This window comes from Bacteroides sp. 51 (assembly GCF_010500965.1).
Taxonomy (GTDB): domain Bacteria; phylum Bacteroidota; class Bacteroidia; order Bacteroidales; family Bacteroidaceae; genus Bacteroides.
This window is the reverse complement of sequence record NZ_QVMI01000007.1, coordinates 1-115,343: the sequence shown is the minus strand read 5'-3', so window position 1 is coordinate 115,343 and position 115,343 is coordinate 1. Positions and strand designations below refer to the sequence as shown.

The window sequence follows — 115,343 nt, the reverse complement described above, 5'->3', positions numbered from 1 at the left end:
AGGTATATCAATATGAGTTCTGCTTCCTAAAGCGCGTGTACCGGAACTGGCAGTTACAAACGTTGCATTGATTTCGTCGGCTATATCATAATATCTTGTTACACTTCTATTTTGGGGATCTGTTTGCTTAATAAAGATTCCCATTATCTCTTTATTTACAGTAATCCTGGTAGAGAAGGTTACATCTTTTTTGGCAACTCCTTTGGCTATTGGACTTAACGGTTTGTTGTTTACCGGATCTTCGTCGAATACTTCAACCGAGTAGAAATATGCACCGTTAAATTGATCGTCAACAGTAACATTTAAGTTTATTGAAGTAGTTAATGACCAGTCAAATCCAGTAGGTACCACGATTTCTTTTAGTGGATTGTTGCTCTTAAATTCGGGGTCATAGTAATCTTTCTCTGAACATGATACTAAAAGAATGGTAAATACGTAAAGTAATAAAAGTCTTGTTTTGTTGTTTCGTTGTTGCATAATATTGATTTTTAAAAAGGTTGAATTAAAATTGAGGTATTCTTTCCTTTTCTTTAAGGTTGATACAAAAATAATATTATTTGTTTGAAAATGAAGACTTTGTGCGACTTATTTGTTGTTTAATTTTTGTTGTTTTTTCTTTGGTTAAATCTGTGTAACGTGTGTTTACTGTCTTTGTTGTCCTCTTTTTATTCTGTTGTGGTTGCGTGTGAAATGAATCTGTATCTATTGATTTATTTGAACTTAACTGCTTCTGCTTTTTACACAGATGTTTTTCAGGTTTGTCTATCATGATGTTATTGTTCGCTCGTATGCGTTAAATACGCATGGTGCTGATACCAGAGTAGTATGATAAAATATTGAGATTATATAATTGAAGAATGGACCATGAAGAGTTTGGGATATAAGTAGCAAGGATATTCGTATTGCTGTTACTGTTTTTCTTTTGAGGGTAAATAAAAAAAAGAATGCCCAAACGGACATTCTTTTTATAAATAATCAACTTTACTTTTTAGTAAATGTATTCCTCTTTGGCAGGTGTTAACCACCAGTCAATATTTTGGCTACCTCCTGATGTTACCCAACCAGCAAATCCGGCATACGCTTCTTTAATGCTCTTGTATTCTACCGGCCATCTGAAGTCATAAGGAACAACAATTGCCCAAGATAGATTATCTCTACTTACATAATATTTGCTACTTGTAGAGCGGTCATCGTTGTTTCCAAACAGAGAAGTATTCGCTCTGTTTGAAGGACTGTATCCAAGCATGTGAACCTCTTTTCTATTTGTGCTTGTGATCATGCCCGGACCAGATGATGGTATGATAAACATATTGAATGTTGTTGCATCGAAGTTGTCACTAATGGGTGATCCAAAGTTTATGGTTACAGTTACTGTCGGTACATCTGTTACATTGGTTGAACTTCCTTTAACTGTATTGACAAACTGTCCGGGGTTCCTTTCAAGGAAACCATGTGCATTGGCAAATAATGGAATAACTGCTTTGGTCTGACCTGATTCTACTCCTGTAGGAGATACTTCAAATCCGTCAGGGGTCTTTGAACTATATGTTACACCCGATACGCTTGAGGCGTTAATTGCATCAAGCATAAGTGCCGCACCTAAACTACTACCTGCTCCTACAGCTCTCAGACTATAGTCAAAGCTCAATGCAGTGATGTCGTTTTGATCATTTTTGATTTTTGTAATCTTAGTAACCTTTATTACTGCATCATTCATATCATAATCACCATAGAATGGCCATAAGTCTTCAAACAAATAAGTGTATGGGTATGGATCTGGGTCTGGGTCCGGATCTGGGTCTGGGTCTGGGTCTCCCCCCGGGCTTGTATTGAAACCAGGGTTACACTCCCCGTTTTCAGGTATTGATATTGAATTATTATTTGAATTCGACCATGTAACACTTTCTTCTATTGTCCAAATTGTATCGTATCCGCTTACTTTTTCCGGGTGGATATCACAAATAATACCAAGGTTGCCGGCATAGTTAACCATGTTAGGAGCACTATTTCCATGTATAACTGATCCCATTTTCAGAAGTGCTATTCCTTCTGTTGGTCCATAGAAACCTTCATTATCATTTAGTCTGTTTTCTAATAATTCAGCTACTCCCTCTACATGGAAGAATGCACCGGTTCCCAGGCTTACCTGGGTGTTTTTCATATACATTTCAGCAGCATAGACGTAAGCACCCGCATCGTTGATCAACCTTACTTGTTGGAAATCAAGCTTTTCATTTCCTATGAGTTTACATCTGTTATAATAAGTAGCATGATATGAAGCGGTAGTCATGGTGTTGGTGATCCATGTTCCATTATTTATCCATGTATCACGCGATCTGACATCTGTTAAACCGTTTACTGTGATGTTAGCATTATTTTCTGTTTTTGAGGATGCTGTAAATGAGGCATTATCACATGTAATAGTGTTGTCATTGACAATCGTGGATTGATTGATAAGAGTCTTCACATTCAATACACCTTCATTATAGACCACTGAAGAACCTTTAGTATTGAGTTCTGTTGCAACGGATATTGTACCTCTATTGTATACCTGAGTAGTTAAAGCTAGTCCCATGCTTGCTGTAACGACCAATTTGGCGCCTTCTCCGATAGTAATCATATCTTCTGCACTTTCGAGATTGAAGATACCGTTTATGGTTAATGTTTTACCCGGAAGTACATAAAAATGTCTGCGTTGTGCTCCACTTGAATGACCGATGGTTACATCCTCGGTTACATAGATGGATACATATTGTCCGAGACTTAATGCACTCATGCTAGTGTTAAGAATGAAATTCTTATATGCATCGGCTGACCCACCGTTTGTCCAACTTGAAGTTAAAACTACTGCATCGTCAGGGGCGGCAGTTGGAAAGAAGCTATCAGAAGGTTTTTCTACGATGGCTCTGGTAGCTGCCGCACTTCTTGTTGCCCGGCTTTTATTACCGCCAGTCGTACTGAAATCACAGTTAATGCTTCCGTTTGTAATTTCTACATAGCGCACACTAACCAATCCGTTTGGTGCAGTTTGTTGAACGAATACGCTTTCTACATTAAATGGAAGGGCAATCTGGGTGGTAAATGGTTGGTCTTTCTTACTCACGCCACTCGCTAAAACTGTAGCATTTTCTTTTTCGGTAATAGGATTTTGATCAAAGATCTTAATTCTATAATTATATTCACCACCAAATTGATCGTTAACCTCGACCTTTACACTTGTCGAACGCGTTGTTTGCCATCCAAAGTCACTTGGTGCTGTCACCTCCAATGGATTTTCATTCTCTCTCTCCGGATCGTAATAGTCCTTGTCATCCGAACAAGAAAACAAGAATGTTGTTGCAATTAATAATAAAAATAGATTAATCTTGTTGAATTGTTGTCTCATAATTGTCAAAAAATCTTTGTGGAATATTCGTGTTATTTGTCCCTCTAAATAAGTTTTACGGTACAAAAATATGGTTTATTTATCTGATTTACAAAAAAATAGAGTCCTAATTATGTAAACCTTATAAATTGATTTTGTAACTTAACACTTTTATTGGAACTAATTCTTCTTTGATCTTGTTTATATTGTATAACTCTAAAATTATTTATCATGAAGTTTTTTATTGATACAGCTAATCTGGAACAAATCCGCGAAGCGCACGATATGGGTGTGCTTGATGGGGTGACTACTAATCCGTCGTTAATGGCGAAAGAAGGCATTAAAGGAGTAGAAAACCAGCGTAAACATTACATTGATATTTGTAATATAGTACAAGGTGATGTAAGTGCCGAGGTTATTTCAACAGATTATGCAGGCATGATCCGTGAAGGTGAGGAACTAGCAGCCCTTAATCCTCATATTGTAGTAAAGGTTCCTTGTATTGCGGATGGCATCAAAGCTATAAAATACTTCTCCGGTAAAGGTATCCGTACGAATTGTACGCTGGTTTTTTCTACAGGTCAGGCTCTGTTGGCTGCTAAAGCCGGCGCTACATATGTATCTCCGTTTGTTGGGCGTCTTGATGATATCAGTGAAGACGGTATAGCGTTGGTCGGACAAATCGTAGAGATGTACAGGTATTATGGATATACTACGCAGGTACTTGCTGCCTCTATCCGTAGTACCCGCCATATTATTCAATGTGTGGAAGTTGGAGCAGATGTTGCTACCTGTCCGTTGAGCGCTATCAAAGGTTTATTGAAACACCCACTTACGGATTCCGGATTGCAGAAGTTTCTGGAAGACTATAAATCCATTAACGGATAGAGATAAACGTATTTTTTAGATAAAGACAAAAAGTTTTTGTTTTTTTAGCGTAAAGGCGGTTTTATTCATTCGTAATTCCGCCTTACTTTTTATAATTTTGCGGGAAATTAATCATGAAGCCTTTAGTATCCACCATTAATAATATGCTTAAATAACATTATGATAACAACTGTACTCATTCTTCTTCTTTCCGTCGTATTCTTTGTGTCCGGTAAAGTCCGTTCAGACCTTGTTGCTTTATGCGCCTTGGTCTTATTGCTTTTATTTAATATTCTTACCCCTTCGGAAGCTCTTTCCGGTTTTTCAAGCTCGGTCGTTATCATGATGGTAGGTCTTTTCGTTGTAGGAGGTGCTATCTTTAAAACAGGGTTGGCAAAGATGATCAGTAGCCGCATCCTGAATCTTGCCGGTACGAATGAATTGAAACTGTTTATCCTGATTATGCTGGTGACAGCGGCTATCGGAGCTTTTGTCAGTAATACCGGAACTGTGGCATTGATGCTTCCCATCGTAGTAAGTATGGCTGCCAGTGGTAATATCAATACCAGCCGTTTGCTTATGCCTCTGGCGTTTGCCAGTAGTATGGGAGGGATGATGACTTTGATCGGTACTCCGCCTAACCTGGTTATCCATGAAGAATTGGTGAGGGCCGGTTATAAAGGTTTGTCATTCTTTACTTTCACACCTGTTGGTGTTATCTGCCTGACGGTTGGTATTATCGTATTGATCCCTTTAAGCAAGATGTTCCTAACTAAGAGGGCGGATAAGAAAGACAAAAAGAAAGCAACCAAATCGTTAAAAGAACTGGCAGGTGAGTATCAGTTGTCTCAGAATCTTTACCGTGTAGAGGCAAAAGGTAATTCGACTATATCCGGTAAGACTGTTCAGGAATTGGGTATTGCTCAGAATTATCATGTTACGGTGTTGGAAATCCGCCGTAAATCTTCTACTTCGAAGAAGTTCTTTAAAACAATGAGTCAGGAAGTTGCAGGCGCTAATTCTGTTATTCAAGAAGAAGATATCCTATATATCCGTGGTAAGTTCGAAAATGTAGAACGTTTTGCTAAAGAAACCCGTTCGGAATTATTGGATACGCATAAAAGTGAAGGTGATCCGCGCAATGGAAGTGAACTTGAATTCAACGAGATCGGTATTGCCGAGATTGTACTGATGCCCAATTCGCATCTGATTAATAAACCGGTTAAAGATTCCGGGTTTCGTGAGAATTTTGGAGTAAACGTATTGGGTATTCAACGCAAAAAGGAATATCTACTGAAGAACCTGAAAGATGAAAAGATGCATTCGGGTGATGTGGTGCTGGTGCAAGGTAACTGGGCAAACATTGCTCGTCTTGGTGAAGATCAATCCGAGTGGGTGGTTCTAGGACAGCCGTTGGCTGAGGCCGCAAAGGTAACCTTAAACCACAAGGCGCCTATTGCTGCTTTGATCATGATTGGTATGGTGGTTACTATGATGTTCGATTTTATTCCTGTGGAGCCTGTTACGGCAGTTATTGTTGCTGCCCTGTTGATGGTGTTGACTGGTTGTTTCCGGAATGTGGAAGAGGCCTACAAAACGATTAATTGGGAAAGTATTGTGTTGATTGCTGCTATGCTTCCAATGTCATTGGCGTTGGAAAAAACCGGTGCTTCGGAATGGGTATCTAATACTTTAGTAAACGGTTTGGGAGGCTATGGACCTTATGTCCTTATGGCGGGTATTTACTTTACTACTTCATTAATGACCATGTTTATCAGTAATACTGCTACAGCGGTTCTTCTGGCCCCTATTGCCTTGAGTGCTGCCGTACAAATGGAGATTAGTCCGTATCCATTCATGTTTGCTGTGGCTGTAGCTGCCAGTATGTGTTTTGCTTCTCCTTTCTCTACACCACCCAATGCGTTGGTTATGGGGCCAGGACGATATACCTTTATGGACTATGTAAAGGTTGGTTTGCCACTACAAATTATTATGGGGGTAGTCATGATCTTTGTTTTGCCGTTGTTATTCCCGTTTTGAAGTAAAATATAACTAATGCAAAATACCTGGAAAACCTTTTTCGGGCGGTTCGCGAACCGCCCCTACAGTATACTAGACATAATACCCTTGAATCCTCATTTCGCTTTGTTGTAGCTGGCGGTATTTATCATTATCGAATACGTAATCCCAACAGCCCAGATGATGAAAGATTTCACCGCCGAATCCAGTTTTGAACTGGTATAACCCAAACATGGGGTGGGAAGATTGAGCACTTGGTGAAATGCCAAACATATCATATTCTGTGCATCCCATTTGCTTAGATAGTTTTATGGCTTCCCATTGCATGGCATATGTAGGCATGTAATTACGCATATCAGAAGATGAGGCGCCATACAGATAAGTTCCCCGGTGATCGGCTACAATAAGGAACATGGCAGCAAGAGGCATATTGGCAACTTCGGCAATCAGAAGTTCCACATGAGCAGGGGAGGCTGTATCATCTGCCCGTGCGGAGATCACAGAGGTAAAGTAGTCAATGCTGTTTATGTAAAGACCGTTACGGATTGCAGTCTCTTTGTATAACTTATACCATACATCGATTTCGTCCATCCCAGCTCTTTTTACTGTTACCCCTTTGCGTTCTGCCAGTCCGATGTTATATCGTGTCTTGGGCTTCATTTGTTTCAAAATACTTTCGGGCGATAAGGACAAATCAAGGAAGATGGTGGTAGTTGGTAGTACTCCCGAGTTACTTTTACGCAAACTCCAGTTTATCGTATCATAGTTCAGATTAAACTCTTGGAACTGTTTTTCGGGTGCTTCTTCGTTTGCCCAGTGTGAGTGCCAGTTCAGGTCATAGCGGATAGCTATACAACTACGGGGAATATACGAACGTATCATTTCCGAAAGCTCTTCAAGAAATTTGCCTTGGTTCTCTTCCGATGGTTCAATTTCCGGTCCGTATGGCACATATGCAATACAAGTGTCCCGGTTGAGTGGGCGTTCAAGCAGCAATAAATCTGCATTGGTACACGAATGGCCGCCCACTCCTGTATAAATATCCCGATTCTTAACTTTAAATTCCAGCGCCCGTGTTGTCAGCCCTTGGTTCTTCTTTACTTCCGACCAAAATGCCGTTTGCTGTACTATTGGGGTTGTGTATATGTCTCTATGACTCTTTTGCTCTACTTTAATGTCCATGATGAATGCTCAAAAAACGGCAAAGGTAGGCAATATTAAGTCAATAGTCAAGCTATTTGTTATACTCCTCGTTTATTCGCTTGACAACTTCAAGTTTATCACCTCTCATTAGTCCGCGTGCGTTGAAGAAATTGATCCCATTGGCTCCGGCTTCGATAGAGATTTTAGCCGCTTGGTAAAGTTCTTCTTTAGAAATGTCGGGTACAAATAAACCGGATACATATGTGTTTCTTCCTCTGGTTTCACGTATGCCATTTTCCACACAGAACCCGATCCATTCAATACTTTCCGAATAAAAAGATTGGTAGTTCATGGGGCAAACGATATCAATGTTCCAGGAAGACCAGTCCTGGTAGACCGTCATACGCGCATTAGTTGGGTAGGGGAATACGGCGGCGGATACCTTTTTTCCTTTCGTGTGGGTTTCTTCTACAATTTCGTTAACCAGAGTAGTGATTTCGTTTAAACGGAATTGCAACCATTCGGAACTCATCCAAGGGGCTTGCAGTTCAAGAGGTGAATAACCGAACCGCTTCTTAAATTTTTCCAAGGCAAGTGGGTGGTAGCCGTAGTCATATTCTGCGCGATATGTATCTTGCAAGAACTTGTACTTATTCTGTTGAAGGTTTCGGCCTAGGATCACATCACAATAACGGATGTAGTCGAGGTGTACAGATTCCAGACCTTCCAAAGCAACGAATGATGCAGCCTTGTTTTTCATATACTGGCGGGCTTCGGGTACGGAAGGGCTAAGCCATTTGTAGTGTGGAACATACGCATTATATTCGAGACTGTTGTATCCGAGGCGGTTTACTTCGAACCACTCGGGATGTTCAAATGTATCCGGGTATTTGGTGGCATTGACGGTGAACATCCAGGCGTGTATCTTCGCTCCGGGATAGTTCTTTGCAGCTTGAATGTAGCGCGCAACCTCTTCCGGGTTTCCGCACATGTAATAGTTCCTGATTCCTGCTTCGTCAAGAGGTTTCATCCAACGGATAATGGAATCGACATCAGCGCCCTGGTGTACGTCTTCCCAAATGCCAAGTTGGATACGTTGTTCTTGTGACTGAATTTTCTTTTTGTTTTTTGCTTGGGTCGGCATGAATATGCAGCCTAGCGCGAAAACAAGCGCAACATAAAAAATGGGGGTTCTCATGTGTAAGTCAGATAAAATGAATATTTAAGTTAGAGTAAGTTTAGCCAGGTAATCGTAATGCTTTCCTCGTTTTACGATTTCTACTTTGAATCCGTTCTCAGAGGCATACAGTTCGAGCGTTTGGGGGTCGATATATAACCAGTCGAATGAATCTCCTTTGATGTCTTTGTACTGCATCCGGAAGTCTACCTGACCATAATAATCGCCGGCAATATCAATCAAAAAGCTACCGTCTTCTTCCTCGAAAAGGTAGCGGAGGTCACTGGAGTCCATCAGGATGCATCCACCGGGAGAAAGGAGTTGTTTCATTCTGAGGAAGAAAGCAGGTATGTTTTCTATACGGCCGATAATGCCGGAACCGTTCATCAGCATCAGGATGGTATCGAATGTTTCACGGAAATGTTCATCGAATAGGTTAAGAAGGCGTACGTCTTTTACTCCTTGCTCTTTCATGACTTCGACAGAGAGGGGAGAGATATCAATAGCGCATACTTCTTTTTTCATTTCCTGAAGGGCCAGTGCATGGCAACCGCTTCCCGCTCCGACATCCAGAATCTTCCCTTGGGCAAGTTTAAGAGCCGTTTGTTCCAATATAGGCATTTGCTTTAATGTGCGGAATAGCTGTTTAACCGGAATTTCATCTTCGTCGAATTGTGAAGAAAAAACACGTAGCCGACCGGCTTTGCGGTTTTGGTGGTAATCAAAGATGGCAGCGCCCATAGGGTCTTTATCGGGGGTAAGAAGGTTATTATCCATTGTGTATTTCAGTTACAGGAAGACAAAGATAAATAAAAAAGCGAGTGCTTTATGGGAAAAGCCGTATCTTTGTACCGAATTCTTTAAAATGTGAATGAAATGAGCAGTGAGATTGAAAAAGCAATGACGACCGGAATTGTCTTCAAAGGAAAGGCAAACGATGGACCGAAAAAAGAAGAAAAGGTGAAAACGAAGGCAAAGAAAGCCACATATATTAAAGGACAACACGGATCGGCTTCTTCAAAAATGAAAGCCGAAATCCGCCGTAAAAGAGCAAATAGGCATAAATGAATGCTGAGATTGGGGATGACCAAAAAGCCAATCTTGTAGGGGTGGTTCGTGAACCGCCCAATGTCCAGGAAGTACAGAACACCATTTTCGGGCGGTTCGCGAACCGCCCCTACAGCAAATCATTGACTTTTTTGAGCTCCCTTTTCCTAATGCGCAGCGCGGCTTGCCGCCACTGGCAGCGGCACCTTGCCGCTATTTAACCCAAACGTTGATGATTTCGCCGATGTACATTTTGTGTAGTTGTTTACCGGCCCATTCATCTTTTACTTTTTCGTTGGAGATAGCTTCGGGAGTGATGGATTGAGATACCAGTTTACGGCATTCAATGATCAGCCATGCTTCCGAGAAGGCTTGGCTACCGTCGGGAGTAGTGATTGGAGATAATCCCGAGCCTTTAACCTTATCTGTGTTCTTTCCGCTATTGGTTCCGCAATATTGAAGTGCATCGCGATATGCTTCCGTATAGAAAGTTAAGGTATATGTATCGTTCTTTTCCATCAGCTGGTAAGTGTAGCGGGTGGGGTTGATATAACAAGTAAATGTTGGTTTACCGTATAAAACTCCGAGTCCACCCCAGCTGGCGGTCATCATGTTGAATTTATCTTTGTTACCGGCTGTGATCAGCATCCAATCTTCGCTTAACATCTTGATGATATTGCCTGGTATTTTATCAGGAGCGATTTGTTTGTAGCCTGTCAGTGGGGCAGATACGATTGTTGATACAGTTGTGTTGGTTACTACTGGTGCAGCAGTTACTACGGGAGTAGCAGCAACTACAGGAGTAGATGTCACTACAGGAGTAGACGTCACAACGGGAGCAGTGGTAACAGCAGGAGCAACAACTACAGGAGCAGCAGCTTGCGCGGCAGCTTGTGTTCCGGCAAGTGGGGGAGCTACAGCAGATACCACAGGAACCTGAACTACAGATTCTACTTTGGCGATGCCCAATGCGGCTTGTGCGCTGTCAAACATATCTTCGGCAAAATCGACTGTTTTGGTGCGGAACTTAGCCAAGCCACGAACCAATTTGGTTTTTGCTTTGTTCAATGCAACTTCATCGGTAATCCATTCTTCTGCATCATATTTCTCTTTTTCCTGGTAGGTATAGCGAATCTTTTCCATTTCCACTAAACATTTTCCCGGTTGGCAGGTAATGGTGATCTGATAGTTAATAACAGAACGGTCTAGTGATAGGGCGCTGGATTTGAACACGAGGTATTCCTGTCCCATGGCAGCAATTGAGCCTTTGTCTTTGTCCGAATATACTACACGGCTCACATTTTCGTTTTGAGCCATACGGTTGGTGACCCAGGTGAGCATACGTTCGTAAATTGCGTCTTGCCCGGCTCCGCTTAAATCAAATTCTCTTTTAAAAACGACTTTGCCATCTACTTCGGGAACAGCCCCAACGAGATATTTGCTATCGTCCTGTGCCATCAATATGCTTGGTATGCAAGCCAGAAGGATGACAAAAATGAGCGTTAGTTTTTTCATGATGCTTTATAATTAATTTATTAAATGTCGAATGTCTCTTTGCGATCGCTGATGGTGATCCCCCCATCATAATGCTCACTGAAGTGCATAGGTACAAATATACTTGTTTTTATTTGTTCTGTGAACAGTTTTGGACCTTTCATATAATCTTTTCCTAGCCTGGAATCGACTGGAAACATCACAAAGTGCATTTGGGGGACTACTTGTTTTATATTTTTAACTTCTGCCAGGAAGTCGCCTTCTGCTTTTCGAATCTCCTGTTCGGTCGATTCTTCACTCCAATGCCAGTTATTGAGGTCGCCCGCATGGAAACCTGGCTGCGGCACCTTGCCGCACCTTGCCGCCACCTTGCCGCTTAGGGGGCGATTCGGGTTTTGGACCAGTTGCCATCTGGTTGCAGTGTGTAAAGAATGCGGTCGTGCAGGCGGTTTGGGCGTCCTTGCCAGAACTCTATCCGGGTGGGGGTTACGGCATAGCCACCCCAGTGTTCGGGACGTTCTACTTCTTTGCCTACCCAATGGGCTGCTTCTTTGATAAAGGCGCGAATCAGTTGCATCCGGCTGGCTATCGGCTGACTCTGTGGAGAAATACGTGCACCGACGCGGCTTTTATAAGGACGCGTTTTGAAGTAAGCATCCGATTCCTCCGGGGATACTTTTACGGCTGTACCTTCAATATGTACCTGCCTTTCCAATTCATGCCAAACGAAAGAAAGAGAAACATTCGGATTCTCTTCCAAATGCTTCCCTTTTCTGCTATGGTAATTGGTATAGAAAATGAAATGACCATCATGCAAATCTTTCAATAAGACCGTACGTGTGGCTGGCTTACCCTCGGGCGATACGGTGCCGGCAAGTACGGCGGTCGGCTCGTTGACTTTACCTTCAATAGCCTCGTATAGCCACTGTTGAAAGAGTTGTAACGGGTCGTCGGGAGTATTACTCTCCTTCAACCCGTTTTTATTATAATCCTTTCGGATGCGCGATAAATCTATTTCCATTCTCTATGTTATGTTCTTAATTTCAGCTTCCGGTCTATACGACCATAGGCACCTCAATCAGTAGAATGTGTGAGTCTTCTACTGTTTCCAACGTGAGGCTGTCCGCGTCATAGACTCCCATGCCGTCGCGACGTAAAAGGATGTCGCCATTTACTTCTATTTTTCCTTCGATCAGGAAGATGTACACCCCGTTGCCGGGTTGGTGCATCTTATATTCGATGCTCTTTCCTTTTTCTACCTCACCGATAGAGAACCAAGTGTCTTGCAATAACGTGGCCGGAGCACTATCATCGGGTGCAACGATCGGCGTTAGTTCATTCTTTTTAAGCAACGGGCGGATATCATAGTCCTTATAAGCGGGAGCGGTGTTGTTCTTACGTGGAAGTACCCAGATTTGCAAGAACTCAACGGGTTCCGTATTACTGAAATTCATTTCACTATGATATATTCCCGTACCGGCACTCATGGTCTGTATATCGCCCGGACGTACTACTTTACTGTTGTTATGACTATCGCCATGCTGCAAAGCGCCCTTCAAAGGTATGGAAATTATTTCCATATTCTTATGTGGATGCGTGCCAAATCCTTCGCCGGGAGCAACGCGGTCGTCATTTAATACGCGAAGTGCACCGAAATGTACCCGCTGCGGATCATAATACTGGTCAAAACTAAATGTATGGTGGCTATCCAACCAATCGTACAAAGAATGCCCTCTTGTGCTGGCTTTGTGATAAATCTTTTTCATTTTACTTCGTTTGTTAAGGGTTTGTTATTAATAAAATCTTTTATATTATTCAGGGTTGTATCTGCAATGTTCTCCAAGGCTTCTTTGGTGAAGAATGCCTGGTGTGAGGTTACGATCACATTGTTAAAAGACAGGAGGCGGGCTAGTATATCATCGTCGATGATGCGGTCCGACTTATCTTCGTAAAAGTATTCGCTCTCTTCTTCATATACATCCAATCCGGCGTAGCCGATTTTTTTGCTTTTGAGTCCTTCGATCAATGCAGTGGTGTGAATTAACTGTCCACGACCGGTATTGATAAGCATCACTCCATCTTTCATTTTGCTGATGCTGTAATCATTGATAAGATACTTAGTGTCCTCGGTAAGCGGGCAATGCAGGGATATGATATCCGAAGCCTTGTATAACTCGTCCAATGTGGTGTATACCACCTGGTGTTGGCGGGCAAAGTTATGGTCCGGATAAATATCGTAAGCGAGTATATTCATGCCGAATCCACGCAGAATCTGAATGAGTATCTTCGCTATCTTACCGGTACCGATGATTCCGGCTGTTTTGCCATGCATATCGAAACCCAGCAAGCCGTTTAATGAGAAATTCCCATCGCGGGTGCGCCATACGGCACGGGGTATTTTTCGGTTCAATGAAAGCATCAATGCCACGGTGTGCTCGGCCACTGCATAAGGTGAATAAGCCGGAACACGAACTACGGGAATGTTATACTTAGCCGCGGCAGCTAAATCGACATTGTTGAAACCGGCACAGCGTAATGCGAGTAGTTTCACTTTGTTCCCGGCCATAATGCGGATTACCTCAGCGTCGGCCGTATCATTAACAAAGATGCATACTGCATCCACTCCCTGGGTCAGAATTACGTTGTTCTTGTTCAGGTGTCCTTTGAAGAATTTGAATTCAAATCCAAACGGTTTGTTTCTTTCATTGAAAGATGTTTCATCGTACGGTTGAGTACCGAAAAATGCAATTGTAAATGCCATATTACCTTTATTATATATGTAAATATAGAACATTTAAGAATACATTTTGTTTGAATGGAGTAGCTAAAACTAGCTATGGCGTGATAGATGGTTTCTATTGAAACCGTTTTCTTTTGCTGGTTTTATGTTGTGATATATAAAAATGTTGCACATCATTGCGTGGTTTGTGCAATTAAATACTATCTTTGCGCCCAAATTAATCTAAATAAAGATAAGAATGAAGAAATTTTGGATAACCAGCATGTTGATGCTGATGGTTTCAATTCCAACTTTTGCGGGAGGTCTCCTGACGAATACAAATCAACATATTTTGTTTCTGAGAAATCCGGCGCGTGGCGCTTCAACGCAAATAGATGCGTTATATTCTAATCCGGCAGGGATTGCTTTTATGGACAAAGGACTTCATGTGTCGTTCAATAATCAAAGTGCATTTCAGACGAGAACAATACATTCTACGTTTGCCCCTCTTGCAGGATTTGGGGGAAATGAAACTAAAAAGTATAAAGGTGAAGCATCCGTTCCCATTATTCCAAGTTTATTTGCTGTATATAAATATGATAAGTGGGCTTTCGGAGGACATTTTGCAGTAAGTGGAGGAGGTGGTAAGGCTACCTTTAACGAAGGTCTGGGTTCTTTTGAATCTCAGGTTTCTATGATTCCTGCAATGCTTTCTCAGAATGGGTTCCCGGGGACTAATAAATACTCGGTAGATAGCTATATGGAAGGGAAACAATTGATTTATGGTCTCCAATTAGGGGCTGCGTACAAAATAAATGATTACCTTTCTGCTTATGCCGGAGTTCGTATGAATTATGTTAGCAATGGATATGTAGGATATATTCGTAATATTCAGGCTAATGTTGGCGGAGGAGAAATGGTGAATCTGAATAGCACCTTTAATACAATGTCAGCCGCTGCTGCTGCCGCTGCCGAGCAGTTTCTGGCCGCCGGAGATATGGAGAATTACGAAAAGTATATGGCAACAGCCACAGCAACGAAAGCGGTAGCCGACCAAACAAAAGATAAGGAACTGGATTGTGACCAAACCGGTTGGGGGGTAACTCCTATTATCGGTATGGATTTCAAGATGGGAAAATGGAATATTGGTGCGAAATACGAATTCAATACCCGCTTGAATGTAGAAAATAAGACTAAGATTGATGACACCGGAATGTTTAAGGATGGTGTAAATACCCCTCATGATATTCCAAGCCTGCTTTCTGTTGGTGTTTCATACGAAATCCTTCCTGTGTTAAGAGCATCTATAGGATACCATCATTTCTTTGATACTCATGCAAAGATGGCTAATAATAAGCAAGATTATATTAATCCGGGAACAAATGAATACCAAGCCGGACTGGAATGGGATATCACTAAAGCATGGCAAGTGAGTGCGGGCCTTCAACGTACCAAATATGGAGTAGAAGATGGCTATCAGAGTGATATGAGTTTCTCTATCAGTTCCTATTCTTATGGTTTTGGAGCAGGCTTTAATGTGACTCCTAAGTTGAAGGTAAATATAGCTTATTTCTGGACAGATTATGAGGAGTATAATAAAGAATGGACTGCTTATAATGGAATAGTTAACCCTGCTACAGAAGTGGGCATTCCGGGAAAAGATGTATTTAATCGTACGAACAAAGTGTTTGGTATTGGCATTGATTACAAATTCTAATTGAAGAAAAGATAAATCCTGCTTTCAGATTACTACAAAGCTAGTTTAATACAACGTAAAAGACCCGGGTGTTTCGATGAAGAAGACCCGGGTCTTTCTATGCAATACACCCGGGTGTTCCTAACTGGAAGACCCGGGTGTATTGAGACTTATGCCATTTTTATTTCTCGTCAAACGTGTTAGATTTGTAGGAGCGTGACAGTATCTAAAAGCAATTGACACACTTCTTTCCCCCATGAATAGGCCATTGTAGGAGAGGTGTGTTAGATGCGTTAATCTTTTGAGTTTTTTTTCTATGAGGCGGGCTGAATATTAACAGCATTCATACCTTTTGCACCACGTTCCGTTTCAAAGGAAACAACATGTCCCTCTGCAATATTCTGTGGAGCACTAGAGATGTGGAAGAAGTATTTCTCTGTACTCGAAAGGTCTTTAATAAATCCAAAGCCTTTATCCGAATTAAAAAACTCAACCCTTCCTTTTAATATAGCCGGTTCTTCGGCCTCTTTCTTAGGAGTTGATACAGCAATATCTTCCAGTTTGATATTTTCCTTAGGACGCTCTTCCGGAGGAGTAGAGGTGATGTTACCATTTTCGTCCACATACGCAATCATGTCATCCATAGAGGATGTTCCACTCATTTTACGTTCTTCTTTACGCTTTTGCTTTTCCTGCCGTTTGGCGGCCTTCTTTTTTTCGTTCTCTCTTTTGTTAAATGATACAGGTTTTGCCATTTATATTTTTTTGAATTAATAGATTATTAACAGTGGATTTCCTACCCGAGCACATTCGAATAGTCAATTTGTAAACAAAAGAAGCTTATACAGTTCAATCTTAACAATGGAAAAACCAAGTAGAAGAGCTTGGAAAGATACAAAGAAGATAAAGAGCAGAATGAACTCATTATGTTTTCTGACACAAAGATAGCCAAAATAATGAATTATCGCCTGTTTTTGCATAAAAACAAAGTTAATATGTGACTTCCTTTGGAATATTCTCTATCTTTGCACCCCGAAAAGTGAATAATCACCGTGTGCTTGAGAAGAAACAAGGTAGATGTGGTGTTGACTTCTAATACCCTCCCAAAAAGTTTTTTTTGCTTTGTGCATGATATGGAACGGGTGGGTTTCGGTTGATGATAGGGGGCTTCAAAAAAAATGGGTGCCTGGGTTGGCATGATTTTTACACAACAAAAAGCCCCACCAAACTAATGGCAGGGCTGATACCTGTATGGCTCAATACAGGGTTTGTGTCAATAAGGAATGTCTAACTAAATCACAGACACTGAGCCTATACGTTTTGATATATCTTGTAAGGCGGCGTTTAACGTCTCCTTCTCCTTTTCATTTAAGTTATAAACCTTTCCTCTTACCGAATAGCCGTAAAGTCTCTGATAAAGCCAAGAACGGGTTTTACCAAAGTAATGTTTAGCAATATAGGATAAAGAAACAATTTCTGATACCTCTTTTAATTGCTCCTTTAACGATATCATTTCGTCCATCTGTGCACCGAGCTGCTTCATATCTTCAATGGTATTGTCCATCTCTGATAATATAGTGTCTGAGAGCTTCTTTTTATCTTCACTGCCTGTATACGTCTCCTTAAGATATTGCAGCCTGTTTTCAAACTCATTACCTGATAAGGTAAACAATTCCTTTATTTCTTCATTAATTGTTTTCATAATCAAATATATTGGAAAGTCCCTCTTTCGAGGGGTAATGGTTATTCTTTTAATTTATCCCGTTGCTTAAGGAGTTCTGACATTCGGTCTAACATTTCGTTTCGCCTTTGTTCTGCTTCCTCCTTTGGTATCTCTAATACTTTGACTGTCCTGTCGAACTGTAGCATTCTCGCTTTCAGTCTTTCAATTTCAAACTCAATCGTTTTAATATCTTCCATCTTGTGGTTTTAAAGGGTTAGGCATTTATTTCTTATTGACACTACAAATATACATATCCTTTTGGATATGTGCAAGTGTTTAAGAGATTATTTTATTGGCTCTCGATATAGAAATGATGATCCTGAAGAAAAGTTTGAAGCAATATAAAACGGTTATACTTAGATTAAAGAGGTTTAGAGAGTATTTGGAATCGAAGAAAAAATAATCTAGTTGTTGGTCGTGTGAGGTAAACTATGTATCTTTGCCGGAAAGAAATGCATCTATAAAAAACGTTTTATCGTTTTTATGTTACCAGTTTGTTACCCGTTACATGGTAAATATATGTTTTCTTATTGATAATCAGATGGCTATATGCCACCGTGTGCTTGAACACCACGTAAAAAACAAGATGTATGAAAGAAAAAGTGTCTGTTCCCTTCATGTTGTTGGGGATTTTGTTTAATGTATGCCTAATTACGGCTAATCTTCTCGAAACGAAAGTCATCCAGATATTTGGTATAACTGTGACTGCCGGACTTCTCGTTTTCCCTATTTCCTATATTATTAATGACTGCATTGCCGAAGTTTGGGGATTTAAGAAAGCACGCCTGATCATTTGGAGCGGTTTTGCCATGAACTTCTTCGTCGTTGCCATTGCGCAGATTGCCGTCGCTCTGCCTGCCGCCCCCTTTTGGGAAGGCGAAGAAGGCTTTAACTTCGTATTCGGTATGGCTCCCCGCATTGTTGCTGCCAGCCTGAGTGCTTTCCTGGTTGGCTCCTTCCTGAATGCCTATGTAATGAGCAAGATGAAAATAGCAAGTCAGGGGAAGAACTTCTCGGCCCGTGCCATTTGGTCGACTGTAGTTGGAGAAACTGCCGATTCTCTGATATTCTTTCCGTTAGCATTCGGAGGAGTTATTCCCGTGCGCGAACTGTTAATTATGATGGGAATTCAAATCGTTCTGAAATCACTTTATGAGGTACTTATTCTGCCCGTAACCATCTGTGTGGTGAAAGCAATCAAGAAAGTCGAAGGGGCCGATGTGTACGACAATGATATTTCCTATAACATTCTAAAAGTAAAAGACCTGTAATTATGAATATGGAGTCTGCTGTGGTCTTGTTCAGTGGTGGACAAGACTCCACTACCTGTTTGTTCTGGGCAAAGAAGCAGTTTCGCAAGGTATATGCCCTTAGCTTTCTGTATGGGCAAAAGCACGCCCATGAGGTACAGCAAGCAAAGAAAATAGCCGAAGAGGCTGGGGTGGAGTTTCATGTGATGGATGTGTCTTTTATCGGTCAGCTGGGACGTAACTCTTTAACAGACCTTACCCTTGAAATGGATAAAGAACAGCCTGCCGGTTCAGTTCCCAATACCTTCGTTCCGGGGCGTAATCTGTTCTTCCTGAGTATTGCTGCGGTTTTTGCCCGTGAAAAAGAGGTATATCATTTGGTGACCGGCGTTTCTCAGACCGATTATAGTGGATATCCGGACTGCCGCGATTCATTCATCAAGTCGCTGAATGTAACCCTGAACCTGGCAATGGACGAACAGTTTGTACTTCATACCCCATTGATGTGGCTGGATAAAGCACAAACATGGGCATTGGCTGATGAATTAGGTGTCTTCGACCTGGTTAGAAACGATACACTGACCTGTTATAATGGCATCATCGGTGATGGCTGTGGCGATTGCCCTGCCTGTAAATTGAGAAAACAAGGACTGGAAACATATGTTTATTTACGATTAGACAATTTACGATTAGATGATTGAAACTACTCAGAATTAATCGTCTAATCATAAAATCATAAATAAACATCCTTCAATCGTAAATAGTAAATCGTCTAATCGTAAATATATATGTCAGATTTAAAAGAACAACTATCCCTTTTAGGAGCGAAAACCGAATATAAGCAAGATTATGCCCCCGAAGTACTGGAAGCTTTTGATAATAAACATCCCGAGAATGATTATTGGGTACAGTTTAACTGTCCGGAATTTACCAGCCTATGCCCAATAACCGGACAGCCGGACTTTGCCGAGATTCGTATCAGTTACCTGCCTGATATAAAAATGGTAGAAAGCAAGAGCCTGAAATTGTATCTCTTTAGCTTTCGCAACCACGGAGCTTTTCACGAAGATTGCGTAAATATAATCATGAAAGACCTGATTAAACTGATGAACCCTAAATACATTGAAGTAACAGGAATCTTTACTCCCCGCGGCGGTATCTCTATTTACCCTTATGCCAACTATGGCCGTCCGGGAACAAAGTATGAGGCTTTGGCGGAACAAAGACTCTCAACTCACTCATGATGATACGGTCCGCCTTGTAATATCGTCATTGCACGGTATAGTTGTTCCACGAAAATAAGTCGTATCATTTGGTGCGAGAAAGTCATTTTAGATAGTGATATCTTTTCGTGGGCAGCTTGATACACCTTTTGCGAGAAACCATACGGTCCGCCAATAACAAATACCAGGCGTTTGTTTACGGTACTCATTTTCTTTTCCATCCAGTTAGCAAATTCAATAGAACGGAATTCTTTTCCGTGTTCATCCAACAGGACAATAACATCTCCGGGTTGGAATGCTTTGCAGATCAATTCTCCTTCTTTTTCCTTCTGCTGATCCATCGTCAGGCTTTTGGTATTCTTTAATTCGGGAATAACCTCCATATCAAAAGAAAGCGAATGTTTGGTCCGTTGAATGTAATCGTCAATAGCCGTTATATAGTGTTTCTCTACAGTTCGCCCAATGACGAGCAGGGTTGTTTTCATATCAATGAACAGTTGGGTTTCAGTATGAGACTATCTTATTTTAAGTAACCGCTTGCAAAGATATAAAGTTTGATTTATATAAATCATTCGTGGTGATATATTTTCCCAGATCGTTATATAGCCTTTGATGCACAAAATACAGTGTTATTTAAACGCTTCCATTGCTACAGTCGGTTTGCCACTGTTGTCGAATGCTCCGAGTGTATATCCGTTCCAGTTTCCATACGATTGTGGCTCCCAGTAGAATACGCCCAGGCATTTGTCATTGGCTACGGCTTTGGCTCTTGCAATCAGGTCGGTAAGGAAAGCTTTACCGGCTTCAGGGTCGTCCCACGGCATTCCTACCTCGCATATCATAACGTCTTTTCCATAGCGACTGATCATATCATTTACATTGGCTATGCATAGTTTATTCTGTTCTTTCCAATTGGAGGCAGATGGATATAGGGACATACCAATAATGTCCCACTTAGCATTGTTTTCTTTCAGCCTGTCGAATGCCCAACGGAACAATGGATTATCTTGTCCGCTATGTATATGAATTATCATTTTGGCATTGGGGAACACGCTCTTTGCTGCGTCATATCCAGCATTATTGAGGGCGGCATACTTCGCGGCATCTTTGCCATCTTCCCATAACATACCGTTGGAGGTTTCATTGCCTATCTGAATCCATTCCGGAGTGATATTGATAGATTTCAATGCGTTAAGCACATCACTGGTATGACCGGCCACTGCTTTCTTCAGTTCCTCGAAGGAAAGAGATTCCCAGGCGGTAGGCTTTTTCTGTTGTCCTGGGTCGGCCCAGGTTTCGCTGTAATGGAAATCAATCATAAGACGCATGCCCAGGTCGTGTGCACGGGATGCTTTTACCAAAAGATCATTTTTATCGCACCAGCCATTGACCGGGCTGACCCACACACGCAAACGGATAGAGTTCATTCCCAGTTCGCGCATTAACTCCATACATTCCATCTCGCGACCGGAATAGTTGTAGAACTTCTTGCCCGCCTTTTCCATTTCGGTCACCCAGCTGATGTCGGCTCCTTTAGCGAAGCCACTCATATTACACACAGGTGGTTTGGGGGATATTGAACGACCTCTGTTGTTACAGGCTACGTGGGTAAAAATGAGGAGGACAAAGAGTACTATTATATTCTTTAGTTTCATAATATTTACTTTGGTACTTCAATTCTTTTAAGTCGGTATGATATTAACCCTTTTATTACATCCTAATTTACTCAAAAAGTGAGCTTTGATTCAAAGAACAATTCTTCCGCATTCTTTCCCAGAAATACCTGATAATCTCCTCTTCCGTCTTCCCAACCATTCTGACCATAATATTTCAGTCGTTCAAATGGAATTGTTAACTCCATCCGTCGGCTTTCTCCTTTTTTGAGGAATACGTTCTCGAACGCTTTCAGTTCTTTTACCGGGCGGGTAGACTCTCCCCATAACTTACGGGTATAGACCTGCACGAGTTCATTTCCATCAGCTTTACCTGTATTGGTGAGAACGAATTGTATGGAAATACAGTCTTCCCCCACAGTGGTTTCTATATCCTTATATTCGAATGTAGTATAGGAAAGTCCATATGAAAACGGGTATCGCGGTTTATGGTCGATATCAATATACCGATTGTGATAATGATTTGCACCGTCTGTAGCTGGGCGTCCTGAGTTATTTTGATTATAGTAAACCGGAATTTGTCCCAGATGTTTAGGAAAAGACATCGGAACACGGGCCGAAGGGTTATGTATGCCCGTTATAACATCAACAATGGCATTTCCGGCTTCACTACCAAGCATCCATGTATAAAGAATGGCGGGAGCCTTTTCGGATATCTCGTTGAATATCATCGGGCGACCGGCCATGAGTAAAGTGATACTGTTTCTGTTCGCTTTATAAATTTCACAGGCCAGTTCTTCCTGAACTCCCGGCAGATGTATATCACCTTTGGAGCGTGCTTCCCCCGTCATTCCCCATGCTTCGCCTAATGCAAGAATAACCAGATCGGCATTACCGGCGATGGCTATTGCTTCGGCGAATCCGGATTTGTCTTTACCGTCGATGGAACAGCCTTTGCTGAATGTTATATCGCTTTTCGGATATCTTTCCTTTAAAGCTTCGAGTAGCGTTACGGCTATATCCGTTGGCGCAGATACTGTCCAGTTGCCATCCATATCACGTTTGGCATTGGCCAGAGGACCAATAACTGCTATTCTCTCCGGTAGTTTTGCCGGAAGGATATCTTCATTCTTAAGAAGCACAATCGACTTTCGTGCCACATTGCGGGCGGCAGCCCTGTTTTCGGCAGTCAATATCCCGGTTGCTTCTTTTTCTTCATTGCAATAACGGTACGGATCATCAAACAGACCGAGTCTGTATTTCTGTACAAGCACTTTTCTTACCGCATGGTTAAGTGTGGTTTCGGATACCTTGCCTTCTTGAACAAGATTCTTCAGGTGACGCGAGTAAGCATTGCTCTCCATGTCAATGGTTACACCGGCGTTGATTGCTTGCATGGCCGCCATTTCCCGATCTTTACTGTAACCATGCACCACCATTTCCCAAATAGAAGCCCAATCGGACACTACAAGACCTTTGTATTTCCACTCATTGTAGAGTAAATCGTATAGATATTTGTTGGCAGACGAGGGCACACCGTTTATCTCGTTGAAGGAACACATAAAACTGGCCACCCCACTTTCGGCCGCGGCTTTGAAGGGAGGAAGATACACATTGTGCAGTGTTTGCAGGGAAATATCTACTGTGTTATAATCACGTCCGCCAATGGCAGCACCGTAAGCGGCAAAATGTTTGGCACAGGCCATCAGTTCCAGTCCGTCGTCGAAAGGTTGCTGATAACCTTCGATCATGGCTTTGCCCATCTCTGTAGCCCAATATGTATCTTCGCCGGGACCTTCCATTACCCGGCCCCAGCGAGGATCGCGAGACACATCGAGCATAGGAGAGAATGTCCAGTGAATGCCGGAAACTACCGACTCACGGGCAGCAACGCGCGCCGACAGCTTCACTGCTTCCGGGTCGAAGCTGGCAGCCATTGCAAGGGGTACAGGGAACACTGTACGATAACCATGTATCACATCCAGGCCAAAGAGCATAGGAATACCCAGGCGTGACTGCATAGCCAGTTCCTGCATAGAGCGGGTTTCGGCATGCCCCCTGACGTTGAGCATAGAACCTATTCTTCCATCTTTAATGAGTTGACGCTTATCACCTGGATCGGTCACGGGGCCGGTCGCAGCTTTGAAACCTGTTATCTGATTCAACTGACCTACCTTTTCATCGAGTGTCATTAGTGCAATGATTGAGTCGGCTTTTTCCTCGAAAGACTTCTTTGCAGGGTTCTTATCCGGAGTATGGACAGGCTCAGTCATTCCTTTCCAACTGTCGGTACGGAAGGGGATGGCAGGCAATCCTTCTTCATTAAAGAGGTTGGCCCCCGGATTGTTTGCCCATGCGTAACGCACTGCCACCGGGTTCTTAACCTGACTGCTTGATACGATAATCTTTCCGTTCTCAATCCGGGCCTTTGCCCATACAAATTTCTTATCTTCACCGGCAATGGCAAACCCTTCCAGGTAACCAAACTTATTGCGTACAGTTAGTTTCGAACCATAGGTATCCATGGTAATAATGATTTCATCACCCGATATTTCGGCCGATTTAAAGGTAGGACCGCAATAAACAACATTGCTTTGGCCGTAGTCTTTATTCCGGGCGATGAGTGCCAGACGGTATCCTACATCCTGTTTGTTGGTTGGGTGGATATCATAGGGATTGCCAATATCGTAAATAACAGCCTGCCCTGTGTGAGGGAGACTTAATGTCATTGTCTGTGCTTCGCGGAGTTCGGCCCAGTTACTTTCTTTCGGAGTTGTATCTTCCGGATAGAGGTTGGCCAATTGTACCCAGTAGAAGGGTAGCTCATATCCCCACTTGTTACGCCAGTTTTTAATCATTTCCGGGAAAAGAGTGCGGTAGTTGTACGCCTTGCTTACGTTGTTCTCGCCTTGATACCATACTACCCCTTTTATTCTGAATGGAGTAATGGGATTGATCATGGTGTTGTAAAGCGATGAATGCAGCATATTGGGTGTAACGTCGAGCACCTTGTATTCGGTATTTGTTACCGATCCTTTATATAACCATTTACCGGCTAGGGAGAGTCTTTGTTTAGTGTCGCCCTGTAATTCAATATATAAGTTTTCGGCAGGACTCCACATACCACCACTACCGCCATTGTCTGTTATTCGTACGGTTATGTTGTTGGTGCCTTCCTTGAGTATTCCTGCTGGGATTTTGTATAACCGGGGCGTATCCCAACCTTCGGAACGTCCTACTTCGGTACCGTTTATCCATGTGATTTCGTTGTCGTCTATGGTGCCCAAGGAGATAATTGCTTCCTTGTTGGTGGCTTCGGCAGGCAGAATAATATTGTACTTGAACCACACGTGTCCATCAACCAATGCCAGAGGAGTGCCCGACCATTCGGAAGGAACATCTATCTGTTTCCATTCGCTGGAGTCAAATCCGGGGGAGAACCAGGATGCTTTTATAGCCGGGTCATTCTTCATGTCGTCCAAAAAGGCTTGCCTGTTTCCGGTGTTCATTGCCATCCAGGTACCCAGATTGTTCACCACATCAGGATCGTATTTCTTTTTCACTTCATGGGGTAGGGCATCAAAGGTTTCTGTACTCATCCATGTTTCGATATCGGTTCCTCCCCACGATGCGTTCATTATTCCGATGGGTATATTAAGTTCGCGGTACAACTCGCGGGCATAGAAATAGGCTACTCCCGAAAAATCGCCGGCAGTGGCAGGTGAGCAAACCTGCCATTCAGCATTGAAATCATTCTGGGGAGTTGCCTTTATACCTTTGGGAATCCTTAACGAACGAATGTTGGGATAGTTGGCGTTGACTATCTCTTCGGCTGCGTTCGCCGATTGTTTTACGGTCCATTCCATATTCGATTGTCCGCTGCAAAGCCAGATATCACCTATCAGAATATTCTCGAGCGTTAGGCTGTTCTGCTTCCCTTTCACAGTAAGCGTATAAGGGCCTCCGAAGGGCATGGGTGGCAGAAAGGCTTCCCACGCACCATTTTTTCCGGCGCGCGCGCGGACTTTTTTGCCGTTGAAGGCTATTTCAATGTTTTCGCCTTTATCGGCCCAGCCCCATATCTTAACTTGTGCGTCGCGTTGGAGCACCATGTTGTTACTAAAGAATCCGGGCAGTCTGACCTCAGCCTTCAGGGTAGGGAAGCCGGTCATACACATTAGCATAGCCAATGCAAAGTATATTTTATTATTCATACAATAGTTCGTTTTGATGTTTATCAGTTGAGATGTTCTTTAATCCATCTTCCATTCGGTCTGCCAGTTGATGACAGGTTTCTCTTCTTCAAAGCTGATGGGAAGCCAAACGTACCGGCCGTCTATCGCGTTTTCAGGTCTCCACTCGTCGGCCATAAATATATAAAGGTCTTCCTTGCCATGAACTTTCTGTACATAAGTACTTTGCGCGCCGAATGTCAGTTCGGCATTTTCGCCACGGCAGGGGTTTCCCAGTTCGGTCCACGGACCCCATATTGATTGTGCGATAGCCGACCGCGCAGCATTAGGTGCCCAGCCTGTACAACCGGAACCGATAAAGTAGTAATTGCCATTCCGTTTAAATACGGCGGGAGCTTCCATGTATCGCTCCGGGAATACACGGACGTACTTCCCGGTGTGCGAAAGATAATCGTCGGAAAGCTCGGCTATGTGCGTGGTTTTATTGTCTTCCGAAGAGAAAATATGATACGCTGTGGCGTCATCGTCAATAAAGACCGTCATGTCGCGTGCCATTTCTCCATTGGGGCGAAGGCTTCTGATGAAGTTGTAGGGCCCTGTAATCTTATCGCTTATGGCTACGCCTGAACGGGCCGCGCTGTACTCTTCACCTTTCAGTTCAAGGTGAAACCACATGACGTATTTCTTTGTCGCGGCGTTATATACTACTTTGGGGCGTTCGAGGATACAGCCTTTTTCGATGTCACTGCCCGATCCTTCGGGAGCTACGCTGAGGGCGATACCTTCGTCTGTCCACTCTTGCAGATTTTCCGAGGAATAACAATGAACTCCCACGTGCGCTATATTCCCGGCTTCACCTTCTATTTTGTGTTCGCCAAACCAGTAATAAATCCCATTGTTGTAAAGCATTCCGCCTCCGTGAGCATTGATATGAACGCCGTTATTGTCCAACCAAAGTCCTTTGGGGTGGAATACTGACTGATGATTGTTGCTACTACATGCCGCATACAGAAATGCAAGTATAAGGATAATAAAAGTATAGGAGAGGTTCTTCATGATATATAAGTCTTAAATTGTAAGTAACTATCTCAACCCTTTTTACACCCGGGTGTGAGTGGTCTTTACACCCGGGTGTCAGGGGCGTTTACACCCGGGTGTGAAAAAGGTAGAGATACTTTCTCTTTTGTTCTATTAAACTTTTATCGCCCGTTGCCTCCTGTTCTGTCCGGAATAAAAAGAACTGCATCGGCCACCACAACTCCATCGGCCCCCTGGTTGCTTAGTTCCACATAGCTATTATCTCCGGCGGGGAGGCGGTATTTGCCAATGTTCACCCATTCGCCCGATGTTTGTCCTTCCACAACAATGTCTTCGCGTTTCACCACTACATCGTGTAGTTGGCTACCGTCGAACACTTTGATGGTGGTTTTACTGGTTGCTTCATCTACTTTCGGGAAGTACATGTACAGGGTGTACTCGTTGTCTTTGGCTACTTGCGGAGTATACTTAAGTGACTTCGCGACACTTCCCTTCGAGTCGTCCGTGAAGAAGTTGAGGCCATACGCCTTCCACATTTCTGTTTTCCATTCGCCTGTTACAACTACCCGGCGGGTGTCGTTGTTATCAATAAGTATCTCAGGCTGGCTACCATCGGCCAACGGATTGCTCCAAAACTCATCCATTATCTCGGCAGCATCTACATCCTGAACCACATTTTCGTGCTTGTCAATCGCCATACAGGCTGCAATGGCCGACGATTGTGCAAGCACCATAAACACAGGTTCCATACGTATGGAACCGTAGGAAATGTGCGATGCCGACAAACAAACCGGAACCAGCAGATTGGTAGCTTCTTTCTTTTGAGGAATGATGGAGCGGTACGATACAGGATAAGGACCAAAACCGCCGATTTCAACATTTCCTTCATTTTTAGTCATACCATTTACCACATGACGATCGCAGTTGTGAGAATCCATCGTATAGGCTGCCCATCCTACGCCATCGGTAATAGCTTCGCGGCCTTGGCAGTGGTGCTGTGTCATTACAATTTCACCAATCATGCGGCGGCACTCGCGCACGTAGAGTTGGTGCGACCAGTGGTTGGTGTTCGTATATTCATCTTTAGGATAGCCCCATTGCTGCATTTGTTGACGAATGTCTTCGGGAACACTGGGGTCGTTTCCTACGAAATAGAATAAACCTTTGGTGTAATCCTCGTGCTTTTTGATGATACGTGCACGTTCTTCGTAGCTTGCTTCGGGGTAATCCCAGTTCTCGCCGATCATATCCATTGAAAAGCCCCCCATGTTGTTAATATCAGTTTTGCCATTAGGCATTATTGTCCAGATAAAAGCATCTGTATGGTGTTTCCACGGGTATTTTGCTTTGATACGCTTCAATAGTTCATATTTTGAAGGATCGTAATTATCCGGTTTTGTTATGGGAATCATGTTCTCCGGATTATTAGTCAGACAGGTGCGGAAGCAGTAAGCCTGTACTTTTTTGTCGCCCGTACCATTGGGTAATACAGGTTCGGGATTGATACCATAGATGAGGCCGCTTGTAGAATCCCCTTCTACAATATAAGGATCTATACCGTTGGGAACCTGATGACGGTCCATGAGTTGTACTCCGTTGTATGTTTCTCCGTATACGCTGTTTGCTTCTCTTCCCACAAAATAAGATACGCCGGAACGGGCCATCAAATCGCCTTCATACGAACAATCGATAAAGACTTTGGCACGGACTTTCCTGTTTGTTTTCCGGTCTGGATTCTTAGCGTTCTCCAGTTCTATCTCCTCGATAACAGCTCCTGTTTTCTGAGCACTTACCACCCGGTTTTCATACCATACTTTTATATTGGCTTCTTGAATGTATTCCTTAAATTTGGCTTCGGCTACACTGGGTTCGAATATCCATTGTTCCAGTTTACCGTAGTGATTGCCCAAGCGACGGTAGAAATCGAGTGCCAGCCCTTGTACGACATACTTATTCCCTATATCGGTAAAACCTAGTCCACCCGAACTCATTCCTCCCAGGTTTTGGCCGGGTTCTATCAGTAATACGGTTTTTCCCGATTTCGCCGCTGTGTACGCCGCTATGACTCCTGCTGATGTTCCTCCATATATACACACATCTACTTCCTCTGCTTTAGTTCCGGAGCATGAAGAAGCAATAATTGCAATGACAGAAAGTATGCTAATGATTTTTTTTCTAAAGTTTTTCATTGTTATTGTTTATGAGTTTATAAATAAAGGCTGGCCACAACGAACGACCTTGCAGGCCAGCCTTCTTCCTGAATTTAATAACTAATACCTGATTCGTTATTTCAATTGGCTATAAGCTGAAAATCAATTGCTTTCATTGTCATACCGGAGCTTCCTCCGCCTACCCAATTAGCATAAATTCCTACTTTGCATGTCCCACCCGATACGGTTATTGGCATAGAATGTTGCTGCCACGACGAAGTAGCCGTAATGCGTTGCTTTGTTTCCGTTCCGTTTACGACGGCAATCAACGATAGTTCGTCACTTGCATTCAGACTGCTTCCTGCAAAACGACAGTATAGGATATAGTTGCCATCCGGAATCTCGGTTATAGTCTGCAATACTCTTCCCTCCGTAGGCGTTTGTCCCAAATTGGCTCTGGTTATGTATTTCGCTCCGGTAGGGGTAGGCACTCCCAGTACTTTATCGGGCATATATGCGTCTGATGTCAAAATAAACATATCTTCATAACCTGTTACTTCCCAGTTACCCCAGCCATCGGTAAACCAACCGTTTTCTAATTTCCATGTAGGAGGAGGGCCTTCTTGTGTAATTTCAATAATAACATCGGGTATTCCCTCGGATTTCACTGTAACCTTTGCAGTTCTCGCGCCGGGAGAGGTATTATCTTCTGCAGTAAGTTTAAAGCTTGTAGAGGTGATATTGCCAACCGATAACCACTCTTCGGAGGAAGTGGCAGTGTAATCAGCATTTGTTTTGAATGTAACTGTATGTGTTTCGCCTTCCTTAATAAAGGATTTCTTTTTCTGGGCATCTTCAATAGTAAAGAAAGGTACACCTTTATCTTGCGTAACCACAATGGTGACGGGGTCGAAACCGGGAGCAGCAATAACAACATCGGTTGAACGTTGTTGCACCGATTCGTTAAATTCTACCACAATATCAAAGCCTATCGCATTTTTACCCGAAATGGTACACCATGGGTCGACAGGAGTTACACTATAGGCAACGGTAGTACTTACAGGAATGGATATATTTCCGCCATCCTTGTTGATCGTAACTGTTCTTTCGCCCATGACAATAAATGCGTCGGACGAATCATCGTCATTACAAGACGAGAATAAGCTGAGAATAGCTATGAATATGGATATATTGAATATAGTTTTCATATCATTTCAATTGATGTTAAGTGTAAATCATTATTTCGCAAAAGGCCCCACGTAGTTAATCCCTTTAGCGTCATTGCCTGCTATATCTTCTTCCGGCATGCCATCGAAAAGGATACCGCTTTTAAATACTTTCGGTTCGGAAGGAGCAAACTTCAATGCGTTCTCAAATCCATTCATATCGGCAGGAGTTGTAATCAACGGATCGAGGCTGACAACATCTGTATGAGCTACCGAAAAATTGCTTACGTGAGAATAGATGTTGTGCTCGAAAAGGACATCATCAATGTTCTTTGTAACAAACTTGGCTGTGGTATAATCTTCCGAAACGAAGATGTTATTGCGGAATGTGATGTCCTTTGCACGCCCTGCGCTGAAGGAATCGTCGCTATAAATAACCGTTGGATACTTATTGCTGATAACAACAAGGTTATTGTAGATTTCCGTTTTGCCTACACAACTGGAAATGGTCATCATGTTTCCTTTCCAGGTAGTGGTGTTGTGTGCAAAGATATTGTTGCGGATAATACTTCCTTTGTGGTTATCATTCTTGGTGTTACACAACAATAAACCGCCACCCACATTATGATGTGCGTAATTGTACTGCATAATGGTATTTTCGCAAGCCACATCAATGTCGAATCCTTCACCGTCAGCGCTACCGTTGGCTAGTTGCGTATAGGCTGCCTCGTTGTACTGCATTACAACTTCAGTGCAGGAGTAAGGCCACAAACCACCGCTGGCATGGCCGGTGCGTCCGAGGAAATTGGCATAGAAACAGGTGTTGTGATCGATCCACGAAAGGGTGGAACCTCCCAAAATTACGCCGTCGCCACCAATGTAGCTCATGTCGTTACCTTGTATTACCACATTGAGGTTAGGATACCAATTGTGCTCATCGTCAATGTACTCATTGTTACCATTTCCGGGCTTGTCACGTTGTCCCCAGCGGTTGGCTATCATAATGGCTGTGCGCGACACCTGGTGTATGCGGTTGTTGGTGATGTAAAGGTTCTCATACCAACTTGCACCTACGCTTTTTTCAGTAAACGATTCAACAACGATACCGCCGAAGGTCTTATCGAAACGGGCATCAGAGCAAATAGTTCTTACATCGAGGTTTGCCGGGTTCACACCAATGAAAGGTGTACTACCGGCCCAGTTCACATCTTCAATGCAGCAACCTGTTATTTCGATATTCTTCTTTGCTCCGGCAGTCAACGCTTGTATGCGTATTCCCCGTGTTCCTGTTTTATTGGTAATCCGCAGATTACGAACCCGCACGTTTTCGTCCTGAATCAGTATCACCTGATCGCCACTCCCGTTTATGGTAGGGCGTTCTGCCCCACCATATATATCAAAAATGAATGGTTTGTCGGGTGTACTTTTCAATTCTTTTAAAACAAGGTTGCCGTTAATTTCGGAACCGCTTTTCAGTAAGACCTTCATTTTCGGGGTCTTCGCCATGTATGTAACCTTACTTAAAGATTTAAAAGGAGTACTTTCGCTTAGTCCGTCATTGGCATCATCTCCTGCCAGACCATCTACATAATAAATGGTATAGTCACTTTCATCCACTATTGGGATTGTGGGAACAACTGATACTTCTGAATAGGTGATATCGGGTAAGTTCGGGTTGCCAGGGTTATCTATACCCTCCGAATCGTCGCTGCAACCCAAAACAAACACACTCCCCAAAAGCAATAATAAGGGATAATATATATTTTTCATTGAGAATATGCTTTAAATTAATTGCCCGTGGTATAACCCGGATTCTGTTTCACAACTCCTTCCGATTCCAAAATGTATTTTGAAGGAATGGCAAGGCGTACTTTATGCTCTGCCGACTGACTGTTTGGAAACTGTGCTTTAGAATCGGACACGAATACTCCATGGCGTATTTTATCCTGACGGGAAAGACCCTCGGCCATAAATTCATGCAAGCGTTCGTTAAGAACAGCCTTGTTGAATGCTTCTTTACCAGCTGTTTGCACAGCAGTAAGAGCCGGCAGATTAACACGCGCCCTGACTTCGTTCACCAAATCGATGGCTTCCTGAGTAGGAGTACCGTTGTTCTCATTTATACATTCGGCCAAAGAAAGCATTACGTCAGCGAAACGATATACGATAAGGTCGACTGAGCAATATTCTCCGCCGGTGTACGTATGATCGTCTACTTTAACTATGGCAGCAGCTTCTTTGAGGAATCCGGTAGTTCTGTTGCATACTTCGCCATTGATACTTACATAATCGGTAACAACGCTGTTCAAGCGGTCATCTTCCGGTTCGAATGTATCGTAAAACTTCCAGTGCATACCGAATGTGAACCAACACTGACGGTCTTGCTTCCAGCGCACAGGGTAGAATTGGATAATTGTGCGGTTCTGCATACCGTCTGCCAGTCCGCAAGGTATAGCATGTATGATCTCTTTGTTTTTTACATTGTACTTATTGAAGATATCCCTGTAGTTATCCATCAGGTTGTACGAACTGTTTCTGTGTCCGTAAAGTTCGCGGGCAACTTTCTCTGCTTCGGTAAAGTTACGATTCACCATATGGAATTTAAGTTTGAGCATCAGTGCCATACCTTTTGATACGCGTCCCCAGTCATTGTCTTGTCTGATGGGAAGTCCTCCGGCAATGGCATCATCGAGGTAACCGATCATAATGTCGCAATATTCCTGATCGCTAAGTCTGGGGATCAGTATTTTCGCTTCCGGATTTGCCAGAGCCTCATCGGTAACAAGAGGCACGGGACCAAACATGTCATAAAGGATGAAACCGATCCAGGCATACAGACACTTGGCCTCTGCTGTTGCTTTTATTTTCAGTCCGTCGGTAATAGGTGCGGCTTCTATTCTTTTTATGGTTTCTTTGATGGAAGTAAGCCTGTTGTATTGCGAATATATTCTTTCGGAAAAATTCTTGGCATAACCGCCTGTAGCATTTTCTTCCCAGCGGTGTTCCTGATATTGAGCGACACCGGTGGCATCTACCCAACGGCTTCCCATGGTTCCGGCCATAAAGTCCGAGGCTACCTGATAGCTATACTCGTCTACACCATAGAAGCTACCATATCCCATTCGGAAAGGCATATGATAAAGAGCGGCAAGGGCCTTGTTTACATCATCTTCGTTGCGGAAGAAGTTTTCGGGGTATATTTCATTAAACGATTCTCTTTCCAATGTACAAGAAGTAACGGACAGGAGGAATCCAATGAATATTACAATATATATATTTGCTTTCATGCTATTTTAAAATTTAAAGTCAATACCAAATGTAAACGCACTTGTACTAGGGTACATATAAATGTCATATTCAGGATCGTGTCCCTTATAAGGAGATATCAAAGCAACATTTTTTACAGCAGCATTGAAACGTACCGACTGGAAGATGTTTTTGGTAATACTCTTCGGAAGCGTGTATCCAACAGAGATATTGTCTATTCTGAAGAACCATGCTTTTTCCATAAAGTAATTGCCATATCCCCATTGAGAAGCGGTAGACTGAGTGAATCCCGGCTGTGTTGAATTTACGTTATTGTAAGTAAAGCGATCTTTGAATGTAGTGATCGTATTTATTCCCTGATAAGTTCCGTAATCAACAAGCGCCTTGCGGTCATTGTTCTTCCAGTGATTCAGTTTACCGTAGATATAAATATTCATGTCGAAGTTCTTGTACTTAAATGTATTGTTCCAGCTGATGGGAATTGGTGTGTTATGACCAATCAATACCAGATCGGCTTTGTCTATCTTACCATCGGGTTCACCTGCATACATGGGCCGTCCTTTTTTGTCTCTTACGATGTTCCCTTCTCCATCATAAAGATATCCGTCACGGTCTACTATCTTTACAGAACCGGCAATGGCACCCGGCATGTGATTTACAGTTTCGCCTGGTTGGATAATACCATCGGTTTCGTAATACCACATTTCGTCCCAACGTTTACGGTATTTGTCGTTGATGTCCAATATCTCCGACGGATCGCGTTTGGAAGCAAAATCTTTGTAATAAGTCAGGGTAAACTGTGTATGCCACATAAATGAGTTGTCCAATGCCACAGTACCATATAGCATAAGGTCTACCCCTTGGGTTTTATCCTCGCGCAGAGTGTTGTAATTAATGGTGTTTATCTCGTGAAACGACATAAGGTCCTTTTTGCCGATACGGTCTTTGATGGTACGTTCGTAGATATCGATACTTCCTCCGAATTTATTCTCAAAAAAACCAAAGTCCAGCCCCAGGTTAATATCTTCCTGCGATTCCCACGATAGGTTAGGGTTGCCAAGTGCGGCAAGCGCCACTCCACTGGTATGTTTGTTATTGAAATAGTAATCTTTTCCGGCAACATAGTATGTGTTTATACCTGTGAGGCTACCTGCATTTCCTGTAACACCATATCCTGCTCTGAGTTTCAGGTTATGAAGCCATTTTACGTCTTTAAGGAAGTTCTCCTGTGTGAGACGCCAGGCAAGTGCCACTCCACCGAAATTACCCCATTGCTTGTTGGCGGCAAAGTTCGACGAACCGTCGCGGCGGAAGTTGGCCGTAATCAAATAACGCTCTTTGTATGAATAGTTTATACGTGAGATGAGCGATGCGTTTTCTCCTGTGTATCTCGATGATCCCACCACCGGTCTCTCATAAGTACCAAGACCCAGATTGTGCCATTCTACCCCATCATATGGGAATCCGCGGTTTTCGGCAGATAACCCTTCGTTCTGCTGTTCGTAGTATTCCCAACCTACCATTGCGTTTAACTTGTGAACTTTGGCAAACGTCTTGGTATAGGTTGCTGTTATGTTGAAATAATAGTTATCGAGTTCACTGTTGTTTACCCTGGCTACCCCCTGCGAGTTAATACCCTCTTGTGTGGTCATCGGGAAATAACTTCCGGATTTAGCAAATTTGCGATCATAACCTACCGTTGCTTTTATAGCCAAATCCTTGATTGGATTTAATTCGAGAAAAGCTGAGGCAAGTATATTGTCTTTTTTGGTATGCATTGATACATCAAGCAACGATACCGGATTTTGTGATAATCCGTAAATGGTACCTAATGCGTAATTTCCGTTTTCGTCGCGGATGGGTATAGTAGGGTCGTATTTACGTGCCGCTTGAAACAGGGTAGTAGATCCGCCTGCACCGGAAATAGGTACGTCGTTGGAGTTGATGCGCGAGTAGCTTGCGTTGATTCCTCCTTTCAACCATGAATTAAACCGTTGGTCGATGTTTATGCGTCCGGTAGTCCGGGCGTAATCATTGGTTTTTACAATACCGTCGTTACTCATATGACCCAAGGAGATCAAATAGCTGCTCTTAGCATTTCCCCCTGTTACCGAAAGGTCGTATTGTTGTATTTCTCCATTGCGTGTGATGGCATCATACCAGTCTGTTCCTCCAATGAAATGATCAATGAAGTCCCATTTGTAGTTCCATTTCTGTCCGGCACTTTCGTATAAACGGCGGATTTCTTCTTCGCTTCCGGGCAATTGTTTTTCTCCCCAAGGATAATATCCTTCGTCTTTCAACCAACGTTCCAGTTGTGATTCATTGGATGCACGCATGTAATCTTTGGGCTTCATTACATCCGGTTTCTCGTCTATCCACTGGGTTGTGTACGAAGACTTGAACGTTACATCTACACGTTTAGCGTCTTCGGCTCCACGTTTTGTAGTGATCAGTATTACACCTCCCGAAGCTCTTGAACCGTATATTGAAGTTGCACTGGCATCTTTGAGCACTTGTATATCTTGAATATCATCGGGATTGATATTGTCGAGCACACTCTCTTTGTCTCCTTTGCCGAAATTCAGTCCGGTGCTTGGTTCCCACATGGTGCTTACCGGTACGCCGTCAACAACAATAAGAGGAGATGCATCCGTTGCCGCACCACGGATTTGCATCCATACTGCTGCGCCCGGCTGGCTACTTGTTTGTGTGAACGATAATCCCGGGATGGCTCCTTTAAGCGATTGTGCCAGTGTTGTGTTTGCTACTTTAGGCATTTCGCTACCTTTGATAGAGGATATAGAACCGGTAAGGTCACTCTTTCGCATTGTACCATACCCCACTACCACTACTTCGTCGAGCGTTTGGGAATCGGGATTCATAGTAACCTTTATACTGCTTTTACCTTTTATAGGAACATCAGTTGTGAGATATCCCAGGTACGAAAATGTAAGTGTAGCGGTAGGGTCAACGGTTATTGAAAACCGTCCGTCAATGTTTGTTGTAGTACCTGTTTTGGAGTTCTTCACTAAAACTGTAACACCTACAAGCGGTTCGCCGATCTCATCTATCACAACTCCTGTAACAACTCTGTCTTTTTGTTGGGTTTTAGGTACAATGGCAAACGAGTTTTCATTGCGCCTAAAGGTTAATGTTGTAGATGCCAATATCCTGTTGAGGAAACCCTCTATCGGCATTGCATTTGCAGTGATTGTAATATTCTTTTCGGTTGGTAATACCGCGTCGCGGTAGGTAAAGCGATAAATAGTTGTTTTTTCAACATGGTCGAGCACTTGTTGTAAACTCTCATTTCTTGTTGATAAAGTTACATTATTGGTCTGTTGTGCATATAATTTTACAGGCACAAACATTAAAACCAGTAAAAAAGGAATGATAATCTTATGAATTTTACTACTTTTGCAATAGCAAAGATTTTTCTGACAGATTTTGTCCATCGTATAAATATTTAAGGTTGATACTATAAGACTTATTATGAGTTTGTATTAACTCTTTCGGAACCGGAGGGTCGGCCAACCTTCCGGTTCTTCTTTTATATTTATGGGGCTCTCTCTTTCATATGGTTTGTTTTTAGTTAAAGTGAATAAGAATCTTCTCGTTTTTATCTGTAAAAGTAAAGTTATAATGCACTTGAAGTTTCTTTAAAACTCCGGTGATATATTCTTCCTTGAAACTACCGCTAAATAAATCGGCATTATACCGGTTGTTCACAATCTCTATTTCTACACCGTAGCGTTTTTGAAGTTTGTTCATAACATCGGCAAAGGTAGCCGAACGGAATACCAGTTCGCCGCGTGTCCATGCAGTTTCGAAGTGTGCTTGTGTGTCGTTTACTGAGAGTACATCCTGCAGTTTATTATATACAACTTTCTGGTTGGGCTTCATGATGATGGATCGTGGCGTGGTTCCTTTGGTTGTGAGTTTTACTGATCCTTCTATGAGGGTTGTTTCTACAGTATTGAGATCGGGATAAGCGTTAATGTTAAATTTGGTTCCCAATACTTCAATTTGTACATAATCGGTATGTACATAGAAGGGCTTTTCTTTATTCTTTGCCACATCAAGAAATGCTTCGCCTGCCAGGCGTACTTCTCTGCTTTTCAGACCAAAGTCGACCGGATATGACATTGTTGTGGCTGAGTTAAGATACACTTTGGTGCCGTCGGGTAGGGTAATGTCGGCCATTTCACCACTCTGTATATTGACTTGCAGCTGATTGTCGATAAAATTGTTCAGCCTTTCATTCTGAGTGTACAGGTATATTTGGAATCCTATAAATAAAGGTATTGCGATGGCGGCTGCAATGCGTGCTACTGTTCGCAGCGTATAGTTCTTTTTCTGCTGAGGTGGAGATATTCGCAGTTTTCTTGCCAGTTGGTCGAAATCATTTCCGTTTTGGATATTACCGTCATATTCATTCCATGCTTCGGATAGCGCTTTACTCAGTTCCATATCCGACATTTCGGAAATGGCATTCCTGAGCGTTTTGCGTTCATTACGGTCTATTTTCCCGGAAATAAATTTATTGAGGAGATTAACTATATGTTTTTCCATGTATGGTAGATTTTTGCTATTCTATAAGTTATTACGAAATAGCCGAAAGAATCTACTATGGAAAAATGAACTTTTTTTGTTTTAGTCGAAAAAGAGTGTGAGAAGCAACAAGAGTGATCCTCCTATTTCCTTCCTAAGGATACGCATAACAGTGGAAAGCTGGTTGTATATTGTTTGTTCGCTGATACCTAATTCTTCTGCTATTTTGGAAGAAGACAGACCTTGCTCCTTGCTCATTTCGAATATTTCACGCTGGCGGAGGGTTAGTTTCTTTTTGGCTTCTTCAAGTCTTAGAATGAACAAATCAAAGTCAATCTGCTGCTCTATCTCATGATGAGAGGTTTGCAGTTCATCGCAATAATCGAGGTAATTTTCGAAGACCGGATTGCTCATTTGTTTTCTGAACTCATCGATAATGAGATTTCTGGATATTTTGAAGAGATAAGATTTAAAGGATAGTCCGGGTTGTATGGTTTCCCTATTTATCCATACTTTCATAAAAGTTTCTTGTACAATATCCTTGGCCAGGCTTTCAGACCGGACTAGAGAGAACGCAAATCCATAGAGATTTCCTGAAAATTGTTCATATAAAAACTTGAAATCGTTATATGACCCTTCTTTAAGACCCACTATGTGTTTTTCGTAGTTCATGCAGTAAAGATAATGATTTTTTAGAAATGCGGTATAATTCAGAGGATTTGAACTATTAATATTCAGCAAGGTACAAAAAGAGTTGAATTAGAAAAGCTTTAAGGGATGATGGGGATGTGAATTAATACTGATCCGGTTGGTGCGAATTCCTTAGTATAAAATAGATATCTGCTTATTCTACAATATAGTTACAGTCAATAACTTACAAAATGTCAAGTGAGTAGATATTAAAGGAAGAGGGTTTCAAACCGGAAAAATAGTGTTTTTGCTCTTGATAAAGAATTAATTCTTAACTTTGCCCTGGATTAATACCTATTGTCTATGAAAAAAAGAATACTTTTATTGACGATCAGCGTGATTCTAACCGCTACCGCTGCCATGGCGCAAGACGTACCGGAGGGAGTTATTATGGCTTTCAAAAGAGGTAGTTCTGTTGAGCTTGGCAAATTTCTGAGCAATAATGTAGAACTGGTTATTATGAACCGCACATCTAACGCAAACAAACAGACAGCAGAAACTACAATGAACTCTTTCTTCACGCAGAACAAAGTGACTAACTTTAATGTGAACCATCAGGGGAAAAAAGGCGAATCGAGCTTTGTAATTGGTACCCTGAGTACCTCGACCGGTAACTACCGGGTAAATTGTTTCCTGAAAAGAATTGAAAACAACTATTTGATACATCAGATAAGAATTGATAAAACCAATGAATGATTTAATAGACAGACTGATCGACCTGGCCTTTGCAGAAGATATAGGCGATGGCGATCATACCACACTCTCAAGTATCCCCGCTACTGCAATGGGGAAATCGAAGTTACTAATCAAAGAAGCCGGTGTATTGGCCGGAGTAGAAATTGCAAAAGAAATCTTCCACCGTTTCGACCCCACAATGAAGGTTGAGGTATTTATTAACGATGGTACCGAGGTAAAACCCGGTGATATTGTGATGATCGTGGAAGGAAAAGTGCAATCACTACTTCAGACCGAACGGTTGATGCTTAACGTTATGCAGCGTATGAGTGGCATCGCTACCATGACACGTAAATACGTAAAGCAACTGGAAGGCACCAAAACCCGTGTACTGGATACCCGTAAGACTACTCCGGGCATGCGTATGCTGGAAAAAGAAGCGGTTAAGATTGGTGGTGGTGTGAATCATCGTATTGGCCTTTTCGATATGATCCTCCTCAAAGATAATCATGTGGATTTTGCCGGTGGTATCGATAAAGCGATTACCCGCGCCCAGGAATACCTCAAAGAAAAAGGTAAAGACCTGAAAATAGAAATTGAAGTGCGGAACTTCGATGAACTGCAACAAGTTCTGAACATCGGCGGAGTAGACCGGATCATGCTGGATAATTTCACGCCCGAGAATACCCGCAAAGCCGTAGAAATGATCGGTGGACGTTACGAAACCGAATCTTCGGGTGGTATAACATTCGATACACTTAGAAACTATGCCGAAACCGGGGTTGACTACATTTCCGTAGGCGCGCTAACACACTCGGTTAAAGGGCTCGACATGAGCTTTAAAGCCGTTTAAGCTGGAGGCTTAAACGGCTTTAAAGCTCATTTAGTTGAAAGTTGAAAATTGAAAGTTACGATGCCGATTATTATTGTGTACCTGCATAGCTCACTTTCAACTTTCAACTTTCAATTTTCAACTTTAAAAAGGTTGAAAACCTTTTTTAACACTATTCTTTGCAGCATTCCTCCAACCGCTGCGTCTAACGGATGAACGAAGCAAACATAACGTTCCCGAAAAATAGCATTTCAATTGGAAAATGAAATAGAGTTGATCAGAGGCTGCCGAGCGGGAGAGGACTTCGCCCGTAAGCAACTCTATACACTCTACGCCAAGCAGATGCTTGCGGTATGCTACCGCTACACGGGCGATATGGATGCGGCTCATGACGTATTGCATGATGGGTTCATTAAGATCTTTACTCGTTTTTCTTTTCGCGGAGAGTCATCGCTCCGAACATGGATAACCAGGGTGATGGTCACCCAGTCCCTCGACTATCTGCGCAGACAGAAGAGGATGAACGAAGTGGTTGTCGCCGATGAATACTTGCCTGATATTCCCGATCTTCCGGATTCGGGAAATACAGGTAAGATACCCGAAGAAAAACTGATGGAGTTTGTTGCGGAATTGCCCGATGGTTGCCGCACGGTATTTAACCTTTATGTGTTTGAAAACAAATCTCATAAGGAAATAGGCGAAATGCTCCGGATCAAAGAACACTCATCTACATCACAGTTACACAGAGCCAAGTTCTTATTAGCCAAGAAAATAAAAGAATATGTGAGCCATGAAGAAAGAAAATGATGAATTGACCAACTTGTTCCGTACGCGTCTTGAAGATGCGGAAATGCCGCTAAGGGAAGGGTTCTGGGAAGAGCTTCAACAAGATATTCCTATAGTAATCTCTCGTCGCCGGCAAATCATACATCGTTTTTCAGCGGCTGCTTCTGTATTGCTCATTCTGGCAGGAGCTTCTGCTGCATTTTGGTATTTCTCTCCTAAAGAAGAAATTGCCAATGCTTTTACTCAGGTTGCCGTATCTACCGGAACAGCCGGAAAGATGGGGGCTGATATTGTGCATGGCGAATTGCCCGACTTTCATGCTTCATCTACCTCTCCTGTTCCTGTAGCCTCAAAACCTGCTGAAGCTATTGAGGAATATGATGAAGAAGAATCTTTCTCGGTTTCTTTCTCTATGTCATTTTCTATTTCGTCATCTGGCAATGATAATCAAAACAGAACTTCGAATAGATACGAAGAACGAACCGCATATGCAGGCGGCACCGAGGCGGCGCAGCCGGGTTCTTCTGGCGACGAACAACAAGATGCTCTACCTTTGGCTAAAGATAAGAAACACAGAACATGGAGTGTGGGAGCATTTGCCTCTGCCGGTTTGTTGAGCGACCGTGTTCATTCGCAACAGATAGAACCATTTACTCCTACGGCAATCAGCACTCTTGAATCGGGAACAATAAAACATAAACAACCCTTCTCTGTTGGACTTACTGTGCGTAAGGAACTGTCCGAACGCTGGGGAATTGAGAGTGGGGTGGTATATACGCAATTAAATTCAAAACTTACAACAGATGAAGGCGGTTCGTACACCCAGGATCAAACGCTTCATTATGTAGGTATTCCGGTGAAAGCAGATCTAAGTCTTTATAAAAACAAACGTGTAAATCTGTACGCCTCGGCAGGCGGAATGGTGGAAAAATGTGTGAGTGGTGATGTGAAACCAAACGAACTTCAACTTTCATTGACAGCCGCCGTAGGTCTACAGTATAAACTTTCGGATCGCTTATCGTTGTATGCCGAGCCCGGGTTGAGCTATCATTTCGATGATGGCAGTCCTGTTCATACTATTCGTAAAGAGAAACCGCTCAACATGAATCTGTTGTGTGGGATAAGAATGACTTATTAAGCCTTATTTGTAATACAATTTGTTATGAAACACGCATGGATAAAATGGACTGTGTTGTCAGTCTTCGTATTCGTAGCTATGGGCTGTACCGATGATACACTGGATTATCATAATCCTGATGTACGTGTATTTGTGAAACAGTTAAAATCCGGAACGTATAATACAAAAAATGCTAACGGAATTGTAGAAGTGCCTTTATTTACATCCAAACATATTCCTCAGTTGTTAAAGTATACAGAGGATTTGACGGAAATCCCTTCTTTTCCGTTGCCGTCTATATCTTCCCATTTCGGGGGGAAGGCCCGTTTGGGTGAGTGTATGTTGTGGATTATTGAAGGCATACGTTTAGGACATTATCCTTCGCTGGGATGTAAACTGTTACATCGCGATGCAGAGAATTACGAAGGAATTTATTTTCTCACCAATGAGGAAGTGATGGAAGCGGCTGCGCTCTATCGCCTTTGGTGGGAATCAGTTGAAAACCCCGATGCATGGTCGTCTGTTGGTCCCTGGACCGTTGATCCTCTTATGGAAAGTGACTATCGTTGGTGGTAAAAGAATATAGTAAATGAGTAAACGCCTGAGTTTGTTTTTGAGTGTTAGTCTGATTTCTTTGTTGGCGCATGCCCAATGGAATCAGAAGGATTCATTGAATCTACGTCGTATTTTGAATACGGATGGAGAAATAAAATTGAATCCGAATATTATTAAAGAAATTGACTTCGGAACATTTGCAGGCGAGCAGGTAATCTCTGATGAGAAGCCTGCACTCCAATTTGATGCTACTCTTCCCAAAGTTTTTCCTGAAAAGAAAGAAATCAGACTATCCTTACGTCCTTATACGGCAAAGACGAAATATAACTATGATCCAATTTATCAGAGAAAGATAAACATAAAGAAGGATACCTGGAAGTATGGCGATCAGGACCCAAGAACCGAAGCATGGAAATATGGCAAGTTCCATATGAATATGGCTTTTATTTACTCCAATTGGGCAAAGAATCCTCTTGATCCGGGTATCCGTAAGTCAGTAGACGAGATTGAAGCCACCGGGTTGCGCTATAATCCCTTGGCAAACCGGGCAAATAACATAGCCGTTGGAGGATGGGGGCCATCGGATGGTAGTGGTTTATCGGGTGATTTTATGGCTCCTTTTACCAAAGATTTCTGGGACAAGAAAGGACGGAAACGTAGGGCGCGTACATTGGAAGTGCTGGAGAATTATGGTGATTCTATATCAAGTCAAATAAAAGAAGAAATAAAGGGAATTATTCATTAAACCCTGGCACCGCTACCATACTACCCAAGGACTCTTACCATACATACTACCCTGGTTGTGTTATCATAGTATCCTGAGAATTTTACATTTAAACGGAAGAGAGAGATGTTATCAACTTGTGATACACCCCTCTCTCTTTAATAATTATCTCTAAGTTTTAATATTCCGGATTTTGTGGGAATGTTCCCATTACATTAATCTGCGATTGTGGAATAGGCCATCTCACCATATAATCCTTCATTGGGAAGGGTACAATACTTGAAGTTGTACTACCAATCTGGTGATATTTATTTACTTGTTCTACCAATTTTCCGATTCGTTTCAGGAAGAACCAGCGTTTTCCTTCAAAACACAATTCACGGGCATCTTCATCCATGACTTTTTGTAAGTCAATCGTTGTTTCGTTATCCAACCCGGCTCTTTTGCGTACCGCATTGAGGTATTCCAGCGCCTTTCCCGTATTACCATTCCGCCAATGTGCCTCCGCTCCTAACAGACAAGTTTCTGCATATCTATATGAAACCAGCGGCTTGTAGGATCTGGCAGTTGTAGGTACTTTGCTATTATCGTGATACTTTTTCAGACTCCATGCATACTGCATAAGTTGTGTAGAGTAGGGGGGATTACCAGGTAACTTCTGTCCGTAATACTTTGATTTTGGATTGTTGGCATAAAGTTCGTCCGGATAGAAATAATGTGTCATCCGTTGATCTACATCTTCATCATAGAGCGACCTCAAATATGAATTGGGATAACACCAACCCAGTGAATTACCTCCATATTCTACAGACTCTAAAATAGGAGCTTGTGTATCTCCGGCAACCCTTAGCATATAAAAACGGGCTGTGAAACATCCTCCGTACTGATTGCCTGTGCCACCGGCTTTGTCCGAACTACCACCGGAAAGTTCATCATACTGCCATGCGAAAAGGGTTTCTTTATGATTGACGTTATCTCCAAATACTTCGTTTATCGGCACCAGTCCATGTCCACTATATTCAGCGATAGAGTCGCACTGCAATGCTGCCATGGTGTAATCCTCTCCTAACATGGCCGATTCTGCACGTAGCTGTCTAGCCAAACCTTTTCCTATGATTCCCGGATCTACTTTATAAGCCAGATTCTTAATCGCAAAGTCCAGATCAGAGTTGATCAATTTCAATACATCTGTTTTTATCGCCGGTTTATATTCAACAGGGCCAAAAGCGTTTTCAGGAGTTGTCGGTATGGTATCCAATAATATATTGTCGTAAGTGTTTAGCAAACGTATATAAGACCATGCCCTTATTACTCTGGCTTCTGATACAATCCTGTTTTTATTATCCGTACTCATTTCTATTTTGGGTGCCGACGTGATAATTGCCGAAGCCCGGTCTATCATCTGATAAGGGCGATTCCAAATCTCGGTTGGCATTTTGTCCGGCACCATACCTGCTCTGTATATATACCATTCGTTTTTGGTTCGTACTAATGATAAATCATCGGCACAATAAAACCAGTATATACCTTGGTAACTATCGCTCAGGGCAAAGGTGAAAAATGTCCTGGTCAAGCTATATAGTCCGTTCAGTGCAACGGTTAAACCATCTTCATTTTTGTAAAGAGCCTCATTGTTTACCTTATTGAATTGCTCTTCTTCGAGCCATGACTCGCATGACGTCACTAAAATTAAAGAACTAATTAGAAGTAATATATATTTTTTCATATTTCTATGTTTTTATGATTTTATGATTTTAAAAACCTAATTGAACACCAAAACTTAGTGAACGAGCTTCGGGATAAGAGTCGGCGGGCTGCTCAGGGCTGTATGCCTCGAAGTCTGTGGATGTCCACAGGTTTTGTCCTGTTACATAAAGCCTTAGTTTCTGCAATCTTAATTTTGAAAGCACGTTTTTCTGGAAGTTGTATCCTAATGTTATATTCTGCAATCTGAAATAAGAGGCATCCTGGCGGGATATAGGTCCCAGGTCTGTTGCTCCATTTGTTGTTGGACGAGGAAATTTGGCCGTTGGATTTTCCGGTGTCCAGTAGTCTACTTTTATCCCATTGAAAACAGCTCGCAGGTTACCACCATATGAGAAATCATACAGGAATGGATTTGACTTCAGAATTCCCTGTACCGTATACAGATCGGCCGAAAAGTCAAAGCCTTTATACTCGGCGCTCAGATTGAAGGAACCATTCCATTTAGGTAGCCTGGAAGTGATCACTTTGTCTTCATCATCCAGTTTTCCATTTCCGTCTCTGTCGTGTAACTTTATATGACCAGGTTCGGCTGTAGGTTGGGCTGATTTAGGTATATCGTCTTTTTCACTTTCCTGCCAGATACCTATTGCTTCGTACGAGTAGAATACACTTATGGGTTGGCCAATGAACCAGCTGTTTGCCGGGTAGTCGTCTTCCACTCCATCTCCATCCAGATCTCCGAACAGTTTCACTATCTTATTTTTGTTCTTGAAGAATGTAAATCCGGCTTGTATGGTTAAATCTCTGTTTTTTACCAACACACCATTCATTTGCAATTCTATTCCTTTATTTTCTATTTCCCCGATATTATCTTTCATGGTTGTATATCCGGTTGAAGAATTTATGGAACGGTTGACCAGCAAATCGGTGGTGTTGGTTTTATAAAACTCTATCGTTCCGGAGATCCGGTTATTGAAGAAACCAAAATCCAGGGCACCATTCAAGGTTGTTGATGTTTCCCATTTCAGGTTTGGATTGGAAAGGTATGTTCCCGGAGCATAGCCCGACATTTGGCCGGCAGCATAATAGTCTAGTCTATCGGCTGAGGCTATACTTCCATACGGAGCAATAGCTTCATTTCCCACACTACCATAACTTGCCCTTAGTTTGAGGTTGGTTAGCCATTTGTATTGTTGCAGGAAGGGTTCCATATAAGCATTCCACCCAATAGCAGCAGCTGGGAATACACCCCATTTTTCGTTGGCTCCGAAAACCGAAGAACCATCCCGGCGACCACTTAGCGACACATAGTATTTTGATGCATAATTGTATTGCACTCTTAAAGCAGTTGATATCAGTCGGCGTTTATAGGCATCAAGTGTAACACCTAGTTTCTCGGCCGATTCAAAACCGTAAATATGCAACATGTCATTCGGTATTAGTGAAGCTGACAGGACATCGGAGTGCTGTCTTTTCTCATTCCAACTTTGTATAAAAGTAGCAGAGATATTGTTTTTACCGAACGAATTCTCGTAAGACAAGATGTTATCTAATGTCCATTCCGAACCATCTCTGTTGGTCAGGCTTCCGCTTCCTTTTCCTGTGGCAACTCCTGCTTCAGAGTTTGCAGTGTTATAGTTTTCCTGTTTATAATTCCAGCTTCTTCTGCTGAGATTTAAACGGTAGTTCAAACCTTTGAATGGTTTAATATCAAAGAATACATTCACTAAGTCTGTTCGGTTCTTCTTCAGCGAAGTTCTTTCGTTCAGGTTTACCAGGGGATTCCAGTTCTCTTGCAATCCGGTTGGATGCATATTCAGATTCCCTTCCTCATCATATACTTTCCCTAAAGGAGAGCAGGTTACGGCATCAATCAATATACCCGACATGCCCGGATCATTCGCCTCTGAAAAACTCAAATTGGCATTAAGCCCGAATGTAAGCCATGAACTTATAATTTGATCTAAGTTGAAGCGTACCTGATATTTTTTGAAATCAGTTTTGCGTACAACTCCTTTTTGGTCTTCGTAACTCAGACTGGTGAATATCTTAGTCTTTTCACCACCGGACGTAACGCTGACGTTATGCTTTTGGATTGTTCCTGTGCGTAGTAATTCCTTTTGCCAGTCGATAAAATCTCCATTTTCAATAGATTGCAATTCCAATGGAGTAAATACATCCGCGTCATCTCCATATACGCCTCCGTTTGTCGTACGGTAGGCCTCCCTTTTATATTGCATGAATTCTTCCGGAGTGTACACTTCAAAATTCCGCTTCACATCCTGGAATCCATAAAAACCGTCATAATTTACAGATGTTTTTCCCGCTGCTCCACGTTTGGTAGTGATAAGGACAACACCATTTGCTGCCCGCGCTCCATATATGGATTGTGCAGCTGCATCTTTTAGTACTTCTACTGATTCAATGTCACTTGCATTCACATCGTTAATAGAGCCAACGGTTACACCATCTGCGATGATAATAGGAGCCGTACCTCCCGATATAGAGTTTACTCCTCTGATTTGAATGTCAGAACCGCCACCAGGACCGGCATAGCTTGTTGTAATTTGTACTCCCGCCGCCTTTCCTCTCAACATTTCACCAATATCGAGCGTTACTGCTTTCTTCATTTCAGCTGCTTTTACAGAAGTTACAGAACTGATTACATCGCTTTTCTTCATAACTCCATAACCTACTACTACCACTTCATCCAGAACAGTCTGGTCTTCGGCCAGTGTAATGAGATAATGGTTTCTTGTGTCAACCGGAACTTCTTTATTCGTGTATCCGGTGTAAGATATAAGTAGTGTTCCTTTCGAAGGTACATTTAATGAGAACTTGCCATCTATATCAGTTATTGTACCCACAGAGGAAGCACTCTTTACAATAATATTCGCCCCAATCAGCGGTTCTCCGTTTTCGTCAGTTATCACTCCTGTAATGTTTTTTCCTCCGGAAGCAGTTTGTGCTGATAGCGGATTATTCCCGATAAACAATAGCAGGAACAGGAAAATACAGGCTGCATTTTTTCCCAGATTAGTTAATGTTACATTTTTCATATATTAAAAGATTAATTTGAGGTAATAAATGATGTGTCACTCACATTGTTTTAATTCCTCCATTTAGAAATTGTATAATGATAGGATCCTTTATTTGCTGTTTCTTTTGCGGTTAGAGATATTCTGTAAACGCAGTCTCCCCATACGGAAGTGAACTTAGGGTCTGTAAGCTCTATTTCTTCTAATGATGGCATAAGTTTATTCATATCATACTCCAACAATGCTTTTTGTCCTTTGGTATTAATGATTATCCGACCGGGCATAGTGAGGTCAATGGCTCCCCATGTCATAAAATTTATTTGGTTTTTCTCTTTAGTTTCCAATAAATCGTATGTGTCGGATATAATCAACTTGTCATTTTTCAACGTGTAACTCCGAATCCATTTGTTTACACCGGCTTCGGTGGGGTAGGCTTTGGAAATGTCCATGGAGAAACTCTTTGCTTTTTCATTGAACACGACTTGTTGTGCATGAAACTCTTTTCCTTCTTTTTGCCCGATACCGTTGATTATGGGAAGGTTATGATAATTGCTTTGCATGCCCCAATTGCCATATCGGTTAGAGTCGAATGTTTGGCGTGTATATGTACCTACTCCGGCATCAATAATGATGGGAATACTATCTATATACAAATTGAAGGTGCCAATATCGTTATGGTTATGACTTTCATCATTGTGTCCACCCTTGGCAGCTACAAAAAATGCGTTCTTGTTGGACATGAAACAAACTTCCGAATCCGGATATGCCATATAAGGCTTATAGCGATGTATCGCGTGACCTGTTCTTAGTTGCCGGTAACAGGTTTGATTACGCAGTGCTCTGTATAAATCAACGCATTGTCGTTTGCCGGATGGCATTATCGCCTCTTTGGAATTGTATCTTGCGATGCTCATATCTACCATATATGTACTGCCAACTGCTTTGCCGAATGTATATAAGAGGAAGTTGTCGGGCGAAGTCCGTGCCGATGCATCCGAGAAGTTAACGATCCACCCTTTGCCAATATATGAGTTGGCAATATATTCAGCCATATTTTTAATCAGCGGCTTATCGAATAAATTAATTCGTCCCTGTGTAGCAGAAGAAAGTAGTTCGAGATAATCGAATAGTTTGCCTGCGGCATGTCCCCAATATCCTGGACCTTCTTCACATGCTCCGTCATCTTTATTGTAATTAATGAACTTATCTACGGATTGTATGGAACGCCACACGGCTTGGGAGAGTTTCTCTTTATCTTCCTCCATCAACAGATAGCACTGCAATACATTGAAGTTAGTCCAGATATTCCAGTTATTGATCAGTCCACCCGGTTTAGTGTTGAATGACATCCACCAGAAACTGGGTTCCTGCATGTATCTGTCTAAAATCCGTCTTTTGATCTCAGATTTCAGGTATGGAGAAATTGCCGGGTTTACTTTATCAAATTCTTCATGTAGAAAATAATATATCCATGATAGGAAAGCGCCCAGGTCGGCAACCTGTATATCAATGATGTTTTCCCTAAAATCCGGCATGACCTTATTATTCTTCTGCATATTCAGGTGTGCGGATACCGCCCATGTAGTCATTTCGCAATACTGAAAAACACCATTGATGATTTGGTCGATAAAGCGTCCTTTACCTTCGGCCAGCTCTGCGATTACGAGCTTTGATATAGTATGGTTATTCAGTCCGAAGGGAACTTGCATAGCATCGCGCGAACCGCTACGTTGAAATTCAAGGTAATCCATGGCAGTAATGAGTTTCCATTGATAGTTGAGTAACTCTTCTCCTTCCCGGATATACTCTTCTTTATACTCTCCGAGAAAATCATCCCAAGCCTTCCGGTCGTTATACTTCGGGTAGGAAACCCATTGTTGGTTCGATAGAAGTATTTCTTTCAGAACCTCTATGCTGCCTGCTTCTTTTTGCAGAAGATTGCGTTCGGTATATCCCATTGCATTGGATAAGGGATATATCAGCCAGATAAAGAGTAATGTAAAGGAGGTGTTTTTCATATTCGTTTTTTTATTTGACCGACAACTGTTTGTATCGGAGCAATGCTTCGAGGAAATAGTAATCTGCATATATTAATGGAACGGTTATTTCGCTGTCTCCGGGAAAGTTTCCTACGGATTGATCAAGGATAAATGAATGATTTCCTTTATAAAGATAATGACTACTCAAAGATTGCAATGCCTCTTCTGCAAAATCATAGTATTTTTTTCCTTTCTCACCCAAAATATAGCTTAATTCGAGCATTCCGGATATAGCTATGGTGGCAGCTGATACATCGCGGGGAATAATCTTATACTTATTCATATCATAGCCGAACAATGGGGTATATCCTGGTTCGTTGACGTTGAAATCCCAGTAAGGAATCTTATCTTCCGGTAGGTTTGGATGTTGAATATAGAAGTCGGCTATGCGTTGGGCAGCTTCCAAATATTTAGGGTTCCTGGTTTCCCGATAAGTCATTGTGAAACCATAAATACTCCAGCCTTGTCCGCGTGCCCAAGTCGAGTTATCGGCAAATCCCTGCCGGGTACCTAGTCCGGTTGCTTGTCCGCTAATGGTGTCGTAATTAACGACATGGTAGCTACTGTAATCTTCTCTGATATGATTCTCCAATGTTCTATCTGCATGGCTGATTGCTATATTTCTGAATGTGTCATCGTTGGTTACTTTAGAAGCGAAAAACAAGAGTTCGAGATTCATCATATTGTCGATGATTACAGGACAACGCCAGGCTTCTCCACCCCAGGAGCGACTGAAATCCCAGGATTGTATAATTCCGGCATTCTTTCTGAAACGGGTGGAAAGAGATTTGGCCGAGTTAATCAGTATGCCCTTATAGTCTTCGTTTTGAGTCAGGCGATAACCATTTCCATAACTGCAATACATCATAAAACCAACATCATGGTGGTCTGTGAAATATTGTAGAGGCAATAACTTTTGACTTTGGGTCTCCGCGGCTTGTTTCCAATAATCATCATTGGTGAGTTCGTACATATACCACAAAACACCGGGAAAGAACCCGCTTGTCCAATCTTCAATATCAACCATATCCAATTCACCGGACGGTAGTACTGAACGGGGTAATTTCTCCGAGTCACCGACAGCCGACAGTAGATTGCGCATTTGTGTATCGGCGAATTCAATGTTTTGATCCACAAAGTTCTTATCCGGTTGCTTGCAGGAAGTAATACTGATTAGACATAAAACCGAGAATAGCAGGCATGTTAATGTAGAGTTTTTCATATTCATTTAATTAGTTAGTTGTATCCTATAACAATCTTTTTACCTATGATATTATTTATTACTTCTGAATGACGATACCGGGAGTCCTTGGTTACCAAATATTTCGCTTTCCGCATAATCTGTAAAGGCATAACGGATAGCTACCGGCTGAGGGACTTTTGCAGAGAACGCATACATTTTGTTCTCATCAAGTACGACAGTTGCTGGGTACCAACGGTTATTGTCTCCGGAAAGCTGAACACTTTTGATTTCTTTTCCATACGAGGTAAGCCCCCCTCTGGCATTGGCGAAAGTGACTATAGCTCTGCCATTTTCAAAGTTTATGTTTTGTACAGCCGGACTTTTATATGGAATGCCCTTTATCTGATATGTTTCACTCAACGCCCAATAGGCAAAACGTTCTCCGGCTTCTTGCTTTTTAGGTGGATGGATACAATCCGGGCTGTGCGAATCCATCAAAACGATCATGCCGGAGTTAGGTATCGTTTTCATGGCATCCAGTTGAGCTTCTCTTAAATAAGCAGAGTTATGCACGGAATTGTTATTATATGGAGCTATCTGTGCATAGTAAAAAGGAAAATCTCCTTGCTTCCATTGCGTACGCCAATCCTTAACCATTGTTTCCATATAATTACCGTATTGAGAAGCTCTGCTTATATCACTTTCGCCCTGATACCAAATAGCGCCACGTATAGCGTAACAAAAGAATGGATGTAACATACCATTGTACAGTGCAGCGGGACTTTGCTTCGGATTCTCCATGTCCTCTTTATGTGGTATTACTTTATCTCCAAAAGGCTTCAGGTTTTCTTCACCTACCCATGCTTTAATGCTCGAACCACCCCAACTAACCACTATAAGCCCGATGGGTATATCTGTAACCTGGTTCACAAGCCGTCCGAAGAAATAAGCTGTAGCGCTAAATGCGGATACATTTTCGGGAGTTGCTTCCAACCACTTTCCTCTGCAATCATCCAGCGGAACAGATGCATATTCACGTTCAACTGTAAAAAGGCGAATATGGCTGTTCTGGGATTTTACAATCGCATCTAATGAATGGTTAACCGGTTGATTCCCATATCCATACATAGGCATCTCCATATTGGATTGTCCTGCACATATCCATACTTCACCTATCAATACATTGTTAAGCGTAAGCTTTTCTCCATCACTTATATCAATATGATAAGGACCTCCGGCCGGAGGAGTTGATATGTTGGTTTGCCATTTACCTTGGCTATTCGAACGAATTGTATAAGATTTGTTGTTCCATGATGTTTTAATATGCACGGTTGCATTAATTTTAGACCACCCCCAGATCGTTGTTTCTGTTTTTTGTTGGAGAATCATATTATCACAGAAAAAAGAGGGTAGTTTTATGGCTGCTTGGCTCTTTTCGGAAATCCCAATGCATACCCCAAATGCTATAACATATAATAGAATGTTTTTCATGATGTGATTGAAATAAAAATTAGCTTTAATACTTCGATGTTTTTCAATAGCAAAGGAACGGAATCAGGTGATTTATCTTATGAATAAAAGTCCGCAATAAGATATATTATAATACATTAAGTAAATCTGTAATAAACTGTAATTGTTTGATATCTAGTGTGTTATTTGCTTATTGTACGATTGTCGTCATAGAATTGAATTTTTCGATACTAATTTTCAATACTATTTGCGTAATATTACGTTAGAATAAACAAAAGGAATTTAAACAATGAAGCTTTTGCGATTAATCCTATTTACTACGTATCTTTTAATACCTGCTTTTCTTTCAGGGAACAATTTCCTGTTCGAACATCTGGGGGTAGACGATGGCCTGTCTCATGTAACTGTAAACTGCGCCTATCAGGATGAACTTGGCATGATATGGTTTGGTACAAGGGACGGACTGAATAAATATGATGGTAATGAAGTCAAAACATTTAAGCAAATATATGGAGATGCTACCACCACGAACAGCACAATTATCAAAACAATTGTCGGGGATGGTAATGGCTATTTGTATTTTCAGACACCAATGGCTGTGATCCGGTTTGACATAAAGAAAGAGACGTTCAATACACTTCTGGATGAAGGAAATGGAGCTTTAGCTATCGGGAAGAATGGAATATGGATCGGAGTCAAGAGTAAATTGTATCTCTATAATTCCCGTAACGAAGAGTTGAAGCTTGTACATACCATAAAAGATGCATCATTCAATTCTATCTTTGAATCATCGGATCAGGTTTGTTTATTAGGAACAAATTCGGGTTTATATACGCTTGATGCTAACAATACATTATCGAAATTTATTCCAGCATCTATTGTAAATGCTGTTTATGAGGACCGGAATAAGAATATATGGATATGTACGCATGCCAATGGATTGGTGAAGATGTGCAAAAATGAAATAGTGAAATATTATACACACCAATCCAATAATCCGAAATCAATTGTTAATAACTCGGTAAGAACCATCTGCGAAGATGATTTCGGCTACTTGTGGATTGGTTCACAGTTTGGACTTAGCCGTATGAATATTATGGCGGAGGAGTTTCAAACCTATACCCATGATGTGGCAAACAGAGGTAGTCTGACTTCAAACTCAGTCATGAACCTTTTCAAAGACAGGCAAGGCACAATCTGGATCAGCACCTTTTTTGGTGGAGTAAACTATATGAATCCCGAAGACCAAAAAATAAGCTATTATTATCAGAGTCCCAAAGGATTACCATATCCCATAGTCGGTAAGTTCACAGAGGATAAGAATAAACTTATCTGGATTACCACCGAAGGGGGAAGCAGCATTGCTTCATTCAATCCACAAACAACAGAATTTGTATCTTATAGCATCCCAGGCAATAACTATAAGGAAATTTATTACGATTCCTCCGAACATTGTTTATGGCTAGGAACACATTTGTATGAGATTATCCGCTTTGATATAGCTACTCAAAAAACAATTGTTTATAAGAGCGATATCAACGATCCAAGTAATTATTTTGGCAGGCACATTTGGGCTATACGACCGTATGATAATAAATTGGTAATTGGATCTACCATAGGTGTACGGCTTTATGATCCTGAAACCCGGAAGAGTACCCATTTCTTGCCGGAAATCAATACATTGGTAACTTCGATGATTATTGATTCTCATAATAAACTATGGGTGGGAACCGAGAAAAAAGGATTGTTTTGCTATGATTTAAACCATAAGGCATTGTTTCATTATACAAATAAAAATGATGCGACCAACAGCTTAAGTTCTAATAGCATCAATTGTATAATTGAGGACAAAAAACAACAAATATGGGTGGGAACCAATGGAGGAGGATTGAACTTGTTTCGCCCCGATAGTAATGATTTTCAAGTTTACACGCAAGAGAAAGATAATCTTATAGATAATACCATTACTGCACTTGCGGCATCCATGACCAACCATATCCTGATAGGTACAAATGTTGGAGTATCGTCTTATGATATGGATAAGGATAAATTCTCTAATTACTCTTATAAAAATGGTTTTCCTTTGTCGACCATTAACGAAGGGAGCCTTTTTGTTTCCTCACAAGGAGACATTTTTGCAGGAGGTGTTACAGGAATGGTAATGTTTTCGGAAGACGACCTACAACCTATACGTAAACCTTTTAATATTCAATTTACCAAATTATATATAAATAATAAAGAAATAAGCCAGGGTGATGCTCCCGCTGTTTTATCATCTTCCGTACCTTATGTTGATCAGATAAATATCCAACCCCGGACTTCTGCTTTTTCTATTTGCTTTACCACAGATAATTATATTAAATCCTTTCAGGATGATGTAGAATACCGTTTATATGGCTATGAATCGGAATGGATGGATGCTCAGTTTGGACGAATGTTGACTTATACCAACCTGAATCCCGGAGAATACCTGTTGGAATTAAGAGCAAAAGATTTTCCGGAGATAACCAAACAGATGAAAATTATAGTAGAGCCTCCTTTTTACAGGACATGGCTTGCTTATCTGGTTTATATTTTAATTCTGGCGGCTATTATATATTGGGTGCTGAAGCAGATGAAGGCACGTTTTAACCTGAGGACATCATTGGAATTAGAGAAAAAAGAAAAAGAGAAGAATGAAGAAATCACTCAGGCTAAATTACGCTTCTTTACTAATATCTCACATGAGATCCGGACACCTATTACTTTAATCATGGGACAGACCGAGCATCTTCTGCAATCGTTTAATGTTCCTCCGATGGTGTATAATAAAATCATGAATATTAATAAGAATGCGAATAACCTGTATGCATTGATAAATGAATTATTGGATTTCAGGAAACAGGAACAAGGATATTTGCAGTTAAAAATATCATACTTGAATCTGGTAGAGTTGATTGAAGAAATCTATCTGACCTTTAAAGAATATGCGTCTAACAATCAGATTACATTCAATTTTGAGAAAGATTTGGATGAAGCGTTTGTGTGGATTGACAAAGAGCAAATGCAGAAGGTGATAAACAACCTTTTGTCGAATGCTTTTAAATATACCCCCAAGGGAGGGGCTATAACTTTATCTGTCAGGAGTGTAAAGGATACCATCTCTTTTTCGGTGACGGATACTGGTCAGGGAATTGAACTGAGTAAAATGGAAAGAATATTTGATCGTTTCTTTCAGGCCGATTTTTCAAACAAGATTTCGGGAACAGGAATTGGCTTAGCTTTGGCTAAAGGTATTGTAGAGGCTCATTCGGGATGTATAAAAGTAAAAAGTGAATTGAATAAAGGTTCTACTTTTACAGTCAGTCTAAAAACGGGAGATGCTCATTTTGATGCTAATGTCATTCGTAAGGCCGCCGAGGTGGCAGTTGTTAATGATAGTGACCTTGAACCCGAGTTTGTGGAAGAAATGCTGAAGTCCTCCGGGAATGAAACAGAGAGAAGCAGAATAGTGATAGTGGAAGATAATGAGGATGTCAGGAATTTATTGGAAGAAGTTCTGTCCCCATTGTTTATGGTAGAAACTGCTGTTGACGGTGAAGATGGCCTTCAAAAGGCCAGAGAATTGTTGCCGGATTTAATCATTAGTGATATCATGATGCCAAAAATGTCGGGTATAGACCTTTGCTCCATGATAAAGAATAATCTCGACACATGTCATATCCCGGTTATCTTATTAACGGCTAAGACGGCTGTTGAACATAAATTTGAAGGACTGCGGTTAGGCGCGGATGATTATATTGTAAAGCCATTCGATTTAAAACTGCTGATATTAAGATGCAACAACCTTATTAATTCCAGAAAAATATTGCAAACTAAATTCATACAGCAACCAACGTTGGCGGACTTAAATATTGCAACAACTGCAATTGACCAGAAAATAATTGAAAAGGCCACCAAGGTAGTAGAACAGAATTTGAGTAATAGCGATTTTAATATAGACATCTTTGCATCCAAAATGGGATTGGGACGTACCTCCTTATTTAGTAAAATCAAAGGTGTTACAGGGCTTACTCCCAATAACTTTATCCTGAATATCAGATTGAAAAAGAGTTCGGAGATGTTGTTGAACAATCCTGAACTTAATATCAGCGAAATTGCTTTTTCATTAGGGTTTTCAGATGCCAGATATTACAACAAATGCTTCAAAAGTCTGTTTGGTTATACACCGAGCGAATATAGGAAAAAAGAAATATCAACAAAGGTAAAGAACAATAATGAGTAGGCGGGGAGGGGTATAAACTATTTCTTTGTATTTTTGTATCTTATCTTTAGTTTTTTATAAAATGGATGCAAATAACGATAAACCTCGCAGCGGCACATTGCCGCTAACTTCTCTTTTCGGAATAAAGTACCCTATTATACAGGGTGGTATGGTGTGGTGTAGCGGTTGGCGATTGGCTTCTGCGGTAAGTAATGCCGGTGGACTTGGCCTTCTGGGAGCAGGTTCTATGTACCCTGAAGTATTGCGGGAGCATATCCGTAAATGCCGTACGGCCACAGATAAACCTTTTGGGGTGAATGTTCCATTAATGTATCCGCAGATTGAAGAAATTATGCAAATCCTGGTCGAAGAAAAAGTAAAAATAGTATTTACTTCTGCCGGGAATCCTAAAACCTGGACAGCTTGGTTGCAGCATCGGGGAATTACGGTAGCCCATGTGGTGTCGTCGTCAAAATTTGCTATTAAGTGTGAAGAGGCTGGGGTAGATGCTATCGTGGCTGAAGGATTTGAAGCCGGAGGGCATAACGGTAGGGAAGAGACTACAACGCTTTGCCTTATTCCTGCTGTTCGTAAGGCAACAACTTTACCTTTAATCGCTGCCGGAGGAATTGGTACGGGAGAATCCATATTTGCTGCAACTGTATTGGGTGCCGAAGGTGTACAGATAGGAACTCGTTTTGCTTTGACAAAAGAAAGTTCCGCTAGTGAAGCTTTTAAAGAATACAGCCTTCGTTTAAACGAAGGAGATACCAAACTGTTGCTGAAGAAACTGGCTCCTACACGATTAGTGAAGAATACATTCAGAGATGCTGTGGAAGAAGCTGAAAACAGGGGTGCTTCGGCAGAAGAATTGCGTGAGTTGTTAGGACGCGGAAGAGCTAAAAAAGGAATCTTTGAGGGCGACCTGGAAGAAGGAGAGTTGGAAATAGGTCAGGTTGCTGCACTCTTCCGGCAAATCGAATCTGTAGACGAAGTGATGACGGAATTGATTGAAAACTATAATAAGGCTGTGAATCGTAACTATTCGATATTTTAACTCCTTTACATGATATCCATAACTCTAAGAGTTGTCAGCACAACTCTTAAAGTTATGGGAATAACTCCTCGAGTTATCACAACAACTCTTAGAGTTATTCGTTTATAATACTAGTGGTTCATACTTAAGTCCGAAAGTTTCTGCAACAGCTTCATAAACGACCTTGCCGTTAACTACATTCAAGCCTAGTGCTAAAGCGGGATCCTGACGGCAGGCTTCTTTCCAACCTTTATCGGCCAATTGTATCGTATAAGGTAGTGTAGCATTGGTTAATGCCATGGTTGAAGTACGAGGTACTGCTCCCGGGATATTGGCTACACAATAGTGAACGATATCATCTACTACGTATGACGGTTCGGCATGTGTAGTGGGGTGGGAGGTTTCAAAGCAACCGCCCTGGTCGATGGCTACATCTACCAATACGCTTCCTTTACCCAAATATCTGAGCATATCCCGTGTAATGATATGTGGCGCTTTTGTACCGGGAATTAATACAGCTCCGATAATCAGGTCGGTAGATGGTAATTCTTTTATAATATTATGAGTAGATGAATATAGTGTTTTTACATTAGCCGGCATTACTTCATCCAGATGACGTAGCCGCGGAAGGGAGATATCTGTGATTGTTACATCGGCACCCAGTCCGGCAGCCATAAGAGCAGCGCTGTAGCCTACAACCCCTCCGCCAAGTACCAGTACTTTGGCTGGTTTAACACCGGGAACTCCACCCATTAGAAGCCCTTTTCCACCCTGAGGCTTTTCGAGGAAACGGGCACCTTGCTGGGTTGACATACGTCCGGCAACCTCACTCATCGGGACAAGTAGTGGCAAACTACCGTCTGGCTTTTCTACGGTTTCATATGCCAGACAAACGGAACCGGTTTCAATCATAGCAAGTGTCAACTTTTCCTCAGATGCAAAATGAAAATAAGTAAACAATAGCTGATCTTTTTTGATCAGTTTATATTCCGGCTCAATAGGCTCTTTTACCTTAACGATCATTTCTGCAATGCCATAAACCTCTTCAATCGTAGGCAGAATCTTCGCACCAACATCTAGATATTCTTCATCCGGAAATCCACTATTGCTACCCGCAGTATGTTGTACATAAACTGTATGCCCTCTTTTAACAAGTTCACCAACGCCACTTGGGGTCATACCTACACGGTTCTCATTGTTCTTGATTTCTTTTGGAATTCCAATTATCATATTGTTAGTATTTAGGGGTTAAACATGCCGTAAGTTAGAAATAAATTGCACACATTGTCACTTTAACCGATATGTTTTACAACACGCGGACAGCGAGGCGTTGCCAAGTTTCCATGCGGTAGCGAGGCATTGTACCCAGATTTTGGCGTGACACCACATACCGTAGGGGCAGGCCTTGTGTCTGCCCTCGACGGCGAATGGTGAAACTAATGATACATCTTGCGGCGTCGAGGGCGGACACAAGGCCCGCCCCTACAGATTGCCAATTAGAAAGAACTTAGTGGTCTTGTAGGTTAATTTTCAATTTTCAATTCTCAACTATTAATTAAAATACAGTATATTTGCATATTTAGCGGCTTTTTGCCGACAACCAAAGAAAGAATTATCATAATGAAAAAATATATTGCTGCTTTCCTATTGATCTGCGGTTTCCAGGTTCATGCACAGGAAGCACCCCAAGCCAAATTTACTCCACCATTTGATTTTCCACTCTTCCTGAGCGGTAATTTCGGAGAATTGCGCGCCAACCACTTTCATGGCGGATTGGATTTTAAAACACAAGGCGCTTCCGGAAAGAAAGTCCTTGCCATTGCCGATGGTTATATATCACGTATACGCGTAACACATGGGTCGGGATACGTGCTCGATGTTTGCTATGATAATGGTTACTCGACCATAAACCGCCATCTTTCGGGCTTTGTATCTCCTATAGCCCAACGTGTGGAGGATTTACAGTACACCAATGAATCCTGGGAAGTGACGATTACTCCCGAAAAAGATGAATACCGGGTGAAAGCCGGACAACAGATTGCCTGGAGTGGGAATACCGGATATTCCTTTGGCCCCCATCTGCACCTGGATATGTTTGAAGATGCAACCGGCGATTATATTGACCCACTTCCTTTCTTTAAAAAACACCTGAAAGATACCCGTGCTCCCGAAGTTATGGGCTTTATGCTTTTCCCTCAAATGGAAAAAGGTGTGGTGAATAAAAAAAGTACTCCCCAAACGTTTGGACTGAATCAGAAAGATACCATCCGGGCGTGGGGTGTTATAGGCTCGGCCATCCGGGCTTATGACCATATGAATGAGGTAGGCAACCGGTATGGTGTACATACGGTTATTCTCGAAGTAGATGGTGAAGAAGTATTCCGCAGTGTTGTAGATCGTTTTTCGGAATATGAGAACCGCATGATCAACTCCTGGGCTTACGATAATAAATATATGAAATCATTTATCGAACCGGGTAATACACTCCGTATGCTTACGGCCAGCAATGATAACCGCGGACTGATTACTATAAATGAAGAGCGGAATTATCGTTTCCGGTACACATTGAAGGATGGTTATGGAAATACCAGTCGGTTTAGCTTTGTTGTAAAAGGTACTCCACAGGCGATAAAGCCTTTAGGACAGCGCGATAGGCATATTTTCCGTTGGAACAAAGTGAATTATCTACAGGAACCGGGATTGGATCTGGTTATTCCGAGGGGAATGTTGTATGACGATGTGGCGTTGAACTATGCTGTTCGTGCAGATTCCGCAGCGGTAGCTTTTACTTATCAGTTACATAATGAATGGGTGCCTCTGCATCGTTACTGCGATATACAGATTGGCGTTCGCCGGAAGGTGATTGCCGACACCACGAAGTACTATATGGTGCGGGTAAACAATAAAGGCCAGTTTAGCTCTGTCGGAGGAAAATATGAGGACGGTTATGTCAAGTCGCGCATACGTGAACTGGGAACCTATACCATTGCCATTGATACGATACCGCCTACAGTAACGGCCGTTAACCCAGCAAATTGGGCAAAGAGCGGAAAGATTATTTATAAAGTAAAAGAAGAACAAACGGGTATTAAATCTTACAAAGGAACTGTTGATGGTGAATATGCGCTTTTCGGACGTCATAACTCCATGAGCGGATTGATAGAATATACAATTGATCCGAAGCGGGTGAAGAAAAGCGGTAAGCACATCGTGGAGTTTACCGTAGAAGATGGTTGTGGTAATGTAACCATAGAACGAAATCAATTTAATTATTAAATAAACTTACTGGAACATGAAAAAAAGGATGATCTTGTGTGCTGCTATATGCTTAGTAGCCGTGGCGGAAGTTTTCGCTTGTACCAATTTGATTGTAGGTAAAAACGCATCTACAGATGGTTCGACCATTGTTTCCTATTCGGCCGATTCCTACGGCCTTTTTGGTGAACTGTATCACTATCCTGCTGCTACCTATAAAAAAGGAACTATGCTGGATGTCTACGAGTGGGATACAGGCAAGTATTTGGGACAGATCGAACAAGCTCGTCAAACCTATAATGTAGTAGGAAATATCAATGAGTTCCAGGTAACTATTGGCGAAACTACTTTTGGTGGACGTCCTGAGTTGACAGATACACTGGGTATTATTGACTACGGTAGTCTGATTTATATCGGCTTGCAACGTTCCCGTACGGCTCGCGAAGCCATTAAAGTAATGACTGATTTGGTGCAACAATATGGTTATTACAGTGGTGGTGAATCATTTACGATTGCCGACCCGAACGAAATCTGGATCATGGAAATGATTGGCAAAGGCCCCGGTATCCGTGGTGCAGTTTGGGTAGCTGTCCGTGTGCCCGATGATTGTATTTCCGGTCATGCCAACCAGGCGCGCATCCATACTTTTGATATGAATGATAAGAACAACTGCATATATTCTCCCGATGTGGTTTCCTTTGCCCGTGAGCAAGGTTACTTTGATGGCGTAAACAAAGACTTTAGTTTTGCCAATGCGTACAATCCGTTGGATTTTGGCGGTCGTCGTTATTGTGAAGCACGCGTTTGGAGTTATTTCAATATGTTTACCGACAGAGGCAACGAGTTTCTGCCTTATATTACCGGAGAAACAAATAATCCGATGCCGCTTTATCTGAAGGCAAATCGTAAGATCTCCGTACAAGATATTAAAAACGCTATGCGCGATCATTATGAAGGTACCGCGTTGGATATCTCTAATGATTTTGGCGCCGGTCCATACAAAACGCCTTATCGCCTTTCTCCATTGAGTTTTGAGGTAGATGGTCAGAAATACTTCAACGAACGCCCTATTTCTACTCAGCAACCGGGATTTGTTTTCGTATCTCAGATGCGTGCCGATAAACATAATCCAATCGGTGGAGTATTGTGGTTTACGCTTGACGATGCGAATATGAGTGTATTTACTCCGGTATATTGCTGTACAACCAAGGTGCCCGATTGCTATGCACCGAATGGAGCCGATTATGCTACATTCTCCTGGGAATCTTCATTCTGGATCTATAACTGGGTGTCCAACATGGTTTATCCACGCTATAACCTGATGATTGATGATTTGCGTGCCGTCCAGACTGAACTGGAAACCACATTCAACGAAATGCAGGAAAGTGTTGAATCTACTGCGACAAAATTGTATGAAAAAGATCCGGCAGCAGCGAAAGCATTTTTGACCAACTATACGGGAATGACAGCGCAAAATACATTCCATACATGGAAGAAACTGGGAGAATTTTTGATTGTAAGATATAACGATGGTATCATTCAGCAAGTAAAAGACGGAAAGTTCCTGCGTAATGAAATTGGTCGTCCGGCACGGGTTATCCGTCCGGGATATCCGAAGGAATTCCTCGAAGAATATGTGAAAAAAACTGGCGACAGATATAAGATAAACGAATAGAATTAACGGAAGGCTGCCCAATGGGGTGGCCTTTCTTGTTATTTGGATGGAATAGTTAAAAATCATATATCTTGAGTTTCTTCATCAAATGAGCTATGAAGAAATAGTTCAGGTTATGGATATGTCCGAACAGGCTGCACGGAATCTGACTTATCGGGCTATGGAGAAGATGAGAAAGGAAAAACCAGATCTTATGATATGGGTTATTTTCTTACTTCTGATATCGAAATGACAGAAAATCTGCAATTCAATAAGAACTACTTTCGGATTCTATAAGAGTTTGGCGATCCTCCTATATGTTTTGGTTCTTATTCACTTGCACCGAAAGTGAATAAGAACCAGTTTTAAATGAATAACATTAATTGGTAATCACTAGAGGCTGTTAAGTATTCTATTAATAGGAACTTAACAGCTTTCTTTATAGAGAGATATTATGCCGCATGGAAACCTGGCTGCGGCACCTTGCCGCCACCTCGCTGCGAATTAATTTACCCAAATGGTAGGAAATACAAACTAATTCTATAAATTTGTGACTTGGTTAAAACGAAAGATTAACTTAAATAACAGAATATGGATAACCTGGAACTTATTAAAGAAGTAACTGCAAAAGCCCAGAAATGGCTAACACCGGCATACGATGCTGAAACTCAGGCAGAAGTAAAACGTATGTTAGAGAATGAAGATAAAACTGAACTTATCGAATGTTTCTATAAAGACCTTGAATTTGGTACGGGCGGACTTCGCGGTATCATGGGTGTGGGTAGCAACCGTATGAACATTTATACAGTAGGTGCTGCAACTCAAGGACTTTCAAACTACCTGAATGCGAATTTTGCAGCTCTCCCTCAGATATCTGTAGTTGTGGGTCATGACTGCCGTAACAATAGCCGTAAGTTTGCCGAGATTTCTGCAAATATCTTCTCGGCCAACGGAATTAAAGTTTACTTATTCGAAGCGCTTCGTCCAACTCCTGAGGTTTCGTACGCGATCCGTCACCTGGGTTGCCAGAGCGGTATTATCCTGACGGCTTCTCACAATCCGAAAGAATACAACGGTTACAAAGCATACTGGGACGATGGTGCGCAAGTACTTGCTCCACACGATACAGGTATCATTGACGAAGTAAACAAGATTGCTTCTGCTTCGGATATTAAATTTGATGGTAAGAACGATTTGATCCAGATCGTTGGTGAAGACGTAGACAAACCTTATCTGGATGCTGTTAAGACAGTTTCTTTAGATCCTGAGGCAATCAAACGTCATCACGATATGAAGATTGTGTACACTCCGATTCATGGTACAGGTGTGACATTGATTCCTCGCGCATTGAAAATGTGGGGGTTCACCAATATTATTAATGTACCCGAGCAAGATGTGATCAGTGGTGATTTCCCAACCGTGAAATCTCCTAATCCGGAAGAGCCTGCTGCGCTGTCAATGGCTATTGAGAAAGCCAAAGCTACGGATGCGGAACTGGTGATGGCCAGTGACCCGGATGCCGACCGTGTGGGTATTGCTTGTAAAGACGATAAAGGCGAGTGGGTACTGATTAATGGTAACCAAACCTGCCTGATGTATTTATATTATATCCTTACTCAATACAAAGCACTGGGTAAGATTCAGGGTAACGAGTTCTGTGTTAAAACGATCGTTACGACTGAGTTGATCAAGGTAATCGCCGATAAGAATAATATCGAAATGCTTGACTGCTATACCGGATTCAAATGGATTGCCCGTGAGATTCGTTTGCTGGAAGGCAAGAAGAAATACATCGGTGGTGGTGAAGAAAGCTACGGATTCCTTGCCGAAGACTTTGTACGCGATAAAGATGCTGTATCTGCTTGTTGCTTAATTGCTGAGATTGCAGCGTGGGCAAAGGATAATGGTAAAACGCTTTACGAATTGCTTAAAGATATTTATGTTGAATACGGATTCTCTAAAGAAAAAGGTATCAGCGTTGTGAAACCGGGTAAGAGCGGTGCGGACGAGATCAAACAAATGATGGTGAATTTCCGCAATAATCCTCCAAAAGAGATGGCAGGTTCTAAGATCATTCTTTGGAAGGACTTCCAGACGTTGAAACAAACGGATGCTGCGGGTAATGTTACGGATTTGGATATGCCCGATACTTCAAACGTACTTCAATACTTCACAGAAGATGGTAGTAAAGTATCTATCCGTCCGTCGGGAACTGAACCAAAGATCAAATTCTATATTGAAGTAAAAGGCGAAATGGGTTGCCGCAACTGCTACGACGGTGCGAATGCCGATGCCGATGAAAAGATTAAAGCTGTAATGGCTTCGCTGGGAGTATAAGCGGTGTAGTTGTAGAATAATAAATAGTTTAGGAGGATGAATCCAAATCTCCTGCAAATATTCATTTTTTTTGAATTTGCAGCAGGGTTGGATTCGTCCTCTTTTTTTTGTTTACTATTTTAGATATACTTTTGGATCAAGCAGGAAAATAGGTTAACTAGTTAAATTATCCCTTTGTTTTGGTTCTAAAAAAGGTCGGTGCCATTCTAGTGAGATGTCCTAGGTATTCTAATAGTTTGCCTGGGACATCCCAAACACATAGTGCTATACAATGGTTAGCAACTCAATTTTATGTTTGGCCCTATAATCTTTATTCTATTATCATCAAGATGTGTTTAGTTTTTATTTAGTCTATATAGTTGAATATTTATGTTTATTCATTTTTAAATAGATTTCTTTATTACAATTCCGGAATATTGTACACTTCTCCCGAATATAATACACTGTTGTAGTTTACTATATGTTTTGTTTCCTATATTTGTGTTCAAATTATTCTTTATGTAAAAGTGGTATGTTATGGGGAGAATTTGCTACATGTTCAAAAATAAGGGAAGTAAGAGTTTTCTAGTTCGGAATGGAGTCTTTCTTCTGTTCTCGTTTTTTCTTTTTATTGGTTGTGAGAATTGCTATGAAGATGATATAAAGATAGCACTAATACAAGCTGGAGATAATTCTGTTGAATTAGAAAAAGTGTTGGAATATTATAAAAATAGAGATAGAAAAAAATACCATGCAGCTTGTTTTATTATTACTAATATACATTATCACAGCACTTTAGAATATAATTCAATCCCGGATTCATATCATTCGTATTTTTCACAGATCGATTCTATTTATAATGAAATGTTCGGTGAGATGAGTTCCAGTGAGGTGCTCTCTTATTATTCTGAGTCTTATGATAGTTTGAGATATATTTTAAAAGCAAAATATGCTGAGTTAGGCCCTATTTCCAGTAATGAAGGTAGTAAAGATGTAACTGTTATAAAAGCAGATTATTTAATCCGAAATATTGATCAGGCATTTCAGTTATGGAAGGAAAATCCCTATGCACGTAAACTAAACTTTGACGATTTTAAAGAATTTATATTACCTTATAGGACTACAGATGAAACTATCTCTGATAAGAGGACGTTATCTGATATTTTCTATAAGCAAATTTATGCAGATGAGATAGGAACTGTATATGATAGAATAGAAAGATATAAATCTTATCTGGATAAGACCAGATGGTTATGTTATCATAATAACAGAGATAATCATGTAGGTGTATTTGATCTTTTCATAAACTTTAAAAGTAATTGTCATAATACGGCAACATGGACAACTAACGTTCTGCGTGCTTGTGGCATTCCCACTGTATATGAATATACTCCATTATGGCAGGATCGGAATAAACCGCACTTTTGGTGTGCTACGGTAGACTCTGCTGGAGTAGTATATCCTTATACGCCTCCAGAGAATAATATGATGGAGGATTGGGAAACTGATTTAAAGTATGCCGGAAAAGTTTATCGAAGAACATTTGGTGCAAACAAAAATACTCCATATTTTTTATGTAATAATGAAGAATATATACCGGAAGGTTTAAGTTCTCCATTACTTTCGGACCAGACATACAGATACCACCAAACAGTTAGTTTTCGTATGCCATTTGTAGAACAATTGGAGAATAATCTGGCTTATTTATGTTTTTTTGATAAAAATGAGGTCGGCTTGATTCCGGTTGCTTGGGGAACTGTAAATAGGAAAAGGCAAGAAGTTACATTTGAACAAATCCCATTGAATGTCGTATTTTTCCCAGCTTATTATCAGGGAGACGAACTTGTTCCGTTTGCTGCGCCATTTATGTTGCAAACAAACGGTGCTATAAGTTGGTTGCCAGAGGCTCATACACAAAGCCTATTTGAAAAACCGGTTAAGACTCTTATTTCTGAGAAAAATGGGCAACTGTATAGAGAACGTGGTAAAAAGATAAAGGATATTCATTTTAAGGTATTTAAGGTTGGAGATCAAAAGCTGGATTTGACAGCTTTAAGGAAATATCCAGCAAAACGTCATTTGGAATCACGCCGAAAAAAACTATTAGGTTCTCTTATTTTGGCTAGTCAGCATAAAGAGGGACCTTATGATACACTTTATACACTTAAAACAGTACCTAATCCATATATGCAGGAGGTCTGTTTTCCAAATACCCAACGATACAAATATTATTTCTTTGCTACTGTAAATGATAGAGGTACAAATATAGCACATATTGAGTTTTTGAGTAAATATAGCACTGCCCATCATTGTGTCAAGCCTACGTCTTTACCCAGATTCTCATTGAATGCCCCTAAAGACTCGACCGTACTTTATCGTATCGAAGGTACTCCATTGAATACCGGGCCTGGTTCGGAAAAAGCTTTCGATGGGAATGTGGAAACCTTTTCCGGACCTTCAATAATTGGAATTGATTTTGGTGTTCCTATATGTATAGAGACAGTTCGTTTTATTCCACGCAATGGGAATAATATGATAACAATAGGAGATAAATATGCCCTTTATTATTATGATATGGGATGGCAATATTTAGCAACACAAGAAGCTACAGAACACTTTGTGTATTTTCAAAACGTTCCTTCTAATGGCATTTATTGGTTGGCAAATCTAACTCGAGGACGAGAAGAACTACCTTTTTATTATATAGATGGCAAACAACAATTTATTAATATAGGACAGCCATAATAATAGGACAGCAATTATATAACATTAAAAAAACTCCGGAGTCATTATAAATATTAAAATTAAAATTAAAGAATGAGTAAATTACATTATGTTTGTAAGAGAGGCATTATGATAGCTTTTTCCTTATTGCTATTCATAAGTTGCCAAGAATCAGATTTGTTAAATGAGTCTGGTGTAAGTGAAACAGACTTATCTGTTGAAGAAGCCCAGGCTTTTTTTGAAGATGAGGTAATGAAAGCTGCGACTCGTTCGCAGGGTAAATCTATGGATTATTATGCGAGTCAGTTTATGTTACCTCTGGGAGATATTGTTCCTTACTGGAAAGATAAGACAGTAAGTAGTACGAGGAATCTTTCCAGTGTTGATGTGCCTATAGCTTCGTCTTATAGTTATCGGGTACTTCAGACCGATCCAGTAACGGGTAAGAGTCGTCGGGTTAAATGCTATCATAAACTGGTGGTTGTTAAAAATGCTAAAACTGAAAAGATGGGAAATTACATCGTTTTCTTTATTGCTACTAATCAATACTCTAAATCTAATAGAGGAATCATTAGTGATTGGTTTAATAATGATGGGAATATGGGAGATTTTTCTGGTTTGAAAATATATACTAATTTAGAAGGTCGCATTGTACGTGTTAATAAATATGTAAATGGTCAGAAAACGAATGGTGTATATCTTGGAGGAAAAATGGACAAAAATGCATATATTCGGAAAATAACAATTGTACGGAATGCCATGAAATACATGAAATTCCAACAAGGAACCAAAAGTGGAGTTATGACACGTGGCGAAAGTGGTGGTGATATTACCTGGGAGGTGGAACTTCCTGAAGTAGAGATTTATCCTGAAGATGACTCTTGGGACTGGCAGGATGATTATCCTAACTGGGATGATGATCCTGATCCTGATAATGGAGATGACGGATATTATGATGATGAGGAGGAGGATTGTGGGGAGATGCAGCTAATAACATAAACAATAGCTCAAATCCAAGTCAACAGGAATTAGATAGAATTCTTGCTCAGATAACTAATGTTTTAAAAGCAACAGGTATAAATTATCATGGCATACCCATTCGTTATACATCTAACTCATGTGTTGCTAATGCACAAGTTGCAAATAATCAGATAGAAGTTTGTGCTGGTTTCTTTTATTATTCCAGAAATGATCAGGCTTCTATTATATGGCATGAAGTCAATCATATCAGGAATGGTGAAACAAAAACATTTCCCAGGACTAACCTTTCAACTCATGAATATGTGACACTTACTCCCCCATCATCTATATTAGAAGATTTAAGAATATTTTGTGAGAATAAGTGTGCTCAGGAAGGTGTTAATAATTCTTCTTATTGGATAGATGTGTATATGCAAAGAGAATTACTAATCACTTCTCTTTCTACAGAAGAATGTTATCGTGCAGAAATTCGTTGCTACAACGCAGAAATGAAAAATGGAATAGATGTTTCTGATGCATATCGTGCAGAAAGAAATTTTCTTTTATGGAGACATCAACAGTGTTTGAATATTGTAAAAAAATAAATAATTAATTAATATGAAGACTAATTTATCAATATTTTGTGTGTTAGCATTTATATTGTGCTCACAGATATGTTATGCCCAAATTAAATCAGAGTTTGAATTTGATAAGAAAAATAAGACTTTGATTTGTCATATTACGAATATGGAGAAGGTCGAGCTTCTTTTTATACAAGAAAGAAATATAGGAAATGGGAGTTATATCTCAATGGAGTTTTATGATGGGAATGATGATAAAGTGGGCGAACTAAGTAAACCTTTTGGTTCAAAGACACTTACATTAATGAAACCCTTTGAGAAGAAAATATATAAATATGATTTTAATGTATATTTGAAAGATTATAACATGAAAAATATTTGCTATTTTAAGATAAATGGTCTTTTGGATTACGGTACGGAGGACGGGAAAACGGGATCAATACGTTTTAATCAGGTATTTAAATGGGAGTAAATTAATTCCTGTAAATAAACTGAATTCAGGTAATTAGATTTATCTGATTTCAACCTATTAGCTTATTATTTATAATGGGCTAATAGGTTTTGTAATAATAAAAATGTAGTTTAATCCCTTATCTTCTTTTATATATAAAAGGTTGTATGTTGAAAAATATATTCAGGGATTTGTTCAGGAATAATTGTGAGGAAAATTCTTTTAATAATCATTACTTGTCTTTTTGCTAATCAGTGCTATTCACAAGTAGAGACGAATGTGTTATTTAATAAAACAAATAATACTATTGAAATTATGATGACGAACTCATCAACTGAAAATGATGTGACAATTCTAGATGTTGCCGATAGTCGAATCAGTTCTGCTACAAAAATTATTTTTTCTTATGCTGCAACTGAAAATGAATATGATTTAACCACAGAACGCTGGATGGGTTTGCAAGAAAATCCAGGTTTTATAATTTTGAAACCTCTTGAAAATCGGAAATATGTTTATAAATCAGTAGTTAGGTACCCTGAAAGGAAAGATTATAAGTTTATGAAATTTGAATATAGAATAGTCTATTCCGTTATAAATCACGATGCAATAGAATATAAAACAGATAAGGGTGAACAAATATTTAAAATAAACTAGATTGTTTTTTCGAGTAGGAAATGAATTTATTATTCTTTTTCTACTCGAATCAAGTTTTTGAAATTGGAATGAATGTTTATGTCAGAATTGTAATGTATCTATTCATGGGATTCTAATTAATGTGCTATTATTAGATGTAAATCAATACTTATGGGCAAAAGAGATATTTCTATCGCTATATCAGATATATTAATAACTATTATAATCATTCTGACCATAATAAATCGTGAGACTTCACTTGACTTTGTGTCAATGTGGAAATATGGAATTATTATTTTATTGTATCTGTTCATTCGATTGTTTGCAAAAACATACAAATTCAGTGTTCTATGGGGAATTGTTGTCATAGGTTTAATGGAGGCTGTAATTGCTTTTCTTCAAAAAATATATGTACTAGATAGCAATCACACATCTTTCGAGATAACAGGTACATTTACTAATCCATCTCAGTTAGCTGGACTTCTTTGTGTATGTTTGACTATTTGTGTTGGACTGTTGTTTTATTATATTGATAAACGATTACGTTTGTTTATTTTGATCCTTGTTGTGTGTGCTGGAATGATGTTTATTGCTATTCTATTATCCGATTCACGAGCAAGTCTTTTGGCATCTATTATTGGTTTAATCTCACTTTGTTATTTGTACAATAGATATGTGAGAGATTTCATAAAAAATAATGAGAAGTTTATTTCTATGAAAGCAGTGGTGCTACTCGTTTTAATTGTATCTATTTGGGGGTTATATCAACATAAGAAAGATTCTGCTGATGGCCGTTTGTTTATCTGGAATAATACAATAGAAATGATTAAAGAAAAACCAATTTTGGGTTATGGTACAGGTGGCTGGGTGGCTAATTATATGTATTATCAGGCGGATTATTTTAAGGAATATCCGGATTCTGATTATAGAATGTTAGCAGATGATGTGGCTTATCCGTACAATGAATTGTTGCATTTATGGGTTGATCAAGGTATAATTGGTGTATCATTAATAATATGCCTGCTCTATAATCTTCTTTTTTATAAATCGAGTAATAAGTTAAATGCAATCTTAAAATGTGCCTTGGTTTCTTTCGTCGTTTTTTCATTTTTCTCTTATCCCACAGATACATTTGGGTTGATGATATTGCTTTGCGTATTGATGGGAAGTTTAGATAGTAGAATTATATTTGTATATCCTATACCTAAAGTCTTTTTTTATTCTAATTTTATCTCAGTGTTTTTGCTGATAGGTTTTCTTTCTTTATGGTCATACCATATCTATGAAAAAACATTGAGTGAGTTGTTTAAACCAGAGAGGCAAGTACGAAGTGAAATGAAAACAACATTTCTAGATTTAAACTATACTTCTTTCTGCAATAATCCTTATGTTATGGATTTATATGCTCAATACAGTTTTAAATACTATTCATCAGAAAAGGCAGAACGGATTTTGCAATCTGCTATATGTTTAAGGCCAAGTTCTGATTTGTACTGTAATATCGGTGATGTATATAAAGCACAGAAAAAGTACTCAGTTGCAGAGGGGTGTTATCAAATCGCAGGTCATATGATACCCGCCAGAATTACTCCTAATTATAATCTATTTATATTATATGTAGAGCAGAATGACTCAATAAATGCACTTAAAATTGGAAATGCAATTTTATGTCAAGCAACTAAGGTTGAGGGTACTAAAACTCTCAAAATGAAGGCAAACGTTATGCAATTTGTTGAAAGTTGTAATTCTGTTTCATTATTGAAAAATTAGATTTTAGTAGTCTCATTAACCCACCAATCAATCATTTTCCGGGCCAGACTCAGTTTGCGAGGAAGCTCGGGCAGATTATCCCGGGTGTAGAAAGCAGCTTCGCTGAGTTCTTCATCTTGCAGGTTAATCTCTCCGCTTACATAGTCGGCAATGAAGCCCACCATTAATCCGCTGGGGAAAGGCCAGGGTTGGTTACCGAAGTAGGTAATGTTATCAACGGTGAGTCCGGTTTCTTCCATTACTTCCCGCTTTACACACTCTTCTAGTGTTTCTCCTGTTTCCAGAAATCCTGCTACTAAACCATAGAATGGACCGCGGAAGTTGCGGGCGCGTACCAGTAGTATCGAATCTTCTTTTCGAACCAGTGCCAGTATAGCTGCGGAGATGTTCGGAAACATTTCGTACCCACATTCCGGACACTTTTTGGCTATGGGCATAAACTGTTGGGTTTGTACACCGCATACCGGACAGTAAGTGCTTGTTCTGTCCCAATAGAGTATTTCCCGGGCTTTGCCTGCCATGTTGAATTGCGATGGGGGAATGTAGTCGTAAGAGCCACGCAGGTCGACCATTATAAACTTCTCGTTTTCTTCCACAGAGTTGTCTGTGGTTACGGTTTTACAGGCATAGCCATTAAGCGTTGCCAGATTGTGTACAGTATGTCCATTGAGTGCTATCGGTGCTTCGGGAGTGCAGGGTATAGTAAATGAACCTTCTTTTTTTTCGAGTAATACCTGATCATTGTGGAATACAAACCACCAGGTAGGTTCTAACTTATTCATTATTTTCTTCAGTTTGATAAAATCAGATGCAAAAATAGTGAAATGGAGAATTTTATTCTATTTTTACGGCAATAATTAACTTAATGTCTAACAAAGAAAACTATTCTCATGAAAAAAACGCTATTTCTGACAGTGCTATGTTTGCTTAGCATAGGGCTTCATGCACAAAGTATTGTATTAACTTCCGGTTCGCTCGAGGCTTTGCAGGGAGAGAAAATTGTTAAGTTTGAGTTTACGTATGACGATATGTTGGTTGGCAAGATGACCGAGCAGGAATACATTAATAAAAAGATTAGCGATTACAATAAAAAAGAAGCCGGTAGGGGAGATAAATGGCATGAAAACTGGATTGGCGACCGTAAAGGCCGTTTCGAACCACAGTTTATCGAATTGTTCCATAAGTATATGGAAGATTATGAGATAGTTGTTGACGATGAAGGGGCAAAATACTTGTTTGTATTCAATACCGATTTTACTGAACCCGGATTTAATGTAGGTGTAATGCGTCGTAATGCAGCTATTGATATAAGTGGGGCAATTATTGATATAGCTACCGGCGAACCAATTGCTAAGTTTAAGATTAAGAATGCATCTGCCAACAATTTCATGGGTACTGACTTCGATACAGGTTTCCGAATTCAGGAAACATATGGTAAGGCTGGTAGAGAGTTTGCTAAGTTTCTGGCGAAGAAAGGAAAGTTAAAGAAATCGTAGGCAAGTATTCTAATCGGTCTTGATTGTTTTGAAACGCAGACTAACGCAGATTATTTATTTAAATGGCTTCATATAATCTGCGTTAATCTGTGTTTCAAAAATACCTTCATTTATTCCATCGAAGAAGCATCAAACGATAGCGGCAATAAATCGCCTACGCTGCTAATCTCATATATTTCCTCTTTTCCGTAGAGTAAAATGCGGAAAGGGTGATTATATCTGACTTCCGTTTCCAGCATCACCTGCCGGCAGGCGCCGCAGGGCGGAATAGGACTTGCGATGAAATCAGCTTCTGTACGTGCCGCAACAGCCAAAACATCGACCGGTTGATCCGGATATTGTGAGTTTGCATAAAATAACGTAGTACGTTCGGCACATATTCCGGAAGGGTAGGCGGCATTTTCCTGGTTAGTACCTGTTACAACGGTTCCGTTAACTAACCGTGCTGCTGCGCCGACAGAAAACCTGGAATAGGGCACATAACTACGTTTCGTAGCTTCCTTGGCAGCAGTAATTAACTCCTGGTCAGCTTTACTTAACTCCTCGAATTGGTATATTTTTATAACAGCAGTGATCTTTAGGTCTTTCATGGCTAAAATGTATATATATCACAAAGTTAGAAAAGAGATTGATAATCCCAACTTTTTTCTCGACTTTTGTGTACTCAACAAGAGAACATCAATAACCCTTAACGATTTGTGTAAAATGAAGTATTCACGCCCCCGCTATACAAGTATTGCCTTTTCTTTTACCTTCCTTCTATTCATGGTTTGTTCATTGAGCGCGCATGCACAGAAAGGACGGAATGCCCACTATCTGGCTTATATAAATAAGTATAGTGATTTGGCGGTTGATGAAATGAAAAAGCACAAGATTCCTGCCAGTATCACCCTGGCACAGGGAATTCTGGAAAGCGGTGCCGGACAAAGTGCACTTGCCAGAAAAAGCAATAATCATTTTGGTATAAAATGTGGAAGCAATTGGCGTGGAAAGACCGTTCGCCATGATGATGATGCCCGCAATGAATGCTTCCGTGCTTATAGCCATCCCAGAGAATCTTATGAAGATCATTCTAAATTTCTGGCTAATGGTGCCCGTTATGCTTTTTTGTTTAAACTAGATATAAAGGACTATAAAGGTTGGGCCAGAGGATTGAAAAAGGCAGGTTATGCCACCGACCCATCGTATGCCAATCGTCTGATTACGATTATAGAAGACTATGAACTTTATAAATATGACAAAAAAGGGGGTAAAGGTAAGTCTTCTTCAAAATCAGAAACAGTTTCTACTTTACAACATCAGGTTTATCTTTCCAATGACCTTGCTTATATTGTTGCCCGCGATGGTGATACATTCAAAGGATTGGATAAAGAAACAGGCGTTAGTTGGCGTAAACTTATAAAGTATAACGATCTTCATGAAGACTACACACTGACCAACGGCGATGTTATCTACTTGTGTAAGAAGAATACGAAGGCTGCTAAAAAATACACGGTACATATTGTAAGAGATGGTGATTCCATGCACAGTATTGCCCAGATGTACGGTATCCGGTTGAAGAACCTCTATAAGATGAATAAAAAAGATCCCGACTATATTCCGGAGATTGGTCATCGTCTGCGACTCAGATAATGTTGATAAAAAGTGTCTTTTCGAGATAATAGATAGACAAGATGAACTGATAACTCTTAGAGTTATCGCCATAACTTTAAGAGTTATTCGAATAACTTGAGGAGTTATGCAGACAACTCTTAGAGTTATCAATTGCTTGTCAATAGTTTGAAATTTACAACCTTTAAAGTCTTTCAAAAACGCACAAGGTGTTCGGAAACGAACACCTTGTGTTTTTTATATCTATTTGTTTATCAGTGATTTATGATTTTGGCACACGCTTTGACTATTTATAGATGAGTTGTTCGCTTTATGCCTGCACCTCAAAAATCAGAAAAAAATGGCAGCGGTATTTTGCCGCATAAATCAATCAGATATGGATAGAGAGATTCCAAAAGAAGTTCGTAATAAGGAACGCAACAAGAAGATTATTCGTTTTTCGGCTATTGCCGTAGTATGTATCGTGGCTATCAGTTTTTTGATATCATTTATGCGTGCCGGTGTACAGAAGAAAGATTTAATTATCTCGACCGTCGATCAGGGAACAATTGAGGTCAGTGTAAGTGCTTCCGGTAAGGTAGTTCCTGCTTTTGAGGAGATTATCAATTCGCCGATTAATAGCCGTATCGTAGAAGTTTATCTGAAAGGGGGAGACTCTGTTGATGTAGGCACTCCTATCCTGAAGCTTGACTTGCAGAGTACGGAAACCGAATACAAGAAGCTATTGGACGAAGAAGAAAAACGCCGCTATCAACTTGAACAGTTAAGGGTAAATAACCAGACTAAACTGAGCGATATGGCCATGCAAATCAAAGTATCTGCCATGAAGTTGAATCGCATGAAGGTAGAGTTGCGCAATGAGCAGTATCTCGATAGTTTGGGTGCCGGAACGACTGATAAAGTGCGCGAAGTAGAGTTGAAATACAACGTTGCCCAACTGGAATTGGAACAACTGCGCCAGCAATATTCGAATGAACAACAAGTGCTCGCTGCCGACCTGAAAGTACAGGAACTTGATTATCAGATATTCCGTAAATCTCTGGCCGAAATGAAACGCACATTGGATGATGCACAGATCCGTTCGCCACGTAAAGCTATTCTTACTTATGTCAACAATCAGGTAGGTGCACAGGTGGCACAGGGAGCACAAGTTGCTATTATTTCCGATTTAAGTCATTTCAAAGTAGATGCTGAAATAGCCGATGCTTATGGCGACCGCGTGGCTGCCGGTGGACGGGCTATCGTGAAGATCGGAAGTGAAAAGCTGGACGGTGTAGTTTCCAGCGTTACGCCGCTTTCCAAGAATGGTGTAATCTCCTTCTCCGTACAATTAAATGATGATAGCAACCGACGTTTGCGTTCCGGTCTGAAAACCGACGTTTACGTGATGAACGCCGTGAAAGAAGATGTGATGCGCCTGACAAATGCTTCCTATTACATGGGGCGGGGCGAGTATGAACTCTTTGTGATGGACAGCGAAAAGGAACTGGTGAAACGTAAAGTACAACTGGGAGACTCTAACTTTGAATATGTAGAAGTTGTAAGTGGATTAAAACCGGGTGATAAGGTGGTGGTATCCGATATGTCTTCGCATAAGAATAAAAATAAACTGAAGGTAAAATGATCAAAGTTTATTTCAAACAAGCTTGGCAAATGCTCAAGCAAAACAAACTATATAGTTCCGTGTACATTGTCGGGACAGGCCTGGCGATAGCCATGACCATGGTCATAGCCATTGTATATTACATAAAAATCGCTCCGATATACCCCGAGAACAACAGGAACCGCACGCTTATTGCTAATAGTCTGAGGGTCAATTACCCCAAAACCGATGGCATGAGTAGTTCCTTATTCTCTTACGAGTTTGTTAAGGAGCACCTTTACACCATGCAGTCGCCCGAGCTTGTTTCTGCCGTCATGGAAGTCTGGGATGATCACCCTTTTGTTGAACTAGACAATGAAAGAGGAATGCTTCCCGTAAAGGTGAGATACACAGATCATAACTTCTGGAATGTATTTAGTTTTGATTTTATCCATGGTACCTCATATACAGACACTGATTTCCAATCGGCTATAAAGACGGCAGTTATTTCGGCGTCATTGGCTAAGACACTGTTCGGTACCACCGAAGCCGAAGGGAAAAGAATGATGTTGGATGGGAATGACTATAGAATATCGGGCGCTGTTCGGGACGTATCGCTGGCCACACCGCTGACTTATGCACAAATATGGGTGCCATTTACGATTAGAGCCGAAAACCTTGTTCCTTCAAAATGGGGCGAAGGAATGCTGGGAGCGCTAAAGGTTATTTTCTTAGCAAAAACAGCTTCAGATGCTCCTTCCGTAAAGGCTGAAGCAGATGAAATCCTGAGAAAAATAAATAATAGCCAGGATAAATATGTACTCACCATGTCCGGACAGCCGGATGTATACTGGAAATCTGTTTTCCGTCAATATAATAATATGGAAATAAATTGGGTCGAAGTCATTAAAACATTCGGAACCATTCTTTTGGCTTTACTTATTATTCCTGCCGTAAACTTAGGCGGTATGGTTTCCTCGCGTATGGAGAAGAGGCTTGCCGAAGTCGGGCTTCGTAAAGCCTTTGGAGCCTCATACCGGAAATTGATGCACCAGATACTTACTGAGAATTTCCTCTTGACATTTTTGGGTGGAGCTGTCGGATTAATTATATCCTACATCCTTATATATACAAGTAAGAACTGGGTGTTAACCCTGTTTGACAGATGGCCGGGAACATTGCCGGAAGGAACCGATATGACTATCACGATCGGAATGCTGTTCAATCCTGCCGTATTCTTTACTGCGCTGGCGGTATGCTTCATACTCAATTTGTTGTCGGCTATTATTCCTGTTCACTACGGACTAAAGAAAGGAATTGTTTACTCACTAAGTAATAACAAGTAATTATGATAAAACATATATTAAAACAAATCTGGAATAAACGCCGTGCAAATACATGGATATTCCTGGAGTTGGTACTTGTTACGTTCTTTATGTGGGGAGTCATTGATCCGGTATATGTTCTGTTGAGCAATCGTGCCATTCCGTCCGGATATAATATTGATAATGTATTCCGGTTGACGATAGGTCAATACCCTTCCACACACCGGAAATTCAGAGAGGAATTGAACTCGGATTCTATACGGAGGGTTAATTTTCTTCATATGTATAATCAGGTCAGGAGTTACGATGGAGTTGAATCGGCTGTCATAACCGCCGACAACCAATATCCGTTAAGTGAATCTACAAGTAGTACCACCGTACAATATGACTCTATCCAAACCAGTGCTTTGATCATGAGCTTTTACCATGATGGAGATTTCTTTAAAGTATTCCGTATGCACGATATAAATACAGGCACGATGCCCGGGCACCGGAACCCCGATGGTCGTACAATATATGTAACGAAATGGGTAGAAGACAAACTTACCCCGGGGAAAAGTTTGGTAGGAAAAGAAATCTTTCCGGCCTATTCGGATGATACTGTTTATTATGAGGTAAAAGGAATTATGCCTGATTTTAAATTCCGGTCTACCGGGCAGCCTATACGTACACAATTCATTCCATTGGAAACACTCGATGTAGAAGACTTTCCGTGGTCTGCCCAGATCTGTTTCCGTATTCGCGACGGACTGTCGAAAGAGGTTTTTGCAGAACAGTTCAAACAAGAAATGGCTTCGCGCTTGAACGTTGGTAATCTATATATGTTGAAACTAACCGATTTTGATACGATTTACAGACATTCCGAGTTTTCGCAGGGAGTAACAAATAAACTTCGTCTGCAAATCAGCCTCGCTACATTCTTCCTGATCTGCACCTTCCTGGGCATTGCCGGTACCTTCTGGCTTCGCAGTGACTCGCGCAAGGGAGAAATCGGATTACGTATGGCATTAGGTGGCACGCGGAGAGAAATTATGAAAGAGTTCCTGACAGAATCCTGGTTGATAACAACCGCCGCCTGGATACTGGGCATTTTCTTTGTTCTGCAACGGGTGTATTTTACCGGATTTGCCGAACCCCCTCAGTTTGAAAATGACGCTTATCTCCAAAACCGGTTTCTTCCGCACTTTTTGATTGTAAGTCTGATTGTATATGCCCTGATGCTATTTATAGCAGTGATCGGTACATTGATCCCTGCCAGGCAGGCGGCTGCAACATTACCTTCGGATGCACTGAGAAATGAATAAAAGTATTAATAAATAAATTGCATAAACTATGATTAAAATTGATTCGGTATCCAAGATTTATCGCACCAGCGAAATTGAGACAATGGCTCTTGAAAATGTAAATCTGAATGTAGAGCGTGGTGAATTCCTATCTATTATGGGACCTTCAGGTTGTGGTAAGTCCACACTATTGAATATTATCGGTTTATTGGATAACCCAACCACAGGAGCGATTGAAATAAATGGTACTGATGTTAGTAATATGAAAGACAGGCAATTGGCTGCTTTCCGTAACGAAACACTTGGCTTTGTATTCCAGTCTTTCCACCTGATCAACTCTCTGAATGTAATGGATAACGTGGAACTGCCTTTACTTTATCGCGGCACAAGCAGTTCGGAACGTAAACGTTTGGCACAGGAAATGCTGGAACGCGTAGGTCTGAGCCATCGTATGCGCCACTTCCCGACACAACTTAGTGGTGGTCAGTGCCAGCGTGTAGCCATTGCCCGTGCCATTGTGGGTAATCCTCAGATACTGCTTGCCGATGAACCTACCGGTAACCTGGACTCCAAGATGGGAGCCGAGGTCATGGAATTACTACACCAACTAAACAAAGAAGACGGACGCACCATCGTCATGGTAACGCACAACGAAGAACAAGCTAAACAAACAAGTCGCACAATTCGATTCTTTGACGGTAGACAAGTAAAATGATAACGCTAGCCTCTGTATCAAAAATATATCGCACGACTACCATTGAAACGGTCGCTTTAAATGATCTGAATCTAAAGATTGAAAAGGGCGAATTTGTTTCGATAATGGGACCGTCGGGCTGTGGAAAAACAACCCTGTTAAATATAATGGGAGTGCTGGACACACCGACACAGGGAACCATTACAATCAATGGTGTGGATATAGATGGGTTGAAAAACAAAGAGCAAGCAGAGTTCCGTAACAGGAATCTGGGCTTTATATTTCAGTCCTATCACTTGATACGAACCCTGACTGTGATTGAAAACGTTGAATTACCTTTATTATATAGAGGCATCAGTTCCTCGAAATCAAGACAGTTGGCCGAAGAGGCATTAGAGCGTGTAGGATTAGGGCATAAGATACGAATGCGTCATTTTCCCTCTCAATTGAGTGGCGGACAATGTCAGCGGGTGGCCATAGCCCGTGCATTGGTTGGAGAACCCAAAGTTTTGCTTGCCGATGAGCCGACAGGTAACCTGGATTCCGTAGCAGGCGGTGAAATTATAGAGTTGCTTCAAAAACTAAACAAAGAAGATGGACAAACGATTGTCATGGTGACTCATAATGAGAAGCAAGCCCGGCAAACCTACCGGACAATCAGGTTGCTTGATGGTAAATTAGTTGTGTAATATTGAAATTAAGAATCATGTATAAACAATATATAAAACAAGCGCTACGCCAACTAAAAGAGAATAAGTTGCTAAGCTTTATCTCTGTCATAGGTACGGCTATGGCCATCGCTATGATTATGGTGATGGTAATTACCCAGCGCATAGAACTGGAAGATTATTCTCCGGAGGTAAACAGGCATCGCACATTGTACGTAAAGTGGATGCGCACATATTGGAATAACGACCCAACAAATTCTACCAATGGACCCATGTCGCTTTTAACAGCCAAAGAGTGTTTCAAAGAATTAACCACTCCTGAGGCAGTTTGCATTTACTCTCCACCCTATACCAGCTTTCTGGCTTCTGCACCCGAGGGAGAATCAATGAAAGTCGATGTATTGCAAACCGATGAAGCGTTTTGGAAAGTATTTGAATTTCCTTTTATTAATGGAAAACCCTATGACCTTGCCGATTGTGAATCCGGAATTACCAAAGCTGTAATTGCCGAGAGTGTGGCCCGTAAACTTTATGGAACCATCGAGGCGATAGGGCGTACAATCAGCCTGAATCACTCGGATTATACCGTTGTGGCTGTTGTGAAAGATATTTCCAAACTGGCTCCTACTGCTTATGCCCAGGTGTGGATACCATTTTCTACAACCAATATAGCTAGCATTACCTGGAGTAACACGATGGGAATGATGCGGGTTGCTATGCTGGCTCGTTCTTCAGATGACTTTCCGGCTATACGCGAAGAGGCCGAGCGGTATCGTATACAGTTTAATGAACGGCATGCGGAACAGACTATTGATTATCGCGGACAACCCGATGACCAGTTTGTGTACAATCATCGTAAGTGGGCGAATCCCGGACCCGACATTACCCGTGTCAGAGTAGAATATGTGGTTGTGATCGTACTGTTATTATTGGTTCCGGCTATCAATCTTTCCGGAATGACTTTATCCCGTATGCGTAAGCGTTTCCCGGAGTTAGGAGTGCGTCGTTCTTTTGGGGCGAGCAGGGGAGAACTTCTTAAACAAATCCTGGCAGAAAGCATGATCCTTACACTGATCGGTGGTGTTGTGGGGCTATTACTCTCTTATGGTGCTGTATTTGTATTGAATGATCTGTTGTTCTCCAATTCAACAAACAGCTTTTTGGGTGGAAGTAATGTTATATCTGCTGCTATGCTGATGGACCCGATGATTTTTGTCGGCACCTTCTTGTTCTGTTTAATACTGAATTTGTTGAGCTCGGGCGTACCGGCCTGGCGTGCTTCCCGATTGAATATTGTAACCGCTCTAAACTCGTAGAATTATGATAAAGTTAATGTTAAAACAAATATGGAACGAGAAGAAGTCGAACATTTGGCTATGGGTCGAGTTGCTGATTGTTTTTGTTGCTCTTTGGTTTATTGTGGATTGGAGTTACGTTTACCTTCATACCTATAACCTCCCGAAGGGCTTCAATATAGAGAACACATATCAGTTGTTGTTTAATGAACTTACTCCTAAAAGTGCCAGCTATATACCTGCCGATCGGAAAACAACAACAGATGGTGATGATTTTCTGGCCGTAGTGGAACGCTTGCGGCATCACCCCGATATTGAATATGTGTGTGTGGCTCAGCATTCGTCTCCTTATAATGGATCGAACAGCGGAGGAAGCCTGCGCCAGGACACCCTGTCTATCGGACGGTTACTCCGGAGGTGTACGCCCGACTTCTTTAATGTATTTCAATACCAGAACGTAGATGGTACAGGTAGTACTTCCCTGGCAAATGCTTTTGAAGAAGGCACAATCATCGTACCTTCCGACTTGTGGGAGGATCAATATCCGGGAGGTAAGAACTTGCTGGGGCAGGAATTTTATCAGTGGGGCGACTCAACCAAAACATACCGTGTAGCAGCCATCTCCGAACCGGTTCGTTATAGTGACTTCTCGCCCAATGGTAATTGGAGCGGACGCTATTATGCGATGTATTTTGGAGATAGTTTTTTTGCCGGTTTAAAAGGTTCGGATTTTACTTATTATGAAGTTTGTATCCGTACCCGCCCCGGAACATCTCCCGAGTTTACGGAAGACCTGATGAAAGATGCTCCCCGGTTATATAATGTGGGAAACTGCTATATTCAAAGCATTCAGTCTTATGATGATATTCGCTACGCCTTTCAACTGGACGATGTAAATGCGTTGAAGAAACGTGGATTTATCATGCTTTTCCTTTTGGTAAACATCTTCCTGGGCATTATCGGAACGTTCTGGTATCGTACGCAACAGCGTCGTTCGGAATTGGGGCTGCGCATTGCTTTAGGCTCTTCTTTACCCAAATTAAACAGGCTTCTTATCAGCGAAGGTTTATTGTTGCTTTTGTTGGCTGTTATTCCGGCGCTTGTTATTTGCTATAACATCGGGAATGCTAGCCTGTCAGATGCCTGGCAAATGGAGTGGGGGATGGAACGGTTTATACCGGGTGTTCTTATTACGTTGCTATTAATGACTCTGATGATTGTAGTAGGTATCTGGTATCCGGCTTATCAAGCCATGAAGATTCAACCGGCCGAGGCTTTGCATGAAGAATAATCCGGTTGCTAACTACAATATACAAACACGAAAGGATTAACTTCCGGATACCTTGTTTTTATCTCCTTTTTATGCACAATTTAAGTTAGCCGGTTGCAACCAGCTCATTGGCTGGTTGCAACCGGCTAATGAGCTGCTTATAACCAGCCAATGAGCTGGTTGCAACCGGCTAACTAATGTTGTGTAATAAAAATAATTATGTTATGCGAAACGAGAAACTATTCTGTGCAGATTTCCATCTAACCGTAAACCTTGAACCGTCCGGAACTTTACATAAAGAATAAAACGTTGCAAATAAGAGATTTGGAAAACAAAAAAAGGACGATATGCCCTTTTTTCTGGATTTTAAATATATCTTTGCATCTAGTTTATTTTTGCAGAAGTATTGATGATACCATATTTCAAACATTCAAGTCTAATACTGGTTTTATTTATAGTGGTTTTTTCTCCGGCTTTGTCGGCGAAGCAGACTTATAATATCCTGTTTATACAATCTTATACAGAGCGTGATACATGGGCCAGAGAGTTTAACGAAGAATTAAGGAAAGGGTTTGAAGAACAATCCTTGTCGGTAAACATCACAACTGAATACTTAAATAGCCGCTATTGGCGGGTGGTTGGCGAAGAAGAAATCATGCGCCGGATGTGCGCCCGTGCAAGAGAACGGGGAACCGACCTGATTGTGACCTCACATGACGAAGCACTTTATACACTGCTAACATGCGGTGATCCGTTACCAACTACCGTACCTGTTGTTTTTACAGGCGTTCAATTCCCGAATTATAAATTACTGCGAACCTATCCTAATGCAACCGGAACCACCACTCCGCTTGCATATAATAAACTCCTGAACACAATCAAAGAAGTCTTTCCCGACAGGAAAAAAGTTGTAGTTTTGTCGGAAGAAACAACCTTAGGCCGTTGGGGATTACAGGCGTTTAAAGAGGAATGGAGAAACTTCTTATCAGAAAACAGCGGATATACCATAAAAGATTTTAATGTGACACTTGATCCGCTTACCGATATTGTAAGCGAAATCCAACTTTCCAGAGACATACGAAACAGCGTTGTCATTGTACCCTATTGGGGGTTATTTATGCCTTCCATTGCCAAGGTATCTAAAGCACCCACGTTTAGTACAAACGGTTCGGCTTTAATGCAAGGAGGATTTTGTGTCGCAGCCCCTTCGCCTGCCGATGAAGCCCGTGAGGTGGTAAAACGTGCGGTGAAAATCCTGGGCGGGGCAAAACCCGAATCATTAGAAATTTCGGAGAGCACCAATCAGTTGACTTATGACTATAAGCAGTTGGAATTCTTCCGCGTAAAAAAAGAACGGATACCTAAAAACGGCGTTATCATCAATGAGCCATATATGGAGAAATATGGTGTTTGGTATGCCATTTTATATGCTGTTATTTTAGGTCTGCTTGTATTGCTGGTGGTTAGATTGGTGGCGGTTAACCGTCGCGAATCCCGTAGGCGGATGCATGCCCAGACGAAATTGCTGATACAAGAGCGTATGGTGGCTCAACGCAATGAATTCGACAATGTGTTCCATTCCATACGAGACGCTGTGATAACCTATGATATGGATTATAGAATCCATTTTGTCAATCGGGCCATGTTGCAAGCACTTGAACTGCCTGTTCCTAAAAATGTAGAATCACGCCCTTACGAAGGACAAATTACGGGAAGCCTGTGTATATTCATTCATAACGGAGAGAGTATACTGTCCGACTTATTAAAGAAAGTCGCAACCGATGGGGTAAGCGTACCCATACCCGAGAATACCTTCCTTCAGGCTATACATAATAAAAAATACTTTCCGGTATCGGGAGAGATTGTACCGTTGCGTGCCAATGGTAAGCAAACCGGTATGGTCTTAAGTTTCCGTAATATCTCTGTTGAGGCCCTCCAGAAACGCTACTACAACATGGCGATAGTCGAAAGTATGATCTATCCCTGGCAGTATAATAGAACAGAAGATTCATTTAGCTTCCCGGCCGAGTATAATGCGCGGATGGGGTTGAGGGATGGCATTGTTAAAAGGAATGATATTGATGCAAACATCCATCCTGAGGACTTGAAAGAAACTCACCGGCTGTTTTCTACCGTCATTGACGGACATGCGCAAAACGTACGCCTCATATTCCGTCAACGCAACGCTGCACACGCCTATGAGTGGTGGGAATTCCGTATAACAACCATCGGAGGTCTTACAGAAGGAATGCCATTCGAAGTGATTGGAGTATGCCAGAGTATACAACGCTATAAGTCTACTGAAGAAGAACTGATTGCTGCCCGTGACCGTGCTTTGCAGGCAGATAAACTGAAAACGGCATTCCTGGCTAACATGAGCCACGAAATACGTACGCCGTTAAATGCTATTGTAGGGTTCTCTGATTTGCTCAAAGACTACCAGATGTTTAGCGAAGAAGAGATTGAGCAATTTATTGCTACTATCAACAAAAACTGCGAGTTGTTGTTAGCCCTGATCAGTGATATTCTAGATCTGTCCAGAGTAGAATCGGGCACGATGGACTTCCAGTTCTCTCCTTATTTCCTACCTATTATCATGCAGGAAATATATGATTCGCAACGCTTGAATATGCCGTCGGGAGTTCAACTAGTTAAAGCCATTCCTGAAGAAAGTGAGAAGACGCTGATCACAGATTCGGTTCGTTTGAAACAAGTGCTGAATAACCTGATAAATAATGCAGCGAAATTCACCACATCCGGTTCCATCACTTTCGGATATACCGAAGAGCCCGGCTTTACCTCTTTCTTTGTAGAGGATACAGGAATCGGCTTGTCTCAGGAAGACAAAGACCGTATATTCGAACGCTTCTATAAAGTCGATAGCTTTACACAAGGCGCAGGGCTAGGACTTAGCATTACTCAAACCATTGTTGGCCGTTTGAACGGTACCATTTCTGTTGAGTCGGAAAAAGGTAAAGGTACCCGCTTTACGGTGAGAATACCCGATCGGAATAATTAGTGTTCATACGTGAACAAAGTGTTCGGAAATGAACACTTGTTTTTATGAATAAGAGGGTGTATCACAACTTCCTCCCCCTGCCCCCTCCAGAGGGGGATACCCAGCAAGAACGCTTTGTAGCGCAGCTATCCCCCTTTGGAGGGGGCAGGGGGAGGAAGTTGTGATACACCTTTTTCTTTTCTGGCATACCATTTGACATATCCTTTTCAGAAAACCATGTTTTATGAAAAAGAATATATCACTTTGCATTGCAGCACTCTTGCTTTCGGTTGCGTTGAAAGCCCAAAATGAACATCAGATCACACTCTCTGAGGCCATCACTTTGGCAAGGGTACAATCCGTTGATGCCGCTGTCGCTTTAAACCAACTCAAAACAGCCTATTGGGAATACCGCACGTTTAAGGCCGATCTATTACCGGAAATGAACCTGACAGGGACATTGCCCAACTATAATAAATCATATAGCAGCTATCAGTTGGAAGATGGCTCCTATAAGTATGTTCGTAACAACACCTTAGGATTATCCGGAGAACTTTCCGTCGATCAGAACATCTGGTTTACCGGTGGTCGCCTTTCTCTATCTTCTTCTCTTGAATATTTGAAACAACTAGGTTCCGGAGGAAATAAGCAATTTATGTCCATCCCTATAGGTCTTAAATTAACCCAACCCATATTTGGAGTAAATACCCTGAAGTGGGACCGTCGCATAGAACCCGTTCGTTATGCCGAAGCGAAAGCGACTTTCATTACTGCTACAGAAGAAGTAACGATGAAAACAATCACTTATTTCTTTCAGTTACTACTTTCCAAAGAGACTCTGGCTACAGACCGTCAAAACCTGGAAAATGCCGACCGCTTATACGAAGTAGCCATTGCTAAACGGAAAATGGGCCAGATATCCGAGAATGAACTCCTTCAACTGAAACTAACTGCGCTGAAAGCCAAAGCTTCTGTGACCGAGTCCGAAAGCGATCTGAATGCTAAAATGTTTCAGCTTCGTTCTTTTTTGGGACTTTCCGAAGATGAGATCCTTGAACCGGTTATGCCCGAGTTGGTACCCGATATCGTTATTGAATATAATAAGGTGTTGAACAAGGCACAAGAAAGAAATTCTTTTGCTCAGAATATCCGTCGTCGCCAGTTGGAGGCCGATTATAATGTTGCCACAGCAAAAGGTAATTTACGTAGTATAGACCTGTTTGCCAGTATCGGATATTCAAGTCAGGACCAGACATTATCGGAATCTTATCGGAATCTGCGCGATAATCAGATTGTGCAGGTAGGAGTAAAAATCCCTATTCTCGATTGGGGAAAACGTAGAGGTAAAGTAAAAGTTGCCCAGAGTAATCGTGATGTTGTTCTTTCGCAGATACGGCAAGAGCAAATGAATTTCAATCAGAACATCTTCTTATTAGTTGAGAATTATAATAACCAGGCTGCCCAGCTTGATATTGCTAACGAGGCGGATCAGATTGCACAGAAGCGTTATAAAACAAGTGTCGAAACATTCCTGATAGGCAAGATCAGCACCCTGGACCTGAATGATTCACAAAACGCTAAAGATGAAGCCCGTCAGAAATTTATTTCCGAGATGTACTCTTTTTGGTACTATTACTACCAGATACGCAGCCTGACACTTTGGGATTTCAGAAATGATACCGAATTGGAAGTTGATTTTGAAGAAGTGATTAAAAGTTGAAAGTTGAAAGTTGAAAGTTGCCATGCGGAATGGAAAATTATGATGTTGATAAGAAGAATATAAATTATAAATTATAAATTCGCAGGGTAATAGTTTATTTTCAACTAAGTACTATGGCAAAAATAGTTTATACAATATAAATAAATTTAGATGATATACTTGTCAACCTTTAAACTTTAATTCCGTATGGTAACTTTCAATTTTCAACTTTCAACTTTCAACTTATGTACATTCTGATTATAGACGATGATTCTTCGATTCGTTCATCCTTAAGTTTTATGCTTAAACGGGCTGGCTATGAGGCTCAGGCTGTATCTTCTCCTAAAGAAGCCATGGAGGTTGTACGTTCTGCGGCTCCCGATCTGATTCTGATGGATATGAACTTTACGCTTTCCACAACAGGAGAGGAGGGGTTAATACTACTGAAACAAGTTAAAATCTTTATCCCCGATGTGCCGGTCATCCTGATGACTGCATGGGGCAGCATTCAGCTGGCTGTGCAAGGCATGCAGGCAGGAGCGTTCGACTTTATAACCAAACCCTGGAACAATGCGGCCCTGCTTCAACGCATAGAAACCGCTTTGGAATTAACATCGGCCCCTAAAGAAACCCCACAAGAACAAACAGATACCCTGAACCGGGGAAACATTATCGGCAAATCGCAAGGATTGATGGATGTGTTGAATACCGTAGCCCGTATTGCCAAAACAAATGCTTCGGTATTGATAACCGGAGAAAGCGGAACCGGTAAGGAATTGATTGCCGAGGCTATCCACATCAATAGTCAGCGCACGAAACACCCTTTTGTGAAAGTAAACCTTGGAGGTATTTCACAAAGTTTGTTTGAGAGTGAGATGTTCGGACACAAGAAAGGAGCGTTTACAGATGCAAGTACAGACCGTGTCGGTCGCTTCGAACTGGCCAATAAAGGAACTATATTCTTAGACGAGATCGGAGATCTGGACCCTTCATGCCAGGTTAAATTATTAAGAGTATTGCAAGATCAGACGTTTGAGGTATTGGGCGATAGCCGTCCCCGGAAAACAGACGTTCGTGTAGTAAGTGCCACCAATGCAGATTTACGTAAAATGGTAGCCGGGCATACTTTCCGTGAAGATCTCTTTTATCGTATAAATCTGATCACCGTTCATTTGCCGGCATTGCGTGAACGTAGGGAAGATATACCATTGCTGGCTCGCCATTTTGCAGATAAACAAGCCGAATTGAATGGTTTGCCTAAAACGGAGTTTTCGTCAGATGCCTTGAGCTTCCTAACCCGTTTGCCTTATTCCGGTAATATCCGTGAGTTGAAAAATCTGGTTGAACGTACCATATTGATTAGTGGTAAAGACAGGTTAGATGCTTCCGATTTTGAAAGCCAATACCAATACCGGGATGAACCGGTAAAAGCAGCAGGAAGCTCTAACCTGAATGGCATGACACTGGATGAAATAGAATGTCAGACCATTTTGCAGGCTTTGGAACGATATAAGAATAATTTGAGTCAGGTAGCCACTGCTTTAGGAATCAGCCGTGCAGCACTCTATCGCCGGTTGGAAAAATATAACATCAGAGTGAACGAATAACATTATGCGGATAAAAGGATTGTTTTTCATACTGACTCTGTTTTTACTGGTAATTGTAGGATTATTAGCCTATTTGGGTGTTATGCATTCGTCTCCCTGGGTGTTTTATACCATAGAAGGGTTAATCCTTCTGACCTTGATTTATCTGATCTATTTCTATCGAAGAGTCGTGAAACCGTTGCATATTATTGGTAATGGTATGGAACTGCTGCGCGAACAGGATTTTAGCAGTCGTTTGAGTGATGTGGGGCAGGTAGAGGCCGATCATATCGTCCATATCTTTAACCGTATGATGGAACAATTGAAGAATGAACGGCTTCGATTGCGTGAGCAAAACCATTTTCTGGACCTGTTGATTGAAGCATCTCCTATGGGTGTACTTATCATTTCATTGGATGGTGAAGTGAGTCAATGTAATCCGATGGCGCTGAAAATGCTAGGTATGTCAATGGGAGATATCAAAGAGAAAAAACTCTCTGATATAGATTCTCCTTTAATAGTGGAACTATTAAATATTTCCCGGGATGATTCCAAAACGGTGCGGCTGAATGATGCCAATATCTATAAATGCACCCATTCTTCATTTATCAATCATGGTTTCTCACATTCTTTTTATCTGATCGAGAGTCTGACCGACGAAGTTATTAAAGCTGAGAAAATAGCGTACGAGAAGGTGATCCGGATGATTGCCCATGAAGTGAATAATACAACAGCAGGCATCACATCAACGTTGGATACCATTGAAGATGCTCTGACGGAAATAGACAATACGGAAGATATTCGTGAAGTGATGCGGGTTTGTATAGAGCGTTGTTTCTCTATGAGCCGTTTTATCGTCCGTTTTGCCGATGTGGTGAAGATTCCCGAACCTCATTTAACTCCGGTTGATCTGAACGAGTTGACATTTACCTGCAAACGCTTTATGGAGGGAATGTGTGCCGACCGTAATATAACCCTCACGCTCGAAACAACAGAATTGCCTAAACAGCATCTGGATGCTTCCTTGTTTGAGCAGGTTTTAGTCAATATCATTAAAAACTCAGCCGAAAGCATTGAGCAGAATGGAGCAATTACAATCCGTACTTTATCTCCTGCCGGCATTGAAATTATAGACAACGGAAAGGGAATAACAAAAGAGACCGAAGATAAAATCTTCAGTCCCTTCTTTTCTACCAAGCCTAACGGTCAAGGTATTGGCTTAATCTTTATACGTGAAGTCCTTAGCCGCCACGGGTGTACATTCTCTCTGAGAACATATTCTGATGGGTTGACCAGGTTCAGGATACTATTCTAGTCTTTTGAACCTGGCTGCGGCACCTTGCCGCTCCACTTAGCGGCGTACTCATCGAGAATGGCGCGGATGCCCTTGCCTATGACAACGTAATCTTTCTCGTTCAGGTTGGCAAGTGAAGCGCGGATACTCCATTCCGGTCCGTCAAAACCACCACCGTTCAATAGAACCAATGAGGTTTCGTGCGCCAGGCGGAATACAACGTCTACGGGTTCATAGTTCTTTTTCAGGTATTGAACAAAATCATCTCCATACAGCTTCTTCGCCCACACCAGCATATCAATTTCACTATAATATCCGGCACGTAACGGATCTTCCATCAGTGTAAACCCTGTATTATCCCACAATGCTTTCAAGCGTTTACGGATAATCTCCTGCATCTTCGCTTTATATTTATCTTCCTTGTCCAACAGTGCGAATGAAGCAAATAAGCTCATTTGCATTTGTTGTGGAAGTGACAAACCTGCGGTGTGATTCAACGCTACCTGACGGCTATCAGCTACCATACGATCAATAAACTTCATCTTTTCGGGCTTCAATGTCAGGCTACTGTAGCGTTCATTCAATGCTTCTTTTTTGTCTTTTGGCAATTCGGCAATCATCCTGTCATAAATATTATTTTCATGAAGAGCGATTACTGCATCACGCCATCCGGTTGCTCCAAAATACTTGGAGAATGAATAAACACAAAGCGTATTCTGTGGTAACTCAGCCAGCAATGAACGGAAATGTGGAATGAATGTACCATAAACATCATCTGTAATAATCATCAGATTCGGGTTGTCATTCTTCACAATGTTTACAATACGTGCTACTGTTTCCGGTGCCAGTGCATAACTAGGCGGGTTGCTAGGATTTGTAACAAATAAAGCCTTGATTTTAGGATCTTTCAACTTGTCGATCTCTTCATCCCGGTATTGCCAGGTGTGGAAACCTTCTTTAGTCATCTTATCTGCACAAATCTCAATCAGGTTGAATTGATATCGGCTCAGGCGTGGTATTTCAATATATGGCGTAAAGGCTGGAGTCAATAAAGCAATTCCGTCACCTTTATCCAGCAAGAAGTTTTCCTGCAACGAGTCGAAGGCATAACACATGGCTGCTGTACCACCTTCGGTAGCAAACAAATCGAATTTACCTTTGGGGGGACGGCGGTCGCACATCTCTTGTGCCAGATAATCCTGTACCAGGATTTCTGTGAAATGCAGAATACGATCGGGCACCGGGTATTGGTCGCCGATAACAGCTTCTGCCCATTCGTGTACCAAAGTATCCGGATCAGCGGCATGCTCCATTAACAAATAGTTATAAGTTTTTTCCAGTAATTCCGCACCGGCTTTTTTCTCATTATCTTTCAGGAACTCTTCGAAACGTGATGCAATGCCATCTCTTTCGGGTATACCGGCAATGCCTTCCTGCATGTACATTACACGTTTACACTCCTTCAAACCAAACTGTCCCAACAGAAAAAAAGCTTCACGCGGAGTTGTTGCAATCCAGTTCGGGTTACCACGTCCTGCATTCAACATGGTACGGGTTACCTTTTTAATACTCTCATCAGCCAAATCAATCAATTGATTTTTTAATTCAAACGGACTGATGATTTCCATTTGTTTTTGGAAGTTTCTATCTAATGCATTTTTATTCTCTTTCATATTGTTTATTTATTTGTTGTTAGAAATGATGATTTACCGTAGGGGCGGTTATAAACTTTACATTTACCCCTCATCCACATTGAAACCGGCATCGAAACCTGGCAGCGGCACCTTGCCGCTACATCATTAATACTATTGCGACCCCCCAGATGATGAGCAGGGTATTTCCTACTGCATACGTAACCGTATAACCCAGTGATGGTGTTTGGCTTTCCACCGCATCCTGGATAGCTCCCAATGCTGCTGTTGTGGTACGTGCTCCGGCAGTACAACCCAACACCAATGCAGGGTGGAACTTGAATACATACTTGGCGAGTAGTAATCCGACAATCAGCGGTATAGCCGTTGCCAATGCACCTACTACGAATAAGCTGACCCCCACCTCTTTAAACCCTTGAACGAACCCAGGACCTGCCGTGATACCTACAACAGCGATAAACATATTCAGTCCGACGTTATTTAATATCCAAAGTGAAGGTTCCGGAATACGTCCGAAAGTAGGATGCTTACCACGTAGCCAACCGAATATCAAACCGGCAATCAGAGCGCCACCACTGGTACTCAAACTTAATGGAACCCCACCTAAATGAACGGTTAACGCTCCGAACAATCCGCCCAGCAGAATACCCAGCCCTACAAAGATCATATCCGTTTGGTTGGTTGGACGATCGGCATACCCAATAGCATCCGCTGCCATATCCACTTCCTTTTTCAGGCCAATAAGAGATATAACGTCACCTGCATCAATAACCGTTTTAGGTAATACCGGAATATCTACACCCGCACGCTTGATACTTTGTATACTTACCCCATGCATAAACTTCTGGCGACGAAGATGTGCCACAGTCTTGGTTGCACATGTCTTCTTACTTACAGTCACCGGAATCGTTTCTGTTGGGAAATCAAGGAGTTGAACATTCAGCACCTCATTACCGATCCATTCTTCTTCATCAATTACAAACTCACGGCGTCCGCTGAGTACAACCTCATCCCCTTTTTTCAGGATAAGATTTGGAGACGCATCGCCAACAACTCCATTCTGACGTACTCTTTCCACATAAATGGTTTTTCCATCTTTACGGAAATACGTTTCGAGTTCGCTAATCTTCTTTCCATCACCAAACCAATCATTCTCAATCTTATAGCCACGAAAAACTACAGGACGAGCCGCCTTAGCGATACCAGGTTCTTCTTCGTCCGAACTGCCCATCTTCGCTTCCAGTTCCTTACAAGCTGCCTTAACTTTCTCCAATCCACCTAATAAGCGTGGACCAATAGAAGCAAGTAACCATGCCGAACCAGCCGTACCAAAGATATACGTTACCGCATAAGCTACCGGAATTGCATTAATAAATTTGGTCTTATCAGCTGCGGCAATATCCAATCCGTTGATTGTATCACCGGCTACACCGATTACCGCAGAGATCGTTTGCGAACCTGCCAATAACCCGGCAGCTTCACCGAGGTTGTAACCCATAATCTTGGCTAATCCCCAAGGGGCAATCAGACAGAATACACACATGATGGCAGCAAATAACATTTGCGGCAATCCATCTTTCTTTAGCCCTCTGAAGAACTGTGGACCGACCTTATATCCGACCGCAAAAAGGAAGAGAAGGAAAAATACTGATTTTAATGGGCCACTGATCTCAATATTCAATTGACCGACAAGAACACCTACCAGTAGCACACTTGTAACTGTTCCCAAACTGAATTTCCCTATCTTGAGTTTTCCGATCCAGAAACCTAAAAATAAGGTAAGGAAGACAGCTAGTTCGGGGTGCTCCCTGAGTTGACTAATAATCCATTCCATATATTATAATGTTTAAGTGAAAATTATCAGGTTATCATATATGCGGACAAATCCGCGATTAATCTATATAACAGAAAAAAAGGAAAAGAGTTTTTAAGAATTGGAAATTGAAAGTTGGAAGTCGAAAATTATTGTGCAAATGAAGAATTAATATCGACATCGTAACTTTCAATTTTCAACTTTCAACTTTCAATTGCACAATACTGTTAAAATGATTAAAAAAGGTCCACTTATAAGGTATTAAACTTAAAATCTATTCTAAGTTTTCAGAATTATTCCAGGATTATTACATAGATTTGCGGTAGTTAAATAATTGAGTAAATATATCACCAACATGAAAAATGAAATTAAGCCGGCTACAGGCAAACTCGGAGTACTGGTAGTAGGGTTGGGAGGAGCTGTTTCTTCCACGTTTGTAATAGGAACACTTGCAGTTCGCAAAGGATTATCAACCCCTATTGGTTCTATCACTCAACTGGCAACTATTCGTTTAGGTAAGAGAATTGAAAATAACTTTCCTAAGATCAAAGACGTTGTGCCTTTGACCGATTTAAATGATTTAGTATTTGGCGGTTGGGATATTTTCCCGGAAGACGTATACGAAGCTGCTTGCCATGCAGAAGTCCTGAATGAGAAAGATATTAATGGCGTGAAAGATGAGTTGAAGGCAATAAAGCCAATGCCTGCCGCATTTGACCAGAATTGGGTAAAACGCCTGCACGGAACACACGTAAAGCAGAGTACCAACCGTTGGGAACTGACGGAAGCTATACGTAAAGATATCCGTGACTTTAAAGAAGCCAATAAATGCGATAGAGTAGTAGTAATTTGGGCAGCAAGTACAGAAATATACTTGCCAATGTGTGAAGAACACAAATCATTGGCTACTTTCGAAAAGGCCATGAAAGAAAATCGCGAAGATATTATTGCTCCAAGTATGTGCTATGCGTATGCATCCATCGCCGAAGGAGCGCCTTTCATTATGGGAGCGCCTAATCTTTGTCTGGATATCCCTGCCATGTGGGAATTCTCGGCGGAGAAAAAAGTTCCCATCGCCGGAAAAGACTTCAAAACAGGCCAGACTATGATGAAAACCGTGTTGGCTCCTATGCTTAAAACACGTATGCTTGGGCTGGATGGCTGGTTTTCTACCAATATTTTAGGTAATCGTGACGGAGAAGTTCTGGACGATCCGGATTCATTCAAAACCAAGGAGGTCAGCAAGCTGTCTGTAATTGATACCATTCTTCAACCCGAATTATATCCTGAACTATATGGTAACATCTATCATAAAGTACGTATTAACTATTACCCACCACGCAAAGATAACAAAGAAGGTTGGGACAATATTGATATCGTAGGATGGATGGGTTACCCTATGCAACTGAAAGTCGATTTCCTTTGTCGTGACTCTATTCTGGCTGCTCCATTATGCCTTGACCTGGTGCTTTTCTCTGATCTGGCACTGAGAGTAGGTATGTACGGCATTCAGGAATGGTTATCATTCTATCTGAAAAGTCCGATGCATGACTTTGAACATATCCCTGAGCATGACTTGTTCATTCAGTACACTAAACTGAAAAACACGTTGCGCAAGATGATTGGGGAGGAAACGATAGACTACTTGGATTAAGTTGAAAGTTGAAAGTTGAAAGTTGAAAGTTATCTATGCAGATGAAGAAAATAAAAATCGGCATCGTAACTTTCAACTTTCAACTTTCAACTTTCAACTTAATCAAAAACTTTAAGTTTTTGATTATGAACTATGCAGTAATAGCCGCTGGTCAGGGTTCCCGGTTGGTAGCCGAAGGGGTAGGGGTGTCAAAGCCTTTGCTCCATATTAATGGGGAACGAATGATAGAACGGCTTTTTCGTATATTTATTAATAACAATGCTGAATCTGTAAGTGTTATTATCAACGAAGAGATGATGGATGTAAGGCAGTACCTGCAAAGTGTAAATCTGCCGGTACCATTAAATCTTGTGATCAAAAGCACTCCCGATTCTCTACATAGCTTTTACGAACTTTCTCCCTACCTTCAAGGGGGAAAGTTTTGTTTAACAACAGTAGATACCATTTTCAGGGAAGCAGAATTCTCGGATTATATTCGTGCGTTTCGTAATGACCGCATGAGTGATGCTTTGATGGGGGTTACCGATTATATAGACGATGAAAAGCCTTTGTACGTTCAGACGAACGAGGATTTACGCATCACAAACTTCCTTGATCTTCCCGAACCAGGTATACAATATGTTTCCGGAGGTATTTATGGAATGAATGAAACCGTACTCAATTTGTTTAGACAGGCTATGGACGAAGGACTTTCGCGTATGCGGAACTTCCAGCGCCTTATGGTACAAACAGGGTTAGAGGTTAAAGCATTTCCGTTCTCTAAAATAGTCGATGTTGATCATGAAACAGACATCAGGACTGCGGAGGAGTTTATACAGAGTAGATAAGAAATGAGTAAATTGACTTTTGAAACGCAGATTAACACAGATTTACGCAGATTATTTATTTAGTTATTATATATAATCTGCGTAAATCTGTGTTAATCTGCGTTTCAAAATTCCTTCAAAATAAAAATGAAACAGATAAAAATAGCAGGAGTAAAACGGCATACTCTTTTTTCGCCGAATCATATTGGAAATGATGCAGCTATCTTTTCGGCTGTAACCAATTTGTTGAGTGAAGCAGGGTTTATAGTCAATTTATATACTGAACAGGAGTTTCTAGTAAATGATATTACCGAAGATGTTGTTTTTACTATGCTACGGAATGAACAGGCGGTCCGTAAACTACAGCAATTGGAGAATGGTGGTATTATAGCTGTAAATTCCGGATATGGTATTGAAAATTGTACCCGTGAGCGAATGACAAGGCTTTTGTTGGAGAATAATGTTCCTCATCCCGAAAGCCTTATTATCTCAACAATGGAAGAGGTTACAACTTATGCATCCGGCAGAGACGTAGCCTTTTGTTGGGTTAAGCGTGGTGACTTTCATGCCATACACCGCGAAGACGTAACATACGTACGCAATAAAGAAAACCTTCGGGAGGTGATGGCCGAATATGCCTTGAGAGGTATAAATAGGGTTGTTATAAATGAACATCTTGAAGGTGACCTGGTTAAATTCTATGGTGTTGCAGGAACTCCATTTTTTCATTGGTTTTATCCTTTTGATAAAAAACATAGTAAGTTCGGACATGAAGAAATAAACGGTAAACCGGAAGGCATACATTTTGATATGGGGCACTTAAAGGATATCTGTGATAAAGCATCAGAAGCGTTGAGTGTTATGGTATATGGTGGCGATTGCATCATTGCTCCCGATGGTACCATAAGGATCATCGACTTTAACGATTGGCCAAGTTTTGCCCCATGTCGTGAGGAAGCAGCACATGCCATTGCCTCGGCAATTATTGAAAAGATAAAGAAATAGAGTAAAACGGATTGGAAAGGAGTGATTTACTGTAGGGGCGGTTCGCGAACCGCCCAATGTCCAGAATAAACAGGAAACCATTTTCGGGCGGTTCGCGAACCGCCCCTACAGCTAATCATTTACATTCAAAACCCTATAGAAATAATAAAATAATGACGAATAATAAACCCTCTTTGGAATCAACCCTTAAATCGGCCGATACGGAAGAACCTATTGATTTAATCTTTTATCGTCCTATTGGATATCGTTGGGCATTGTTTTTTCAGAAACTGGGTGTACATCCGAACACTGTAACCATTGCTTCCATATTCCTGGGAGTAGCTGCGGGTGTTTTCTTCTATTTTGATAATATCTACTATAACATCATAGGAATGCTCCTACTGATCTGGGCAAACTCCTATGATAGCGCCGATGGACAATTGGCACGTATGACCGGGCAGAAATCCCGTATAGGACGAATCCTCGATGGTCTGGCAGGCGACTTTTGGTTTGTATCTATTTATGCAGCAATCTGCCTGCGGTTAATGCCCGAATGGAATTATTGGATATGGGCTTTAGCAGCAGTGGCCGGATACTTCCATAGTAAACAAGCGGCTATGGCCGACTATTACCGGAATATTCATCTTTTCTTTTTGAAAGGAGAGGCGGGTAGTGAGTTGGATAGTTCCAGGCAGCAGTATGATATTTATAATTCCCTTCCCTGGAAAGGTAATTGGGGCATGAAGATGTATCATTACTTCTATGGCAGATATACGGCTTCGCAGGAGAAAAGTTCTCCCTGGTTTCAACGTTTTTTCAATGTGATACATGAAAAATATAAAAACCAGATACCGCAGGAATTAGCCGATGATTTTCGCAAGGGTAGTAAACCATTGATGAAATATACAAATATCCTATCTTTCAATACCCGTGTAATCGTACTTTTCATCAGTCTTTTCCTGAATCTTCCGTGGATTTACTTTATCTTTGAACTCACGATTCTGAATGGTCTGCTTATCTATATGATAAGTAAACATGAATCGTTAAGTAAGAAGCTTTATAATCAAGTTATGAGTGGTGAGTTCTGAGTTATGAGTAATACTATGCAGATACTCATAACCCAAAACCTAAAACTCACCACTCATAACTCAAAACTCAAAACTCATAACCCAAAACCCAAAACTCAACCCGGTGAAAAGTAAGTATCGTAATATTTTCCTGGCATTTGGTATTGTTGCAGTCATCATTATGATGTTCACATTCGATATGGACTATAACGAACTGTGGAGTAATTTGAAACGTGCCGGTTACTATTTCCCACTGATCATTCTTCTTTGGGTGTTTGTTTATTTATTGAATGCAACGTCGTGGTATCAGATTATTCGTGATGGGAAGAAAGCATACGTACCCTTTTGGCGGGTATATAAACTTTCCATATCCGGTTTTGCCTTGAACTATGTAACCCCTGTGGGGTTGATGGGAGGTGAGCCATATCGTATTATGGAGTTGAAGCCTTTTATAGGCGTTGAACGGGCTACTTCTTCTGTCATCCTATATGTTATGATGCATATATCCTCCCATTTCTGCTTTTGGATTGCTGCTGTAGTTATTTACATCTGTTTTTATCCGGTGAATCTGATTATGGGAATTGTGATGGCGTTAATCCTTATATTTTGCTTGTTTTTCGCCGTTCTCTTTATTCGTGGCTACCGGAGCGGGATGGCTGTAGCCTTTGTACGTATATGCAGTAAAATACCTATTTTAAAGAAGTATGCAGCAAACATAGCCGAAAAGTATAGCGATCAATTAAAGGCGATAGACCAGCAAATTGCATTACTTCACCAGAAGCGGAAGCGTACTTTCTATACGGCTTTATCCTTAGAATTCGCAGCCAGAGTCTTATCTTGCATGGAAGTCTGGTTGATATTGAATATCCTGACTACGGACGTAAGTTTTATAGATTGTGTTTTAATCGTAGCTTTTTCTTCCTTGCTTGCCAATCTGCTATTCTTTATGCCCATGCAGATTGGAGGACGTGAAGGTGGGTTTGCATTGGCCGTTGGAGGCTTATCCATGTCCGGAGCATATGGAGTATATACCGCGTTGATAACCCGTGTCCGGGAATTAATCTGGATCATTATCGGGTTGGCACTGATGAAAATTGGGAATAAAAAATGAAAGAACAAGATTTAAAGAAAATCAAGGCCATAGCTTTTGACTTTGGCGGAACACTAGATATACCAGGAATACATTGGTTTGATTTCTTTTGGAGTCAGTTTGAAGGCGAAATCATCAAACGTGGCTTAACCAAAGAACAATATTGGGATGCTTATGTATATGGTGAACGCCAGATGGAGAAGAATGGTATACCACGCGATACTAGCTTTGAGGATACTATAACCAGAAAGCTAAATTATCAGTTCGAATATCTGGCCGGTCATTATAATACGGATATGATTGATCAAAAGCTATGTACTTTGACACAAATTGATGCTAATCTCCAAACAGCTGCAATGATCTTTAAGACATTGAACGGAAACTATGATTTGAGCATTGTGTCTAACTATTATGGTAATCTGGAAACCATTCTTAAAGAGGCTCATATCTTTGAATATCTGGATAGATTAATTGATTCTACTATTGTTGGAGTACGGAAACCCGATCCGGCAATCTGGAAAATAGCTATTGATCAAAGTGCGGTTAAACCGGAGGAATTCTTAATAATCGGTGACTCGATGAAGAATGATATACTACCGGCTCAACTTTTAGGATGCCCAACAATATTAATCACCAAAAAATTACCTCCTGAAGAATATAAAGGGGCTTGGGTTAGCTCACTGGAAATGTTGGCTAAACTTTTGTTCTAAAAATAATGGCTGCCCTATTTTTAAGAGCAGCCATTATTTATTTTACATCTAATTCTTCCTTCATATCAATTTCCTCACCTTGCGGATCATAGAATATATATTCCAGGAAAGCGAGTTTTTGATTCGGAACAATTTTAATACCACTTCCGTATTTCATGCGCCATTTATATTTCAGGGAAAAAATCCCTTTATTAATGTAAGCGGCCACATACGGATGGATGTGGAGTGAGAATTTCTTTATCTTCAGTTTATTAACCAGGTAGTCAATTTTACTCTCTAAAGTGTCCGTGAAAAGAATGGACGACTTAATCTTGCCTTTGCCATGACACGTAGGACATTCTTCAAGCGTGTTCACATCCATAGCCGGACGTACACGTTGGCGGGTAATCTGCATCAGCCCGAATTTGCTGAGTGGCAGAATGTTATGCCTTGCCCGGTCCTTTTGCATGTTGGCAGTCATTCGTTCGTAAAGCTTTTGACGATTTTCGGCAGAGCTCATATCAATGAAGTCTATCACAATAATACCACCCATGTCTCTGAGGCGTAGTTGACGCGCCAATTCGTCTGCGGCTCCAAGGTTAACTTCTAATGCGTTACCTTCCTGACCGTCAGGGCTTTTGGTGCGGTTTCCACTATTCACGTCTATTACGTGAAGCGCTTCAGTGTGTTCAATAATCAGATAGGCTCCACCCTTATAGGATACGGTCTTGCCGAATGCTGATTTGACTTGTTTGGTGATACCGAAATTGTCGAAAATAGGAAGTTGCCCTTTGTAATGCTTCACAATCCCTGCACGGTCGGGGGCAATGAGTGTTACATAGTCTCTGATTTCATTGTAAACCGCCTCATTGTTGACGTGGATGTTTTCAAATGAAGGATTGAACAGGTCGCGAAGCATTCCTACAGCACGGCTGGTTTCCTCGTAGATCAATGTCGGAAACTTGGTTGCTTTTTGTACCTTTTTCAGGCTGTCTTCCCAGTGTTTGACAAGCACTTTAAGCTCTCCATCGAGTTCGGCCACGCGTTTGCCTTCTGCTACCGTACGTACAATAACTCCGAAATTCTTAGGCTTGATGCTTTGAAGGAGTTGCTTCAGACGGGCGCGTTCTTCGCTCGATTTAATTTTTTGTGATACGGATACCTTATCGTTAAAAGGAATCAGAACCAGGTATCTTCCGGCAAATGAAATCTCGGAAGTCAGTCTGGGGCCTTTAGTCGAAATAGGTTCCTTTGCGATTTGTACAATGACCTCTTGTCCTACTTTTAGTGTGTTGGCAATGGTGCCGTCTTTCTCAATGTCCGGTAGGATAGATGCTTTGTGCATCTGAGGTAATTTTTTTCTGTCGCCAAGAGCTTGTCTTACGAACTTTTCCAGTGAGTTAAATTGAGGTCCAAGGTCTAAATAATGAAGAAAAGCGTCTTTCTCATAGCCGACATCCACAAAACATGCATTTAATCCCGGCATCAGTTTCTTTATCCGGCCCAAATACATATTACCCACAGAGAAGGAAATGTTTCTTCCTTCGCTTTGAAGTTCTACCAGGCTTTTATCTTCGAGAAGAGCAATGGAGACTTCTTTGGGTTGTACATCTACTACCAGTTCACTTGTCACAATTTCATTTCTTATTTAGTTTGGTTAATTAAGAAGCTGTCTGACGAGCCTTCTTAAATACTCAAGGGTTCTAACACAAAGAACAAACCCGAAAAGACCATGCTTTACAAGTTTGTTCTCCGTATCTGTACATCAGACTATAAAATTATTTTTTGCTTTTATGTCTGTTCTTTCTTAGTCTTTTTTTACGCTTATGCGTAGACATTTTATGTCTTTTTTTCTTTTTTCCGCTTGGCATAGCTTTTATTTTAATAGGGTTAATAATATTAAGTTTTGAGTTATAAGTTTTGAGTTATGAGTTTTAGTCCGCTTGGTACTCTAAACTCAGAACTCAGAACTCAGATCATTTTTTCAGAAGCTCAGCAAACGATTTTGCTGGTTTGAAAGCCGGTACATTATGCTCCGGAATAATGATAGTCGTATTCTTGGAAATATTACGAGCTGTTTTTTGAGCTCTTTTCTTTACTACAAAGCTACCGAATCCGCGTAGATACACATTTTCCTCTTTAGCCAGGGAGTCTTTAATAGCCTCCATGAATGCCTCAACAATGTTAAGAGCTACTACTTTGTCTACACCAGTACTCTTCGTAACTTCGTTTACAATATCTGCCTTAGTCATTTTAGTTTAAAAATAATAATTATTATTACTTATATTCTTTTCTTTTAATACCTAATTTTTTGGACTGCAAATATATAGCTTTTTAATCTCTCTAAAAAATATATTCTAGACTAATTTCTAAAAAAACTCAGTATTGTGTTTATTTGATTATTATAGAAAGAGGTGTAATCCGAGTTTCAACCACAAAGTTGTGTGGGGTCGTAGATTATGCAGAGTTTATATTATAGATTCGGCGGCATTCTTTACTCTTTCCGAAAAATCAAGAAGTGCATTCTTTAACTGGATTTTCTCACTTTCGGTGAAATGTCCGGAACCACCATTTCCATCAACGCCACGCAATTTATTATAAAGCCATGTAATTGATTTATCTGGGAAATAACGTTTTGCTATCTTAGACCATGTAATATCAAGGACCACATCTTCTATCGATCTCATTATAGGCTCGTTTTTGGTTACAATTGAATAGAGTAATTATGTCTTGTTTTTATTAAAAGACGGATGGTTTCAATTAATTCCCACTCTTTATCAGTTAATTCAACTTTTACTTTTTCCATGTTTTATTGATGTTTGTTATTGTATGCAAATGTACTATGATTATTTATAGTGCACAAGTGGTATAGTGTTTTTATATCTCAATTTATCCCATTATCTTTGATGCATTATTTAGAGCCTGTTTAAATTTTCCACAGAATAATTATTATATGTTGCTTTCGTTTTTTCTTTAGCGCTCTTTTTGTCTGTTTCTTCTCTTTTTGCGGTTCAAATAGCCCGCTATTCTCACCTTAAAAAGAAAACAAACAGCCTAAAAACAGCACTAAATAAAAGAACGAGCAAAATTTAAACAGGCTCTTAGAATTTATTTTATGAGGCAAAAGAAATATAATCCTTTCCAGACTGAAGTGATAAGTGAAGATGATAACTTCCAATTTTCAACTTTCAATTTTCAACTGATAAAATGGTATAATGAGAATAAACGCGAACTGCCCTGGCGGGAAACTACCGATCCTTATAAAATATGGATATCCGAAATTATCCTGCAACAGACCCGTGTAAATCAGGGATACGATTATTTTCTGCGTTTTATCAAACGTTTCCCGGATGTACAGACTTTAGCAAATGCCGATGAGGATGAAGTAATGAAGTACTGGCAGGGACTAGGATACTATTCCCGTGCACGGAACCTGCATGCGGCAGCTAAAAGTATGAATGGTGTATTTCCGGATACATATGAAGGGGTGATCAATTTGAAAGGGGTGGGAGAATATACGGCAGCAGCTATCTGTTCCATATCTTATGGCATGCCTTATCCGGTAGTAGACGGCAATGTGTTCCGCGTGATATCCCGTTATATGGGAGTTGAAACTCCGATTGACTCGGGGCGGGGAAAGAAGGAAATCACCGAATGGGCAAACAGACTGATGGATAAAAAACAACCTGCATTGTTTAACCAGGCCATTATGGATTTTGGCGCTTTACTGTGTACTCCCAAATCGCCCGATTGTACGAATTGTCCTTTGGCTAACCGTTGTGTTGCACTTGCCGTAGGCTTAGTCAATAAGTTACCTATAAAGCAGCATAAAACGAAAACGACCAATCGCTATTTTAATTATCTGTATGTAAATGCCGGTGAATATACATTTATACATAAACGGACCGGAAATGATATCTGGAGAAACTTGTTTGAATTGCCGCTGATCGAAACCTCCGAGCCTGTGACGGAAGAGAACCTCATTGCATCAACCGAGTTCCGTAACCTGATAGCCGAAGGTGAATCTCCTGTAATAAAATTGTCTTTGAAGTCGGTGAAGCACGTTCTTTCGCACCGGGTGATATATGCTAATTTCTATGAAGTTACCCTGCCTGAAACAACCCGCTCATTCTCGACCTACAAACGTATCAAAAAGGAAGATATGGATCAATATGCTATTTCCCGGTTAGTGCAAATCTTCTTAGAGAGTTGAAGTTTTAGAGTTGAAAGTTGAAAGTTGAAAATTGAAAGTTAACCATGCGGATCAATAAACATCAGGCCGGCATCGTAACTTTCAATTTTCAACTTTCAACTCTAAACTCTAAACTCTCAACTTTTAATTAATCCTCTTGCTTTATCCCTGAATTCTATTTATTTTTGACGGCAAATAATTGAAACGCAGATTAACGCAGATTATCATAGATTTAATATATTATTTTAATAATCTGTGTAATACATAAAAATAATCTGCGATAATCCGTGTTAATCTGTGTTTCAATCAAAATAAAACATTGTAATTTCAATCGTAAATTGTAAATCAGTAAATAGTAAATAAAAGATGTCAGTAAACAAAGTTATATTATTAGGGAATGTAGGCAAGGACCCGGAAGTGAGATATCTTGATACCGGTATTGCCGTAGCAACAATGTCCTTAGCTACATCAGAACGTGGTTATACACTTGCTAACGGAACACAGGTTCCGGAAAGAACAGAATGGCATAATCTTGTGTTATGGCGTGGTTTGGCAGAAACAGCAGAAAAATATATCCATAAAGGAGATAAGCTGTATGTAGAAGGTAAAATCAGAACACGGTCTTATGATGATCAGGCTGGTAATAAACGCTATGTAACTGAGATTTTTGTCGATAATATGGAAATGCTTACTCCCAAAGCGGCAAATACGGGTATGGGAGCGCCATCACCAAGTGTGCAGCAAGCGCCTGTGCAACCACAGGTTGGACAACCCATGCCGGGAACGAATGATAACCCTGCAGACGATTTACCGTTTTAGTTGAGAGTTGACAGTTGATAGTTGACAGTTAAGCTACAGATTGATTCTGCATAGTAACTGTCAACTATCAACTGTCAACTGTCAACTAAAATAATTTTTAATTAAAAATTATTGTTTTGGACGATTATTTATGCCAGTTGGCAGATGTTTTTAGCGGCATAGCCGTAAATCCTCCTACACCTTCGGAGATTGTGGCCATTATTCTGGCCGGTTTGTTATTGCTCGTATCGGGCTTTGCCTCCGCCTCGGAGATTGCTTTTTTCTCTTTATCTCCATCTGATCGCAATGAAATTGATGCCCGGAACCATCCGGCAGATGAAAAAGTAAGCCGGCTATTGGATAATACGGAACGTTTGTTGGCTACGATTCTGATTACCAACAATTTTGTGAACGTAACAATCATTATGCTCTGCAATTATTTCTTTATGGGCATATTTGATTTTTCATCTCCTGTGGCCGAATTTATTATTTTAACAATAGCTCTGACATTTCTATTGCTACTGTTTGGTGAAATTATGCCTAAGATTTTCTCTGCCCAGAACACACTAGCTTTTTGTCGTTTTGCCGCCGGAGGAATCTCTATGTTCCAAAAAATATTCTATCCGTTGGCGTCGTTGTTAATGAAATCATCTACCTTCCTTAATAAACATGTAGTTAAGAAAAATCGTAATATATCTGTGAGCGAGCTTTCCCAGGCGCTTGATCTGACAGACAAGGAAGAACTCTCCGAAGAGAATACCATACTTGAAGGAATTGTGCGTTTTGGTGCGGAAACGGCTAAGGAGGTAATGACTTCCCGGCTGGATGTGGTGGATCTGGATATACGCACGCCTTTTAAGAATGTACTGCAATGTATCATTGATAATGCTTACTCGCGTATGCCGGTTTACTCCGGTTCGCTTGATAATATTAAAGGGATACTCTATATCAAAGACCTCATTCCTCATATTAATAAAGGCGATAACTTCCGTTGGCAATCATTGATTCGTCCGGCATATTTTGTTCCCGAAACAAAAATGATTGATGACCTGTTGCGGGATTTTCAGACAGAGAAAATTCATATCGCCATTGTTGTTGATGAATTTGGAGGGACCTCCGGCATTATCACCATGGAAGATATTATCGAAGAGATTGTTGGTGAAATTCACGATGAGTATGATGATGAAGAACGTACGCATGTTGTCATCAATGATCATACCTGGATATTCGAAGCCAAAACCCAGCTTACCGATTTCTATAAAATAGCCCGGGTTAATCCGGACGATTTTGAGAAAATATCCGGTGATGCGGATACATTAGCCGGTCTTCTGCTCGAAATAAAAGGAGAGTTTCCACAGCTTCACGAGAAACTAACATACGAAAATTACGAGTTCGAAATCCTTGAGATGGATAACCGGCGGATTTTAAAAGTAAAAGTCGTTAAAGAGTTGACAGTTAACAGTTGACAGTTGACAGTTACGATGCCGATGATGCGCAGCTTAACTGTCAACTCTCAACTGTCAACTGTCAACTCTCAACTGTCAACTCTCAACTCTCATGTTGTACAAGCAATATATAACTTCAGAATATCAGTGGGGGATTTGGAAAGTAACCGAAAACCTGAGTGAATTACTGGCACTTCTGCCGGATCAGGGTGCCGTATATATGGATGAACTCAATGCATTCAAATCCGATTCCCGTAAAATAGAGTGGTTGGCTGTACGTGTTCTTCTATACACACTAACTCAAAGAATCACTCCTATTCAGTATCATCCCAGTGGTAAGCCCTATTTTGCAGATCATAGTGCCCATCTAAGTATCTCGCATACCAAAGGTTATGTTTCTGTGATTATAAGTGAAACGAACGAAGTGGGTATTGATATTGAGAAAATAAGTGAACGGGTACATAAAGTGGCCCATAAATTTGTACGGGATGACGAACATTTGCCCGAAGACTCCGTACAAAAAACTCATGCCCTTCTGCTCATCTGGTCGGCTAAAGAAGTCATGTTTAAGTGCATGAACGAGGAAGCCGTAGATTTTCGTGAACATATGCATGTGGACCTTACTCAACTGGATGGTACATGCTTTCCAGGGAAGGAAACCCGCTCCAAACATGGAAGAACCTATCTCATCTGCTACATCATTGATCCTGAATTTGTAATGACGTGGACTTCAGTTGAGAGTTGAAAGTTGAAAGTTACGATGCCGACTTGGTGTTTATTGATCTGCATAGTTCACTTTCAACTTTCAATTTTCAACTTTCAACTCTAAAGCACGGACATGCTTTAACCCATTCCTCCGGTTCTATTTCCCCATTCCCATTCAGGTCGGGGCTTAAATCCCGGTGACCACAGACCCGGCTATTCGGAAACCTTTTCAGTAGTTCTTCTACCAGGCTGTCTATCGCCTGTTTCTGTTCTTCTGTCCGGGTGTCTTTCGGTTGTCCGCGGCTATCCAATCCACCCTCGTAACAAATCCCGATGGAGTGAGCGTTATGCCCTTTGGCATGTGCTCCAATCTTCTCCAGCGGGCGGGTAGGGATTATCCGGCCATCTTTTCGAATATAATAATGATACCCCGGCCCATTGAAACCCCGTCGCCGGTGGCACGTATCTAAATCATATTCTGTGAAATCCCGGTCCTCTCTTGTAGCCGAGCAGTGAATCACAATCAAATTAACCCTTCTCATTTACAATTTACGGATTTACAATTTACCATTTGATTGTTACACTCTATTGCCATCGTTCGGTACAATCCTTCGACAGACATTGCAATTTCGCAGCTTCCGCCAACTGTGCCTTCAGGCTAAATATCTCAGCATGCATTTCATGCACCTTCGTGCTCATCTCAAAATAATCCTTGAGCACCTTTTCCAACTGCAATGCCAAAAACTCATACTGTCCCGTCACCAACTCACTAAACTCCTTGATATCCTTCGCATTCTTTTTTTTCAGAAACGGAAGAACCATCCTTATCAACTCCAAAACATATTTCATATCTTTTACGATTATTATTATTATTATTATTCACAACCTACTCCCGCATGGTTCCCCGGCCTAATTTGTGCAGCGTTAAGCGAACAGTCAGGGTGAAGCGTTAAAGGGGCTTCTGTTTGAGCGAAGCGAGTTTGAGACCCTTTAGCGTAACCCTGACTGTTCGCTTAACGCTGCACAAATTAGGCCTTGAACTTTTGGCTTCGCCCAAGGCCCTCTCGTTCGGCAGTGCTTAAGCAAGCTTGCACTGCTCTCACTTAATCGGGCCTTTCTTTTTGCTACCTTTTTCTTTTGGTTCAAGCCAAAAGAAAAAGTAGGTTAGAATCCTGGATCAATCACTTCGCCATCATCTCCTCCTGCACCCGGATCAGTTGGTTCCCCGATCTCTTCGAGTTCTCCGTTACCTCCTTTCTCAATATCGAAGAACTGCAACTTGGTTGCTCCCCGTGTTCCTGCCAGTACCGGTTTTACACTTGTCGACGGGCGGAAGCTGATATTCACCGACTTGATGCATTTTGCACTGCAATCCTTCTTCGCCTCTCTGCCTTCGGCTTTTACGGCCAGCCTGAACACTCCGAAGTCTGTGATGTTTACCGACACCCCACTTGCCAAAGCTATTCGCATGGCTTCTACGAAGTTGTCCAACACACTTTTGATATCCCCTTGCGATAGCGAACTGAATCGTTGCATGATATCTGCGATATAGTCCAGTCCTACACTATTTCCCTGGGTTATTAACTGCGGGTAATACTTCCCGGTATCCGTTTTATCCTGCGGATTCTTTCTTAAAATCTTCTTGTATGGTACAGCCATAGTTTAAATAATTTTGAATTAATAATTTTGAATTTTGAATTAGAGGATTGACTGGGTTAGACCGGTCGAACCATTGTTGAGCTCATTTGTTTGGTTTTATTCTCTGTGCAAAGATAGGGTATGCCTGAAGTTTGCATATTCGGTTAGCCTGGATTGACTTATTTTAAATGAATTTCGATTGAGATAAAAAAAGATCAGGAACTTTGTGATAAGTTCAAATAAATTCCCATTATAATACCTTCAATCCATCCTTTTTTATTATCTTTATAACATTGAAAATCAAGGAAAAACTGTCGTTATTAATGGAGAAAATGATTGAAAAATCCCCTGTGTTCCAGGTTCGGGCCTATACCAAAGAAGAGTTGGCTGTACTTTATAACCCTACCCAGTGCGTAACTGTTGCCCTGCAAACCCTTGCTCGTTGGATACGTACCAACCGGTTGCTAATGGATGAATTGAACGCCATCGGTTATAATAAATTCCGTCGTGGATTTACACCTAAAGAAGTAGCTACTATAGTGAAATATTTGGGTGAGCCGTGAAGTAAACCTAAAGTTCCTAAGGTAATAATGTTCTATTTCACAAAAGTTCCTAGGGAAAAAGTGTATATTTGCACAGAAAGTCCTAGGGTATTAATGTGATATGATATAAAGGAATAGAATATATGAGACGGGAGTTGTTTAGTAAACTACAGAATTGGAAACAAAAAACAAATCGTAAGCCTTTGATAATAAGAGGAGCAAGGCAAGTGGGAAAGACTTGGTTGATGAAAGAATTTGCCAATCGTGAGTACGAAAACGTGGTATATGTAAATTTTGAAAGCGATCAGCAATTGCAATCACTTTTCATAGACGACTTCGACCTTTCCCGGATCTTGCTGGCTCTTCAGGTTGCAACAGGTGTGAAGCCGGTACCGGGAAAAACACTAATCATATTTGATGAAATACAGGAGGCAAAGCGTGCACTTACCTCATTGAAATATTTTCAGGAAAATGCGCCTGAATATCATATTATAGCCGCCGGTTCTTTACTTGGAATCGCTTTACATGCTCATACCTCATTTCCTGTTGGGAAAGTTGAATTCCTGGATTTGTATCCACTTACTTTTGACGAGTATTTGCAAGCCTTGGGTGAAGATGCCTTGCTGGGTCTTCTTCGTGAGCGGCAATGGGAGCTGGTGAAAGCATTTAAAAGCAAGTATGTTGAATTGCTGAAACAGTATTATTATGTTGGTGGTATGCCCGAAGTTGTAGCGGCTTTTGCTCAGCATAAAGATTTTAATGAGGTGCGTGAAATACAGAAACAGATTCTGGATGCATATCAACAGGACTTTTCAAAACATGCTCCACTAGAGGTGGTGCCTCGTATCCGCCTGGTTTGGAATTCTATACCCACTCAACTGGCGAGAGAAAATAAAAAGTTTGTTTACGGATTGATTAAGCAAGGAGCACGGGCAAAAGAGTTTGAGCTTGCTTTGGCTTGGCTGATGGATTGCGGACTGGTACATAAAGTGAATCGGGTAACTAAGCCGGCTATGCCCTTGAAGGCTTATGAAGATTTTGGAGCATTCAAATTATTCGTTTCTGATGTTGGATTGCTCGCTTGTATGGCCGAGTTGGATGTTAAATCATTGTTAGAGAATAATGCTATTTTCGAAGAATTTAAAGGTGCATTGACCGAACAATATGTACTTCAACAACTGATAGCCAGTTCCGGATTGTCGGTATATTATTGGTCTTCTGAACAATCTACTGCCGAAATAGATTTTCTTATTCAACAAAATGGTAGCATTATACCCATTGAGGTTAAGGCTGCTGAGAATTTACGAGCGAAAAGTTTGAAGTCTTTTGTCGAGAAATTCCATTCTACTATTACTATCCGTACTTCAATGTCTGACTTTAGAGAAGAAACCTGGATGGTTAATATACCCCTTTATGCTATTGGAATTTATCTTCGTAATTTTTAAAATATTTACATCTATCCCGTAACTCTTAGAGTTTTCCCTACAACTCCTCGAGTTGTCCGGATAACTCTAAGAGATACCGTGACAACTCGAGGAGTTATTCTTCCAGGTCGGTTATTTAAACCCGAGCTTCGTTGATGTGCACTACCCGGTATTCTGTAATTTTATTGATTGTTACTCGTTTCTGGAATTCCCCTTCCTCCAGTACTTTGATCAGGTTTCGTTGCGTTTGCTTGTTGGCTTGTATTTTCCCCCAAATGGACAATATACTTAGTATTTCGCTTACCGACATCCACTTGATGGTATAATCATTATCCAGCGGTTTGCGGAAGTAAACATAGAAAAGTTCCTGCTCCTGACTGGCTATGACATACTGTTGGTTGTGTGCATTTAATGCCTGAAACTCCTCTTCATCATACCAATACTTGAATCCACTCTTCCAGAGGTGCAATGCCTGTGCATACATCTTCGCATGCTCAATGGACGTCTTGTAATCAATCTCTTCTGCTGTTACGGTTGGGAAGCGGCGGGTACCGGTGATATCTTCCAGGAAACGCGGCTCGTTGGTACTGGCTATGAACGATGCCCGGCGAACATAAACCCCGGTTTCTTCGGCCCACGCCTTTCGTTCGGTAATGTTGTCCTGTGAGATTAAGCGTTTTAACTCGGAGATATCATCCCGTTTCATTCCCTCGAACTCTTCGAGATTAATCAATATTCGTTGGCTGAGAAGAAGCATGTGGTCCTTATTGTTTGGATTTAGCATACCGTTCCGATAGTACAACTTTAGTTCGGGTGGTAGTAAATGGCGTATCCATGTTGACTTTCCCTTGCCTTGTGCCCCTTTGATGATAAGTGCCAGTTGATTCTCCCGCTCATCGTCCAGTGCACAGGCCACCAGACCAACGATCCACCGTTTGAAGCAGTCGCGCCAAAAGTCCTGACTGCTTGTTTGCAAGGTTTCGGCAAGTTGGTTAATATAGTCAATTTGCATATCCCATGCCGGCAGACCGTAGAAGTACTCTTCGAACGGGTTGAACTCGTGTGCAAAACGTGAATTGATCACCGCTTTTACAATATGCGGTTGGCAGTTTATGCCGAAAATCTGGGCGTCAATGTACAATGTGTTATAATCATCTTTGCGAATGGGGTGATAGGTGTTGTTCGCTGAAGTGTCTGTCTTCATCCGTATTTCCAGGCTTTCCAGAACAATGTTCCGGCGGGCTTCACATATGCTGCCGAGAAACTCCATAAGCCTGACTGCCACCAACTTTTGTTTTTCCTCCTGTTACCTGTCCGTCTGGCTGGTGTAGTGATAGGCATTGGCTATGATCTGCCGAATATCAATGTCTGGGTCTCCTCCATACTGGTGCTGTGTCAACAGTGTGGTGCAATCCTGAGGTATTCCTTTGCAGTAGCAGAGGTGCCCGAGGGTGTAGATGTATTTGTCGCGTTGCCCGGGCAGATAGGTGATGTCTCGTTGTGTTTTGTTGATGCATCGTTGAAACTCCATCTGAACATGTGGGTTGATGTGCGAGAATTCTACCGACGAGTCGCCCGGCAGGTCGTTCAGTATCATTTCCTTTTGGCTGATCTTCTTCGTATTAGACGATTGCTTTGCTGCCGGTGGTGATACAATGATGCTACAGCTTGGCGTGGCGAGTGCTTCGATGGCTTCGCGGTTCACAAATGTTTCGGGATCGTGTGATACAAAACACAGTCTTCCGATGTCGCTTCCGCTGATGTCTACCTTTTCCTGACAGTGCACTTCGTAGTATTGCCGGCATTGGTCGAATATGTTTTTGTGATACGCTTCAAGTTCGGCGGTTGTGATTTCAGGTTTTGCGAAGAGCCGGTTGCGCAGTTTCCCGGCTTCTTCGCTGTTGTAATATACCCCTGCTTTGAGTCCGTTTCCCGATGGGCTTCGGAAACAGAATAGCGTGTAAGGTATTTTTTCGATTATTTCCCGGCACTGGGTGAGCTGCTCTTCGGTTAGTTTGTCGAAGTCCAGCATCAGGATGTCGTTATATCCGGTGATTCCTTCCTCGGTACGTTTTCCGGTATAGGTGGCCGATAAGGTGAAGCCCGGTAACTGCCGTTTGACGCGTGCGGCTTCTTCTGTTTTGTTTTCGCATAGTAATGCCCGTAATTTTTTTATGGTAGACAGATGTTTTCCTTCGGTAATATCTGTCAGCTTCTCTAATAGTGAAACGTTACCTGTTGGTTTGCTAAATCCTTTAAATTCTGATACTTGAATGCTTTTCATACTTTTCTTACTTTTAAAATTGACTATTGTGAATGCGTTTAGAAACTGTTTTGATTTTGCTCGTTCTCAAAACAATTTCTCATAAGTTGCAAAGGTGAACTATTTTTTTGAGAACCTTCAAGGGGTTCCGGACCCGGAACCCCTTATTTCTGTTAACCTTTACGTTTTAGCTTGTAAAGCATTGATGCAATGGAAGATAGGGCGAGGTATCCCTTGTCTCCGTTCTTTTTGGCAAAGCGAAAGGTATTGTAAATAAACTTTGCCAGTGATTCAATTCCGTCTTCGCCTGGAATAGCAAGGTCTTCGGCCTCCCAGAGTTCGTAAATTGTTTCGATAATGTCAGAATTGCAGTCTTTTACTGTTGCCCTCCGGTTAATCGTTTTTTTTGCTTTAATCAACTTTTGGATTTCCGGCGAATAGAGTTCTTCACTTAGCTCAATACCTAACTCTTTGCACACAATGGTGACTTTTAGATTTTTCTTTTTCATAAAAAAAAAGTTTTAAAATTAATAGTCCCCAAATCTTTGTGTTCATTTCCTGAAATCTGTGTTAAGAGAATGTTAGTTTTATGTTAGTTTTTTCTCGTGCTCGCGTACGCGCGGGCGGGGGCGCGTGTATATCCACTCTTTTTGTGTGGGTAAGTAGAGGTAGGTTGGACCTACCTCTGGTGTTACAAAAAAACTCTTATATATTACGTATATATAGCTAGTGCATTTGTTGGTCCAAGCAGATTTTTAACAGACTCTTGTAATTCAAAAACAGTAAACTTCAATTTTATGCCCGGAATTATTTTGCTGTTTCATTTTAACGTTTTACCTTTGCGCCATTAATCGGATTATTCTGCCCTAGCTTAAATGGCAAAGATCCGTTTCATTATGGTTTAAATGAACCTAAAACTTAGCAAAATTGTCCGGTCGCTCTGTATCGAACAATTAGCGTAGCGTTGGAAACAAACAAATTAAACACTCGAAGACAAAATTTAAATGGTTGAAAATCAAGAATATTGGTTCGCTGCTCGTACCCGGGCTAATCAGGAGTTAGGTCTTCGGAATTCGCTGAAAAAATTAGAAATCGCTCATTATTTACCCACTCATATTGTCACCCGCCGAATCAGTGATCGTGTAAAGCGTATCGAGGTTCCCGTTATCAATAATCTGATTTTTATCCGGACAACTAAACAGCATGCTTTTGCGCTGGTGAAAGATTATGCATTGAAGTTGCATTACATCAAGGATGTTGAAACGGGTAGCTTGCTGGTGGTGCCGGATAAACAAATGGAAGATTTCATGTTCGTCATGGATCTTTCGCCGGAATCGATTCGCCAGAGTTGTGATACCTATGCACCGGGCGATAGGGTGCGGATTATAAAGGGTAATCTTACCGGGGTTGAAGGTGAAATGGTGCGCGTTGAAGGTAAGACGCATGTGTTATTACGTATACCACAAGTCTTGGTGGTTAGTGTGAAGGTTCCAAAGAGTTATTTGGAAAAAATCTGATTTTTTATTTAAATATATTTCCTGTAAGCGTCCAAAAATGACGTCTTGATGTTTATTTCTGTTTTTCTTAGTTTCGCGCTGTATAATTCTAATATTTTATTTTATGTACAGCGACAGTGAT

93 protein-coding genes and 1 pseudogene (1 of these 94 running past the window's edge) are annotated in these 115,343 nt (G+C 41.2%); 51 read left to right on the top strand and 43 right to left on the bottom strand.

Annotated features, from left to right (window positions below; translation table 11 throughout):
- On the bottom strand, positions 1-477 hold the beginning of the coding sequence (locus D0T87_RS07900; RefSeq protein WP_163174534.1) for an LruC domain-containing protein. The gene continues 1,866 nt to the left of window position 1, outside the view; only the first 477 of its 2,343 coding nucleotides appear in the window; it begins with the start codon at positions 475-477; the stop codon falls past the left edge of the window.
- A 511-nt stretch (positions 478-988) separates the two neighbouring features.
- A complete protein-coding gene (locus D0T87_RS07895; protein ID WP_163174532.1) occupies positions 989-3,385 on the bottom strand; it encodes an LruC domain-containing protein in 2,397 nt (798 codons plus the stop codon).
- A 210-nt stretch (positions 3,386-3,595) separates the two neighbouring features.
- Between D0T87_RS07895 and fsa the strand changes: the two genes are divergently transcribed.
- Positions 3,596-4,252 carry a fructose-6-phosphate aldolase gene (gene fsa, locus D0T87_RS07890; protein ID WP_163174531.1) on the top strand — a complete coding sequence of 219 codons (657 nt, stop codon included), beginning with the start codon at positions 3,596-3,598 and terminating at the stop codon, positions 4,250-4,252.
- Between the two features lie 159 nt (positions 4,253-4,411).
- On the top strand, positions 4,412-6,271 hold the full coding sequence (locus tag D0T87_RS07885; protein ID WP_163174529.1) for an SLC13 family permease: 1,860 nt from the start codon (positions 4,412-4,414) through the stop codon (positions 6,269-6,271).
- Positions 6,272-6,343: 72 nt separating this feature from the next.
- Here D0T87_RS07885 and D0T87_RS07880 read toward each other — a convergent pair whose 3' ends face one another.
- The 3 genes from D0T87_RS07880 to D0T87_RS07870 all read right to left on the bottom strand — a co-directional run bounded on the left by D0T87_RS07880 (position 6,344) and on the right by D0T87_RS07870 (position 9,347).
- The gene (locus D0T87_RS07880) at positions 6,344-7,432 is read right to left on the bottom strand and encodes a peptidoglycan bridge formation glycyltransferase FemA/FemB family protein (RefSeq protein ID WP_163174527.1); all 1,089 of its coding nucleotides are present in this window, start codon (positions 7,430-7,432) and stop codon (positions 6,344-6,346) included.
- Positions 7,433-7,484: 52 nt separating this feature from the next.
- Complete coding sequence (locus D0T87_RS07875) at positions 7,485-8,537, bottom strand: family 10 glycosylhydrolase (protein WP_239063549.1); 1,053 nt, start codon at positions 8,535-8,537, stop codon at positions 7,485-7,487.
- A gap of 78 nt (positions 8,538-8,615) precedes the next feature.
- The gene (locus D0T87_RS07870) at positions 8,616-9,347 is read right to left on the bottom strand and encodes a bifunctional 2-polyprenyl-6-hydroxyphenol methylase/3-demethylubiquinol 3-O-methyltransferase UbiG (protein ID WP_163174522.1); all 732 of its coding nucleotides are present in this window, start codon (positions 9,345-9,347) and stop codon (positions 8,616-8,618) included.
- A gap of 99 nt (positions 9,348-9,446) precedes the next feature.
- On the opposite strand from D0T87_RS07870, the gene D0T87_RS07865 reads away from it, so the two are divergent.
- Positions 9,447-9,638 (top strand): hypothetical protein, encoded by a 192-nt coding sequence (locus D0T87_RS07865; protein WP_163174520.1) that lies wholly within the window; start codon positions 9,447-9,449, stop codon positions 9,636-9,638.
- 192 nt (positions 9,639-9,830) lie between these two features.
- On the opposite strand, the gene D0T87_RS07860 is transcribed toward D0T87_RS07865, so the two are convergent.
- The 5 genes and pseudogenes from D0T87_RS07860 to D0T87_RS07840 all read right to left on the bottom strand — a co-directional run bounded on the left by D0T87_RS07860 (position 9,831) and on the right by D0T87_RS07840 (position 13,872).
- Entirely contained in the window at positions 9,831-11,132 is a 1,302-nt protein-coding gene (locus D0T87_RS07860; protein WP_163174518.1) for a DUF4468 domain-containing protein, read from the bottom strand.
- A gap of 20 nt (positions 11,133-11,152) precedes the next feature.
- Positions 11,153-11,443 (bottom strand): annotated as a pseudogene (locus tag D0T87_RS07855) (MBL fold metallo-hydrolase); the annotation flags it as partial.
- Between the two features lie 44 nt (positions 11,444-11,487).
- Positions 11,488-12,132 (bottom strand): pyridoxamine 5'-phosphate oxidase, encoded by a 645-nt coding sequence (gene pdxH / locus D0T87_RS07850; RefSeq protein WP_163174516.1) that lies wholly within the window; start codon positions 12,130-12,132, stop codon positions 11,488-11,490.
- A 34-nt stretch (positions 12,133-12,166) separates the two neighbouring features.
- The gene (locus D0T87_RS07845; protein ID WP_163174514.1) at positions 12,167-12,877 is read right to left on the bottom strand and encodes a pirin family protein; all 711 of its coding nucleotides are present in this window, start codon (positions 12,875-12,877) and stop codon (positions 12,167-12,169) included.
- Positions 12,874-13,872, bottom strand: coding sequence for a 2-hydroxyacid dehydrogenase (locus D0T87_RS07840; RefSeq protein ID WP_163174512.1), 999 nt, complete (start codon positions 13,870-13,872; stop codon positions 12,874-12,876). Before D0T87_RS07840 ends, D0T87_RS07845 begins: the two co-directional genes overlap by 4 nt.
- Before the next feature lie 217 nt (positions 13,873-14,089).
- Here D0T87_RS07840 and D0T87_RS07835 point away from each other — a divergent pair, with 217 nt between their 5' ends.
- Entirely contained in the window at positions 14,090-15,547 is a 1,458-nt protein-coding gene (locus tag D0T87_RS07835; protein ID WP_163174510.1) for an OmpP1/FadL family transporter, read from the top strand.
- Between the two features lie 293 nt (positions 15,548-15,840).
- Here D0T87_RS07835 and D0T87_RS07830 read toward each other — a convergent pair whose 3' ends face one another.
- From D0T87_RS07830 to D0T87_RS07820, 3 genes are all read right to left on the bottom strand, one after another.
- Positions 15,841-16,281 (bottom strand): cold-shock protein, encoded by a 441-nt coding sequence (locus D0T87_RS07830; protein WP_163174508.1) that lies wholly within the window; start codon positions 16,279-16,281, stop codon positions 15,841-15,843.
- Between the two features lie 536 nt (positions 16,282-16,817).
- Positions 16,818-17,228, bottom strand: a complete 411-nt coding sequence (locus D0T87_RS07825) for a DUF5053 domain-containing protein (RefSeq protein ID WP_163174506.1) — start codon at positions 17,226-17,228, stop codon at positions 16,818-16,820.
- 41 nt (positions 17,229-17,269) lie between these two features.
- Positions 17,270-17,446, bottom strand: coding sequence for a hypothetical protein (locus tag D0T87_RS07820; protein ID WP_163174504.1), 177 nt, complete (start codon positions 17,444-17,446; stop codon positions 17,270-17,272).
- Positions 17,447-17,839: 393 nt separating this feature from the next.
- On the opposite strand from D0T87_RS07820, the gene D0T87_RS07815 reads away from it, so the two are divergent.
- The 3 genes from D0T87_RS07815 (at position 17,840) to queF (ending at position 19,743) form a co-directional block, all read left to right on the top strand.
- Complete coding sequence (locus D0T87_RS07815) at positions 17,840-18,520, top strand: queuosine precursor transporter (RefSeq protein WP_163174502.1); 681 nt, start codon at positions 17,840-17,842, stop codon at positions 18,518-18,520.
- Between the two features lie 2 nt (positions 18,521-18,522).
- Entirely contained in the window at positions 18,523-19,200 is a 678-nt protein-coding gene (gene queC, locus D0T87_RS07810) for a 7-cyano-7-deazaguanine synthase QueC (RefSeq protein ID WP_163174500.1), read from the top strand.
- An 87-nt stretch (positions 19,201-19,287) separates the two neighbouring features.
- Positions 19,288-19,743: a preQ(1) synthase gene (gene queF, locus D0T87_RS07805; protein ID WP_163174498.1), complete on the top strand. Its 456-nt coding sequence runs from the start codon at positions 19,288-19,290 to the stop codon at positions 19,741-19,743.
- Here the strand turns inward: queF and rlmH are convergent.
- From rlmH to D0T87_RS07750, 11 genes are all read right to left on the bottom strand, one after another.
- Positions 19,734-20,207 (bottom strand): 23S rRNA (pseudouridine(1915)-N(3))-methyltransferase RlmH, encoded by a 474-nt coding sequence (gene rlmH, locus D0T87_RS07800; protein WP_163174496.1) that lies wholly within the window; start codon positions 20,205-20,207, stop codon positions 19,734-19,736. The genes queF and rlmH overlap by 10 nt on opposite strands.
- A gap of 144 nt (positions 20,208-20,351) precedes the next feature.
- The gene (locus D0T87_RS07795) at positions 20,352-21,377 is read right to left on the bottom strand and encodes a glycosyl hydrolase 53 family protein (RefSeq protein ID WP_203558633.1); all 1,026 of its coding nucleotides are present in this window, start codon (positions 21,375-21,377) and stop codon (positions 20,352-20,354) included.
- Between the two features lie 71 nt (positions 21,378-21,448).
- Positions 21,449-25,549 carry a glycoside hydrolase family 3 N-terminal domain-containing protein gene (locus D0T87_RS25065; RefSeq protein WP_203558632.1) on the bottom strand — a complete coding sequence of 1,367 codons (4,101 nt, stop codon included), beginning with the start codon at positions 25,547-25,549 and terminating at the stop codon, positions 21,449-21,451.
- 39 nt (positions 25,550-25,588) lie between these two features.
- Entirely contained in the window at positions 25,589-26,584 is a 996-nt protein-coding gene (locus D0T87_RS07785) for a glycoside hydrolase family 43 protein (RefSeq protein WP_163174494.1), read from the bottom strand.
- Positions 26,585-26,727: 143 nt separating this feature from the next.
- On the bottom strand, positions 26,728-28,755 hold the full coding sequence (locus D0T87_RS07780; RefSeq protein WP_163174492.1) for an FAD-dependent oxidoreductase: 2,028 nt from the start codon (positions 28,753-28,755) through the stop codon (positions 26,728-26,730).
- Between the two features lie 101 nt (positions 28,756-28,856).
- A complete protein-coding gene (locus D0T87_RS07775; protein WP_163174490.1) occupies positions 28,857-29,924 on the bottom strand; it encodes a BACON domain-containing protein in 1,068 nt (355 codons plus the stop codon).
- A 30-nt stretch (positions 29,925-29,954) separates the two neighbouring features.
- The gene (locus tag D0T87_RS07770) at positions 29,955-31,652 is read right to left on the bottom strand and encodes a right-handed parallel beta-helix repeat-containing protein (RefSeq protein WP_163174488.1); all 1,698 of its coding nucleotides are present in this window, start codon (positions 31,650-31,652) and stop codon (positions 29,955-29,957) included.
- 17 nt (positions 31,653-31,669) lie between these two features.
- Positions 31,670-33,169, bottom strand: a complete 1,500-nt coding sequence (locus D0T87_RS07765; RefSeq protein ID WP_163174486.1) for a RagB/SusD family nutrient uptake outer membrane protein — start codon at positions 33,167-33,169, stop codon at positions 31,670-31,672.
- Between the two features lie 6 nt (positions 33,170-33,175).
- A complete protein-coding gene (locus D0T87_RS07760; protein ID WP_163174484.1) occupies positions 33,176-36,607 on the bottom strand; it encodes a TonB-dependent receptor in 3,432 nt (1,143 codons plus the stop codon).
- 133 nt (positions 36,608-36,740) lie between these two features.
- Positions 36,741-37,724, bottom strand: coding sequence for a FecR family protein (locus tag D0T87_RS07755; protein ID WP_163174482.1), 984 nt, complete (start codon positions 37,722-37,724; stop codon positions 36,741-36,743).
- 81 nt (positions 37,725-37,805) lie between these two features.
- Positions 37,806-38,375: an RNA polymerase sigma factor gene (locus D0T87_RS07750; RefSeq protein ID WP_163174480.1), complete on the bottom strand. Its 570-nt coding sequence runs from the start codon at positions 38,373-38,375 to the stop codon at positions 37,806-37,808.
- 321 nt (positions 38,376-38,696) lie between these two features.
- Between D0T87_RS07750 and D0T87_RS07745 the strand changes: the two genes are divergently transcribed.
- From D0T87_RS07745 to D0T87_RS07720, 6 genes are all read left to right on the top strand, one after another.
- Positions 38,697-39,089 (top strand): DUF4783 domain-containing protein, encoded by a 393-nt coding sequence (locus tag D0T87_RS07745; RefSeq protein ID WP_163174478.1) that lies wholly within the window; start codon positions 38,697-38,699, stop codon positions 39,087-39,089.
- Positions 39,082-39,921: a carboxylating nicotinate-nucleotide diphosphorylase gene (nadC, locus tag D0T87_RS07740; protein ID WP_163174476.1), complete on the top strand. Its 840-nt coding sequence runs from the start codon at positions 39,082-39,084 to the stop codon at positions 39,919-39,921. Before D0T87_RS07745 ends, nadC begins: the two co-directional genes overlap by 8 nt.
- Positions 39,922-40,155: 234 nt before the next feature.
- Positions 40,156-40,707 carry an RNA polymerase sigma factor gene (locus D0T87_RS07735; RefSeq protein WP_163174474.1) on the top strand — a complete coding sequence of 184 codons (552 nt, stop codon included), beginning with the start codon at positions 40,156-40,158 and terminating at the stop codon, positions 40,705-40,707.
- Positions 40,691-41,824: an outer membrane beta-barrel protein gene (locus tag D0T87_RS07730; RefSeq protein WP_163174471.1), complete on the top strand. Its 1,134-nt coding sequence runs from the start codon at positions 40,691-40,693 to the stop codon at positions 41,822-41,824. Before D0T87_RS07735 ends, D0T87_RS07730 begins: the two co-directional genes overlap by 17 nt.
- Positions 41,825-41,848: 24 nt before the next feature.
- Positions 41,849-42,379, top strand: a complete 531-nt coding sequence (locus D0T87_RS07725; RefSeq protein ID WP_163174469.1) for a DUF4943 family protein — start codon at positions 41,849-41,851, stop codon at positions 42,377-42,379.
- Between the two features lie 13 nt (positions 42,380-42,392).
- On the top strand, positions 42,393-43,103 hold the full coding sequence (locus D0T87_RS07720) for a DUF4858 domain-containing protein (protein WP_163174467.1): 711 nt from the start codon (positions 42,393-42,395) through the stop codon (positions 43,101-43,103).
- A 157-nt stretch (positions 43,104-43,260) separates the two neighbouring features.
- On the opposite strand, the gene D0T87_RS07715 is transcribed toward D0T87_RS07720, so the two are convergent.
- Genes D0T87_RS07715 through D0T87_RS07695 form a run of 5 tightly spaced genes read right to left on the bottom strand, consistent with a single transcriptional unit; the run spans position 43,261 to position 52,540 of the window.
- Positions 43,261-44,808 (bottom strand): RagB/SusD family nutrient uptake outer membrane protein, encoded by a 1,548-nt coding sequence (locus tag D0T87_RS07715; protein WP_163174465.1) that lies wholly within the window; start codon positions 44,806-44,808, stop codon positions 43,261-43,263.
- Positions 44,809-44,836: 28 nt separating this feature from the next.
- Positions 44,837-47,848, bottom strand: a complete 3,012-nt coding sequence (locus D0T87_RS07710; protein ID WP_163174463.1) for a TonB-dependent receptor — start codon at positions 47,846-47,848, stop codon at positions 44,837-44,839.
- Positions 47,849-47,898: 50 nt separating this feature from the next.
- Positions 47,899-49,845, bottom strand: a complete 1,947-nt coding sequence (locus D0T87_RS07705; RefSeq protein WP_163174461.1) for a heparinase II/III family protein — start codon at positions 49,843-49,845, stop codon at positions 47,899-47,901.
- 10 nt (positions 49,846-49,855) lie between these two features.
- Positions 49,856-51,088 carry a glycoside hydrolase family 88 protein gene (locus tag D0T87_RS07700; RefSeq protein ID WP_239063548.1) on the bottom strand — a complete coding sequence of 411 codons (1,233 nt, stop codon included), beginning with the start codon at positions 51,086-51,088 and terminating at the stop codon, positions 49,856-49,858.
- 51 nt (positions 51,089-51,139) lie between these two features.
- Complete coding sequence (locus D0T87_RS07695) at positions 51,140-52,540, bottom strand: sialate O-acetylesterase (protein WP_163174456.1); 1,401 nt, start codon at positions 52,538-52,540, stop codon at positions 51,140-51,142.
- Positions 52,541-52,817: 277 nt separating this feature from the next.
- Here D0T87_RS07695 and D0T87_RS07690 point away from each other — a divergent pair, with 277 nt between their 5' ends.
- Together D0T87_RS07690 and D0T87_RS07685 are read left to right on the top strand one after the other, a co-directional pair.
- A complete protein-coding gene (locus D0T87_RS07690) occupies positions 52,818-56,783 on the top strand; it encodes a two-component regulator propeller domain-containing protein (RefSeq protein ID WP_163174454.1) in 3,966 nt (1,321 codons plus the stop codon).
- Positions 56,784-56,844: 61 nt separating this feature from the next.
- A complete protein-coding gene (locus tag D0T87_RS07685; protein WP_163174452.1) occupies positions 56,845-57,819 on the top strand; it encodes a nitronate monooxygenase family protein in 975 nt (324 codons plus the stop codon).
- A 102-nt stretch (positions 57,820-57,921) separates the two neighbouring features.
- Here the strand turns inward: D0T87_RS07685 and ald are convergent, their stop codons facing one another.
- A complete protein-coding gene (ald, locus tag D0T87_RS07680) occupies positions 57,922-59,028 on the bottom strand; it encodes an alanine dehydrogenase (RefSeq protein ID WP_163174450.1) in 1,107 nt (368 codons plus the stop codon).
- A 390-nt stretch (positions 59,029-59,418) separates the two neighbouring features.
- Here ald and D0T87_RS07675 point away from each other — a divergent pair, with 390 nt between their 5' ends.
- The 10 genes from D0T87_RS07675 (at position 59,419) to D0T87_RS07630 (ending at position 72,142) form a co-directional block, all read left to right on the top strand.
- Positions 59,419-61,074, top strand: coding sequence for a M23 family metallopeptidase (locus D0T87_RS07675; RefSeq protein WP_163174448.1), 1,656 nt, complete (start codon positions 59,419-59,421; stop codon positions 61,072-61,074).
- A gap of 16 nt (positions 61,075-61,090) precedes the next feature.
- Positions 61,091-62,728, top strand: coding sequence for a C69 family dipeptidase (locus D0T87_RS07670; RefSeq protein WP_163174446.1), 1,638 nt, complete (start codon positions 61,091-61,093; stop codon positions 62,726-62,728).
- Between the two features lie 61 nt (positions 62,729-62,789).
- Complete coding sequence (locus D0T87_RS07665; RefSeq protein ID WP_370526826.1) at positions 62,790-62,960, top strand: sigma factor-like helix-turn-helix DNA-binding protein; 171 nt, start codon at positions 62,790-62,792, stop codon at positions 62,958-62,960.
- A 338-nt stretch (positions 62,961-63,298) separates the two neighbouring features.
- Positions 63,299-65,044, top strand: a complete 1,746-nt coding sequence (locus D0T87_RS07660; RefSeq protein ID WP_163174444.1) for a phospho-sugar mutase — start codon at positions 63,299-63,301, stop codon at positions 65,042-65,044.
- A gap of 516 nt (positions 65,045-65,560) precedes the next feature.
- Positions 65,561-67,768: a hypothetical protein gene (locus D0T87_RS07655; RefSeq protein ID WP_163174442.1), complete on the top strand. Its 2,208-nt coding sequence runs from the start codon at positions 65,561-65,563 to the stop codon at positions 67,766-67,768.
- Positions 67,769-67,840: 72 nt separating this feature from the next.
- Entirely contained in the window at positions 67,841-68,746 is a 906-nt protein-coding gene (locus D0T87_RS07650) for a hypothetical protein (protein WP_163174440.1), read from the top strand.
- Entirely contained in the window at positions 68,719-69,312 is a 594-nt protein-coding gene (locus D0T87_RS07645; protein WP_163174438.1) for a hypothetical protein, read from the top strand. Before D0T87_RS07650 ends, D0T87_RS07645 begins: the two co-directional genes overlap by 28 nt.
- Before the next feature lie 13 nt (positions 69,313-69,325).
- Entirely contained in the window at positions 69,326-69,760 is a 435-nt protein-coding gene (locus D0T87_RS07640; RefSeq protein ID WP_163174436.1) for a hypothetical protein, read from the top strand.
- A 294-nt stretch (positions 69,761-70,054) separates the two neighbouring features.
- Complete coding sequence (locus D0T87_RS07635; RefSeq protein WP_163174434.1) at positions 70,055-70,393, top strand: hypothetical protein; 339 nt, start codon at positions 70,055-70,057, stop codon at positions 70,391-70,393.
- A gap of 150 nt (positions 70,394-70,543) precedes the next feature.
- Positions 70,544-72,142 carry an O-antigen ligase gene (locus D0T87_RS07630; RefSeq protein ID WP_163174432.1) on the top strand — a complete coding sequence of 533 codons (1,599 nt, stop codon included), beginning with the start codon at positions 70,544-70,546 and terminating at the stop codon, positions 72,140-72,142.
- Here the strand turns inward: D0T87_RS07630 and nudC are convergent.
- On the bottom strand, positions 72,139-72,924 hold the full coding sequence (nudC, locus tag D0T87_RS07625; protein ID WP_163174430.1) for an NAD(+) diphosphatase: 786 nt from the start codon (positions 72,922-72,924) through the stop codon (positions 72,139-72,141). The two genes, D0T87_RS07630 and nudC, sit on opposite strands and share 4 nt — an antisense overlap.
- Before the next feature lie 108 nt (positions 72,925-73,032).
- On the opposite strand from nudC, the gene D0T87_RS07620 reads away from it, so the two are divergent.
- Positions 73,033-73,638, top strand: coding sequence for a hypothetical protein (locus tag D0T87_RS07620; RefSeq protein WP_163174428.1), 606 nt, complete (start codon positions 73,033-73,035; stop codon positions 73,636-73,638).
- 110 nt (positions 73,639-73,748) lie between these two features.
- Here D0T87_RS07620 and cdd read toward each other — a convergent pair whose 3' ends face one another.
- A complete protein-coding gene (gene cdd / locus D0T87_RS07615) occupies positions 73,749-74,228 on the bottom strand; it encodes a cytidine deaminase (protein ID WP_163174426.1) in 480 nt (159 codons plus the stop codon).
- Between the two features lie 175 nt (positions 74,229-74,403).
- On the opposite strand from cdd, the gene D0T87_RS07610 reads away from it, so the two are divergent.
- The 12 genes from D0T87_RS07610 (at position 74,404) to D0T87_RS07555 (ending at position 90,964) form a co-directional block, all read left to right on the top strand.
- A complete protein-coding gene (locus tag D0T87_RS07610; RefSeq protein WP_203558639.1) occupies positions 74,404-75,270 on the top strand; it encodes a glucosaminidase domain-containing protein in 867 nt (288 codons plus the stop codon).
- A gap of 355 nt (positions 75,271-75,625) precedes the next feature.
- The gene (locus D0T87_RS07605) at positions 75,626-76,873 is read left to right on the top strand and encodes an efflux RND transporter periplasmic adaptor subunit (protein WP_163174566.1); all 1,248 of its coding nucleotides are present in this window, start codon (positions 75,626-75,628) and stop codon (positions 76,871-76,873) included.
- Positions 76,874-76,902: 29 nt separating this feature from the next.
- Positions 76,903-78,177, top strand: coding sequence for an ABC transporter permease (locus D0T87_RS07600; protein WP_163174422.1), 1,275 nt, complete (start codon positions 76,903-76,905; stop codon positions 78,175-78,177).
- Between the two features lie 2 nt (positions 78,178-78,179).
- Positions 78,180-79,460 carry an ABC transporter permease gene (locus tag D0T87_RS07595; RefSeq protein ID WP_163174420.1) on the top strand — a complete coding sequence of 427 codons (1,281 nt, stop codon included), beginning with the start codon at positions 78,180-78,182 and terminating at the stop codon, positions 79,458-79,460.
- 28 nt (positions 79,461-79,488) lie between these two features.
- Complete coding sequence (locus D0T87_RS07590; protein WP_163174418.1) at positions 79,489-80,154, top strand: ABC transporter ATP-binding protein; 666 nt, start codon at positions 79,489-79,491, stop codon at positions 80,152-80,154.
- Entirely contained in the window at positions 80,151-80,822 is a 672-nt protein-coding gene (locus D0T87_RS07585) for an ABC transporter ATP-binding protein (protein ID WP_163174416.1), read from the top strand. The genes D0T87_RS07590 and D0T87_RS07585 overlap by 4 nt, the downstream gene beginning before the upstream one ends.
- A 17-nt stretch (positions 80,823-80,839) precedes the next feature.
- Positions 80,840-82,117, top strand: a complete 1,278-nt coding sequence (locus D0T87_RS07580; RefSeq protein WP_163174414.1) for an ABC transporter permease — start codon at positions 80,840-80,842, stop codon at positions 82,115-82,117.
- Between the two features lie 4 nt (positions 82,118-82,121).
- A complete protein-coding gene (locus D0T87_RS07575) occupies positions 82,122-83,387 on the top strand; it encodes an ABC transporter permease (RefSeq protein WP_163174412.1) in 1,266 nt (421 codons plus the stop codon).
- Between the two features lie 388 nt (positions 83,388-83,775).
- A complete protein-coding gene (locus tag D0T87_RS07570) occupies positions 83,776-86,385 on the top strand; it encodes an ATP-binding protein (RefSeq protein WP_163174410.1) in 2,610 nt (869 codons plus the stop codon).
- 223 nt (positions 86,386-86,608) lie between these two features.
- Positions 86,609-88,084: a TolC family protein gene (locus D0T87_RS07565; RefSeq protein WP_163174407.1), complete on the top strand. Its 1,476-nt coding sequence runs from the start codon at positions 86,609-86,611 to the stop codon at positions 88,082-88,084.
- 224 nt (positions 88,085-88,308) lie between these two features.
- A complete protein-coding gene (locus D0T87_RS07560; protein ID WP_163174405.1) occupies positions 88,309-89,670 on the top strand; it encodes a sigma-54 dependent transcriptional regulator in 1,362 nt (453 codons plus the stop codon).
- Positions 89,671-89,674: 4 nt separating this feature from the next.
- Positions 89,675-90,964: a PAS domain-containing sensor histidine kinase gene (locus D0T87_RS07555; RefSeq protein ID WP_163174403.1), complete on the top strand. Its 1,290-nt coding sequence runs from the start codon at positions 89,675-89,677 to the stop codon at positions 90,962-90,964.
- Here D0T87_RS07555 and aspD read toward each other — a convergent pair.
- Both aspD and aspT read right to left on the bottom strand, forming a co-directional pair.
- Positions 90,961-92,616, bottom strand: a complete 1,656-nt coding sequence (gene aspD, locus D0T87_RS07550) for an aspartate 4-decarboxylase (RefSeq protein ID WP_163174402.1) — start codon at positions 92,614-92,616, stop codon at positions 90,961-90,963. The two genes, D0T87_RS07555 and aspD, sit on opposite strands and share 4 nt — an antisense overlap.
- Positions 92,617-92,734: 118 nt before the next feature.
- On the bottom strand, positions 92,735-94,429 hold the full coding sequence (aspT, locus tag D0T87_RS07545) for an aspartate-alanine antiporter (RefSeq protein ID WP_163174399.1): 1,695 nt from the start codon (positions 94,427-94,429) through the stop codon (positions 92,735-92,737).
- A 334-nt stretch (positions 94,430-94,763) separates the two neighbouring features.
- On the opposite strand from aspT, the gene D0T87_RS07540 reads away from it, so the two are divergent.
- From D0T87_RS07540 to D0T87_RS07515, 6 genes are all read left to right on the top strand, one after another.
- Complete coding sequence (locus tag D0T87_RS07540; RefSeq protein ID WP_163174397.1) at positions 94,764-96,062, top strand: inositol-3-phosphate synthase; 1,299 nt, start codon at positions 94,764-94,766, stop codon at positions 96,060-96,062.
- A 125-nt stretch (positions 96,063-96,187) separates the two neighbouring features.
- Positions 96,188-96,889 carry an NDP-sugar synthase gene (locus D0T87_RS07535; protein WP_163174395.1) on the top strand — a complete coding sequence of 234 codons (702 nt, stop codon included), beginning with the start codon at positions 96,188-96,190 and terminating at the stop codon, positions 96,887-96,889.
- Positions 96,890-97,015: 126 nt separating this feature from the next.
- Positions 97,016-97,873: a hypothetical protein gene (locus tag D0T87_RS07530; protein ID WP_163174393.1), complete on the top strand. Its 858-nt coding sequence runs from the start codon at positions 97,016-97,018 to the stop codon at positions 97,871-97,873.
- A 152-nt stretch (positions 97,874-98,025) separates the two neighbouring features.
- Positions 98,026-98,940, top strand: a complete 915-nt coding sequence (locus D0T87_RS07525) for a CDP-alcohol phosphatidyltransferase family protein (RefSeq protein WP_163174391.1) — start codon at positions 98,026-98,028, stop codon at positions 98,938-98,940.
- Between the two features lie 103 nt (positions 98,941-99,043).
- Positions 99,044-100,030: a lysylphosphatidylglycerol synthase transmembrane domain-containing protein gene (locus D0T87_RS07520; RefSeq protein ID WP_163174389.1), complete on the top strand. Its 987-nt coding sequence runs from the start codon at positions 99,044-99,046 to the stop codon at positions 100,028-100,030.
- Entirely contained in the window at positions 100,027-100,719 is a 693-nt protein-coding gene (locus tag D0T87_RS07515) for an HAD family hydrolase (protein WP_163174387.1), read from the top strand. Before D0T87_RS07520 ends, D0T87_RS07515 begins: the two co-directional genes overlap by 4 nt.
- Positions 100,720-100,756: 37 nt before the next feature.
- Here D0T87_RS07515 and D0T87_RS07510 read toward each other — a convergent pair whose 3' ends face one another.
- From D0T87_RS07510 to D0T87_RS07500, 3 genes are all read right to left on the bottom strand, one after another.
- Positions 100,757-102,331, bottom strand: a complete 1,575-nt coding sequence (locus D0T87_RS07510; RefSeq protein ID WP_163174385.1) for an Rne/Rng family ribonuclease — start codon at positions 102,329-102,331, stop codon at positions 100,757-100,759.
- Between the two features lie 343 nt (positions 102,332-102,674).
- On the bottom strand, positions 102,675-102,950 hold the full coding sequence (locus D0T87_RS07505) for an HU family DNA-binding protein (protein WP_163174383.1): 276 nt from the start codon (positions 102,948-102,950) through the stop codon (positions 102,675-102,677).
- Positions 102,951-103,166: 216 nt separating this feature from the next.
- The gene (locus tag D0T87_RS07500; RefSeq protein WP_163174380.1) at positions 103,167-103,385 is read right to left on the bottom strand and encodes a DUF5053 domain-containing protein; all 219 of its coding nucleotides are present in this window, start codon (positions 103,383-103,385) and stop codon (positions 103,167-103,169) included.
- 428 nt (positions 103,386-103,813) lie between these two features.
- On the opposite strand from D0T87_RS07500, the gene mutY reads away from it, so the two are divergent.
- The 4 genes from mutY (at position 103,814) to D0T87_RS07480 (ending at position 107,878) form a co-directional block, all read left to right on the top strand.
- A complete protein-coding gene (gene mutY / locus D0T87_RS07495) occupies positions 103,814-104,911 on the top strand; it encodes an A/G-specific adenine glycosylase (RefSeq protein WP_163174378.1) in 1,098 nt (365 codons plus the stop codon).
- Positions 104,912-105,256: 345 nt separating this feature from the next.
- Positions 105,257-105,709 carry a single-stranded DNA-binding protein gene (locus tag D0T87_RS07490; protein WP_163174376.1) on the top strand — a complete coding sequence of 151 codons (453 nt, stop codon included), beginning with the start codon at positions 105,257-105,259 and terminating at the stop codon, positions 105,707-105,709.
- 116 nt (positions 105,710-105,825) lie between these two features.
- Positions 105,826-107,154 (top strand): gliding motility-associated protein GldE, encoded by a 1,329-nt coding sequence (gldE, locus tag D0T87_RS07485; protein ID WP_239063544.1) that lies wholly within the window; start codon positions 105,826-105,828, stop codon positions 107,152-107,154.
- Between the two features lie 91 nt (positions 107,155-107,245).
- A complete protein-coding gene (locus D0T87_RS07480) occupies positions 107,246-107,878 on the top strand; it encodes a 4'-phosphopantetheinyl transferase superfamily protein (protein WP_163174374.1) in 633 nt (210 codons plus the stop codon).
- Between the two features lie 67 nt (positions 107,879-107,945).
- On the opposite strand, the gene D0T87_RS07475 is transcribed toward D0T87_RS07480, so the two are convergent.
- The 3 genes from D0T87_RS07475 to D0T87_RS07465 all read right to left on the bottom strand — a co-directional run bounded on the left by D0T87_RS07475 (position 107,946) and on the right by D0T87_RS07465 (position 109,497).
- Complete coding sequence (locus tag D0T87_RS07475) at positions 107,946-108,380, bottom strand: N-acetylmuramoyl-L-alanine amidase (protein ID WP_163174372.1); 435 nt, start codon at positions 108,378-108,380, stop codon at positions 107,946-107,948.
- Positions 108,381-108,423: 43 nt separating this feature from the next.
- Positions 108,424-108,687, bottom strand: a complete 264-nt coding sequence (locus D0T87_RS07470) for a hypothetical protein (protein WP_163174370.1) — start codon at positions 108,685-108,687, stop codon at positions 108,424-108,426.
- 315 nt (positions 108,688-109,002) lie between these two features.
- Positions 109,003-109,497 (bottom strand): HU family DNA-binding protein, encoded by a 495-nt coding sequence (locus tag D0T87_RS07465; RefSeq protein ID WP_163174368.1) that lies wholly within the window; start codon positions 109,495-109,497, stop codon positions 109,003-109,005.
- 302 nt (positions 109,498-109,799) lie between these two features.
- Between D0T87_RS07465 and D0T87_RS07460 the strand changes: the two genes are divergently transcribed.
- Both D0T87_RS07460 and D0T87_RS07455 read left to right on the top strand, forming a co-directional pair.
- Positions 109,800-110,039: a DUF4248 domain-containing protein gene (locus D0T87_RS07460; RefSeq protein WP_370526825.1), complete on the top strand. Its 240-nt coding sequence runs from the start codon at positions 109,800-109,802 to the stop codon at positions 110,037-110,039.
- Positions 110,040-110,161: 122 nt separating this feature from the next.
- Positions 110,162-111,463 (top strand): ATP-binding protein, encoded by a 1,302-nt coding sequence (locus tag D0T87_RS07455; RefSeq protein ID WP_163174366.1) that lies wholly within the window; start codon positions 110,162-110,164, stop codon positions 111,461-111,463.
- Positions 111,464-111,578: 115 nt separating this feature from the next.
- On the opposite strand, the gene D0T87_RS07450 is transcribed toward D0T87_RS07455, so the two are convergent.
- The 3 genes from D0T87_RS07450 to D0T87_RS07440 form a co-directional block, all read right to left on the bottom strand.
- Entirely contained in the window at positions 111,579-112,727 is a 1,149-nt protein-coding gene (locus tag D0T87_RS07450; RefSeq protein ID WP_163174364.1) for a VapE domain-containing protein, read from the bottom strand.
- A 21-nt stretch (positions 112,728-112,748) separates the two neighbouring features.
- Positions 112,749-113,726, bottom strand: a complete 978-nt coding sequence (locus tag D0T87_RS07445) for a BT4734/BF3469 family protein (protein WP_163174362.1) — start codon at positions 113,724-113,726, stop codon at positions 112,749-112,751.
- A gap of 152 nt (positions 113,727-113,878) precedes the next feature.
- Entirely contained in the window at positions 113,879-114,214 is a 336-nt protein-coding gene (locus D0T87_RS07440) for a hypothetical protein (RefSeq protein ID WP_163174360.1), read from the bottom strand.
- A 495-nt stretch (positions 114,215-114,709) separates the two neighbouring features.
- On the opposite strand from D0T87_RS07440, the gene D0T87_RS07435 reads away from it, so the two are divergent.
- Positions 114,710-115,222 (top strand): UpxY family transcription antiterminator, encoded by a 513-nt coding sequence (locus D0T87_RS07435; RefSeq protein WP_163174358.1) that lies wholly within the window; start codon positions 114,710-114,712, stop codon positions 115,220-115,222.
- Positions 115,223-115,343: the final 121 nt, after the last annotated feature.

Bases quoted from the DNA above. Each gene is read 5' to 3' on its own strand.
- D0T87_RS07635 (WP_163174434.1), top strand. From the start codon at position 70,055: ATGATGACGAACTCATCAACTGAAAATGATGTGACAATTCTAGATGTT.
- fsa (WP_163174531.1), top strand. From the start codon at position 3,596: ATGAAGTTTTTTATTGATACAGCTAATCTGGAACAAATCCGCGAAGCG.
- D0T87_RS07775 (WP_163174490.1), bottom strand. From the start codon at position 29,924: ATGAAAACTATATTCAATATATCCATATTCATAGCTATTCTCAGCTTA.
- mutY (WP_163174378.1), top strand. From the start codon at position 103,814: ATGAGGCAAAAGAAATATAATCCTTTCCAGACTGAAGTGATAAGTGAA.
- D0T87_RS07620 (WP_163174428.1), top strand. From the start codon at position 73,033: ATGAAAAAAACGCTATTTCTGACAGTGCTATGTTTGCTTAGCATAGGG.
- D0T87_RS07535 (WP_163174395.1), top strand. From the start codon at position 96,188: ATGAACTATGCAGTAATAGCCGCTGGTCAGGGTTCCCGGTTGGTAGCC.
- D0T87_RS07700 (WP_239063548.1), bottom strand. From the start codon at position 51,088: ATGAAAAACTCTACATTAACATGCCTGCTATTCTCGGTTTTATGTCTA.
- D0T87_RS07745 (WP_163174478.1), top strand. From the start codon at position 38,697: ATGAAAAAAAGAATACTTTTATTGACGATCAGCGTGATTCTAACCGCT.
- queF (WP_163174498.1), top strand. From the start codon at position 19,288: ATGTCAGATTTAAAAGAACAACTATCCCTTTTAGGAGCGAAAACCGAA.
- D0T87_RS07760 (WP_163174484.1), bottom strand. From the start codon at position 36,607: ATGGACAAAATCTGTCAGAAAAATCTTTGCTATTGCAAAAGTAGTAAA.
- D0T87_RS07865 (WP_163174520.1), top strand. From the start codon at position 9,447: ATGAGCAGTGAGATTGAAAAAGCAATGACGACCGGAATTGTCTTCAAA.
- D0T87_RS07825 (WP_163174506.1), bottom strand. From the start codon at position 17,228: ATGAAAACAATTAATGAAGAAATAAAGGAATTGTTTACCTTATCAGGT.
- queC (WP_163174500.1), top strand. From the start codon at position 18,523: ATGAATATGGAGTCTGCTGTGGTCTTGTTCAGTGGTGGACAAGACTCC.
- D0T87_RS07705 (WP_163174461.1), bottom strand. From the start codon at position 49,845: ATGAAAAACACCTCCTTTACATTACTCTTTATCTGGCTGATATATCCC.
- D0T87_RS07815 (WP_163174502.1), top strand. From the start codon at position 17,840: ATGAAAGAAAAAGTGTCTGTTCCCTTCATGTTGTTGGGGATTTTGTTT.
- D0T87_RS07515 (WP_163174387.1), top strand. From the start codon at position 100,027: ATGAAAGAACAAGATTTAAAGAAAATCAAGGCCATAGCTTTTGACTTT.
- pdxH (WP_163174516.1), bottom strand. From the start codon at position 12,132: ATGGAAATAGATTTATCGCGCATCCGAAAGGATTATAATAAAAACGGG.
- ald (WP_163174450.1), bottom strand. From the start codon at position 59,028: ATGATAATTGGAATTCCAAAAGAAATCAAGAACAATGAGAACCGTGTA.
- D0T87_RS07500 (WP_163174380.1), bottom strand. From the start codon at position 103,385: ATGAGATCGATAGAAGATGTGGTCCTTGATATTACATGGTCTAAGATA.
- D0T87_RS07490 (WP_163174376.1), top strand. From the start codon at position 105,257: ATGTCAGTAAACAAAGTTATATTATTAGGGAATGTAGGCAAGGACCCG.
- D0T87_RS07595 (WP_163174420.1), top strand. From the start codon at position 78,180: ATGATAAAACATATATTAAAACAAATCTGGAATAAACGCCGTGCAAAT.
- D0T87_RS07580 (WP_163174414.1), top strand. From the start codon at position 80,840: ATGTATAAACAATATATAAAACAAGCGCTACGCCAACTAAAAGAGAAT.
- nadC (WP_163174476.1), top strand. From the start codon at position 39,082: ATGAATGATTTAATAGACAGACTGATCGACCTGGCCTTTGCAGAAGAT.
- D0T87_RS07830 (WP_163174508.1), bottom strand. From the start codon at position 16,281: ATGGCAAAACCTGTATCATTTAACAAAAGAGAGAACGAAAAAAAGAAG.
- D0T87_RS07845 (WP_163174514.1), bottom strand. From the start codon at position 12,877: ATGAAAAAGATTTATCACAAAGCCAGCACAAGAGGGCATTCTTTGTAC.
- D0T87_RS07770 (WP_163174488.1), bottom strand. From the start codon at position 31,652: ATGAAAAATATATATTATCCCTTATTATTGCTTTTGGGGAGTGTGTTT.
- D0T87_RS07685 (WP_163174452.1), top strand. From the start codon at position 56,845: ATGGATGCAAATAACGATAAACCTCGCAGCGGCACATTGCCGCTAACT.
- D0T87_RS07820 (WP_163174504.1), bottom strand. From the start codon at position 17,446: ATGGAAGATATTAAAACGATTGAGTTTGAAATTGAAAGACTGAAAGCG.
- D0T87_RS07525 (WP_163174391.1), top strand. From the start codon at position 98,026: ATGACGAATAATAAACCCTCTTTGGAATCAACCCTTAAATCGGCCGAT.
- aspT (WP_163174399.1), bottom strand. From the start codon at position 94,429: ATGGAATGGATTATTAGTCAACTCAGGGAGCACCCCGAACTAGCTGTC.
- D0T87_RS07895 (WP_163174532.1), bottom strand. From the start codon at position 3,385: ATGAGACAACAATTCAACAAGATTAATCTATTTTTATTATTAATTGCA.
- D0T87_RS07505 (WP_163174383.1), bottom strand. From the start codon at position 102,950: ATGACTAAGGCAGATATTGTAAACGAAGTTACGAAGAGTACTGGTGTA.
- D0T87_RS07560 (WP_163174405.1), top strand. From the start codon at position 88,309: ATGTACATTCTGATTATAGACGATGATTCTTCGATTCGTTCATCCTTA.
- D0T87_RS07650 (WP_163174440.1), top strand. From the start codon at position 67,841: ATGAGTAAATTACATTATGTTTGTAAGAGAGGCATTATGATAGCTTTT.
- D0T87_RS07835 (WP_163174510.1), top strand. From the start codon at position 14,090: ATGAAGAAATTTTGGATAACCAGCATGTTGATGCTGATGGTTTCAATT.
- D0T87_RS07875 (WP_239063549.1), bottom strand. From the start codon at position 8,537: ATGCCGACCCAAGCAAAAAACAAAAAGAAAATTCAGTCACAAGAACAA.
- D0T87_RS07570 (WP_163174410.1), top strand. From the start codon at position 83,776: ATGATACCATATTTCAAACATTCAAGTCTAATACTGGTTTTATTTATA.
- D0T87_RS07455 (WP_163174366.1), top strand. From the start codon at position 110,162: ATGAGACGGGAGTTGTTTAGTAAACTACAGAATTGGAAACAAAAAACA.
- D0T87_RS07750 (WP_163174480.1), bottom strand. From the start codon at position 38,375: ATGAACTACGAAAAACACATAGTGGGTCTTAAAGAAGGGTCATATAAC.
- D0T87_RS07795 (WP_203558633.1), bottom strand. From the start codon at position 21,377: ATGAAACTAAAGAATATAATAGTACTCTTTGTCCTCCTCATTTTTACC.
- D0T87_RS25065 (WP_203558632.1), bottom strand. From the start codon at position 25,549: ATGAATAATAAAATATACTTTGCATTGGCTATGCTAATGTGTATGACC.
- D0T87_RS07600 (WP_163174422.1), top strand. From the start codon at position 76,903: ATGCTCAAGCAAAACAAACTATATAGTTCCGTGTACATTGTCGGGACA.
- D0T87_RS07765 (WP_163174486.1), bottom strand. From the start codon at position 33,169: ATGAAAGCAAATATATATATTGTAATATTCATTGGATTCCTCCTGTCC.
- D0T87_RS07575 (WP_163174412.1), top strand. From the start codon at position 82,122: ATGATAAAGTTAATGTTAAAACAAATATGGAACGAGAAGAAGTCGAAC.
- D0T87_RS07715 (WP_163174465.1), bottom strand. From the start codon at position 44,808: ATGAAAAAATATATATTACTTCTAATTAGTTCTTTAATTTTAGTGACG.
- D0T87_RS07675 (WP_163174448.1), top strand. From the start codon at position 59,419: ATGAAAAAATATATTGCTGCTTTCCTATTGATCTGCGGTTTCCAGGTT.
- D0T87_RS07470 (WP_163174370.1), bottom strand. From the start codon at position 108,687: ATGAAATATGTTTTGGAGTTGATAAGGATGGTTCTTCCGTTTCTGAAA.
- D0T87_RS07440 (WP_163174360.1), bottom strand. From the start codon at position 114,214: ATGAAAAAGAAAAATCTAAAAGTCACCATTGTGTGCAAAGAGTTAGGT.
- D0T87_RS07720 (WP_163174467.1), top strand. From the start codon at position 42,393: ATGAGTAAACGCCTGAGTTTGTTTTTGAGTGTTAGTCTGATTTCTTTG.
- D0T87_RS07730 (WP_163174471.1), top strand. From the start codon at position 40,691: ATGAAGAAAGAAAATGATGAATTGACCAACTTGTTCCGTACGCGTCTT.
- D0T87_RS07660 (WP_163174444.1), top strand. From the start codon at position 63,299: ATGGATAACCTGGAACTTATTAAAGAAGTAACTGCAAAAGCCCAGAAA.
- D0T87_RS07540 (WP_163174397.1), top strand. From the start codon at position 94,764: ATGAAAAATGAAATTAAGCCGGCTACAGGCAAACTCGGAGTACTGGTA.
- aspD (WP_163174402.1), bottom strand. From the start codon at position 92,616: ATGAAAGAGAATAAAAATGCATTAGATAGAAACTTCCAAAAACAAATG.
- D0T87_RS07605 (WP_163174566.1), top strand. From the start codon at position 75,626: ATGGATAGAGAGATTCCAAAAGAAGTTCGTAATAAGGAACGCAACAAG.
- D0T87_RS07880 (WP_163174527.1), bottom strand. From the start codon at position 7,432: ATGGACATTAAAGTAGAGCAAAAGAGTCATAGAGACATATACACAACC.
- D0T87_RS07780 (WP_163174492.1), bottom strand. From the start codon at position 28,755: ATGAAAAACTTTAGAAAAAAAATCATTAGCATACTTTCTGTCATTGCA.
- D0T87_RS07565 (WP_163174407.1), top strand. From the start codon at position 86,609: ATGAAAAAGAATATATCACTTTGCATTGCAGCACTCTTGCTTTCGGTT.
- D0T87_RS07710 (WP_163174463.1), bottom strand. From the start codon at position 47,848: ATGAAAAATGTAACATTAACTAATCTGGGAAAAAATGCAGCCTGTATT.
- D0T87_RS07585 (WP_163174416.1), top strand. From the start codon at position 80,151: ATGATAACGCTAGCCTCTGTATCAAAAATATATCGCACGACTACCATT.
- D0T87_RS07655 (WP_163174442.1), top strand. From the start codon at position 65,561: ATGGGGAGAATTTGCTACATGTTCAAAAATAAGGGAAGTAAGAGTTTT.
- nudC (WP_163174430.1), bottom strand. From the start codon at position 72,924: ATGAATAAGTTAGAACCTACCTGGTGGTTTGTATTCCACAATGATCAG.
- D0T87_RS07465 (WP_163174368.1), bottom strand. From the start codon at position 109,497: ATGGCTGTACCATACAAGAAGATTTTAAGAAAGAATCCGCAGGATAAA.
- D0T87_RS07870 (WP_163174522.1), bottom strand. From the start codon at position 9,347: ATGGATAATAACCTTCTTACCCCCGATAAAGACCCTATGGGCGCTGCC.
- rlmH (WP_163174496.1), bottom strand. From the start codon at position 20,207: ATGAAAACAACCCTGCTCGTCATTGGGCGAACTGTAGAGAAACACTAT.
- D0T87_RS07695 (WP_163174456.1), bottom strand. From the start codon at position 52,540: ATGAAAAACATTCTATTATATGTTATAGCATTTGGGGTATGCATTGGG.
- D0T87_RS07530 (WP_163174393.1), top strand. From the start codon at position 97,016: ATGAAACAGATAAAAATAGCAGGAGTAAAACGGCATACTCTTTTTTCG.
- D0T87_RS07840 (WP_163174512.1), bottom strand. From the start codon at position 13,872: ATGGCATTTACAATTGCATTTTTCGGTACTCAACCGTACGATGAAACA.
- D0T87_RS07885 (WP_163174529.1), top strand. From the start codon at position 4,412: ATGATAACAACTGTACTCATTCTTCTTCTTTCCGTCGTATTCTTTGTG.
- D0T87_RS07725 (WP_163174469.1), top strand. From the start codon at position 41,849: ATGAAACACGCATGGATAAAATGGACTGTGTTGTCAGTCTTCGTATTC.
- D0T87_RS07445 (WP_163174362.1), bottom strand. From the start codon at position 113,726: ATGAAAAGCATTCAAGTATCAGAATTTAAAGGATTTAGCAAACCAACA.
- D0T87_RS07640 (WP_163174436.1), top strand. From the start codon at position 69,326: ATGAAGACTAATTTATCAATATTTTGTGTGTTAGCATTTATATTGTGC.
- D0T87_RS07755 (WP_163174482.1), bottom strand. From the start codon at position 37,724: ATGGAAAAACATATAGTTAATCTCCTCAATAAATTTATTTCCGGGAAA.
- D0T87_RS07480 (WP_163174374.1), top strand. From the start codon at position 107,246: ATGTTGTACAAGCAATATATAACTTCAGAATATCAGTGGGGGATTTGG.
- D0T87_RS07435 (WP_163174358.1), top strand. From the start codon at position 114,710: ATGGTTGAAAATCAAGAATATTGGTTCGCTGCTCGTACCCGGGCTAAT.
- cdd (WP_163174426.1), bottom strand. From the start codon at position 74,228: ATGAAAGACCTAAAGATCACTGCTGTTATAAAAATATACCAATTCGAG.
- D0T87_RS07670 (WP_163174446.1), top strand. From the start codon at position 61,091: ATGAAAAAAAGGATGATCTTGTGTGCTGCTATATGCTTAGTAGCCGTG.
- D0T87_RS07785 (WP_163174494.1), bottom strand. From the start codon at position 26,584: ATGAAGAACCTCTCCTATACTTTTATTATCCTTATACTTGCATTTCTG.
- D0T87_RS07630 (WP_163174432.1), top strand. From the start codon at position 70,544: ATGGGCAAAAGAGATATTTCTATCGCTATATCAGATATATTAATAACT.
- D0T87_RS07555 (WP_163174403.1), top strand. From the start codon at position 89,675: ATGCGGATAAAAGGATTGTTTTTCATACTGACTCTGTTTTTACTGGTA.
- D0T87_RS07460 (WP_370526825.1), top strand. From the start codon at position 109,800: ATGGAGAAAATGATTGAAAAATCCCCTGTGTTCCAGGTTCGGGCCTAT.
- D0T87_RS07475 (WP_163174372.1), bottom strand. From the start codon at position 108,380: ATGAGAAGGGTTAATTTGATTGTGATTCACTGCTCGGCTACAAGAGAG.
- D0T87_RS07610 (WP_203558639.1), top strand. From the start codon at position 74,404: ATGGTTTGTTCATTGAGCGCGCATGCACAGAAAGGACGGAATGCCCAC.
- D0T87_RS07860 (WP_163174518.1), bottom strand. From the start codon at position 11,132: ATGAAAAAACTAACGCTCATTTTTGTCATCCTTCTGGCTTGCATACCA.
- D0T87_RS07590 (WP_163174418.1), top strand. From the start codon at position 79,489: ATGATTAAAATTGATTCGGTATCCAAGATTTATCGCACCAGCGAAATT.